At 71.6% G+C, this 112,856-nt stretch carries 113 protein-coding genes, 2 tRNA genes and 1 riboswitch (1 of these 116 running past the window's edge); of the genes, 75 read left to right on the top strand and 40 right to left on the bottom strand.

What is annotated here, in order from left to right; all coding sequences use genetic code 11:
• From infB to ABD401_RS22080, 22 genes are all read left to right on the top strand, one after another.
• Positions 1-41, top strand: part of the annotated coding region (gene infB / locus ABD401_RS22185; RefSeq protein WP_344608853.1) for a translation initiation factor IF-2 (this coding region is incomplete at its 5' end). Its footprint begins 2,443 nt before the window's first position; 41 of its 2,484 annotated nt are in view.
• Positions 42-64: 23 nt separating this feature from the next.
• Entirely contained in the window at positions 65-358 is a 294-nt protein-coding gene (locus tag ABD401_RS22180) for a DUF503 domain-containing protein (RefSeq protein WP_344608851.1), read from the top strand.
• 1 nt (position 359) lies between these two features.
• Positions 360-833, top strand: coding sequence for a 30S ribosome-binding factor RbfA (rbfA, locus tag ABD401_RS22175; RefSeq protein ID WP_344608849.1), 474 nt, complete (start codon positions 360-362; stop codon positions 831-833).
• Between the two features lie 138 nt (positions 834-971).
• Positions 972-1,817, top strand: a complete 846-nt coding sequence (gene truB / locus ABD401_RS22170) for a tRNA pseudouridine(55) synthase TruB (RefSeq protein ID WP_425566229.1) — start codon at positions 972-974, stop codon at positions 1,815-1,817.
• A gap of 72 nt (positions 1,818-1,889) precedes the next feature.
• Positions 1,890-2,819, top strand: a complete 930-nt coding sequence (locus ABD401_RS22165) for a bifunctional riboflavin kinase/FAD synthetase (protein WP_344608845.1) — start codon at positions 1,890-1,892, stop codon at positions 2,817-2,819.
• A gap of 155 nt (positions 2,820-2,974) precedes the next feature.
• Complete coding sequence (gene rpsO, locus ABD401_RS22160; protein ID WP_019876503.1) at positions 2,975-3,244, top strand: 30S ribosomal protein S15; 270 nt, start codon at positions 2,975-2,977, stop codon at positions 3,242-3,244.
• Between the two features lie 191 nt (positions 3,245-3,435).
• Positions 3,436-5,649: a polyribonucleotide nucleotidyltransferase gene (locus tag ABD401_RS22155; RefSeq protein ID WP_344608842.1), complete on the top strand. Its 2,214-nt coding sequence runs from the start codon at positions 3,436-3,438 to the stop codon at positions 5,647-5,649.
• Positions 5,646-7,019: a M16 family metallopeptidase gene (locus tag ABD401_RS22150; protein WP_344608840.1), complete on the top strand. Its 1,374-nt coding sequence runs from the start codon at positions 5,646-5,648 to the stop codon at positions 7,017-7,019. The genes ABD401_RS22155 and ABD401_RS22150 overlap by 4 nt, the downstream gene beginning before the upstream one ends.
• 113 nt (positions 7,020-7,132) lie before the next feature.
• Entirely contained in the window at positions 7,133-7,885 is a 753-nt protein-coding gene (gene dapB / locus ABD401_RS22145) for a 4-hydroxy-tetrahydrodipicolinate reductase (RefSeq protein ID WP_344608838.1), read from the top strand.
• Positions 7,886-8,133: 248 nt separating this feature from the next.
• Entirely contained in the window at positions 8,134-9,642 is a 1,509-nt protein-coding gene (locus ABD401_RS22140) for a choice-of-anchor P family protein (RefSeq protein ID WP_344608836.1), read from the top strand.
• Positions 9,643-9,775: 133 nt separating this feature from the next.
• Positions 9,776-10,549 (top strand): FAD-dependent thymidylate synthase, encoded by a 774-nt coding sequence (gene thyX, locus ABD401_RS22135; RefSeq protein WP_344608834.1) that lies wholly within the window; start codon positions 9,776-9,778, stop codon positions 10,547-10,549.
• A gap of 223 nt (positions 10,550-10,772) precedes the next feature.
• A complete protein-coding gene (dapA, locus tag ABD401_RS22130) occupies positions 10,773-11,696 on the top strand; it encodes a 4-hydroxy-tetrahydrodipicolinate synthase (RefSeq protein ID WP_344608832.1) in 924 nt (307 codons plus the stop codon).
• Positions 11,697-11,699: 3 nt separating this feature from the next.
• Positions 11,700-13,385 (top strand): ribonuclease J, encoded by a 1,686-nt coding sequence (locus tag ABD401_RS22125; protein ID WP_344608830.1) that lies wholly within the window; start codon positions 11,700-11,702, stop codon positions 13,383-13,385.
• 162 nt (positions 13,386-13,547) lie between these two features.
• On the top strand, positions 13,548-16,145 hold the full coding sequence (locus ABD401_RS22120; protein WP_344608828.1) for an FtsK/SpoIIIE family DNA translocase: 2,598 nt from the start codon (positions 13,548-13,550) through the stop codon (positions 16,143-16,145).
• 23 nt (positions 16,146-16,168) lie between these two features.
• Positions 16,169-16,342 carry a hypothetical protein gene (locus ABD401_RS22115; protein ID WP_344608826.1) on the top strand — a complete coding sequence of 58 codons (174 nt, stop codon included), beginning with the start codon at positions 16,169-16,171 and terminating at the stop codon, positions 16,340-16,342.
• Positions 16,343-16,555: 213 nt separating this feature from the next.
• A complete protein-coding gene (locus ABD401_RS22110) occupies positions 16,556-18,061 on the top strand; it encodes an OFA family MFS transporter (RefSeq protein ID WP_344608824.1) in 1,506 nt (501 codons plus the stop codon).
• Positions 18,058-18,222, top strand: a complete 165-nt coding sequence (locus tag ABD401_RS22105) for an MFS transporter small subunit (protein WP_344608867.1) — start codon at positions 18,058-18,060, stop codon at positions 18,220-18,222. Before ABD401_RS22110 ends, ABD401_RS22105 begins: the two co-directional genes overlap by 4 nt.
• A 130-nt stretch (positions 18,223-18,352) precedes the next feature.
• Positions 18,353-19,828 carry a 30S ribosomal protein S12 methylthiotransferase RimO gene (gene rimO / locus ABD401_RS22100; protein ID WP_344608865.1) on the top strand — a complete coding sequence of 492 codons (1,476 nt, stop codon included), beginning with the start codon at positions 18,353-18,355 and terminating at the stop codon, positions 19,826-19,828.
• A 2-nt stretch (positions 19,829-19,830) separates the two neighbouring features.
• Positions 19,831-20,490: a CDP-diacylglycerol--glycerol-3-phosphate 3-phosphatidyltransferase gene (pgsA, locus tag ABD401_RS22095; protein WP_344608822.1), complete on the top strand. Its 660-nt coding sequence runs from the start codon at positions 19,831-19,833 to the stop codon at positions 20,488-20,490.
• Positions 20,487-21,719, top strand: a complete 1,233-nt coding sequence (locus ABD401_RS22090; protein WP_344608820.1) for a CinA family nicotinamide mononucleotide deamidase-related protein — start codon at positions 20,487-20,489, stop codon at positions 21,717-21,719. Before pgsA ends, ABD401_RS22090 begins: the two co-directional genes overlap by 4 nt.
• Positions 21,720-21,834: 115 nt before the next feature.
• Positions 21,835-22,170, top strand: coding sequence for a helix-turn-helix domain-containing protein (locus tag ABD401_RS22085; RefSeq protein WP_425566228.1), 336 nt, complete (start codon positions 21,835-21,837; stop codon positions 22,168-22,170).
• 97 nt (positions 22,171-22,267) lie between these two features.
• Entirely contained in the window at positions 22,268-22,744 is a 477-nt protein-coding gene (locus tag ABD401_RS22080) for a Dps family protein (protein ID WP_344608819.1), read from the top strand.
• A 15-nt stretch (positions 22,745-22,759) separates the two neighbouring features.
• Here the strand turns inward: ABD401_RS22080 and ABD401_RS22075 are convergent, their stop codons facing one another.
• The 4 genes from ABD401_RS22075 to ABD401_RS22060 all read right to left on the bottom strand — a co-directional run bounded on the left by ABD401_RS22075 (position 22,760) and on the right by ABD401_RS22060 (position 25,604).
• Positions 22,760-23,338: a hemerythrin domain-containing protein gene (locus ABD401_RS22075; RefSeq protein ID WP_344608817.1), complete on the bottom strand. Its 579-nt coding sequence runs from the start codon at positions 23,336-23,338 to the stop codon at positions 22,760-22,762.
• Positions 23,339-23,481: 143 nt separating this feature from the next.
• Entirely contained in the window at positions 23,482-24,291 is an 810-nt protein-coding gene (locus tag ABD401_RS22070) for a family 1 encapsulin nanocompartment shell protein (RefSeq protein WP_344608815.1), read from the bottom strand.
• Entirely contained in the window at positions 24,288-24,896 is a 609-nt protein-coding gene (locus tag ABD401_RS22065) for a hemerythrin domain-containing protein (RefSeq protein ID WP_344608813.1), read from the bottom strand. Before ABD401_RS22065 ends, ABD401_RS22070 begins: the two co-directional genes overlap by 4 nt.
• 30 nt (positions 24,897-24,926) lie before the next feature.
• On the bottom strand, positions 24,927-25,604 hold the full coding sequence (locus ABD401_RS22060) for a VOC family protein (RefSeq protein ID WP_344608811.1): 678 nt from the start codon (positions 25,602-25,604) through the stop codon (positions 24,927-24,929).
• Positions 25,605-25,688: 84 nt separating this feature from the next.
• Between ABD401_RS22060 and ABD401_RS22055 the strand changes: the two genes are divergently transcribed.
• Positions 25,689-26,528 carry a class II aldolase/adducin family protein gene (locus ABD401_RS22055; RefSeq protein ID WP_344608809.1) on the top strand — a complete coding sequence of 280 codons (840 nt, stop codon included), beginning with the start codon at positions 25,689-25,691 and terminating at the stop codon, positions 26,526-26,528.
• Between the two features lie 36 nt (positions 26,529-26,564).
• On the opposite strand, the gene ABD401_RS22050 is transcribed toward ABD401_RS22055, so the two are convergent.
• From ABD401_RS22050 to ABD401_RS22040, 3 genes are read right to left on the bottom strand one after another with little or no spacing between them, the layout of a single operon-like run.
• Positions 26,565-29,657 (bottom strand): GAF domain-containing protein, encoded by a 3,093-nt coding sequence (locus ABD401_RS22050; protein ID WP_344608807.1) that lies wholly within the window; start codon positions 29,655-29,657, stop codon positions 26,565-26,567.
• A gap of 3 nt (positions 29,658-29,660) precedes the next feature.
• The gene (locus ABD401_RS22045) at positions 29,661-30,515 is read right to left on the bottom strand and encodes a DNA-formamidopyrimidine glycosylase family protein (protein ID WP_344608805.1); all 855 of its coding nucleotides are present in this window, start codon (positions 30,513-30,515) and stop codon (positions 29,661-29,663) included.
• Between the two features lie 6 nt (positions 30,516-30,521).
• Complete coding sequence (locus ABD401_RS22040; RefSeq protein ID WP_344608863.1) at positions 30,522-35,108, bottom strand: ATP-dependent helicase; 4,587 nt, start codon at positions 35,106-35,108, stop codon at positions 30,522-30,524.
• A 124-nt stretch (positions 35,109-35,232) separates the two neighbouring features.
• On the opposite strand from ABD401_RS22040, the gene ABD401_RS22035 reads away from it, so the two are divergent.
• A complete protein-coding gene (locus tag ABD401_RS22035) occupies positions 35,233-36,021 on the top strand; it encodes a class I SAM-dependent methyltransferase (protein ID WP_344608803.1) in 789 nt (262 codons plus the stop codon).
• Positions 36,022-36,144: 123 nt separating this feature from the next.
• On the opposite strand, the gene ABD401_RS22030 is transcribed toward ABD401_RS22035, so the two are convergent.
• On the bottom strand, positions 36,145-36,666 hold the full coding sequence (locus ABD401_RS22030; protein ID WP_344608801.1) for a DinB family protein: 522 nt from the start codon (positions 36,664-36,666) through the stop codon (positions 36,145-36,147).
• A 90-nt stretch (positions 36,667-36,756) separates the two neighbouring features.
• Here ABD401_RS22030 and ABD401_RS22025 point away from each other — a divergent pair, with 90 nt between their 5' ends.
• From ABD401_RS22025 to ABD401_RS21990, 8 genes are all read left to right on the top strand, one after another.
• Complete coding sequence (locus tag ABD401_RS22025; protein WP_344608799.1) at positions 36,757-37,746, top strand: ABC transporter ATP-binding protein; 990 nt, start codon at positions 36,757-36,759, stop codon at positions 37,744-37,746.
• The gene (locus ABD401_RS22020) at positions 37,746-38,531 is read left to right on the top strand and encodes an ABC transporter permease (protein WP_344608797.1); all 786 of its coding nucleotides are present in this window, start codon (positions 37,746-37,748) and stop codon (positions 38,529-38,531) included. Before ABD401_RS22025 ends, ABD401_RS22020 begins: the two co-directional genes overlap by 1 nt.
• Positions 38,528-39,340, top strand: coding sequence for an ABC transporter permease (locus ABD401_RS22015; RefSeq protein ID WP_344608795.1), 813 nt, complete (start codon positions 38,528-38,530; stop codon positions 39,338-39,340). Before ABD401_RS22020 ends, ABD401_RS22015 begins: the two co-directional genes overlap by 4 nt.
• The gene (locus ABD401_RS22010; protein WP_344608793.1) at positions 39,337-39,906 is read left to right on the top strand and encodes a TIGR03086 family metal-binding protein; all 570 of its coding nucleotides are present in this window, start codon (positions 39,337-39,339) and stop codon (positions 39,904-39,906) included. Before ABD401_RS22015 ends, ABD401_RS22010 begins: the two co-directional genes overlap by 4 nt.
• Before the next feature lie 80 nt (positions 39,907-39,986).
• Positions 39,987-40,313 carry a hypothetical protein gene (locus tag ABD401_RS22005; RefSeq protein ID WP_344608791.1) on the top strand — a complete coding sequence of 109 codons (327 nt, stop codon included), beginning with the start codon at positions 39,987-39,989 and terminating at the stop codon, positions 40,311-40,313.
• 82 nt (positions 40,314-40,395) lie between these two features.
• Positions 40,396-40,590: a DUF3046 domain-containing protein gene (locus tag ABD401_RS22000; RefSeq protein WP_344608789.1), complete on the top strand. Its 195-nt coding sequence runs from the start codon at positions 40,396-40,398 to the stop codon at positions 40,588-40,590.
• Positions 40,591-40,808: 218 nt separating this feature from the next.
• Positions 40,809-41,849, top strand: coding sequence for a recombinase RecA (gene recA, locus ABD401_RS21995; protein WP_344608787.1), 1,041 nt, complete (start codon positions 40,809-40,811; stop codon positions 41,847-41,849).
• A 20-nt stretch (positions 41,850-41,869) separates the two neighbouring features.
• Positions 41,870-42,493, top strand: coding sequence for a regulatory protein RecX (locus ABD401_RS21990; protein WP_344608785.1), 624 nt, complete (start codon positions 41,870-41,872; stop codon positions 42,491-42,493).
• 90 nt (positions 42,494-42,583) lie between these two features.
• On the opposite strand, the gene ABD401_RS21985 is transcribed toward ABD401_RS21990, so the two are convergent.
• From ABD401_RS21985 to ABD401_RS21965, 5 genes are all read right to left on the bottom strand, one after another.
• Complete coding sequence (locus ABD401_RS21985; protein WP_344608783.1) at positions 42,584-43,489, bottom strand: amino acid ABC transporter permease; 906 nt, start codon at positions 43,487-43,489, stop codon at positions 42,584-42,586.
• Complete coding sequence (locus ABD401_RS21980) at positions 43,486-44,133, bottom strand: amino acid ABC transporter permease (protein WP_344608781.1); 648 nt, start codon at positions 44,131-44,133, stop codon at positions 43,486-43,488. Before ABD401_RS21980 ends, ABD401_RS21985 begins: the two co-directional genes overlap by 4 nt.
• Before the next feature lie 32 nt (positions 44,134-44,165).
• Positions 44,166-45,044, bottom strand: a complete 879-nt coding sequence (locus tag ABD401_RS21975; RefSeq protein ID WP_344608779.1) for a glutamate ABC transporter substrate-binding protein — start codon at positions 45,042-45,044, stop codon at positions 44,166-44,168.
• 30 nt (positions 45,045-45,074) lie between these two features.
• Positions 45,075-45,824, bottom strand: coding sequence for an amino acid ABC transporter ATP-binding protein (locus tag ABD401_RS21970; protein WP_344608777.1), 750 nt, complete (start codon positions 45,822-45,824; stop codon positions 45,075-45,077).
• A gap of 168 nt (positions 45,825-45,992) precedes the next feature.
• Positions 45,993-46,523: a hypothetical protein gene (locus ABD401_RS21965; RefSeq protein WP_344608775.1), complete on the bottom strand. Its 531-nt coding sequence runs from the start codon at positions 46,521-46,523 to the stop codon at positions 45,993-45,995.
• A gap of 228 nt (positions 46,524-46,751) precedes the next feature.
• Here ABD401_RS21965 and miaB point away from each other — a divergent pair, with 228 nt between their 5' ends.
• Positions 46,752-48,200, top strand: coding sequence for a tRNA (N6-isopentenyl adenosine(37)-C2)-methylthiotransferase MiaB (miaB, locus tag ABD401_RS21960; RefSeq protein ID WP_344608773.1), 1,449 nt, complete (start codon positions 46,752-46,754; stop codon positions 48,198-48,200).
• Between the two features lie 149 nt (positions 48,201-48,349).
• Here the strand turns inward: miaB and ABD401_RS21955 are convergent, their stop codons facing one another.
• Complete coding sequence (locus tag ABD401_RS21955) at positions 48,350-48,850, bottom strand: mycothiol transferase (protein ID WP_344608771.1); 501 nt, start codon at positions 48,848-48,850, stop codon at positions 48,350-48,352.
• A 64-nt stretch (positions 48,851-48,914) separates the two neighbouring features.
• Here ABD401_RS21955 and dnaG point away from each other — a divergent pair, with 64 nt between their 5' ends.
• Complete coding sequence (dnaG, locus tag ABD401_RS21950; protein ID WP_344608769.1) at positions 48,915-50,813, top strand: DNA primase; 1,899 nt, start codon at positions 48,915-48,917, stop codon at positions 50,811-50,813.
• Positions 50,814-51,009: 196 nt separating this feature from the next.
• On the top strand, positions 51,010-52,167 hold the full coding sequence (locus tag ABD401_RS21945; protein WP_425566225.1) for an RNA polymerase sigma factor: 1,158 nt from the start codon (positions 51,010-51,012) through the stop codon (positions 52,165-52,167).
• Positions 52,168-52,230: 63 nt separating this feature from the next.
• Here ABD401_RS21945 and ABD401_RS21940 read toward each other — a convergent pair whose 3' ends face one another.
• Positions 52,231-52,566 carry a YtxH domain-containing protein gene (locus tag ABD401_RS21940; protein WP_344608767.1) on the bottom strand — a complete coding sequence of 112 codons (336 nt, stop codon included), beginning with the start codon at positions 52,564-52,566 and terminating at the stop codon, positions 52,231-52,233.
• Positions 52,567-52,765: 199 nt separating this feature from the next.
• On the opposite strand from ABD401_RS21940, the gene ABD401_RS21935 reads away from it, so the two are divergent.
• Positions 52,766-52,838: transfer RNA gene (locus ABD401_RS21935), tRNA-Asn, on the top strand.
• A gap of 47 nt (positions 52,839-52,885) precedes the next feature.
• Here the strand turns inward: ABD401_RS21935 and ABD401_RS21930 are convergent.
• The gene (locus tag ABD401_RS21930; protein WP_425566224.1) at positions 52,886-54,370 is read right to left on the bottom strand and encodes a carotenoid oxygenase family protein; all 1,485 of its coding nucleotides are present in this window, start codon (positions 54,368-54,370) and stop codon (positions 52,886-52,888) included.
• Positions 54,371-54,420: 50 nt separating this feature from the next.
• Here ABD401_RS21930 and ABD401_RS21925 point away from each other — a divergent pair, with 50 nt between their 5' ends.
• Complete coding sequence (locus ABD401_RS21925; protein ID WP_344608763.1) at positions 54,421-55,071, top strand: TetR/AcrR family transcriptional regulator; 651 nt, start codon at positions 54,421-54,423, stop codon at positions 55,069-55,071.
• A 41-nt stretch (positions 55,072-55,112) separates the two neighbouring features.
• Here the strand turns inward: ABD401_RS21925 and ABD401_RS21920 are convergent, their stop codons facing one another.
• Positions 55,113-55,829 carry a hypothetical protein gene (locus ABD401_RS21920; RefSeq protein ID WP_344608761.1) on the bottom strand — a complete coding sequence of 239 codons (717 nt, stop codon included), beginning with the start codon at positions 55,827-55,829 and terminating at the stop codon, positions 55,113-55,115.
• A gap of 171 nt (positions 55,830-56,000) precedes the next feature.
• On the opposite strand from ABD401_RS21920, the gene ABD401_RS21915 reads away from it, so the two are divergent.
• The 5 genes from ABD401_RS21915 to ABD401_RS21895 all read left to right on the top strand — a co-directional run bounded on the left by ABD401_RS21915 (position 56,001) and on the right by ABD401_RS21895 (position 60,627).
• Positions 56,001-57,068, top strand: a complete 1,068-nt coding sequence (locus ABD401_RS21915) for a helix-turn-helix domain-containing protein (protein ID WP_344608759.1) — start codon at positions 56,001-56,003, stop codon at positions 57,066-57,068.
• A 67-nt stretch (positions 57,069-57,135) separates the two neighbouring features.
• Complete coding sequence (locus tag ABD401_RS21910; protein WP_344608758.1) at positions 57,136-57,693, top strand: copper resistance CopC family protein; 558 nt, start codon at positions 57,136-57,138, stop codon at positions 57,691-57,693.
• Entirely contained in the window at positions 57,690-59,705 is a 2,016-nt protein-coding gene (locus tag ABD401_RS21905; protein WP_344608756.1) for a bifunctional copper resistance protein CopD/cytochrome c oxidase assembly protein, read from the top strand. Before ABD401_RS21910 ends, ABD401_RS21905 begins: the two co-directional genes overlap by 4 nt.
• Positions 59,706-59,759: 54 nt before the next feature.
• Complete coding sequence (locus ABD401_RS21900) at positions 59,760-60,368, top strand: superoxide dismutase (protein ID WP_344608754.1); 609 nt, start codon at positions 59,760-59,762, stop codon at positions 60,366-60,368.
• Position 60,369: 1 nt separating this feature from the next.
• Positions 60,370-60,627, top strand: coding sequence for a hypothetical protein (locus ABD401_RS21895; RefSeq protein WP_344608752.1), 258 nt, complete (start codon positions 60,370-60,372; stop codon positions 60,625-60,627).
• On the opposite strand, the gene ABD401_RS21890 is transcribed toward ABD401_RS21895, so the two are convergent.
• From ABD401_RS21890 to ABD401_RS21865, 6 genes are all read right to left on the bottom strand, one after another.
• Positions 60,587-62,128, bottom strand: a complete 1,542-nt coding sequence (locus ABD401_RS21890) for an ABC transporter ATP-binding protein (RefSeq protein WP_344608750.1) — start codon at positions 62,126-62,128, stop codon at positions 60,587-60,589. The genes ABD401_RS21895 and ABD401_RS21890 overlap by 41 nt on opposite strands.
• Positions 62,125-62,940: an ABC transporter permease gene (locus ABD401_RS21885; RefSeq protein WP_344608748.1), complete on the bottom strand. Its 816-nt coding sequence runs from the start codon at positions 62,938-62,940 to the stop codon at positions 62,125-62,127. Before ABD401_RS21885 ends, ABD401_RS21890 begins: the two co-directional genes overlap by 4 nt.
• Positions 62,937-63,875, bottom strand: a complete 939-nt coding sequence (locus ABD401_RS21880) for an ABC transporter permease (RefSeq protein WP_344608746.1) — start codon at positions 63,873-63,875, stop codon at positions 62,937-62,939. Before ABD401_RS21880 ends, ABD401_RS21885 begins: the two co-directional genes overlap by 4 nt.
• Before the next feature lie 13 nt (positions 63,876-63,888).
• Positions 63,889-65,496 carry an ABC transporter substrate-binding protein gene (locus ABD401_RS21875; RefSeq protein WP_344608744.1) on the bottom strand — a complete coding sequence of 536 codons (1,608 nt, stop codon included), beginning with the start codon at positions 65,494-65,496 and terminating at the stop codon, positions 63,889-63,891.
• 35 nt (positions 65,497-65,531) lie between these two features.
• A riboswitch (cobalamin riboswitch) is annotated at positions 65,532-65,721 on the bottom strand.
• Between the two features lie 17 nt (positions 65,722-65,738).
• Positions 65,739-66,635 carry a hypothetical protein gene (locus ABD401_RS21870; RefSeq protein ID WP_344608742.1) on the bottom strand — a complete coding sequence of 299 codons (897 nt, stop codon included), beginning with the start codon at positions 66,633-66,635 and terminating at the stop codon, positions 65,739-65,741.
• Positions 66,635-67,234: an RNA polymerase sigma factor gene (locus tag ABD401_RS21865; protein WP_344608740.1), complete on the bottom strand. Its 600-nt coding sequence runs from the start codon at positions 67,232-67,234 to the stop codon at positions 66,635-66,637. The genes ABD401_RS21870 and ABD401_RS21865 overlap by 1 nt, the downstream gene beginning before the upstream one ends.
• A gap of 241 nt (positions 67,235-67,475) precedes the next feature.
• Between ABD401_RS21865 and ABD401_RS21860 the strand changes: the two genes are divergently transcribed.
• The gene (locus tag ABD401_RS21860) at positions 67,476-67,988 is read left to right on the top strand and encodes a hypothetical protein (protein WP_344608738.1); all 513 of its coding nucleotides are present in this window, start codon (positions 67,476-67,478) and stop codon (positions 67,986-67,988) included.
• Positions 67,989-68,062: 74 nt separating this feature from the next.
• On the opposite strand, the gene ABD401_RS21855 is transcribed toward ABD401_RS21860, so the two are convergent.
• From ABD401_RS21855 to ABD401_RS21845, 3 genes are read right to left on the bottom strand one after another with little or no spacing between them, the layout of a single operon-like run.
• A complete protein-coding gene (locus tag ABD401_RS21855) occupies positions 68,063-69,628 on the bottom strand; it encodes an FMN-binding glutamate synthase family protein (protein WP_344608736.1) in 1,566 nt (521 codons plus the stop codon).
• Positions 69,629-69,656: 28 nt separating this feature from the next.
• Positions 69,657-69,860 carry a hypothetical protein gene (locus ABD401_RS21850; RefSeq protein ID WP_344608734.1) on the bottom strand — a complete coding sequence of 68 codons (204 nt, stop codon included), beginning with the start codon at positions 69,858-69,860 and terminating at the stop codon, positions 69,657-69,659.
• Positions 69,857-70,258, bottom strand: a complete 402-nt coding sequence (locus ABD401_RS21845) for an STAS domain-containing protein (RefSeq protein WP_344608732.1) — start codon at positions 70,256-70,258, stop codon at positions 69,857-69,859. The genes ABD401_RS21850 and ABD401_RS21845 overlap by 4 nt, the downstream gene beginning before the upstream one ends.
• A gap of 123 nt (positions 70,259-70,381) precedes the next feature.
• On the opposite strand from ABD401_RS21845, the gene ABD401_RS21840 reads away from it, so the two are divergent.
• From ABD401_RS21840 to ABD401_RS21820, 5 genes are all read left to right on the top strand, one after another.
• The gene (locus ABD401_RS21840; protein ID WP_344608730.1) at positions 70,382-71,089 is read left to right on the top strand and encodes a response regulator; all 708 of its coding nucleotides are present in this window, start codon (positions 70,382-70,384) and stop codon (positions 71,087-71,089) included.
• Between the two features lie 11 nt (positions 71,090-71,100).
• Positions 71,101-72,465, top strand: a complete 1,365-nt coding sequence (locus ABD401_RS21835; RefSeq protein ID WP_344608728.1) for a sensor histidine kinase — start codon at positions 71,101-71,103, stop codon at positions 72,463-72,465.
• Positions 72,462-73,034 carry a GerMN domain-containing protein gene (locus tag ABD401_RS21830; protein WP_344608726.1) on the top strand — a complete coding sequence of 191 codons (573 nt, stop codon included), beginning with the start codon at positions 72,462-72,464 and terminating at the stop codon, positions 73,032-73,034. The genes ABD401_RS21835 and ABD401_RS21830 overlap by 4 nt, the downstream gene beginning before the upstream one ends.
• Before the next feature lie 98 nt (positions 73,035-73,132).
• On the top strand, positions 73,133-74,029 hold the full coding sequence (locus ABD401_RS21825; RefSeq protein WP_344608724.1) for a hypothetical protein: 897 nt from the start codon (positions 73,133-73,135) through the stop codon (positions 74,027-74,029).
• Between the two features lie 74 nt (positions 74,030-74,103).
• A tRNA-Ile gene (locus tag ABD401_RS21820) sits at positions 74,104-74,180 on the top strand.
• Between the two features lie 193 nt (positions 74,181-74,373).
• On the opposite strand, the gene ABD401_RS21815 is transcribed toward ABD401_RS21820, so the two are convergent.
• Positions 74,374-74,961, bottom strand: coding sequence for a TetR/AcrR family transcriptional regulator (locus ABD401_RS21815; protein ID WP_344608859.1), 588 nt, complete (start codon positions 74,959-74,961; stop codon positions 74,374-74,376).
• A 145-nt stretch (positions 74,962-75,106) separates the two neighbouring features.
• On the opposite strand from ABD401_RS21815, the gene ABD401_RS21810 reads away from it, so the two are divergent.
• The 13 genes from ABD401_RS21810 to ABD401_RS21750 all read left to right on the top strand — a co-directional run bounded on the left by ABD401_RS21810 (position 75,107) and on the right by ABD401_RS21750 (position 89,659).
• The gene (locus ABD401_RS21810) at positions 75,107-76,651 is read left to right on the top strand and encodes an NAD(P)/FAD-dependent oxidoreductase (protein WP_344608722.1); all 1,545 of its coding nucleotides are present in this window, start codon (positions 75,107-75,109) and stop codon (positions 76,649-76,651) included.
• Entirely contained in the window at positions 76,648-78,663 is a 2,016-nt protein-coding gene (locus tag ABD401_RS21805; RefSeq protein ID WP_344608720.1) for a 2Fe-2S iron-sulfur cluster-binding protein, read from the top strand. Before ABD401_RS21810 ends, ABD401_RS21805 begins: the two co-directional genes overlap by 4 nt.
• 17 nt (positions 78,664-78,680) lie before the next feature.
• Positions 78,681-79,394 carry an acetoacetate decarboxylase family protein gene (locus tag ABD401_RS21800; RefSeq protein WP_344608718.1) on the top strand — a complete coding sequence of 238 codons (714 nt, stop codon included), beginning with the start codon at positions 78,681-78,683 and terminating at the stop codon, positions 79,392-79,394.
• 60 nt (positions 79,395-79,454) lie between these two features.
• Entirely contained in the window at positions 79,455-80,984 is a 1,530-nt protein-coding gene (locus tag ABD401_RS21795; RefSeq protein WP_344608716.1) for an ABC transporter substrate-binding protein, read from the top strand.
• Positions 80,981-82,393, top strand: coding sequence for a hypothetical protein (locus ABD401_RS21790; protein ID WP_344608714.1), 1,413 nt, complete (start codon positions 80,981-80,983; stop codon positions 82,391-82,393). The genes ABD401_RS21795 and ABD401_RS21790 overlap by 4 nt, the downstream gene beginning before the upstream one ends.
• Positions 82,381-82,737 carry a hypothetical protein gene (locus ABD401_RS21785; protein ID WP_344608712.1) on the top strand — a complete coding sequence of 119 codons (357 nt, stop codon included), beginning with the start codon at positions 82,381-82,383 and terminating at the stop codon, positions 82,735-82,737. Before ABD401_RS21790 ends, ABD401_RS21785 begins: the two co-directional genes overlap by 13 nt.
• A complete protein-coding gene (locus ABD401_RS21780; protein WP_344608710.1) occupies positions 82,734-83,207 on the top strand; it encodes a hypothetical protein in 474 nt (157 codons plus the stop codon). Before ABD401_RS21785 ends, ABD401_RS21780 begins: the two co-directional genes overlap by 4 nt.
• On the top strand, positions 83,204-85,165 hold the full coding sequence (locus ABD401_RS21775; protein ID WP_344608708.1) for a branched-chain amino acid ABC transporter permease: 1,962 nt from the start codon (positions 83,204-83,206) through the stop codon (positions 85,163-85,165). Before ABD401_RS21780 ends, ABD401_RS21775 begins: the two co-directional genes overlap by 4 nt.
• Positions 85,162-85,968 (top strand): ABC transporter ATP-binding protein, encoded by an 807-nt coding sequence (locus tag ABD401_RS21770; protein WP_344608706.1) that lies wholly within the window; start codon positions 85,162-85,164, stop codon positions 85,966-85,968. The genes ABD401_RS21775 and ABD401_RS21770 overlap by 4 nt, the downstream gene beginning before the upstream one ends.
• Entirely contained in the window at positions 85,965-86,669 is a 705-nt protein-coding gene (locus tag ABD401_RS21765) for an ABC transporter ATP-binding protein (protein ID WP_344608704.1), read from the top strand. Before ABD401_RS21770 ends, ABD401_RS21765 begins: the two co-directional genes overlap by 4 nt.
• Positions 86,670-86,818: 149 nt before the next feature.
• Complete coding sequence (locus ABD401_RS21760) at positions 86,819-87,274, top strand: hypothetical protein (RefSeq protein ID WP_344608702.1); 456 nt, start codon at positions 86,819-86,821, stop codon at positions 87,272-87,274.
• Between the two features lie 5 nt (positions 87,275-87,279).
• On the top strand, positions 87,280-89,193 hold the full coding sequence (locus tag ABD401_RS21755; protein WP_344608700.1) for a linalool dehydratase/isomerase domain-containing protein: 1,914 nt from the start codon (positions 87,280-87,282) through the stop codon (positions 89,191-89,193).
• A 235-nt stretch (positions 89,194-89,428) separates the two neighbouring features.
• Complete coding sequence (locus ABD401_RS21750) at positions 89,429-89,659, top strand: hypothetical protein (RefSeq protein ID WP_344608698.1); 231 nt, start codon at positions 89,429-89,431, stop codon at positions 89,657-89,659.
• On the opposite strand, the gene ABD401_RS21745 is transcribed toward ABD401_RS21750, so the two are convergent.
• Positions 89,583-89,873, bottom strand: coding sequence for a CopG family ribbon-helix-helix protein (locus ABD401_RS21745; RefSeq protein ID WP_344608857.1), 291 nt, complete (start codon positions 89,871-89,873; stop codon positions 89,583-89,585). The two genes, ABD401_RS21750 and ABD401_RS21745, sit on opposite strands and share 77 nt — an antisense overlap.
• Before the next feature lie 308 nt (positions 89,874-90,181).
• Between ABD401_RS21745 and ABD401_RS21740 the strand changes: the two genes are divergently transcribed.
• The 4 genes from ABD401_RS21740 to ABD401_RS21725 all read left to right on the top strand — a co-directional run bounded on the left by ABD401_RS21740 (position 90,182) and on the right by ABD401_RS21725 (position 91,905).
• Positions 90,182-90,577: a type II toxin-antitoxin system RelE/ParE family toxin gene (locus ABD401_RS21740; RefSeq protein WP_344608696.1), complete on the top strand. Its 396-nt coding sequence runs from the start codon at positions 90,182-90,184 to the stop codon at positions 90,575-90,577.
• Positions 90,578-90,593: 16 nt separating this feature from the next.
• Entirely contained in the window at positions 90,594-90,947 is a 354-nt protein-coding gene (locus ABD401_RS21735; protein WP_344608694.1) for a helix-turn-helix domain-containing protein, read from the top strand.
• A 117-nt stretch (positions 90,948-91,064) separates the two neighbouring features.
• A complete protein-coding gene (locus tag ABD401_RS21730) occupies positions 91,065-91,514 on the top strand; it encodes a type II toxin-antitoxin system PemK/MazF family toxin (RefSeq protein WP_344608692.1) in 450 nt (149 codons plus the stop codon).
• Positions 91,515-91,560: 46 nt separating this feature from the next.
• On the top strand, positions 91,561-91,905 hold the full coding sequence (locus tag ABD401_RS21725; protein WP_344608691.1) for a metallopeptidase family protein: 345 nt from the start codon (positions 91,561-91,563) through the stop codon (positions 91,903-91,905).
• Between the two features lie 7 nt (positions 91,906-91,912).
• Here the strand turns inward: ABD401_RS21725 and ABD401_RS21720 are convergent, their stop codons facing one another.
• The gene (locus ABD401_RS21720) at positions 91,913-92,734 is read right to left on the bottom strand and encodes an SCO6745 family protein (RefSeq protein ID WP_344608689.1); all 822 of its coding nucleotides are present in this window, start codon (positions 92,732-92,734) and stop codon (positions 91,913-91,915) included.
• An 88-nt stretch (positions 92,735-92,822) separates the two neighbouring features.
• On the opposite strand from ABD401_RS21720, the gene ABD401_RS21715 reads away from it, so the two are divergent.
• From ABD401_RS21715 to ABD401_RS21705, 3 genes are read left to right on the top strand one after another with little or no spacing between them, the layout of a single operon-like run.
• Positions 92,823-94,787, top strand: a complete 1,965-nt coding sequence (locus ABD401_RS21715; RefSeq protein WP_344608687.1) for a S9 family peptidase — start codon at positions 92,823-92,825, stop codon at positions 94,785-94,787.
• A gap of 52 nt (positions 94,788-94,839) precedes the next feature.
• On the top strand, positions 94,840-95,490 hold the full coding sequence (locus tag ABD401_RS21710) for a helix-turn-helix domain-containing protein (protein WP_344608685.1): 651 nt from the start codon (positions 94,840-94,842) through the stop codon (positions 95,488-95,490).
• Entirely contained in the window at positions 95,487-96,209 is a 723-nt protein-coding gene (locus tag ABD401_RS21705; RefSeq protein ID WP_344608683.1) for a hypothetical protein, read from the top strand. The genes ABD401_RS21710 and ABD401_RS21705 overlap by 4 nt, the downstream gene beginning before the upstream one ends.
• 3 nt (positions 96,210-96,212) lie before the next feature.
• On the opposite strand, the gene ABD401_RS21700 is transcribed toward ABD401_RS21705, so the two are convergent.
• The 4 genes from ABD401_RS21700 to ABD401_RS21685 all read right to left on the bottom strand — a co-directional run bounded on the left by ABD401_RS21700 (position 96,213) and on the right by ABD401_RS21685 (position 101,741).
• Entirely contained in the window at positions 96,213-96,893 is a 681-nt protein-coding gene (locus tag ABD401_RS21700; RefSeq protein WP_344608681.1) for an ABC transporter ATP-binding protein, read from the bottom strand.
• Complete coding sequence (locus tag ABD401_RS21695) at positions 96,890-99,583, bottom strand: ABC transporter permease subunit (RefSeq protein WP_344608679.1); 2,694 nt, start codon at positions 99,581-99,583, stop codon at positions 96,890-96,892. Before ABD401_RS21695 ends, ABD401_RS21700 begins: the two co-directional genes overlap by 4 nt.
• Positions 99,584-99,603: 20 nt before the next feature.
• Complete coding sequence (locus ABD401_RS21690) at positions 99,604-100,893, bottom strand: ABC transporter substrate-binding protein (protein WP_344608677.1); 1,290 nt, start codon at positions 100,891-100,893, stop codon at positions 99,604-99,606.
• Positions 100,894-101,015: 122 nt separating this feature from the next.
• Entirely contained in the window at positions 101,016-101,741 is a 726-nt protein-coding gene (locus tag ABD401_RS21685) for a nitroreductase family protein (protein ID WP_344608675.1), read from the bottom strand.
• 158 nt (positions 101,742-101,899) lie between these two features.
• On the opposite strand from ABD401_RS21685, the gene ABD401_RS21680 reads away from it, so the two are divergent.
• Entirely contained in the window at positions 101,900-103,300 is a 1,401-nt protein-coding gene (locus ABD401_RS21680; RefSeq protein WP_344608673.1) for an HNH endonuclease signature motif containing protein, read from the top strand.
• 9 nt (positions 103,301-103,309) lie between these two features.
• Here ABD401_RS21680 and ABD401_RS21675 read toward each other — a convergent pair whose 3' ends face one another.
• Positions 103,310-103,807 carry a winged helix-turn-helix transcriptional regulator gene (locus ABD401_RS21675; RefSeq protein ID WP_344608671.1) on the bottom strand — a complete coding sequence of 166 codons (498 nt, stop codon included), beginning with the start codon at positions 103,805-103,807 and terminating at the stop codon, positions 103,310-103,312.
• A 164-nt stretch (positions 103,808-103,971) separates the two neighbouring features.
• Here ABD401_RS21675 and ABD401_RS21670 point away from each other — a divergent pair, with 164 nt between their 5' ends.
• Complete coding sequence (locus ABD401_RS21670; RefSeq protein ID WP_344608669.1) at positions 103,972-105,234, top strand: ABC transporter substrate-binding protein; 1,263 nt, start codon at positions 103,972-103,974, stop codon at positions 105,232-105,234.
• A 4-nt stretch (positions 105,235-105,238) separates the two neighbouring features.
• On the opposite strand, the gene ABD401_RS21665 is transcribed toward ABD401_RS21670, so the two are convergent.
• Together ABD401_RS21665 and ABD401_RS21660 are read right to left on the bottom strand one after the other, a co-directional pair.
• Positions 105,239-105,979: an SDR family NAD(P)-dependent oxidoreductase gene (locus tag ABD401_RS21665; RefSeq protein WP_344608667.1), complete on the bottom strand. Its 741-nt coding sequence runs from the start codon at positions 105,977-105,979 to the stop codon at positions 105,239-105,241.
• Between the two features lie 10 nt (positions 105,980-105,989).
• Entirely contained in the window at positions 105,990-107,228 is a 1,239-nt protein-coding gene (locus ABD401_RS21660; protein ID WP_344608665.1) for an acyl-CoA dehydrogenase family protein, read from the bottom strand.
• A 120-nt stretch (positions 107,229-107,348) separates the two neighbouring features.
• On the opposite strand from ABD401_RS21660, the gene ABD401_RS21655 reads away from it, so the two are divergent.
• Positions 107,349-108,347 (top strand): AraC family transcriptional regulator, encoded by a 999-nt coding sequence (locus ABD401_RS21655; protein ID WP_344608664.1) that lies wholly within the window; start codon positions 107,349-107,351, stop codon positions 108,345-108,347.
• A 67-nt stretch (positions 108,348-108,414) separates the two neighbouring features.
• Here the strand turns inward: ABD401_RS21655 and ABD401_RS21650 are convergent, their stop codons facing one another.
• Positions 108,415-108,609 (bottom strand): hypothetical protein, encoded by a 195-nt coding sequence (locus ABD401_RS21650; protein WP_344608663.1) that lies wholly within the window; start codon positions 108,607-108,609, stop codon positions 108,415-108,417.
• A 139-nt stretch (positions 108,610-108,748) separates the two neighbouring features.
• Here ABD401_RS21650 and ABD401_RS21645 point away from each other — a divergent pair, with 139 nt between their 5' ends.
• Positions 108,749-109,411, top strand: a complete 663-nt coding sequence (locus ABD401_RS21645; RefSeq protein WP_344608855.1) for an alpha/beta hydrolase — start codon at positions 108,749-108,751, stop codon at positions 109,409-109,411.
• Positions 109,412-109,422: 11 nt separating this feature from the next.
• Here the strand turns inward: ABD401_RS21645 and ABD401_RS21640 are convergent, their stop codons facing one another.
• Complete coding sequence (locus ABD401_RS21640) at positions 109,423-110,010, bottom strand: DUF305 domain-containing protein (RefSeq protein ID WP_344608662.1); 588 nt, start codon at positions 110,008-110,010, stop codon at positions 109,423-109,425.
• Positions 110,011-110,167: 157 nt separating this feature from the next.
• Between ABD401_RS21640 and ABD401_RS21635 the strand changes: the two genes are divergently transcribed.
• Together ABD401_RS21635 and ABD401_RS21630 are read left to right on the top strand one after the other, a co-directional pair.
• Complete coding sequence (locus ABD401_RS21635; RefSeq protein ID WP_344608661.1) at positions 110,168-110,575, top strand: YciI family protein; 408 nt, start codon at positions 110,168-110,170, stop codon at positions 110,573-110,575.
• A 2-nt stretch (positions 110,576-110,577) separates the two neighbouring features.
• A complete protein-coding gene (locus ABD401_RS21630) occupies positions 110,578-111,714 on the top strand; it encodes an RNA polymerase sigma factor (protein WP_344608659.1) in 1,137 nt (378 codons plus the stop codon).
• Here the strand turns inward: ABD401_RS21630 and ABD401_RS21625 are convergent.
• Positions 111,701-112,192, bottom strand: a complete 492-nt coding sequence (locus ABD401_RS21625) for a CinA family protein (protein WP_344608658.1) — start codon at positions 112,190-112,192, stop codon at positions 111,701-111,703. The genes ABD401_RS21630 and ABD401_RS21625 overlap by 14 nt on opposite strands.
• Positions 112,193-112,218: 26 nt before the next feature.
• On the bottom strand, positions 112,219-112,407 hold the full coding sequence (locus ABD401_RS21620; protein WP_344608656.1) for a hypothetical protein: 189 nt from the start codon (positions 112,405-112,407) through the stop codon (positions 112,219-112,221).
• A 60-nt stretch (positions 112,408-112,467) separates the two neighbouring features.
• Between ABD401_RS21620 and ABD401_RS21615 the strand changes: the two genes are divergently transcribed.
• The gene (locus ABD401_RS21615) at positions 112,468-112,776 is read left to right on the top strand and encodes a hypothetical protein (protein WP_344608654.1); all 309 of its coding nucleotides are present in this window, start codon (positions 112,468-112,470) and stop codon (positions 112,774-112,776) included.
• Positions 112,777-112,856: the final 80 nt, after the last annotated feature.

Below are 112,856 nucleotides of genomic sequence, written 5' to 3'. Positions count from 1 at the left end.
TGATCGAGACCTTCGAGATGCGGGAGAAGCCGCGCGTCTGAGGCACCACCACCAGTAGGACCGGATGTTCGTCGGCAGCCTCAGCGTCGATCTGCTGCTCGGCGACGTGCATTCCCTCAAGGGGAAGCGCGCCGTCGTGCGGCCGATCGTGGCCGAGATCGCGCGCAAGTTCGCGGTCTCGGCCGCTGAGGTCGGCCACCACGATCTGCACCGTCGGGCGCTGATCGGGGTGGCCGTCGTCGCGGCCGACGCCGCGCACTGCCGCGAGGTGCTCGACTCGTGCGAGCGCCTCGTGGCGAATCACCCTGAGATCGAGATTCTGAGTACACGTCAGAAGCTCTACGGAGAGGACGACTGAGATGCCGAGCCCCGGTGCGCAGGCCCGCGCGCGCAAGCTGGCGGACCGCATCAAGGTCATCGTTGCCGAGACCTTGGAGCTCAAGGTCAAGGACCCGCGCCTCGGGTTCGTCACGATCACCGACACCCGCGTGACCGGTGACTTCCGCGAGGCGACGGTCTTCTACACGGTTTATGGGACCGACGAGGAGCGCGCGGGCACGGCCGCCGCGCTGGAGAGCGCCAAGGGCGTCCTGCGTTCCGAGGTCGGCCGCCAGACGGGCGTCAAGCACACCCCGTCGCTCACCTTCGTCGCCGACGCCCTGCCCGAGACCTCGAAGTCGATCGAGGACCTGCTGGCCAAGGCCGCGGCCGCGGACGCCGAACTCCACCGCCGCGCCGAGGGCGCGCAGTACGCCGGCGACGCCGACCCGTACCGGAAGCCGCCGGAGCCGGACGCCGAGGACACCGAGGACACCGAGGACGCCGAGGGATGACGTCCCTGGGCGGCCCCTGTCAGCCCGTACCCGGGCTGACACGTACCCGGGCGGGACGTCATCCCGCGGGGGTCGGGCGTGGGTAGCGGCGGCAAGCCGGGGCTCGGCGGGCTGGTGATCGTCGACAAGCCCGCGGGGATGACCTCCCACGACGTGGTCGGGCGGATCCGCAAGCTCGCGGGCACCCGCAAGGTCGGCCACGCCGGGACGCTGGACCCGATGGCGACCGGGGTGCTGGTCGTCGGGACGGAGCGCGCGACGCGGCTGCTCGGGCACCTCGCCGGCGGGGACAAGACGTACGCGGCCACGATCCGGCTCGGCGTCGCCACCGACACCGACGACGCGATGGGGTCGCCCACGTCGACCGCCGACGCGTCCGGGGTCCCGGACGAGGCGATCGCGCAGGGTGTGGCCGCCCTGACCGGTGACATCGAGCAGGTTCCGTCGGCGATCAGCGCGATCAAGGTCGACGGCAAGCGGGCCTACAGCCGCGTGCGCGCCGGCGAGGAGGTCGAGCTCGCGGCCCGCGCGGTGCGGGTCGACCGGTTCGAGGTGCTCGCCACCCGGCGCGAGGGCGAGTACGTCGACCTCGACGTCGAGGTGGACTGCTCCACCGGCACCTACATCCGGGCGCTGGCCCGGGACCTCGGCGCCGGCCTCGGCGTCGGGGGACACCTGACGGCGCTGCGGCGCACCCGCGTCGGCCCGTTCGGGGTCGACGAGGCCCGCTCGCTCGAGGAGTTGGCCGAGGAGCTCACGCTCGTCCCGCTGAACCGCGCCGCCCGCGCGGTCTTCCCCTCGCGGGACGTCGACGCGGACGCGGCGCGCATCCTCGTCCACGGCGGCTGGCTGCCTGCGGAGCTGGCCGGCGTGCCGGGGGAGACGGGCCCGACCGCGGTCTTCGGGCCCGACGACTGGTTCTGCGGACTGGTCGAGGTCCGCAGCGGCCGGGCACGCCCCGTCGCGGTGTTCGGCGACACCTGACCGGGCCTGCGTACGATGAGCCGCGGCCAGGGCGTGGCCACGGACGGCGTCGCGAGAGACGAGGGAGATCGGGTGCAGATCTGGCACGGTCTCGGCGACCTGCCTCGTCCGTCCGGTCCGTGCGTGGTTGCGATCGGCAAGTTCGACGGCGTCCACCGCGGGCATCAGCGGGTCCTCGCCCGCGCCCGCAAGCACGCCGACGAGCGGAACCTGCCGATGTACGTCGTCACCTTCGACCCGCACCCGGCCGTCGTCCTGCGGCCCGAGGTGGCCCCGAAGATGCTCGGCACCCTCTCCGACCGCCTCGAACGCCTCGCCGCCCACGGGGCCGACGCCGTGCTCGTGGTGCCCTTCACCGCCCAGTTGGCCGCGATCACGGCCGAGCAGGCCGTCCGGGCCGTCCTCTCGGACGGGCTGAACGCGCAGGTCGTGGTCGTGGGCGCCGACTTCCGGTTCGGCTCCGGCGCCGCGGGTGACGTGTCGTTCATGCGCTCGATGGGGGAGAAGCACGGCTTCGTCGTCGACGCCGTCGACCTGCAGTCCGACGACACCGACCGGTTCTCCTCCACCCGGGTCCGCGAGCTGCTGGCGGTCGGGGACGTCGCCGGTGCCGCCCGCATCCTCGGCCGGCCGTACACGGTCACCGGCCCGGTGATCCGCGGCGAGCAGCGGGGCCGCGACCTGGGCTTTCCCACCGCGAACCTGGAGGTCCCGGACGAGCTGGCCAGTCCCCTCGACGGCGTCTACGCCGGCTGGCTGGTCGACGGCACCGAGCGGCTCCCGGCCGCGATCTCGGTCGGGGACAACCCGACGTTCGCCAACGCGTCCCACCGGGTCGAGGCCTACGTCCTGGACCGCACCGACCTGGACCTCTACGGCAAGAAGGTCTCCGTCGAGTTCGTCGCCTGGCTGCGCGACATGCTTCCGTTCGAGGGCATCGAACCGCTCAAGGAGGCCATGAAGGCCGACGTCGAGGAGACCCGGCGCATCCTCGGCGTCTGAGGTGCCTCGCCCGGTCGGCGGGGGACGATTTCGGGCACCGACACCTGCGCTGATAGCCTGACGGACGCCGTGAAACGGCCGCGGACAGACAGAGCCCGGGTGGACCTGCCCCGGCGCGCCGCGCAGCGACCCCCGACAGGAGCCCTGAGCAGTTCATGCCGCTCGACAGTGCACAGAAGAAGGCGATCCTCTCCGAGTACGCCCTGAGCCCGAACGACACGGGTTCCCCGGAGGCCCAGGTCGCGATGCTCACCAAGCGCATCAGCGACCTGACCGAGCACCTGAAGGTGCACAAGCACGACCACCACAGCCGGCGCGGCCTGCTCCTGCTCGTGGGCCGGCGTCGCCGGCTCCTGCAGTACCTGGCCAAGACCGACATCAACCGCTACCGCTCGCTCATCGAGCGGCTTGGCCTGCGTCGATAGCGCAGGCCCGGGAACAACCCAACCGTAGGAGCGGTCGGTAAGCGGACATCTCCGCCGCCGGTCCTCGGTAGTGGCCCCCGGAGCCGCGCTGAGCCTTCCAGGTTCGACGAACTCTCCGTAGGCCTCGATCGAAGACCGGTCGAGAACGTCGCGCGAACCCGGCCTCTCCTCGACCCAGAGGAGGGGAGCCCATGGAGGGCCCCGAGATCACTTTCGCCGAAGCCACCATCGACAACGGCCGCTTCGGCAAGCGCACCGTCCGGTTCGAGACCGGCCGTCTCGCCAAGCAGGCGGCCGGCTCGGCCGCCGTCTACCTCGACAGCGGCACCATGATCCTGTCCGCGACCACGGTCGCGAAGAGCCCGCGGGAGAACCTCGACTTCTTCCCGCTCACGGTGGACGTCGAGGAGCGCATGTACGCCGCGGGCCGGATTCCCGGCTCGTTCTTCCGCCGTGAGGGCCGCCCGTCCGAGGACGCGATCCTCACCTGCCGCCTGATCGACCGTCCGCTGCGCCCGAGCTTCGCCAAGGGCCTGCGCAACGAGATCCAGATCGTCGAGACCGTCCTGGCCCTGGACCCGGACGACCTCTACGACGTGGTCGCCATCAACGCGGCCTCGATGTCGACGCAGATCTCCGGCATCCCGTTCTCGGGCCCGATCGGTGGCGTCCGCGTCGCGCTGATCGAGGACCAGTGGGTCGCGTTCCCGCGGCACTCCGAGCTCGAGCGCGCCGTGTTCGACATGGTCGTCGCCGGTCGCGTCCTGGAGGACGGCGACGTCGCGATCATGATGGTCGAGGCCGAGGCTACGACCGAGACGATCGACCTGATCGCCGTCGGCGCGACCGCGCCGACCGAGGAGGTCGTCGCCGAGGGCATCGAGGCGTCGAAGGCTTTCATCAAGGTTCTGTGCGCCGCGCAGAGCGACGTGGCGACCCGTGCGGCCAAGGAGGTCGCCGAGTTCCCGATCTTCCTCGACTACGGCGACGACGTGCTGGAGGCCGTGACGGCCGCCGCCCGCGAGGAGCTCGCCGCCGCGCTGAGCATCGCCGCCAAGCAGGAGCGCGAGGCCGAGCTCGACCGCGTCAAGGCGGTCACGCTCGAGAAGCTCGTCGGCCAGTTCGAGGGTCGCGAGAAGGAGATCTCCGCGGCGTTCCGCTCGGTGACCAAGAAGGTCGTCCGCGAGCGGATCACCAAGGAGAAGATCCGCATCGACGGGCGTGGGCTGAAGGACATCCGTCAGCTCACCGCCGAGGTCGAGGTCATCCCGCGGGTGCACGGGTCGGCGCTCTTCGAGCGCGGCGAGACCCAGATCCTGGGCGTGACGACGCTGAACATGCTGCGCATGGAGCAGATGATCGACACGCTCAACCCCGAGAAGACCAAGCGCTACATGCACAACTACAACTTCCCGCCCTACTCGACCGGTGAGACCGGTCGCGTCGGGTCGCCGAAGCGCCGCGAGATCGGCCACGGCGCGCTGGCGGAGCGGGCCCTGCTGCCCGTGCTGCCGAAGCGTGAGGAGTTCCCCTACGCGATCCGTCAGGTGTCCGAGGCCCTGGGCTCGAACGGCTCGACCTCGATGGGTTCGGTCTGCGCGTCGACGCTGTCGCTGCTCAACGCCGGCTGCCCGCTCAAGGCGCCGGTCGCGGGTATCGCCATGGGTCTGGTCTTCGAGGGCGGCGAGTACACCACGCTCACCGACATCCTCGGCGCCGAGGACGCGTACGGCGACATGGACTTCAAGGTCGCCGGCACCAAGGACTTCGTGACGGCTCTTCAGCTCGACACGAAGCTCGACGGCATCCCGGCCTCGGTCCTCGCCGGTGCGCTGACCCAGGCCCGCGAGGCCCGGCTGCACATCCTCGACGTGATGAACGAGGCGATCGACCGCCCCGACGAGATGAGCGACTTCGCGCCGCGCATCATCACGATCAAGATCCCGGTCGACAAGATCGGCGAGGTGATCGGGCCGAAGGGCAAGATCATCAACCAGATCCAGGCCGACACCGGCGCGGACATCAGCATCGAGGACGACGGCACCATCTACGTCGGCGCCACCAACGGCCCGGCGGCGGAGGCGGCGCGCAACCAGATCAACGCCATCGCCAACCCGACGATGCCCGAGGTCGGCGAGCGCTACCTCGGCACGGTCGTGAAGACGACGACGTTCGGCGCCTTCGTCTCGCTCGTCCCCGGCCGCGACGGGCTGCTGCACATCTCGCAGCTCCGCAAGCTGTCCGGTGGCAAGCGCGTCGAGAACGTCGACGACGTGCTCGCCGTCGGCACCAAGCTGCTCGTCGAGATCGCGGAGATCGACCAGCGGGGCAAGCTCTCGCTGGTGCCGGTCATCGAGGGCGAGGAAGGGGAGTCGTCCGACGACTCCGCCGGCGACGCCGAGTGACATCTCGTTCCACACGGCAGGAGTGGTTTCCGGCTGCGGAGCAGCGCCCCGGGTCGACCCGGACGCTGCTCCCGGCCGGGAGCTCGGGCGGCTCGGTGACGGGGGCGGTGCGACGCACCGTGCTCCCCGGGGGCCTGCGGATCCTGACCGAGGAGATGCCGGGCGCGCGGTCCGCGTCGTTCGGCATCTGGGTGGGCGTCGGTTCGCGGGACGAGTCCCGCAGCCTGGCCGGCGCCACCCACTTCCTGGAGCACCTGCTGTTCAAGGGCACACCCCGGCGCGACGCGCTCGCGATCTCGGCGGCGCTCGACGCCGTCGGCGGCGAGCTGAACGCGTTCACCGCCAAGGAGTACACCTGCTACTACGCGCGGGTGCTCGACCGCGACCTGCCGCTGGCGATCGACGTCGTCGCGGACATGGTCACCTCCTCGCTGATCGCGAAGGCCGACGTCGACGGCGAACGCGACGTGATCCTCGAGGAGATCGCGATGCACGCCGACGACCCGACCGACGCCGTCCACGACGAGTTCGCGGTCGCGCTGCTCGGTGACGCGCCCCTCGGGCGGCCGATCCTCGGCACGGTCGCGTCCATCACCGGGATGAGCCGCACCGCCGTCGCCGGTCACTACCGGCGTCGGTACACCGCGCCGAACCTCGTCGTCACCGCCGCCGGCAACGTCTCGCACGCCGAGGTCGTGAAGCTGACCAAGGCCGCGTTCAAGGCGGCCGGCGCCCTCGGGGACCCGGACGACGTTCCTGCGCCCGCGCGCATCGGCGGCAAGCCGCTCAAGGTCGCCGGCGGGGTCCGCCTGCTGCCGCGGCCCACGGAGCAGGCCAACGTCCTGCTCGGCGGGCCGGGCCTCGCCCGCACCGACGACCGCCGCTACGCCCTCGACGTCCTGAACACCGCGCTGGGCGGCGGCATGAGCTCACGCCTGTTCCAGGAGGTCCGCGAGAAGCGGGGCATGGCGTACTCGGTGTACAGCTACGCCGCGCACTACGCCGACGTCGGCATGTTCGGCGTCTACGCCGGCTGCCTGCCGAAGAAGGTCGGGCAGGTGCTCGACGTCTGCCGGGCCGAGCTCGCCGACGTCGCCGCCCACGGCATCACCGCCGAGGAGCTCGACCGCGCTCGCGGCCAGCTCAAGGGCAACTTCGTCCTCGGCATGGAGGACACCGGCTCCCGCATGGGTCGCCTCGGCAAGAGCGAACTGGTCTACGGCGAGCTGCTCTCGGTCGACGAGGTTCTCGACCGGGTCGACGCCGTCACCCTCGACGACGTCGCCGCCCTCGCCGTCGATCTCCTCGGCGGCCCCGAGACCCTCGCCGTCATCGGCCCCTTCGACGACGCCTCCGCCTTCGCCGCCTGACCCCTGTTCTGCGGGATGACGTCCCGCAGGGGTGGGGTGTCGGCCCGTGGACGGGCTGACAGGGGTGGACCCAGGGACGTCATCCCGCAGGGGGACTGCGCTTGGATGAGCGCATGACGATCAAGGTTGGGGTGCTCGGCTCGGCCGGGAAGATGGGTGCGCAGACCTGCGAGGCGGTCGAGGGCGCCGGAGATCTGGACCTGGTGGCCCGGATCGACCAGGACGACCCGATCGCGGGGCTGGTCGACGCGGGCGCGCAGGTGGCCGTCGACTTCACCCACCCGGGTGTCGTCATGGACAACCTGGAGTTCTGCATCCGGAACGGCATCCACGCCGTCGTCGGCACGACCGGGTTCACCGACGAGCGGCTCGCGACGCTCCGGAGCTGGCTCGACGCGCAGCCCGGCGTCGGGGTCCTGATCGCCCCGAACTTCGGCATCGGCGCGATCCTCATGATGCGCTTCGCCGCGCAGGCCGCCCGGTTCTTCGAGTCGTGCGAGATCGTCGAGCTGCACCACCCCGGCAAGGCCGACGCGCCCAGCGGCACGGCCGGCCGCACCGCTGAGTTGATCGCCGCGGCGCGCCGGGAGGCGGGGCTCGGCGCGATGCCGGACGCCACGCGCACCGGGCTCGAGGGGGCCCGCGGCGCGGACGTGGACGGGGTCCGGGTCCACGCCGTGCGCCTGCGGGGCCTGGTGGCCCACCAGGAGGTGATCTTCGGCGACGAGGGGGAGACCTTCACGATCCGCCACGACTCGCTGCACCGCTCGTCGTTCATGCCCGGCGTCCTGCTCGGGGTGCGGAGGATCGTCGACGCCGGTGGCGGCCTGACGGTGGGGCTCGAGCGCTTCCTCGATCTCGACTGACGTTCGGAGTCGCTGAAAGTCTTCTGGGTGATTGACACGGGGGCATTCCGCACATTGCCCGCTTGCTCCGCGTGGCGAACCCGTGTTGAGTGTCACTTTCGCCTTGACTCGGCCCCGGGTTGCCACTACGCACAGCAGTGAATTCTGAGCATTCCGTCCGGAACCCGCTCCAGATGGGACTCCTTCGCAGGAATGTGGCGTATCGTCACCGGATTCGCCCGCCCTGCCGACGTCACGACGAGGTACGCATGACTCTCCGCGCTCCCCGCCGCATTGCGGCTCTCCTCGCCGCTCCGGCCTTCGTCGCCGCTGGGGTGGCGGCCGCCGCTCCGGGCGCCGACGCCGCCTCCACCACCGAGCCCACGTACCAGGGGTCCGCGCTCGCCGTGAGCGCGAAGGTCGGCATCGCCGGCTCGACGATCCTCGACGAGGTCCTGCCCGGGCTCATCACCTACCCGCCGGGGGCGACGAAGTCGCTCCTCGAGCTCCCCGCCGAGCTGTCGCAGCTCGTCTCCCTGAAGGTTCTCAACGCCTCCTCCGAGGTGCAGGACGGGAAGCTGGTCTCCAACGCCAGCACCGCCAACCTCGGCGTGCTCGGGGACGTCATCGGCGCCAAGGTCATCACCGCCGACTGCCTCTCCGACGCCGGCCAGAACAGCGGCGACAGCCAGGTGGCCGGTCTGACCATCGCCGGCACCAAGGTGCCGGTCGACCCGGGCCCCAACGTCCGCATCGAGCTGCCCGACGCGCTCGCCGCGTTCGTCAAGGGCTCGATCGTCATCGACGAGCAGGTCAAGACGGCCGACGGTGGCCTGCAGGTCACCGCGCTGCACATCAACCTCGTCGTGGCGCCGACCGCCCTCGACGACGCGCTGAACTCGGTCATCGCCTCCGTGCGTGAGGCCGCGCAGCAGGTCAAGGTCGTGCTGGAGGAGGTCACCGGCAAGACGCTCGACCAGCTGATCGGCAAGGTCGACAAGAGCGCCGGCGACAAGAAGACCGCCAGGACGCCGAAGAAGGGCGCCCAGGACGCGGACCGCGCCGAGGTGCGCGCCTCCGCCGCGGCTCCGGCCGCCCCGCAGGCCGCCACCGAGACCGAGGCCGCCACCGAGGCCGCGGCCCCGGCCGCCGAGGCCGAGCAGGCCGCTCCGGTCCAGAAGACGGACGGCGCGGCGGTCGAGGAGACCACGGTCGCCGAGGAGTCCACCGCGGCCGAGGACACGACGGCCACCGAGGACGCTGCGGCGACCGAGGACGCCACCGCCGCCGAGGACACCGACGCCGCGGCCGCCGCCGAGCGCGCCGAGCGGTCGGAGAAGGGCGCCAAGGCCGCGCAGCCGGCCGCGGAGACCTCGACCGACCCGGCCGTCGCCCCGGCGCCCGCCGAGGCGGCCCCGGTGGCTGCGCCGGCCGCCCCGGCCGACGTCAAGCCGGCCGACTCCAAGTCGGAGGCCAAGAACGAGAAGGCGGGCAAGAAGGCCGGCTCCGACCTGGCCGCGATCGACACGGTCCGCAAGGCGGTCCCGTCCGCGGCGGACATCGCCGGCGCGGTCGGCGTGGACATCGTCATCAGCCAGGTCACCTGCGACGGTGAGCCCGGCAAGGAGGTCGCGAAGGTCAACCAGCTGCCGGGCACCGGTGGCAACGGTGACGCCACGCGCGACGTCGCGATCGCGGGCCTCGGCCTGCTGGCCGCCGGCGGTGCGGCGGTCTACGTGACCCGTCGCCGCGGCCGCGGTCGCCACGCGGCGATCTGACGCCCGCGTCGGCGCTGCCCAGCACGAGACAGCACGAGACAGCGACGGCGCCGCTCCCGAACCGGGAGCGGCGCCGTCGGCCTGTCAGGGGGGTGCGGCATTCTGGGGCAGGCCGCAACGAGAAGGGATTCCCATGACGCTCGACACCGCGCAGGAGCCGGACGTGACCGCAGGATCGGGTGCCGCCGGTGACGACGGGGTGGTGTTCCGCAGCGACGTGACCGTCGAGCTCGTCAAGGCCTCGGCCAGCGACGCGGACGTGCTGTTCGCGGCGCGGGTGTCGACCAAGGGGGAGCAGTCGCTCGAGGACGTCGAGGCCGACGCCTCCCGGTCGGTCGGGCTGATCCGCTACCTGATGCGGGACCGGCACGGCAGTCCGTTCGAGCACAACTCGATGACCTTCTACGTCCAGGCGCCGATCTTCGTCTTCCGCGAGTTCATGCGGCACCGCATCGCGTCCTACAACGAGGAGAGCGGCCGCTACCGCGAGCTGCGACCGGTGTTCTACGTCCCCGGCCCCGAGCGCAAGCTCCGCCAGGTCGGCAAGCCCGGTGCGTACACGTTCGAGGACGGGACGCCGGAGCAGCACGACCTCGTCACGCGCGCGACGCAGGAGGCCTGCCGGACGGCCTACGCGGCCTACCAGGAGATGCTCGCCGCCGGCGTCGCCCGCGAGGTCGCGCGGATCGTCCTGCCGGTCACCACGTACTCGTCGATGTACGTGACGATGAACGCCCGCGCGCTGATGAACTTCCTGTCGCTGCGCACCAAGCGGGAGGACTCGACGTTCCCCTCGTTCCCCCAGCGGGAGATCGAGATGGTCGCCGAGGTCATGGAGGCCCGCTGGGCCGAGCTGATGCCGCTGACGCACCAGGCCTTCGACGCCAACGGTCGCGTCGCCCCCTGAGTCGCATGACGCTCGTCACGCCCCGGCGGACGTCTCGTACCACGCCCGTAACGCCGGGGTGGTACGCCGCGATGTCCGGTCAGATCGCGTTGCCGTCCGAAACCCCCGAGCGGGCGGCGACGCGATCAGCCAATCCGGCAATTGGCTTGTGCCGTGGGCACGAGCGGCCAGAACTGCGTAACCCGCGCCTCGTCGCGCAGGTGGGAACGGTACGTTGACGACCATGGCTGCCTCGTCCGCTTCCGCTCCGCCCGGCGTCACGCCCGAGACCCCCTTCGGCCGGGTGCTGACCGCGATGGTCACCCCGTTCACGCGCGACGGCGCACTCGACCTCGACGGCGCGGCGCGCCTGGCCACCGAGCTGGTCGACCAGGGCGGCCACGACGGCCTCGTCATCAACGGGACGACCGGCGAGGCGCCGACGACCTCCGACGCCGAGAAGGAGCAGATCCTGCGGGCCGTCGTCGAGGCCGTGGGTGACCGCGCGAGCGTCGTGGCCGGCGTCGGCACCAACGACACCCGCCACACCGTCGAACTGGCGCGGTCGGCCGAGAAGGCCGGTGCGCACGGCCTGCTCGTCGTCACGCCGTACTACAACAAGCCGCCGCAGAGCGGCCTGGCCGCGCACTTCCGCTCCGTCGCGGACAGCACCGGGCTGCCGGTGATCCTGTACGACATCCCGGGTCGCTCCGGGGTGCCGATCGCCACGGACACGCTGCTGCGCCTGGCCGAGCACGATCGGATCGTCGCGGTGAAGGACGCCAAGGACGACCTCGGCGCCGCCAGCACCGTCCTCGCGAACACGAACCTCGCGTACTACTCCGGCACCGACATGCTCAACCTGCCGCTGCTGTCCGTCGGCGCGGTCGGGTTCGTCAGCGTCGTCGGGCACATCGTGGGGCCGCGCCTGCGGGAGCTCGTCGACGTCTACGTGGCCGGTGACGTCGCGCGGGCGAAGGAGATCCATCAGGGCCTGCTGCCGATCTACGAGGGCATCTTCCGGTCCCAGGGCGTCATCCTCGTCAAGGCCGCCCTTGGTCTGCAGGGTCGTCCCGGTGGCCCGGTCCGTTCGCCCCTCGTCGACGCCACGACCGCCGAGATCGAGCGCCTGCGCGCCGACCTCGCGGCCGGCGGCCTCGCGCTGTAGCCGATGAGTCATCCGCACCCGGAGCTGCCCTCCCCGGCGCCGCTGAGCCCGGGCACGCTGCGCATCGTCCCGCTCGGCGGTCTCGGCGAGATCGGCCGGAACATGACGGTCTTCGAGTACGGCGGGCGACTGCTGATCGTCGACTGCGGCGTGCTCTTCCCGGAGGCGCACCAGCCCGGCGTCGACCTGATCCTGCCGGACTTCAGCTACATCGCCGACCGGCTCGACGACATCGACGCGATCGTCCTGACGCACGCGCACGAGGACCACATCGGAGCGGTCCCGTACCTGCTCAAGCGCAAGGACGACATCCCGCTGGTCGGCTCCAAGCTGACGCTCGCGCTCATCGAGGCGAAGCTGCAGGAGCACCGCATCCGGCCGTACACGCTGCAGGTGGACGGCGGCACGACCGAGCGCCTCGGCCCGTTCGAGTGCGAGTTCTTCGCGGTCACGCACTCGATCCCGGACGCGCTCGCGCTGGCGATCCGTACGCCGGCCGGCGTCGTGCTGCACACCGGCGACTTCAAGATGGACCAGCTGCCGCTCGACGGCCGGCTCACCGACCTGCCCGGCTTCGCCCGGCTCGGCACCGGGGGCGTCGACCTGATCATGGTCGACTCCACCAACGCCGAGGTCCCCGGCTTCATCCCGGCCGAGCGGGAGATCGGCCCGGTCATCAGCCGGGTGTTCGCGGGGGCGAAGGGCCGCATCATCGTCGCCTGCTTCGCGAGCCACGTGCACCGCGTCCAGCAGATCATCGACGCCGCGGTGGCGCACCAGCGCAAGGTCGCGCTGGTCGGCCGCTCGATGGTGCGCAACATGGGGGTGGCCCAGAACCTCGGCTACCTCACCGTCCCGCCGGGTGTCATGGTGGATCCGAAGGCCATCGACGACCTCCCCGAGGACGAGGTGGTCCTGGTCTCGACGGGGTCGCAGGGCGAGCCGATGTCGGCCCTGTCGCGCATGGCCAACCGGGACCACGCCATCCGCATCACCGACCAGGACACGGTGATCCTCGCGTCGTCGCTGATCCCGGGCAACGAGAACGACGTCGGCCGCGTCATCAACGGCCTGACCCGCCTCGGCGCCAACGTCGTGCACAAGTCGAACGCGCTCGTGCACGTCTCCGGCCACGCGTCGGCCGGCGAGCTGATCTACCTCTACAACATGGTGAAGCCGCGCAACGTCATGCCCGTGCACGGGGAGCCCCGGCACCTGCGGGCCAACGCAGACCTCGCGAAGCTCACCGGCATCCCGACCGAGCGGATCGTCATGGCCGAGGACGGCGTCGTCGTCGACCTCGCCGACGGCGTGGCCCAGGTCGTCGGAGCGGTGCCGTGCGGGTACGTCTACGTCGACGGGCTCTCGGTCGGTGACGTCACCGAGGCCTCCCTCAAGGACCGGCGCATCCTCGGCGACGAGGGCTTCGTGTCGGTGTTCGTCGTCATCGACGCGAACACCGGCAAGATCACCGGTGGCCCGGAGGTCACGGCCCGCGGGTCCGGCATCGACGACGACGCGCTCGTCGCGGTCGTCCCGCGGATCGTCGAGGTCCTGCAGAACGCCGCCGCCGACGGCACCACCGACCCGCACCAGCTCCAGCAGATGGTCCGCCGCGTCGTCGGCAAGTGGGTCAACGAGACCTACCGCCGCCGGCCGATGATCCTCCCGGTCGTCGTCTCCGTCTGACCCGTCTGACCCGTCTGACCCGTCTGACCCGTCTGACCCGCCGGTCCTGTCAAGAAAGGGTGACACCCCTTACTGCGCAGTAAGGGGTGTCACCCTTTCTTGACAGGGCGGGCGCCGCGTGGCGCACGGGACTGGTGGGACTCCAGAGATACCCTGCGAAACATGGCATCTCGTTCCTCCCGTGGCGCGACCGCTACCCGCAAGGAGTCGGTCCCGGCGGCCCGCAGCAAGGGCAGTGGCCGGGCCGCGAAGGCGGTCAAGGCGCCCAAGGACGCGATGCAGAAGACCGCGATCCGCCGCGCGACGGTCAACCAGTTCAAGGTCAACCCGGTCATCGGGCTGGTCCTGGGGTTCTGGGCGGTCGTCGAGGGCCTGTACCTCGCGATCGCGCGGGGGATCGGCACGGTCGTCCGCGGCATCGGGCACACCGCGCGTGAGCTCGACCCCGCGCACCGGCGCGACGGCCTGGGGCTCGCCCTCGTCGGTCTCGCCGTCATCGTCGCGGCGGGGGAGTGGTGGAGCCTGCAGGGCCACCTCGGCCGGGGCATCCGCGCCGTCGTCGCCGGCAGCCTCGGGGCGCCCGGGCTCGCGCTGCCCGTCGCCCTCGCGGTCCTCGGCCTGTACGTGCTGCGCAACAGCGCGGAGACGACCGAGCGCGGCCGGATCGGCATCGGCGCCACCGCACTGACCGTCGGCATCTGCGGCCTGGTCCACGTCGCCCAGGACGTCCCGCGGCCCGAGGACGAGGCCGCCATGCGCGACGCCGGCGGCATGGTCGGCTACCTGGTCTCCAGCCCGCTGGTCGAGGCGCTGACGCCGGCCGTCGCGACCGTCCTGCTCAGCCTGCTCTCGATCTTCGGTCTGCTGGTCGTCACCGCGACCCCGCTGAACAAGCTGCCCCAGCGCCTGCGCGCCCTCGCGACGCCGATCATCGGTCCGCCCGAGGGGCGCGAGGAGGACGAGGTCGCCGCCGCGACGAAGAAGCGCCGCCGCGGGGACGTCGAGATCGACGCCGCCGGTGCGCCGTACGGCGAGGAGCTCGGGGACGCGCCGAAGAAGCGGCGCCGGCGGACCACGGCCGTCGACCCGATCACCGGCGACGAGCCGTTCGAGACCCCGGTCGTGACGCCCGGCAAGCGGCTGCCGAAGCCGGCCGCCGCGTCCGACGACCAGCCCACCGGCCCGATCGAGGGGATCGGCGGTGTGGTGGTCAGCCCCAGCGAGCCCGAGCTGCTGCCGCCGCCGGCGGGTGCCGTCCCGCTGCGGGGCGAGCAGCTCACCCTCGCCGGGAACATCACCTACCACCTGCCCGGGTCCGACTCCCTGTCCGCGGGGTCGACGCACGCCGCGCGCACCAAGGCCAACGACGCCGTGGTGGAGGCGCTGACCGGCGTCCTCGAGCAGTTCGACATCGACGCCGCCGTCACCGGCTTCACCCGTGGTCCGACGGTCACGCGCTACGAGGTCGAGGTCGGCCCGGGCGTGAAGGTCGAGCGGGTCACCGCGCTGAGCAAGAACATCGCCTACGCCGTCGCCAGCGCCGACGTCCGGATCCTGAGCCCGATCCCCGGCAAGTCCGCGATCGGTATCGAGATCCCGAACACCGACCGCGAATGGGTCACCCTCGGCGACGTCCTGCGGTCCGACACCGCGCGCAACGACCACCACCCGATGGTCGTGGCGCTCGGCAAGGACGTCGAGGGCGGCTTCGTCTGCGCGAACCTCGCGAAGATGCCGCACATCCTGGTCGCCGGTGCGACCGGTGCCGGTAAGTCGAGCTGCATCAACTCGCTCATCGTCTCGATCCTCATGCGCGCGACGCCGGAGGAGGTGCGGATGATCCTCATCGACCCCAAGCGCGTCGAGCTCACGGGCTACGAGGGCATCCCGCACCTGATCACCCCGGTCATCACGAGCCCGAAGAAGGCCGCCGAGGCGCTGCAGTGGGTCGCGCGCGAGATGGACATGCGCTACGACGACCTCGAGGCCTCCGGCTTCAAGCACGTCGACGACTTCAACGCGGCGGTCCGCGCGGGGACGCTCCAGCCGCCGCTCGGCAGCGAGCGCGTCTACACGCCCTACCCGTACCTGCTGGTGATCGTCGACGAGCTCGCCGACCTGATGATGGTTGCCCCGCGCGACGTCGAGGCCTCGATCCAGCGCATCACGCAGCTCGCCCGCGCCGCGGGTATCCACCTGGTCATCGCGACGCAGCGCCCGTCGGTCGACGTCGTCACCGGTCTGATCAAGGCCAACGTGCCGTCGCGCCTGGCGTTCGCGACCTCCTCGCTCGCGGACAGCCGCGTCATCCTCGACCAGCCCGGCGCCGAGAAGCTCGTCGGCCAGGGTGACGGGCTGTTCCTGCCGATGGGCGCGTCCAAGCCGATCCGCATCCAGGGCGCGTTCGTCCCGGAGAAGGAGATCCAGGCGGTCGTCAAGCACTGCAAGGAGCAGATGACCGCGGAGTACCGCGAGGACGTCACCGCGCCGGCGGGCCAGAGCAAGGAGATCGACGCCGACATCGGCGACGACCTCGACCTGCTCTGCCAGGCCGCCGAGCTCGTCATCACCACGCAGTTCGGCTCGACGTCGATGCTCCAGCGCAAGCTGCGCGTCGGCTTCGCCAAGGCCGGCCGCCTGATGGACCTGATGGAGAGCCGCGGCATCGTCGGGCCGTCCGAGGGCTCCAAGGCCCGCGACGTGCTCGTCGTGCCCGACGACGTCGACGAGGTCCTCGCCGGGCTGCGGGGCGGCGAGTGATGGCGCTGCTCCGGACGGGGTCAGTGCCCCGCACCGCCCCCCGCTCCGATCCGCGGGCGGACGCCTACGCCGCGGCCAACCGGCCGGGCCGGGTGAACGTGACCCTCTGGATGGGGGTCGGGCTGCTGCTGCCCCTGCTCTACGGCGTCGCGCTGGTCGTGGCCGTGGTGGTCGACGCCTGGCGCGCCGGCGGGTGACCGACCGGCCGGTCACCCGTACGGCCCTACGCGCGAGTAGCGCAGGTCACTTTTCGACCGTTCGGCGCGGTATTTGTGCCGTTCGCCCGCACGTCCCGCCCTTTCGGCGCACTTGTCCACCGCCTGTCGTTTTCTCGGAAGTTTGCTCGTAATTCGCGCGGGACCCGCGAGTAGCGTCCGGCCCAGCCTGGCCCAGGCACGGCAGGAGGCGGTATGGCTCTCGGATTTCTCGACCGCGAACGCACGATCGCACCCCCGGGGTGGAGTCGCTGGCTGATTCCCCCCGCGGCGCTCTCGGTGCACCTGGCGATCGGGCAGGCCTACGCCTGGTCGGTGTTCAAGAAGCCGCTCGAAGCCACGATGCTGACCGACAGCGACCACCCCGGGACGCTCTCGGCCCTGCCGTTCCAGCTCGGCATCGTCATGCTCGGTGTCTCCGCCGCCCTGTTCGGCACCAAGGTCGAGGCCCGCGGGCCGCGCTGGGCGATGGCCGTGTCGTCGCTGTGCTTCTGCTCCGGGCTCGCGATCGCCTCGCTGGCGGTGGTGCTCGACCAGTACTGGCTGGTGGTGGTCGGCTACGGCTTCGTCGGCGGCATCGGTCTCGGCATCGGCTACATCTCGCCGGTCTCCACGCTGATCAAGTGGTTCCCCGACCGGCCGGGTCTGGCCACCGGCTGCGCGATCATGGGCTTCGGCGGCGGCGCGCTGTTCGCCTCGCCGTTCAGCACCGAGCTGTTGAAGAAGTTCGACGCGCTGATCACCCCGCCGGCGCAGGGTGCCGCTCCGCTGTCCGAGGCCGTGCTCGACAGCGCCCAGGACGGCATCGCCAAGACGTTCATCGTGATGGCGGTCTTCTACGCGGTGTTCATGACGATGAGCTACACGCTCGTCCGTGTCCCGGCGCCGGGCTGGCACCCGGGCAAGGAGCCGCCGCGGCAGGACCGCATCCTGCAGTCGAAGGCGAACGTGTCCGCGAAGAACGCCATCAAGACCCCGCAGTTCTGGTTCCTGTGGGTCGTCCTGTGCTTCAACGTCACCGCGGGCATCGGCATCCTCGAACGCGCGGCGCCGATCTTCCGGGACTTCTTCCCGGACTCCGGTGACGGTGACGCCGGGGCGCTCGCCGCGGCCGCCGCCGGGTTCGTCGCGATCCTGTCGCTGTCGAACGCGCTCGGCCGGATCCTGTGGTCCTCGACCTCGGACTACCTCGGCCGCAAGAACATGTACCGGATGTACCTGGGTGTCGGGGCGCTGCTCTACACCTACGTGCTGATCACGACGGACGCGAACAAGCCGCTGTTCCTGATCGCGTGCATCTTCATCCTGTCCTTCTACGGCGCCGGTTTCGCGACGATCCCCGCGTACCTGAAGGACCTGTTCGGCACCTACCAGGTCGGCGCCATCCACGGCCGCCTGCTCACCGCCTGGTCGGTGGCCGGCGTCCTCGGTCCGTTCATCATCAACAACATCGCGGACGAGCGGATCGCCGACGGCAAGACCGGCCCGGACATCTACACCCCGTCGTTCATGATCGTCATCGTCCTGCTGGTGATCGCGTTCATCTGCAACGAGATGATCCGGCCGGTCGACGCGAAGTGGCACGAGCCCGCCACGGCCGACGCCGCCGAGCCGGCCCCGGCCTCCGACGCCGAGGCCGTGGCGGACATCGAGGACGCCGAGGTCGTCGAGGCCACCGAGAAGAGCGGGAGCGCATCGTGAACGCCGCGACGAACGCCACGGAAACGGCCGAGGCCCACGCCTCCACCGGTATCGACCCGAAGCTCAAGCCGGTGATGGTGTTCGCCTGGCTGTGGGTCGCCGCGCCGTTCACCTACGGCCTGTGGAAGCTGTTCGAGAAGATCGACAAGCTCTTCACGTAGGGCATCCCACGGCTCGCCTGGGCGGGTCACGGTGCTGCGCCACCTAGACTTGCAGCCCGTGACCCCCCGCTCGCGCCGCCCGCGACCGGCCGACGCGGGCCCCCGCCCGAGCGCCGCCCGGCGTCGCCGCGTGTCCCCGGCGGAGGCCCCGCCTCCGCCCGCCGCCCCGACCGTCGCTCTCGTCACGCTGGGCTGCCAGCGCAACGAGGTCGACTCCGAGGAGCTCGCCGGGCGGCTCGCCGCCGACGGGTGGACGCTCACCGCGGAGGCCGAGGACGCCGACGTGGTGATGGTGAACACGTGCGGGTTCGTCGAGGCGGCCAAGAAGGACTCGATCGACACCCTGCTCGCCGCCGCCGACCTCAAGGACGGCGGGAAGGCCCGGGCCGTCGTCGCCGTGGGGTGCCTGGCCGAGCGCTACGGGACCGAACTGGCCGACGCCCTGCCCGAGGCGACCGTCCTCGGCTTCGACGACTACACCGCGATCTCCGAGCGACTGCAGGCCGCGATGCGTGGGGACGCGCACGCTCCGCACGTCCCGCGGGACCGCCGCGCCCTGCTGCCGATCTCCCCGGTGGAGCGGCAGGCGACCGCCCCGACGACCGCTGTCGAGGAGCTCTCGGCCTGGACCGGCCCCGCGTCCGGGCCCCGGCCGCTGCGCGCCCGGCTCGAAGGCGGCCCGGTCGCCCCGCTCAAGCTCGCGTCCGGCTGCGACCGGCGCTGCTCGTTCTGCGCGATCCCGTCGTTCCGCGGCGCGTTCGTGTCCCGCCGGCCCGCGGAGCTGCTCGCCGAGGCCGCGTGGCTCGCCGAGTCCGGGGTCCGCGAGCTCGTCCTGGTCTCGGAGAACTCCACGTCCTACGGCAAGGACCTCGGCGAGCTGCGCCTGCTGGAGCTGCTGCTGCCGAAGCTCGCGGAGGTCGACGGCCTCGAGCGGGTCCGCGTGAACTACCTGCAGCCGGCGGAGATGCGCCCCTCGCTGATCGAGGCGCTCACGGCGACGCCGAAGGTCGTGCCGTACTTCGACCTGTCGTTCCAGCACTCGTCGGCGGACGTGCTGCGGCGGATGCGGCGCTTCGGCGACACGGACCGCTTCCTCGGCCTGATCGAGCAGATCCGCGTCCGGGCGCCCCGCGCGGGCATCCGCACCAACGTCATCGTCGGCTTCCCCGGTGAGACCGAGGCCGACCTGATCGAACTCGAGCGCTTCCTCATCGGCGCGCGCCTGGACACCGTCGGGGTGTTCGGGTACTCCGACGAGGACGGCACCGAGGCCGCCAACCTCGACGGCAAGGTCGACCCCGACGAGGTGCGCGCGCGCGTCGAGCACATCACCCGGCTCGTCGAGGAGCTCACGAACGCCCGCGCCGAGGACCGCATCGGCGAGCAGGTCGCCGTGCTGGTCGAGGAGAACGACGCGTTCCGCTACCCGGGCGCCGACGAGCACGGCGAGGCCTCGGCCGAGGGGCGTGCCGCGCACCAGGCCCCGGAGGTCGACGGGAGCACGATCCTGATCGGAGGAGAGCCCGAGGTCGGGCAGATCGTGACGGCCACCGTCGTCGGCACCGACGGCGTCGATCTGATCGCCACGCTGCCCGGGGTCTCCTGACCATGTTCGAACCCACGCCGGCCGAGGTCGAGCCCGGGCGCCCGGATCATCTGGCGGACCCGGTCGCGCCCGCCGGCACGTGGAACATCGCGAACATCCTCACGCTCCTGCGGCTCCTGCTCGTCCCGGTCTTCCTCGTCGTGCTCCTGCACGAGGACGGGGAGTCCGACGGATGGCGCTGGGCGGCCTGGGGCGTGTTCGCCGTCGCGTCCTTCACCGACTCCCTCGACGGCAAGCTCGCGCGGCGCTACGGCCTGGTCACCGACTTCGGCAAGATCGCCGACCCCATCGCCGACAAGGCCCTGACCGGTTCGGCGCTGATCGTGCTCTCGTCGATGGACGAGCTGCCCTGGGCGGTCACGATCGTCATCCTCGTCCGCGAGATCGGCGTGACCCTGCTGCGCTTCTGGGTGATCCGGCACGGCGTGATCCCGGCCAGCCGCGGCGGCAAGCTCAAGTCGCTCGTGCTCGGGGTCGCGATCGGGCTGTACGTGCTGCCGTTCACCGGTCTGCTGCAGGACCTCGCCACGGCGCTGATGACGGCCGCCGTGGTCATCGCGCTCGCGACCGGCGCGGACTACGTGTTCCGCGCCCTGCGCCTGCGGCGTGAGTCGCTCGCCGCGGCCCGGGCCGCTCGATCCGGGTCGGACGAGCGCCGGTGACCCGCGTCGAGCTCATCACGGTCGGCGACGAGCTGTTGTCCGGGCTCGTGCTCAACAGCAACGTCGCGCGGGTCGCGGAGTCCCTCGCCTCGGTCGGGCTGGGGCTGTCGGTGGTCTGTGACGTCTCCGACGACCTCGACGAGATCGTCGCCGCGGTCCGCGCGTCCGCCGCCCGCGCGGACGTCGTGCTGTGCTCCGGCGGGTTGGGCCCGACCTCCGACGACCTGACACGGGACGCGCTGGCCCGGGCGGCCGGCGTCGGTCTCGACGTCGACGACGGGGTCGTGCAGACGCTCCGGGACCGGTACGCGGAGTGGAACATCCCCATGCCGGACCTCGCGCTGCGCCAGGCCGAGGTGCCGCAGGGCGCGACGCTGATCCCGAATCCGCGGGGGAGCGCGCCCGGGCTGCAGATGCGGATCGACGGCGCTCTCGTCCTCGCGCTGCCCGGCGTTCCGGGGGAGCTGCAGGCGATGCTCGACGCCACCGTCGCGCCGCTGCTGGCCGGCCTGGCACCCGGCCCGGCGCCGGTCACGGCGACGCTGCGCGTGGCGCTCGCCGGGGAGTCCGGGGTGGCCGCAGCGTTGACCGGGGTTCAAGGGGCGGGGGAGGCCGCCGGGGTCCGCTTCGCCTACCTCGCCGACGGCGGCGACGTGCGGGTCCGTCTCACCGGTCCCGCGGAGGCCGTGGCCGCCACCGAACAGGCCGTCGCCGACGCCCTGGGGCACGGGGTCTACTCCCGCGACGGGGCGCCCCTGGAGGCCGTGACCCAGCGGCTGTTGCTGGAGGCGGGGGCGACGGTCGCGGTCGCCGAGTCCCTCACCGGCGGGATGCTCGGCGCGGCCCTGACCGAATTGCCGGGCTCCTCGGCGGTGTTCCTCGGCGGCGTGCTGGTCTATGCGACCGCGGCGAAGGCCGACCTCGGCGTCGACGCCGCACTGCTCGCCGAGCGCGGTCCGGTCGACGGGGACGTCGCGGTCCAGTTGGCGGAGCGGGTGCGGGAGAAGTTCGGCGCGGACTACGGCCTCGCGACCACCGGGGTGGCCGGGCCGGACCCGGTCGGCGACTACCCACCGGGGGCGGTCTTCCTCGGCCTCGCGGGGCCGAACGGGGCGTTCTCCCGCCGCCGCGACCTGCCGCCCCGCCGGGACTTCGTCCGGCGACTCACCGTGCTCGCCGCGCTCGACCTGCTGCGGCAGGAGCTGCTCGGACTCCCACGCGACGGCTGAGCCGTTCACGCTCCGTGACCGGGGACCGGACGCGGAGCGTGGGGCGAATTCGGCCCTGGGAGGAACACGTGCCAGACACGTCGCCTCGACCGCCCCCGGCGGGTACCGTGAACGCGTGATCCTCCTTCGTCGCCTACTCGGGGACGTTCTGCGGCAGCGCCGGCAGGACCAGGGCCGGACCCTGCGTGAGGTCTCCACGGAAGCCCGGGTGTCCCTGGGCTACCTCTCCGAGGTCGAGCGGGGCCAGAAGGAGGCCTCGTCCGAGCTGCTCGCCGCGATCTGCGACGCCCTCGGAGTGCGGATGTCCGACCTCATGCGCGAGGTCAGCGACTCGCTCGCGGCCGCCGAGCTGGCCACCACGGCGAACGTCCGCTCGCTGGAGTCCGTGTCGCTGGAATCCGTCTCCGCGCCCGTCGCCGGCGGTCGTCCCGAGGTCGTCGCCGCGGCGTGATCAAAGCCACGGCCGGGACGCCCCGGACGTGGACTTCGGGCTGTCCGGAAAGCGTTGTCATCGGTACAACGCGAAACCGGAAGGAGTACGTCCGACCATGTCGTACGCCATTGCCAGTTCCCTGCCGGACCAGGCCCGCAAGACCGTGGGTGAGGCCCTGCAGGAGACCCTCGTCGACCTGATCGACCTCTCGCTGCTCGCGAAGCAGGCGCACTGGAACCTGATCGGTCCGCGCTTCCGTCCGCTGCACCTCCAACTCGACGAGGTCGTCACGACCGCACGCAACTACACCGACCTCGTCGCCGAGCGGCTCGCCGCCGTCGGCATCTCGCCCGACGGACGGTCCGCCACCGTCGCGCGGGAGACCGGCCTGCCCCAGCTGGCCGGGGGCTGGCTCAAGGACGACGCGCTCGTGCCGCGGGTCGTGGAGCTCCACACCGCGCTGATCGACCGCGTCCGCACGCGGCTGCCCGAGGTCGGCGAGGCCGACCCGGTCAGCGAGGACCTGCTGATCCAGTTGCTCGCCGAGCTCGAGAAGTCCGCCTGGATGTGGCAGGCCGAGAACGCCTCCTGACCGACGCGCGGCCCGTCAGCTGCGGCGGAGGGGTTCGGCGCTGCCGCGCTGTCGGTGCCGGGCCAGGAACTCGCGCGGGTCGGTGTTCCCCGTCGGCGGGCGGTCCCGCAGCCGCGCCATGGCCGAGAGGAAGGCGAGACCGATCTCGAGGCGCTGCTCGCGCGTCGTGTGACGGCGCAGGTCGGGCAGCGCCTCGTCCTCCTCCTCGGTCATGTGGTGTGAGTTCTCGGCCCGGGCCCGGTCCACGGCCTTCCACCAGTCCGGGCTGCCGGCCGGGTGCTGCGCGGCTTCGCGCACGGCGTCACGGATGTCGTTGTGGTCGCCGACGGCGTCGAGCGTCTCGTGCTCGGCGTTGTTCCCGAATCGCAGCAGGGCCGGGAAGACGACCTCCTCCTCGGCGGCGGCGTGCCGCTCCAGGTGCGCGGCCAGGGGGAGCCAGACCTCGGACAGGCGACGGGCGTGCTGGGACGGCTCGACGTCCGGCCCCAGCACCTTGTCGAGCGCCGCGAAGCCGCGGCGGAACGCGTCGTGCTCGGTGAGGATCAGATCGGTGATGTCGACCAGGTCGTCAGCAGGCTGGCGGGCACTGTTCACGGCGGCGAGGTAACCACGTGTTCCTGTGGGCGGCGACCGGGCCACGCGAACAGCCGAGGGAAATTCACCCGATCGGGGCACGCCGTCTGCGCACGGTGAATGCGTTGTGCGGAGGGTGATCAGGCCTGCTCAGGGCCGGGTCGTCAGCGCAGGGCGACGGCCGCGTCGGGCTCGATGACGCGGAAGGAGAAGCTCTCCTCCAGGTAGAGCTCGACGGTGTCCGCGTCGTGGGAGCGGTAGCCGACGGCGAGGTCCTGGCCCACGTCGAGGACGAAGTCCCCGCCGCGTCGGGAGAGGACCACGGCGCCCTCCACCCCGGGCGCCCAGATGACGTCCCCGCCGAGGATCTGGCGCAGGTGGTCCAGCAGCGGGTGCCCGCCGTGCTCGGTGGTCTCGACGATCCGGGTGTAGCCGGCCGGGGCGATCGCGAGGGCGTACGGGCCCTCGATGCCGGCGCACCGCAGACGGTCCACCGCGACGGCCACGGCGTGCGGGTACCGCATCGCGTCCTCGCCCAGTGGGAGCGGGTCGTGCGTGCTCGCCTCGGTGATGCCGACGATGCCGGCGGTCTCCCAGCCGTGCAGGACGGCGGTGTTCTCGCACTCCGCGGCGCGGGCGGCCGCACGCGCCAGGTCGTCGAGGTCGATGTCGACGGCGCCGCGGGCGGCGTCGAAGACCTCGGCGCGCTGAACGGTGAACGGCACCCGGAACTCGGTCACCGGCAGCACCACACGCTGCTCGACCTCCTCGCCCCGGGCGGCGTCGCCCGCGGGGGCGAGCCGGCGCACGCGACCGAGGTTGGTCGCCGAGTGACCCCAGCCCTTCGGGCCCTGCCAGTCGACGAGGCGGCGGGCCGCGAGCTTCGGGGTGAGACGTTCCTTGGCCTCGTCGTCGATCAGTTTCCAGGCGGTGTCCGGGATCGGCGCGAGGTTCCGGAGGAGATGGTCGGTCATCGAAGGCTGCCAATCCGCAGGGAGACGTCGGGCGGGCCGGGCAGGTGCTCGGCCACGTAGCGCTGGGGGTCCTGGTCGGAGGTGTCGAGGTCGTCGACCGTGTGCGAGGCCTTGAAGTCGGCGAAGCGGCGGCCGAGGTCGGCGCGCTGGGCGCGGGTCGAGTTCCGCCGGAAGTCGGCGAGGGCCTCGTCCTCCTCCTCGCCCATGTGATGCGTGTTCGCCGCCCGCGCCCGGTTGACCGCGTCCCACCACTCGGTGCTGCCGACGCGGTACTGCGCGGCCTCGCGGATCGGGTCGCGGATGTCGTTGTGGTCGCCGATCGCGTCGACGGTCTCGGGCACGCCCTCGTCGCCCTTGCGCAGCAGGGCGGGGTAGAAGATCTGCTCCTCGGCGACGGCGTGGACGTCGAGCAGGTCCGCGAGAGGCTGCCACACCTCGGCCAGGCGCTGCTCCCGTCCGGCGGGGTCGACGTCGGGACCCTGCACATCGTCCAGCGCCGCGAAGGCACGCCGGAACGTGTTGTGGTCGTCGAGGATCAGCGACGTGATGTCGAGGCTGTCGGCATCACCGCTGGGGTGTCCGGTGTCGGGTGGGGAGTCACTCACGCATGCTCGACTTACCCGGGTCGATGCGGGTCAACCCTGCGCGAACACGCAGAACTCGTTCCCGTCGGGGTCGGCCAGGACGTCCCAGCGGCGGCCGTCGCCCTGGGGCAGGACCAGCGTGGCGCCGGCGGCGAGGAGCGCCGCGGTGTCGCCGACGACGTCCCAGTGGACCCGGTTCTTGACCGTCTTCGGCTCGGGGACGTCGACGAAGCAGAACCCCGCGCAGGGCAGGCCGGGGACGTCGCCGAGCCACCACCAGTCCTGCCCGTCCTCGGTCTTCGGCTCGACGCCGAAGACGTTCGCCCACCAGCGCGCGATGGCCTCGGTCGCCGGGCCGGGCGTGGTGTCGACGCAGATCTCGTAGAGCTTGCCGGCCGGCGGGTCGTCGCGGACGAACGCGCAGAACTCCTGCCCCTCCGGGTCGAGCAGCACCGTCCAGCGGAAGTCCGTGTCGTTCACGACCGTCGCGCCGAGGGTGACGAGTTCGGCGACGTCGCCGGTGTGGACGTCCAGGTGCACGCGGTTCTTGGCCGTCCGGCCCTCCGGGACCTGGTTGATCCAGACCGTGTGCGCCGGGGTGGGACCGCGCAGGACCGCGTCGGTCTCCTCCAGCTCCAGCTCGAGCCCGAGCGCAGCTGCGTAGAACGCACCGAGGCGGTGGGCGTCCACGGCGTCGATGCAGAAGTCCTTCCAGGTCGCGAGCGCCATGCCCGGACCGTACCCGGCAGCGCAGACCGTGACGCCGCCGCGGAATCGGGGGAGGATGGGGACCTCTGCTGCGAGGAGGCACCCGTGACGGCCACCGAGACCACGACCGAGCAGGTTCCGACCAACGCCGCGACGACCGACGTCCACGGCAACCCGCTCTCCGTCGCGCGGCCGCCGAGCTTCGCGACGCCGGCGGAGGAGCGCGCGCACCGCAAGGCGAAGCTCGCGGCGGCGTTCCGGATGTTCTCCCGCGCGGGGCTCGACGAGGGTGTTGCCGGGCACATCACCGTCCGCGACCCCGAGGCCCCGGACACGTTCTGGGTGAACCCGTTCGGGATGCACTTCTCGCAGATCCGCAGCTCGGACCTGGTGCGGGTCAACGAGGACGGTCGGGTGGTCGAGGGCGACCGGATGGTCAACGGCGCCGCGGTCGCGATCCACTGCGCCGTGCACGCCGCGCGGCCGGACGTCCTCGCCGCGGCGCACGCCCACGGCCCGGCGGGCAAGACGCTGTCGTCGCTGGAGATGTCGATCGAGATGCTCACGCAGGACGCCTGCGCGTTCTACGACGACATCGGGGTCTACGACGACTTCACCGGCGTGGTGCTCGACTCCGAGGAGGGGCTACGCATCGCCGCGGCCCTCGGGACGCGCAAGGCCGTCATCCTCCGCAACCACGGGATGCTGACCGTCGGCACCAGCGTCGACAGCGCGGCGTGGTGGTTCCTCACGCTCGAGCGAACTGCGCAGTGCCAGCTCAACGCCTACGCCGCCGCCGCGGGCCTCGGGCGGCCACCGCGCCAGATCTCGCCGGAGGCGGCCAAACAGACCTACGGCGTCGTGGGGTACGAGTTCGCCGGGTGGTTCCAGTTCCAGCCGATCTGGGAACGCATCTCCCGCGAGCAGCCGGACATCTTCGACTGAGCAACGGGCCTGACGGACCGTCAGGACGTTCGGACGTCAGGCGTCCGGCGTCGCCGGCCCCAGGACGAGCACGGCCAGGTCGTCGCCGAGCTCGGTGGGGGCGAAGCCGGTGACGGCGTCGACCACGCCGGAGGCGACAGCGTCGGCGTTCCCGGTGACCGTGCGCAGGGCGGCGGCGAGGCCGTCCTCGCCGAAGAAGTCGTTGCCGCGGCGGCGTTCGGTGGCGCCGTCGGTGAAGCAGATCAGCTTCTCGCCGGGTCCGAGCAGGACGCGGGTGTCGGTGAACGAGACGTCCTCGGTGGCGCCGACGATCGAGCCGGGTTCGCCGACGGGGCGCAGTTCGCCGTTCGCGTCGCGGAGCAACGGCTCCGGGTGGCCGCCGAGGGTCAGGGTGACCGACACCGTCCCGTCCGACCGGGGGTGCACGACCGCGACGACCGCGGTGCAGAAGCGGGGGTCGTCGCCGTCGGCGTCACCGTGGCGGAGCAGCACCTCGTTCAGGTGCGCGAGGATCGCGGCCGGGCTGCGGAGGTTGACCGCCGCCGCGCGCGTGACGTGGCGGATCAGCAACGCCGTGTTGGCCGCCTCGACGCCGCGGCCGCACACGTCACCGAGCAGGACGAGGTGCCGGTTGCCGTACAGCGGGAAGACGTCGTAGAAGTCGCCGCCGACGTCGAGGCCCGCGCTGCCGGCGGAGTAGCAGGCGCCGAGATCGAGGCCGGCGATGCGCGGCAGCTGCGGCGGCAGCAGGCTCGACTGCAGGGTGCGCAGGGCCGTGGTGCGCTGGTGGAACAGGCGCGCGTTGTCGATCGCGGCGCCGGCCCGGGCGGCGAGCTCCTCGGCGAGCAGCAGCCCCTCGTCGTCGAACTCACGGCCGGCCCGCACCGCGAAGCCGAGCGCGCCGATCGTGCGGCCCCGCGCCACCAGCGGCACGATCGCGCCGGCCGAGAGCGCGAGCGCGCGGAACCGGTCGGGGTGATCGCCGCGGAAGCGCTCCCAGAGGTCGTCGTGGACGGGGCGGAAGACCACGCGCTCGCCGGTACGCAGCACGGCCCCGGTGCCGGTCTCGTCCTCCAGTGCCGGCGGCCGGGTCAGCAGCGCCTCCCGCAGCGGCTCGAGGTGGTCGGCGTCGGAGGTCGCCAGCCCGACGAGCGAGATGCGGCTGCCCTCGAGCAGGTGCAGCGTGAACACGTCGGCGAGCCGGGGGACCGCGAGCTCGGCGACACGCTTCAGCGTCGCCTGGTAGTCGAGCGAGGTGCCGAGCTCGGCCGAGGCCTCGGCGAGGAACGACAGACGCGCGCGGGATCGCTCCGCCGCGGCGCGGGCGCGTTCGCGCTCCTCGTAGAGGTCGGCGCGGGCGATCGCCGCGGCGCACTGGGTCGCGAGCGAGCAGAACAGGGCGCGGTCGTCGGCGGAGAACTCGCGGGTGTCGGTGAACCCGATGACCAGGGCACCGAGCGGGATGCCGTCGATGGCGAGGGGGAGTACCGCGAGCGAACCGGCGCCCACCAGCGGGGCGTCGTCGAACGCCGGGTAGCGCGCCTGCTGGTCGAGCTTGCCGCCGAGGTAGACCGGTTGGGCGGTGCGGACCGCCTGGGCGGCGGGCAGGTCGTCGTCGAGAGAGAAGCGCTCCCAGTAGTCCAGGACCTCGGTGCCGTAGCCGACGGCGCGGGCGATCCGCAGGTGGTCGCCGTCGATCATGCACAGCGACCCGGTCGAGGCACCGAGCTCCTCGAGCGCGAGACCGAGGACGACGTCCGCGACGTCGTCGACGCCCACCGCGCGGGACAGCTCGGCGGTGATCCGCTGCAGGGTCGCGAGCCGGGCGCCGGCGGCGCGTTCGGCGGACAGGAGGCGGCGCTGCTCGGTGACGTCGCCGCAGACACCGAGGAGGCGCTCGGGCCGGCCGTCGGCGTCGCGGAGCAACTGGCCGCTCGCGTTCACCCAGCGGTGGGTGCCGTCGGGGCGGACGACGCGGAAGGTTGCCGCGTAGTGGTCGTCGCTCTCGCCGGCGAGCACGGCCTGGACGGCGGCGAGGACCACCGGCTGGTCCTCGGGGTGCACGTCCGCGTGGAACGCCTCGAACGTCCCGGCGAAGCTTCCCGGGGGCAGGCCGTGGATGGTCTCCAGCGAGGGCGACCACTCGAGGCGGCCGGTGGAGATCTCCCAGTCCCAGGTGCCGAGGTCGCCGGCGGCGAGGGCGAGCTGCAGGTGTTCCTGTTGGCGCGCGAGATCGCCTTCGGCGGCGCGCTTCTCCAGCGCCAGCGCGACGTGCGAGGCCAGGACCTCCGCGACCGCGAGCTCGGCCGAGTCGAACTCGTGCGGGTCGCGGTAGTAGAGCATGAACTTGCCGACGACCCGGTGGCGGTGGACCAACGGGACGAAGGCGAGCGCCCGGATGCCCTCGGCGTCGAAGGTCGGGCGGTAGGGGTCCCAGGCGGGGTCGGCGGCGACGTCGGGGACGAGGATCGGCCGGGCGTCCACGTCGTCGGGCCCCCACGGGCTGTGGCCCTCGACGGCTTGCCGGTACTCCGCGGACAGTCCGCGCCACGCCTTGAAGCGGCACACCCCGTCGGCGTCGAAGAGCAGCAGGGAGGCGCGGTCGACGCCGAGCAGTTCGACGATGGTGGCGACGGCCTGGTCGTAGAACGCCGGCGGGCCGTCCGACTGCTGGAGCGCGAGCGCCAGGCGGTGGACCGCGCGCAACGGGCCGAGGGACTCCTCGGCGGACCCGCTGCTCGGCACGCGCGGCGGTGCGGACCAGGGGAGGTCGACCTCGACCCGCGTGCCGCACCCGTTCGAACGGATCCGCACGTCCTGGGCGAGCGCGTTGACGATGAACATGCCGCGCCCGCCCTCCGCGAGGGGGTCGACGGGCAGGGTCGACACCGGGACGAAGCCGGCACCGGAGTCGGCGACCGTCAGCGTCGGGTGCCGCGGCTGCCAGTCGAGCTCGATGACTGCCGGCCCCGGGGCGTGCGCGACGACGTTGCCGACGAGCTCCGACAGGATCAGCTGGGCGGCGTCGAGGTCGTCGTCCGCCCCGTCCGCGCGCCGCAAAAGGTCACATAACGCCCGTTGGGCGGCTCGGACCTGGTGAGGGTCCGCTGTGTCGACCACCCACCGCATGCCTCAGGATCTCAAGGACGGCCCGTGTTCGCCAGTGACGCTCCGGGAAGGATCAGCCACTTTCTGTGGCTGGCAGCCGGGGCACCAGTACACCTTCCGCTCCTGACCGCGCGGGCCGAACGCCTCCTCGCGGATCCGCGTCCCGCACCGGCGGCAGGGCTGGCGGGCCCGCTCGAACACCCAGGCGGTGCGGCCGCGGCGCAGGTCGCCGGTGGTCGACTGGTCCGGCCGGTCCTTGTTGGCCTCGAGCAGGCGCCGCGCCCGTTCGACGACGGCGCGCAGGTCGGGCACCGCGGCGACCGGGGTGCGGGGATGGATGCCCGAGAGGAACAAGGTCTCGGCGCGGTACAGCGTGCCGATCCCGGCGAGGTTGCGTTGGTCGAGCAGGGCCTCGCCGATGGTGCGCTCGGGCGCACTACCCAAACGGCGTAACGCCTCGTCGAGGTCCCAGTCGGGCCCGAGCAGGTCCGGGCCGAGGTGGCCGACGACCGTGTGCTCCTGCGCGGTCGGGACCAGCTCGACGATCGGCAGCCGGTAGCCGACCGCTTCCCAGTCCGCCGTCGTCAGCACCACCCGGACCTGAAAGTCGGGACCACCCCTGCGCGTCGCGCCGGGACGGTAGAGGTGCCACGTCCCGTCCATCTTGAAGTGGGTGTGCAGGGTCAGCGGCTCGCCGTCGGCGAGCGCGAAGCGGAGCAGCTGGTGCTTGCCGCGGGACACCACCTCGACGACTCTCGCCCCGGACAGGTCGGCGTTGGCGAGCTGCGGTACGCGGAAGTCGCTCGCGGTGACCTCCGAGCCGGCGAGCGCCCGGTGGAGGCGTTTGCAGGCGAGGTGGACGGTGTCGCCCTCGGGCACGCGCGCCTACCCGCGCAACCGCAGACCGCGCGGGGTCGCGGAGAACCCGGCGGCGGAGAGGGCGGAGCCCAGCGGGGAGGTCAGGACTGACGCCCCGTCGGCCCGCTCCACGGTGAGCTTGCCCAGCGCGCCCTCGCGCACCGCGAGGGCGAGCGCGTCGACCGCCGGTTGCAGCTTCTCGGCCGCGCCGTCGTAGGAACCGTCGGCCTCGGGGTGGACCCAGGACAGCAGCGACTTCCCGCCGCGCTCGACGTAGAGGACGAGCTCGCCGTCGACGAGGACGACGAGTGCCCCCGCCTTGCGGCCGGGCTTGTGGCCGGAGGCCACCTCGTCCGGACGTTCGGGCCACGGCAGCGCGGCGCCGTAGGGGTTGGCGGGGTCCGTCGCCGCAAGGACGAGCGCCTGCCCGCGGCGCTTGGCGTCCTCCCGCGGGGTGGCGCGGAGGCGGTCGACGGCACCGGTCATCGCGAACTGCGCGGCGCCGAGACCCTCGACGAAGTAGCCGCGGCGGCAGCGGCCGGCCTCCTCGAACGCGGCGAGCACCCGGTAGGTCGCGGCGAACCCGCCGGGCGTCCGCTCGGCGACGACGGCGCCGCGGGTGAGGACACCGTGCCGGTCGAGCAGTGCGTCGGCGGCGGCCTGCGCGCGGCGGGTGGGGTCGGACTCGCGCTCGGGCAGCAGCGACCAGCGGCCGGCGACGGTCGGGGGCCCGGTGCGTGTGGGCATCGCCGGTTTGCCGAGCGCCGCCCGGCCGGGCCGCCCGTAACGGGCTCGCGGCGTCGGGGCCTTGCGGGCCTTGTGCGAGCCGCGGCCGCCGATCAGGGTCCGCAGCGGGGCGAGCGTGTCGTTGGTGAGCCGACCGGACCAGACCAGGTCCCAGATCGCGGCGACCAGAGCGGTGTCGTCGGTGGAGCCGACGCGGTCGGACAGCTGACGGAAGAACAGGGCGTACCCGTCGCCGAGGGCGTCGAGCACGGCGCGGTGCAGTTCCCCGCCCTCGGTCTCCGGGTCGAGCTCGGGCAGCAGCAGGTCAGCGGTGTCGGCGAGGTGCAGGGAGACCCAGCCGTCGTCGCCGGGCAGCGAGCCGTGGCCCGCCCACAGGACCTCGCCGGCGGCGGTCAGTTCGTCGAGCATCGCGGGGGAGTAACCGACCACCCGCGCGGGCAGGATCAGCCGCTCCAGCGCGGAGGCGGGCACCGCGGCGCCCTGGAGCTGTTCGACGACCCGCAGGACACCGTCGACGCCGCGCAGGGCGTCGGCGCCGACGTGCTGCCAGGCGGGGAGGAACCGCGCCAGCGCGGTGTGCTCGACGGGTTCGATCTCCTGCCGCAGCCGGGCGATCGAGAGCCGGCGCAGGCGGCGCAGCACCTCGGCGTCGCACCACTCGGTGCCGGACCCGCCGGGGCGGAACTCGCCCTCGACGACGCGGCCCGTCGCGGCGAGCCGGCCGAGGGCGCCGCGGGCCACCGCGCTGCCGAGCCCGAACCGGGCGGCGACGTCCGCCACCGCGAACGGGCCGTGGGTGCGGGCGAAGCGGGCGACGAGGTCACCGAGGGGGTCGCGGACGGGTTCGGTGAACGCCTCGGGCACGCCGACGGGCAGCGGGGCACCGAGGGCGTCGCGCAGCCGGCCGGCGTCCTCGATCGCCGCCCACTGCTCGGCGCCGGCGATGCGGACGCGGATGGCGCGGCGGGCCTCCTCCAGGGCGGCGAGCCAGCGCGGGACCTCGGCCTCGTTCCCGTCGACGACGCGGGCGATCACCTCGGCGGTCGTCAGCGGGCCGAGCAGGCGCAGCAGGTCGGCCACTCCTTCGAGGTCCTTCGCCTTGCGTTCGGCGGTGAGGCGCTGGAGCTCGATCTCGACGGTCTCGACCGCGCCGACGTCGAGCAGTTCGCGCAGGTCGGCCTGGCCGAGGAGCTCGGCGAGCAGGGCGGAGTCGAGGGCGAGAGCGGCTGCGCGGCGTTCGGCGAGCGGGGAGTCGCCCTCGTAGAGGAAGGCGGCGACGTAGCCGAAGAGCAGCGAGCGTGCGAACGGGGACGGCGACGAGGTCTCCACCTCGACGACGCGGACCTTTCGGTTCTCGATGTCGGTCATCAGCTCGACGAGGCCGGGGACGTCGAAGACGTCCTGCAGGCACTCGCGCATCGTCTCGAGCAGGATCGGGAATGACGCGTACTCAGATGCGACCGACAGCAGTTGGGCCGACCGCTGCCGTTGCTGCCACAGCGGCGACCGCTTGCCCGGGTCGCGGCGTGGGAGCAGCAGGGCGCGGGCCGCGCACTCGCGGAAGCGGGAGGCGAACAGCGCGGAGCCGCCGACCTCGGCGGTGACGAGCGCGTCGACCTCGGCCGGGTCGAGCACCACCGATGGGCTCTGACCGTGGGGGAGGTCGAGCTCGTCGAGTTCGATGTCGGGCAGGCGCAGGACGATGCCGTCGTCGGCGTGCATCGCCTGGACGTCGACGCCGAAGCGCTCGCGCAGGCGGCCGGCGAGAGCCAGCGCCCACGGGGCGTGGACCTGCGCGCCGAAGGGGGAGTGCACGCACAGCCGCCAGTCGCCGAGCTCGTCGCGGAAGCGCTCGACGACGATCGTGCGGTCGTCGGGGACGTGCGTCGTGGCCTCGCGTTGCTCGGCGAGGTAGACGAGGAGGTTGTCGGTCGCCCACTCGTCGAGCCCGCACCGGGCCAGGCGCTCCCGGGCGGCGGCGTCGTCGAGGCGGGCGAGCTCCCGCAGGAAGCCGCCGAGGGCGCGACCGAGTTCGAGGGGGCGCCCGATCGAGTCGCCCTTCCAGAACGGGAGCCGACCGGGCTGGCCGGGCGCGGGGGAGACGAGCACGCGGTCGTGGGTGATGTCCTCGATCCGCCAGCTGGACGAGCCGAGTGTGAAGACGTCGCCGACGCGGGACTCGTAGACCATCTCCTCGTCGAGCTCACCGACACGGGAGGCCTTCTCCCCGACCAGGAAGACCCCGAACAGGCCGCGATCGGGGATCGTGCCGCCGCTGGTGACCGCGAGCCGCTGCGCACCGGGCCGGCCGGTGAGGGTGTTGTTCACCCGGTCCCAGACCAGCCGCGGGCGCAGCTCGGCGAACTCGTCGGACGGGTAGCGGCCCGAGAGCATGTCGAGGACCGCGTCGAACGACGACTGCGGGAGCGAGGCGAACGGGGCGGCGCGGCGCACGAGAGCGAGGAGCTCGTCCGCGGACCACTCGTCGAGGGCGACCATCGAGACGATGTGCTGCGCGAGGACGTCGAGGGGGTTGCGCGGGATGCGGATGGCCTCGATCTGAGCCGCCATCATGCGCTCGGCGACGACGGCGGTCTGGACGAGGTCGCCCCGGTGCTTGGGGAACACGACGCCGCGGGAGACCGCACTGACCTGGTGGCCGGCGCGGCCGATGCGCTGCAGGCCGCTGGCGACCGAGGGTGGCGACTCGACCTGGACGACGAGGTCGACCGCGCCCATGTCGATGCCGAGCTCAAGACTCGAGGTGGCGACGACGGCCTTGAGGCGCCCGGTCTTCAGCTCGTCCTCGATGATCGCCCGCTGCTCCTTGGAGACCGAGCCGTGGTGGGCCCGGGCGAGGACCTCCGGGGCGCCGCGGGAGACGCCACTGTGTCCGAGCAGCTGGGCGGGTTGCTTGATCGTCCCTTCGGGCGGGAGCTCCTCGCCGGTCTCGCGTTCGAGGGCAGCCTCGTTCAGACGCTGCGTCAGACGTTCGGCGAGTCGGCGGGAGTTGGAGAACACGATCGTCGTGCGGTGGGCCTCGATGAGGTCGGTGATGCGTTCCTCGACGTGCGGCCAGATCGAGGTCCGTGGCTCGGCGCCGGCGGCGGAGCCCTCGAACTCCGCGGTGGGGACGCCGAGTTCGCGCATGTCCTCGACCGGGACGACGACCGAGATGTCGAACTGCTTGTCGGCCGGCGGCTTGACGACGACGGTCTCGGCGGCGCCGCCGAGGAACCGCGCGACCTCCTCGACCGGGCGCACGGTGGCGGACAGGCCGATGCGCTGGGCGGGCTTCTCCAGCAGGGCGTCGAGGCGTTCGAGGGAGAGCGCGAGATGGGCGCCGCGCTTGGTGGCGGCGACCGCGTGGACCTCGTCGACGATCACGGTCTCGACGCCCGCAAGGGACTCCCGGGCGCGCGAGGTGAGGATGAGGAAGAGCGACTCCGGCGTGGTGATGAGGATGTCCGGCGGGCGGGTGGCGAACTTGCGGCGCTCGTCGGCGGGGGTGTCGCCGGTGCGCATGCCGACCTCGACCGTCGGCTCCGGGAGACCGAGCCGGTGCGCGGCCTGGCGGATGCCGGCCAGCGGGGCGCGCAGGTTGCGCTCGACGTCGACGGCGAGCGCCTTGAGCGGCGAGACGTAGAGGACGCGGCAGCGCCGCTCGCGTTCGGCGGGCGGCGGGGTGGACGTCAGCCGGTCCAGGGCGGACAGGAACGCCGCGAGCGTCTTGCCCGACCCGGTCGGGGCGACGACCAGGGCGTGCCGACCGGACGCGATCGCCTCCCACGCGCCGATCTGGGCGGTCGTGGGCGCCTCGAAGGCACCGGAGAACCACGCCGTGGTCGCCGGCGCGAATCCGGCCATCGGGTCGGAGGTGGGGGGCACCGGTCCATCCTGCCCCGCGGCACCGACAGTAGGCCTGGCCCCGATGCACCCCGGTCCGGTGGGTCTTACAATGTAAGACATAAATCTCAGAGAGTGAGACGCCATGACGTACACCCACGGCCACCACGAGTCGGTGCTGCGCTCCCACCGGTGGCGGACCGCGGAGAACTCCGCCGCGTACCTGCTGCCGTACCTGGCCTCGGACCAGCGCCTGCTCGACGTCGGCTGCGGGCCGGGGACGCTCACGCTGGACCTCGCCGAGCGGGTGGGAGCGGTCACCGCGCTCGAGCCGACCGCCGAGGCGCTCGACCTGTGCCGGGCGGAGGCGGCGGCGCGGGGAACGACCGGGGTGGAGTTCGCGGTGGGGGACGTCCACGCTCTGCCGTTCGCGGACGACAGCTTCGACGTCGTGCACGCGCACCAGGTCCTGCAGCACGTCGCCGACCCGGTGCAGGCGCTGCGGGAGATGCGGCGGGTGACGCGGCCGGGCGGGATCGTCGCCGTGCGCGACAGCGACTACCCGGCGTTCGCGTGGTACCCGAAGCCGCCCGCGCTCGACGACTGGATGGCGCTCTACCTGCGGTGCGCGGGCGACAACGGCGGCGAGCCCGAGGCCGGGCGGCGCCTGCTGTCGTGGGCGCAGCAGGCCGGGTTCGCCGACATCACCCCGACCGCGAGCGTCTGGTGCTTCGCGACCCCGGACGACCGCGCCTGGTGGGGCGGGATGTGGGCGGACCGGATCCTCTCCTCGGCGATGGCGACCCAGGCCCTGACCTCCGGCTACGCCACCGCGGCCGACCTGCAGGCGATGTCCGCCGGCTGGTCCGAGTGGGCCGCCGCCGGCGACGGCTGGCTCTCCATCACCCACGGGGAGATCGTCGCCCGCGCCTGACCCGCCCCCGCCCGGCCTGCACAAGAGATGTCATCTGCACAAGAGATGTCATCTGCACAAGAGATGTCATCTCCAGTGCATGCATTGGAGATGACATCTCTTGTGCAGGGAGGCGGCGGCGGGTCAGCGGAAGCCGAGGCGGATGTGGAGATCGCGGAGGAGGGCGATCTCGGCGCCGTGGTGGATCGCTTCCCGGCTGATGTGGAGGACCAGGGCGGCGCGCGGGAAGGCCTCGTAGCCGGGTTCGCCGCAGGGAGCGGCGAGCTGCTCGTCGGTCCAGGTGCGCACGCCGGCCATCCAGGCGGCGTAGGCCTCGTCGAGTTGGGCGAGTGCGGTCGCGGCGGTGCCGGCGTACTCGAAGGTCTCGTAGTCCATCGCGGGTCCGCCGAAGTGGCGGGCGACGCGCATGCCGAAGACGCCGACGATCAGGTGGCCCAGGCGCCAGGCGATCGTCGTCACCGGCTCGGGGTCCGGGGTGGGGTTCGCGAAGTCGATCGCGGTGCCGGTGCCGCGGGGCCGGACGTTCCAGCAGTTGGGGACGGGCTCCCAGCAGTACTCGTCGTCCGTCAGCCCGTCGAGCCGGGGCCGGAGCTGCCCGGTCCAGTGCCGCTCGAGCTGGTCGCACAGCTGCTCGTTCCAGTCCATGTGGGCGTCCTACCCCCGCCCGGTGGGCGGTCATGCCGGGCGGGCGGAATTGGACGGCCCCGCGTCGGCGGACGCGGGTAACGTGCCCCGGTGGACGAGACCAGGGACGAACGGGCGGCGGTCGCCGTCGACGCGCCGCCGGGCGCGTTGGTGTTCGCCCGCGACCTGGTCAAGGCGTTCGGCGAGGGGGAGCAACGCCGCGTCGCCGTGGCCGGGATCGACGTCGAGGTCCGCGCGGGTGAGGCCTTCGGCTTCCTCGGGCCCAACGGGGCCGGCAAGAGCTCGACGATGCGGATGATCGGCTGCACGTCGCCCGCGACCGCGGGAGTGCTCCGGGTGCTCGGGCGGGACCCGGCGGTCGATGGCTCGCAGATCCGGGCCGGGCTGGGCGTCGTCCCGCAGGAGGACAGCCTCGACGGAGAACTGACCGTCCGCGACAACCTCGTCATCTACGGCCGTTACTTCGGGCTGCCGTGGAAGGAGTGCCGCTCCCGGGCCGACGAGCTGCTGGAGTTCGTGCAACTCGCCGATCGGCGCGACTCGCGCGTCGACACCCTCTCCGGCGGCATGAAGCGGCGCCTGACGATCGCGCGGGCGCTGGTGAACCGGCCCCGGCTCCTGCTGCTCGACGAGCCGACGACGGGGCTCGACCCGCAGGCCCGGCACGTCGTGTGGGAGCGGCTGTTCCAGCTCAAGCGCTCAGGCGTCACATTGATTCTGACGACGCATTACATGGACGAGGCCGAGCAGCTCTGCGACCGGCTCGTCGTGATGGACGGCGGTCGGATCGCGGCCGAGGGTTCACCGCGGGACCTGATCGCGACGCACTCGACCCGCGAGGTCGTCGAGGCCCGCCCGGCCGACGGCGAGACCGCGCGCCCGGCCGAGGTCCTGGCGCCGCTCGCGCAGCGGATCGAGGTCCTCCCGGACCGTGTCCTGCTCTACACCGACGACGGGGACGCCACCGCCGCTGCCGTGACGCACCATCATCACGAGCTGAACCTGGCCTCGGTCCTGGTCCGACGCTCCTCGCTGGAGGACGTGTTCCTCCGCCTCACCGGCCGGACGCTGGTCGACTGATGCGCCCGCTGCTCGGCCCGGCCGTCCCGGCCATGGAGTACTGGCTCCTGCGCAACCGGCGGCACTGGCGCACCCAGCTCACCGCCATGACCGTGACACCGCTGCTGTACCTGACCGCGCTCGGGTTCGGCGTCGGGACGCTGGTCGACGACAACGTCGGGGCGGCCGGGGTGCAGGGCGTCGAGTACCTGGTGTTCCTGGCCCCCGGGATCCTCGCCCTCACCGCGATGCAGCAGGGGTTCGAGGAGAGTTCCTGGCCGGTCATCGGGGCGTTGCGGTGGTGGGGGACCTATCCGGCGCAGCAGGTGACGCGCCTGCGGGTGCACGACCTGCTGACGGGCCACCTGTTGTTCATCGCGCTGAAACTGACCGCGACGGTGACGATCTTCACCGCGGTGGCGGCGCTGTTCGGGGCGTTCTCCTCGCCGTGGGTCCTCGCGGCGATGCCGGCGGCGGTGCTCTGCGGGCTGGCGCACGCCGCCCCGATCGCGGCGTTCGCCATCACCCGACGGGTCGAGATGAGTCTCGCCGCGTTCTACCGCTTCGTGGTCCTGCCGATGTCGTTGTTCTCGGGCGCGTTCTTCCCGGTCGCGCAGCTCCCGGTGGGGGTGGAGCAGCTGGCCTACGTGACGCCGCTGTGGCACGGCGTCGATCTCTGCCGCGACCTGGCCCTGGAGCAGGGGACGTTCGCGAGCGGTCTCGGGCACGTCGCATACCTGCTCGCGTGGACGGTCGGCGGCTTCGTCCTCGCCGTCCGGATGTACGCGCGGAGGCTGGCACCGTGACGGCGGTCGGGCGGGTGCTGCCGCCGCTCCCACGCGTCGGCCGGCCGGCGTTGGGGGCGGGTCGGCACGTCGTCGAGCGGAACGCGCTGTTCTTCCGCGGGCACATGCTCGTGATCCTCGGCGGATTCCTCGAGGCGCTGTTCTACCTGCTCTCGATCGGCGTCGGGATCGCCGATCTCGTCGGTGACGTCGAGGGCCCGGGCGGCCGACCGCTGGAGTACACGGAGTTCGTGGCGCCGGCCATGCTCGCGGCCTCCGCGATGAACGGCGCGGTCATGGAGAGCTTCAACATCATGGCCAAGCTGCATCTGTCGAAGGCGTACGAGGCGGTGCTGGCCACGCCGATCACGATCCGCGACATCGCCGTCGGCGAGATCGCGTGGACGTTGATGCGCGGCGGGGCGTACTCGGCGGCGTTCCTGGCGGTGATGGCCGCGCTGGGGTTGTGCTCGTCGTGGTGGGCGGTCCTCGCCCTGCCGGCCGCGCTGCTCGTCGGGTTCACGTTCGCGGCGCTGGGCCTGGCCGCGGTGGCGCTGATCCGCGGCTGGCAGGACTTCGAGTGGGTCATGACCGGCGTCCTGCCGATGTTCCTGTTCTCGGCGACCTTCGCGCCGCTGTCGACCTACCCGGACCCGGTCGCCTGGCTCGCCCGGGTACTGCCGCTGTACCACGGGGTCGCGTTGCTGCGGGGGCTCACGACGGGGGCGGTCGACGCCGCGTTGCTGCTGCACGTGCTGTACCTGACCGGGCTCGGCGCGGGAGCCTGTTGGCTCGCGATCCGGCGTCTGGAGGCGAAGCTGATCACATGAACGTGCTCGAGGCTCTGAGCGCCGCGGACCGCGGCTTCGACCGGCGGCTGCGGGAGGTCGGGGAGGCCGACTGGCACCGCCCCACGCCCTGCACCGACTGGGACACCTACCGCCTGGTGAACCACGTGGTCATCGGCGGCGGCCGGTACGGCCGCCTCGTGCGGGGCGGCACGCGGGACGACTTTCTCGCCGAACGGCAGATCGACGCCCTCGTGATCGGCGCGCTCCCGGCGTGGGAGGAGAACCGGGCGCTGTGCGCCGCGGCGTTCGCCGAGCCCGGGGCGCTGGAGCGGGTCGTCCCGTTCTCGACCGGGGACATCCCGGGGCGCATCCTGCTCCAGATCCGGGTCGTCGAGGTCGTCGTCCACACCTGGGACCTGGCCCGCTCCCTCGGTCTCGACGAGGCCTGCGATCCGGAACTGGCGGCGTTCGCGCTGCGTGTCTGGCCGGAGAACGCCCTGCCGCTCGGGGCCGGGGGAGTCCCGTTCTTCGAGCCGCCGGCACCCGGCGACGCGCCGGGGTCGGACCTGGAGACGCTGCTCCGGCTGGCCGGCCGGACGCCCTGACGGGGTCGCGCGGCACGGGCACCCCGGGGTGCTGGGTACCATGGGCTGCCACATCCCGATCTTTTCCGCAGGAGAGCCACGTGTCCGGCAAGCAGTCAAAGACCTCACGCGCGTCAGTCCGCGCCGGTGCGGGCTCCGCCTCCGGCGCCGTCTCCGTCCTCGGCGAGGTCAAGTACGTGATCCCGCTGAACGGCGGCAAGAACGCCTACGTTCGCAACATCACCACCGGGCGGACCCCGAACCTGCGGACGAACTCCGACGCGTTCGTCGAGGAGATCCGCAGCCTCGCGGCGGCCGGCCACGGCGCCAAGATCAAGGCCGAGCTCGAGTCGCTCGCGGCCGAGTTCCCCGACCACGGCTGGGACGCGGCTCTGCAGCGTCTCGTCGACGCCGAGGCGCTCGGCTAGAACCTGCTTCCCGAACCGCCCCACGCCGCTCGGTGTGGGGCGGTTCGTCGTTCCGGTGCGGGCCGCAGGCACACTGACCCGCATGCGCCTGTCGGACTTCTGGGATCGGATGCGGACCGAGCTCGGGGCCGGGTACGCGGAGTCCTACGCCCGGGACACGGTGATCGCCGGCCTCGGCGGCCGTACCGTCCAGCAGGCTCTCGACGCCGGCGAGGACACCAAGACCGTCTGGCGGGCCGTCTGCGCCGCGCTGGAACTGCCGCCGTCGCGGCGCTGACCCTCCCCGTCGCCGTGGGGGTGTCACCCCGGGTGTGACGGGTGGGACGAAACTTTGTTCGAACGATCGGCGTGGCGCGTTTCGTCGAACGGGTGTTCGAGCTAGCGTTTTCCCCACGCCGCGGCATCCACAGATCCGAGCACGGCGGGGCCGGTTGTCGGACCCGCATGGAAATGTCGCCGCCGACGAGATCCGACGACCCGAGGTGGGGGCAACACATGGCTCAGGCACCAGACCGCGACAAGGCACTCGACAACGCCCTGTCGCAGATCGAGCGGCAGTTCGGCAAGGGCTCGGTGATGCGGCTCGGTGACGACACGCGCGCACCGGTCGACGTCATCCCGACCGGCTCGGTCGCCCTCGACGTGGCCCTCGGCATCGGTGGTCTGCCCCGCGGGCGTGTCATCGAGGTCTACGGCCCCGAGTCCTCCGGCAAGACGACCGTGGCCCTCCACGCGGTCGCCAACGCCCAGCGGGCCGGCGGGGTCGCGGCCTTCATCGACGCCGAGCACGCGCTCGACCCGGAGTACGCCCGCAAGCTCGGTGTCGACACCGACGCGCTGCTGGTCTCCCAGCCGGACACCGGCGAGCAGGCGCTGGAGATCGCGGACATGCTGATCCGCTCGGGCGCGCTCGACATCATCGTCATCGACTCGGTCGCGGCCCTCGTGCCCCGCGCCGAGATCGAGGGCGAGATGGGCGACAGCCACGTCGGTCTCCAGGCCCGCCTGATGAGCCAGGCGCTCCGCAAGATCACCGGTGCGCTGAACTCCTCGAAGACGACCGCGATCTTCATCAACCAGCTCCGCGAGAAGATCGGCGTGATGTTCGGGTCGCCGGAGACCACGACCGGTGGTCGGGCCCTGAAGTTCTACGCGTCGGTGCGGCTGGACGTCCGCCGGATCGAGACGCTCAAGGACGGCTCGGAGCCGGTTGGTAACCGGACCCGCGTCAAGGTCGTGAAGAACAAGATGGCCGCGCCGTTCAAGCAGGCCGAGTTCGACATCCTCTACGGCCAGGGCATCAGCCGCGAGGGCGGCCTGATCGACATGGGCGTGGAGCACGGCTTCGTCCGCAAGTCCGGTGCCTGGTACACGTACGAGGGCGACCAGCTCGGCCAGGGCAAGGAGAACGCTCGCAACTTCTTGAAGGACAACCCCGACCTCGCGAACGAGATCGAGAAGAAGATCAAGGAGAAGCTCGGCATCGGCCCGCAGCTCGACAAGCCCGTCGACGAGGACACCCCGACCGACTTCTGAGCGGTCCGGGGAGAACAACGATGGCGGCGCGTCAACGGCGATCCCGCAGCCGGTGGGAGTTCGACCCCGACGCGCCGCCGTCGTTCGTCGGAGCATCCGAGGGGCAGCCGCGGGCGCGGCGCGAGAAACGCGAGAAGCCGCCCGCGGAGCCCGTCGAGCCCTCGGCCCTGGCGCGGGAGATCTGCCTGGGGCAGCTCTCGCACGGGCCGCGCACGGCCGCGCAGCTCGCGGCCGCGATGGCCCGCAAGGGCATCGAGGAGGACGTCGCGAACGAGGTCCTCGAGCGGTTCACCGACGTCGGCCTGATCGACGACCAGGCCTTCGCCGAGGCGTGGGTGGAGAGCCGCCACGCCGGCCGCGGCCTCGCCCGCCGCGCCCTTGCCCACGAGCTGCGGACCCGCGGGGTCGACGCGGCCGTCGTGGCCGTCGCGGTCGCGGAGCTCGACCCCGAGCGTGAGCTCGAGACCGCGCGCACCCTCGCGACCAAGCGCCTCGCCGCGACCCGCGGCCTCGACACCCAGGTCCGGTTCCGCCGCGTCGCCTCCCTGCTCGCGCGCAAGGGGTACTCCGAGGCCGTCGCCTACCGCGTCATCCGCGAGGCGCTCGAGGCCGAGGGCGAGGACGCCCCGCCCCTGGGCGACTGATCGCCTGTCCCGCCGGGCATCTCCCCGAAAGCGCACTATGGCACCCGCGAAAGCAAAAAGCGGGTGTCGTACTGCGCTTTCGGGCGAGTGTCAGGTGGCGTCGGTGACGGCGGCGGCCTGGGAGACGGCGGCGCGGCTGTAGCGCCGGGCCTGGCGGCGTTCGAGCCAGCGGGCGAAGCCGTCGACCGCCATGTTCAGGGCGACGTAGATGATCGTGATGACGATGACCGTCGGGATGATGTTGTAGCGGGTGTCGTAGATGTTCCGGCCGACGCGGACCAGCTCGGGGTAGGCGATGATGAAGCCGAGCGAGGTGTCCTTCAGCGCGACGACGGCCTGGCTGACGATCGAGGGCAGCATGATGCGGGTCGCCTGGGGGAGCAGGACCTGGCTCATGATCTGACGCTCGGTCAGCCCGACGGCCGCGGCGGCCTCGCGCTGGCCCTTGGGCACGGCGAGGATGCCCGCGCGGAACACCTCGGCGAGGACCGCCCCGTTGTACAGCATCAGCGCGATCACCAGCGGGGCCAGCGTCCCGAGCTGGTCGGTGCCGAGAATGGCCGCGACGCGTTCGGGGAGGGCGTCGGAGAGGTCGTCGCCGATCGGCTCGAAGTCGCCGGAGAAGGCGATGAACAGGAACAGGATCAGGATGACGACCGGCGTCGCGCGGAAGAACTCGACGAACGCCACGCAGGGCCAGCGCAGCCAGCGCCGCGTCGACAGGCGTCCGGCCGCGAGCAGGATCCCGAGGATCAGTGCGAGGACGATCGCGAACAGCGCGGCCCGGATCGTCGCACCGAGCCCGCGGGCGATGGCCTTCTGAATGCCGCGGTCGGTGAAGGGTTCCCAGAGCGTGGAGTCGAACTGGTCGCGCTGGTCGAGACGCCAGATCACCCAGCCGACGAGCGCGGCGAAGACGACGATCGCGAGGGCACTGAAGATCCGTGCCCGGCGGCGGGCCCGCGGACCGGGGACGTCGAAGAGGACCAGGCTCATCGCAGCACCGCCACCCGGCGCTCCAACCACGCGGCGAACGCAGTGAGCACGAAGACGATGAGCATGTAGCCGCCGGCGATGCCGAAGAAGATCCAGTACAGGGAGTCGGCGTGGTCGCGGAGCAGGCCCGACATCACGTAGGAGGCCTCGGTGACCCCGAATGCCTCCGCGACCGCGGTGTTGCGGACCAGCGCGATCAGGATGTTGGTGATCGGGGGGATCGCGCTGCGCGTGGCCTGCGGTAGCACGATCAGCGTGAGGTTCTGCCGGAAGGTCATCCCGAGGGCGCGGGCGGCCTCGGCCTGTCCGGCGCTGACCGCGTTGATCCCGGAGCGAACCGCCTCGCAGATGAAGGCCGAGGTGTACGCGGTCAGGGCGAGGACCGCGAAGGTGAAGAACGAGAACTGGATGCCGACCGTCGGGAACCCGAAGACGAAGATGATGAAGATCAGCACCAGCGGGGTGTTGCGGGCGACGTGGACGAAGACCGCCGCGGCGCCGCGCAGCACCGGGATCGGGCTGACCCGCATGGAGGCGAGCACGGTCCCGAGGACCAGCGAGGCAACGCCGGAGAGCACGAAGAGCTGGATCGTCTTCCAGAAGCCCTCGAGGATCTCTCCGGCGTTGTCCGCCAGGACGTTCACGTCAGGTCAGACCGTTCACAGGTGACGGGCGGTCAGCACTTGTCGTCGAGCTGGGGGACCGGCGGCGCGGAGACCCCGGACTTGCCGAGCGTGTCGGCGAAGGCCTGGGCCCAGCTGCCGTCGTCGAACGCGGCCTGCAGCGTGTCGATGAGGAACTCGCACATCTGCGTGTCGCCGAAGGCGAACCCGATGCCGTAGCGCTCCTGGCTGAACGGGTCACCCACGACCTTGACCTTGTCGGGCTGCTTCGCGGCGTAGCCGAGCAGGATGGCACCGTCCGTGGTGACCGCGTCGACGGACTTGTTGACCAGCTGCTGCACGCACTCGGTGTAGGTCGCGAACGGCGCCGGCGCCGCGCCGTACTTCTCCTCGACGGTCTTGATGGACGTCGAGCCGCTGACCGAGCAGACCTTCTTGCCCGTCAGGTCGTCGGGGCCGTTGATCGAGCTGTCGTCGGAGCGGACCAGCAGTTGCTGACCGGTCTCGTAGTACGGCCCGGCCTGGCTGACGACCTTCCGACGCTCCTCGGTGATCGAGTACGAGGCGATGACGAGGTCGACCGTGCGGGCCTTGATGAACGGCTCGCGGTTGGCCGAGACCGTCTCCTTGAACTCGATGTCGCCGGAGTCGATCCCGAGCGCCTTGGCGATGATCTTGGCGATCTCGATGTCGAAGCCGGAGAGCTTGCCCGTCGCGGGGTCCTTCTCGCCGACGCCCGGCTGGTCGAACTTCACGCCGACCACGAGTTTGTCGGCGCCCTGCAGGCGGCCGAGCGTGCCGGAGACCGCGGAGGCCGACGCGCTGGCGCCACCGCTCGGCGTGTTGTCCTGCGAGGCGTTGTCGTCGTCGTCATCGCCTCCGCAGGCCGTCAACGACAACGCCAGCACGAGGGCGGCGGCGGAGGTGGTCAAGCGGCGCAATCTCATGGGCGGTTCGCCTCTCTAATGGGAAAGGATCTTTCCGAGGAAGTCGCGGGCACGGTCGCTGCGCGGGTTCGCGAAGAACTCCGCCGGCACTGCTTGCTCGACGATCTGGCCGTGGTCCATGAAGACCACGCGGTTCGCCGACGCCTTGGCGAAGCCCATCTCGTGCGTGACGACGATCATTGTCATGCCGCTGGCGGCGAGCTCGCGCATGACGTCGAGGACCTCGGAGATCATCTCCGGGTCCAGGGCGGAGGTCGGCTCGTCGAAGAGCATGACCTTGGGGTCCATCGCCAGCGCGCGGGCGATCGCCACGCGCTGCTGCTGCCCGCCGGAGAGCTGGGCCGGCATCTTGTTCGCCTGGTCCGCGACGCCGACCCGCTCGAGCAGGGCACGGGCCTTGGACTCCGCCTCCGCCTTCGGCATCCTGTGGACCTGGATCGGGCCGAGCGTCACGTTGTCCAGCACGGACTTGTGCGCGAAGAGGTTGAACGACTGGAACACCATCCCGACGTCGGCGCGGAGCCGAGCGAGCTCCTTGCCCTCCGCGGGGAGCGAGACCCCGTCGACGCGGATCGTCCCCGAGTCGATCGGCTCCAGCCGGTTGATCGCGCGGCACAGCGTCGACTTCCCCGAGCCCGACGGCCCGATGACGACGACCACCTCGCCCCGCGCGACGGTGAGATCGATGTCCCGGAGCACGTGCAGCGTCCCGAAGTGCTTGTTGACCTGCAGCATCTCCACCAGCGGTGGAGCCGTGTCGATCATTCTCGAGAACCTAGCGAACTCCCGTCCGTCGCGCCCGCCGCCGCCCCGGCCCCACCCGGTCCGCTTCACCAGCTGAACCCGCGCTTCACGGCGCGGACCGCCGGGTGAAGCAGGGGCTCAGCTGGTGAAGAGCGCGGGACGGCTGGTGAAGCTGCGCCGCAGGGCGGGTCAGCGGCGACGGGCCGGGCGGGGCGCGGGCCAGTCGAGAGCGAAGGTGCCACCGGTGGGGAGGCAGGCCCAGCGGCGCTGGAGGTCGCGGAGGTCGGCGAGAGCGGTCTCGGCGGCGGCCGCGAGCATGTCGCGGGGCGGCGGGGGCAGGGAGCTGATCGCCCAGGTCGAGGTCAGGTCGCGGACCAGGTTCGGCTGCTCGCCCGCGAGGGCATTCAGGACGGTGCCGACGACCCGCTCGGCGAGTCCCAGTTCGGCACTGTGCTCCTTGACCAGCGCGGCGGAGCGGGCCCGGTGGTCGTACTTGGTCCGGCCGGCGACGATCTCGACCGTCGCGAAGACCGCGCCGTCGGACACGCAGCCCCAGAACCCGTGGGCCAGCCGGAACGCCCGCTCGATCAGCAGGTGCGACGCGTCGTGGGGGACCAACCCCGTCCGGTCGTAGGAGTCGACCCGCACCCGCACCCCGTCGGCGCGGGTGAACTCGGCGACGGTCCCGTTGTCCGGCCGTCGCGTGAACTGCACCTCCACCCCGCCAGTGTTCCCGCCCTGGTCGCGTCCTGTCGCCGGAGTTTCCGCCGGTCCCCGGCGTCTTCACCGGCTGAGCACTCACGTCACTGGCCGGGCCGCCTGGTGAAGCGGGGGCTGAGCTGGTGAAGCACGCGGGGTGGCTGGTGAAGCGGCGGGGGCGGGGCGGGCGGGGGCGCGAGAGGCGGCGGGGACGGGGGAGGGTCGGGCGCGCCGTACCCTGGAGGGGCTGTGAGCAGGACTTACGAGGTGCGCACCTACGGGTGCCAGATGAACGTCCACGACTCCGAGCGCCTCGCGGGGCTGCTGGAGGACGCGGGCTACTCGCGCGTGCCCGCGGGCGAGGCCCCGGACGTCGTCGTGTTCAACACCTGCGCGGTCCGGGAGAACGCGGACAACCGGCTGTACGGGAACCTCGGCCACGTCGCCTCGGTGAAGGCGGCGAAGCCGGGGATGCAGATCGCCGTCGGCGGCTGCCTGGCCCAGAAGGACCGGGCGGAGATCGTCCGCAAGGCGCCGTACGTCGACGTCGTCTTCGGGACGCACAACGTGGGGTCGCTCCCCGTGCTGCTCGAACGGGCGCGGGTCGAGCAGGAGGCGCAGGTCGAGATTCTCGAGGCGCTCGACGTCTTCCCCTCGACGCTGCCCGCGCGGCGGGAGTCGGCCTACGCGGCGTGGGTCGCGATCGCCGTCGGGTGCAACAACACCTGTACGTTCTGCATCGTTCCGGCGCTGCGCGGCAAGGAGAAGGACCGCCGGCCGGGCGACATCCTCCGTGAGATCGAGACGCTCGTCGCCGACGGGGTCCTGGAGATCACCCTGCTCGGGCAGAACGTGAACTCCTACGGCGTCGAGTTCGGCGACAAGTTGGCGTTCGGCAAGCTGCTGCGTGCGTGCGGGGACGTCGAGGGGCTGGAGCGCGTCCGCTTCACCTCGCCGCACCCGGCGAGCTTCACCGACGACGTCATCGCCGCGATGGCCGAGACCCACAACGTGATGCCGCAGCTGCACATGCCGCTGCAGTCGGGGTCGGACGAGGTGCTGCGCCGGATGCGCCGGTCCTACCGGGCAGAGCGCTACCTCGGAATCATCGAGCGCGTCCGCGCCGCGATGCCGGACGCCGCGATCACCACCGACATCATCGTCGGATTCCCGGGGGAGACCGAGGCGGACTTCGCCGCCACGCTCGACGTCGTCCGCGAGGCGCGGTTCGCCTCCGCCTTCACGTTCCAGTACTCGAAGCGCCCCGGCACCCCGGCCGCGGACTACCCGGACCAGGTCCCGCCGCAGGTCGTCACCGAGCGGTACGGCCGGCTGGTCGCGCTGCTGGAGGAGATCTCCTGGGACGAGGCGAAGAAGCAGGTCGGCCGGGAGGTCGAGGTTCTCGTCGCCACCGGTGAGGGGAAGAAGGACGCGGTCACCCGGCGCCTGTCCGGCCGGGCCCGGGACAACCGGCTCGTCCACTTCGTGCCGAACCCCGACGCCCCCGAGCCCCGGCCCGGCGACATCGTCACGACGACGATCACCTACGCGGCGCCGCACCACCTCGTCGCCGACGGCCCGGCCTCGGTGCCGCGCCGCACCCGCGGCGGCGACGCCTGGGAGGCCGCCCAGGCCCGCCCCGCCGAGACCACGAGGGCGGTCTCGCTCGGCATGCCCTCGCTCGGCGCCCCCGCCTGACCCCTCCCCGGTGGAGATGTCATCTCCAACGCCATAGGCGGTTTGCAGTGGAGATGTCATCTCCAACGAAACAGGCGGTTGCAGTGGAGATGTCATCTCCACCGGAAGTGGGCGTCCTCGGTGGAGATGTCATCTCCACTCGGGGGAGCTCAGCCCATCGACTTCTGGCCGTCGAGGGCCTCGCGGATGATGTCGGCGTGGCCGGCGTGCTGGGCGGTCTCGGCGACGACGTGGTGGATCGCGCGGCGGCAGGTCCAGCGGGTGCCCTCGGGCCACCAGGGGGTGACGGGGAGGGCGTGGTCGGCGTCGAGATCGACGGAGCGGACCAGGTCGTCAGTGCGGGCGGCCTGGGCGGCGTGGGCGGCGAGGATCTCCTCCAGCGTCTGGTCCTCCCGCATCACGAAGCTGGCCCGGTGGGCGGCGTGGGCGGCCTCGGGGTCGGTGCCGAAGGCTTCGGTACCCCGCCCGAGGAACCCGGCCCAGCGCGACTCCATGCGCGTGACGTGCTGGATCAGCCCGCCGACGGTCAGTTCCGAGACCGTCGACCGGGTCCGGGCCTGGTCGTCGCGGAGGCCGAAGGCGGTGTGGCGGAGCAGGTGCCGGTGGTGGCGGAGGGTGTCCAGCAGGTCGCTGCGTTCGCGGTCGCTCATGGCGAAAACCTAGGCGTCCACACCCACGGGTCTCCGGTCGGGGAAAGCGCCTAGACTCCGCCGCGTGGCCGGGCGCATCAAGGACGAGGACATCGCGCTGGTCCGAGAACGCTCTCGCATCGAGGACGTGATCGGCGCGCAGGTCGGCCTCCGCAACGCCGGGGGCGGGTCGCTGAAGGGGCTGTGCCCGTTCCACGACGAGAAGTCGCCGTCGTTCAACGTCAACCCGGCCAAGGGCTTCTTCCACTGCTTCGGATGTGGCGAGGGTGGCGACGTCATCGACTTCGTCATGAAGACCGACCACCTCACCTTCGCCGAGGCCGTCGAGCGCCTGGCGTCGCGCGCCGGCATCACGCTGCGGTACGAGGAGGGCGGGTCGGCCCCGCGCCAGCCGGCCGGACGGCGCACCCGGCTCGTCGAGGCGAACACCGCGGCCGCCGAGTTCTACGCCAACCTCCTCGTCGACAGTCCGGAGGCGGTCGCCGCGCGGCGCTTCCTCGACGAGCGCGGGTTCACCCTCGAGCACGCGCAGATGTTCGGTGTCGGGTACGCGCCGCGGGGTTGGGACGAGCTGTCCAAGCACCTGCGCGGCCGGCAGTTCACCGGCGAGGAACTCATCGGGGCGGGCCTCGCCCGCGAGGGGCAGCGCGGCCTGATCGACCGGTTCATGGGACGGCTGCTCTGGCCGATCCGCGACATCACCGGCGACGTCGTCGGCTTCGGGGCGCGCCGGCTCTACGACGACGACCGCATCGAGGCCAAGTACGTCAACACCCCCGAGACGTCGCTGTACAAGAAGAGCCACCTCCTCTACGGCCTCGACCTGGCGAAGAAGGAGATCAAACGCCGCGGGCAGGCCGTGATCGTCGAGGGCTACACGGATGTGATGGCCTGTCACATCGCGGGCGTCCCCACGGCGATCGCCACCTGCGGCACCGCGTTCGGCAGCGATCACGTCCAGATCCTGCGCCGCCTGCTGATGGACGCCTCGGAGTTCCGCGGAGAGGTCATCTTCACCTTCGACGGCGACGCCGCCGGTCAGAAGGCGGCCCAGAAGGCCTACGACGACCAGGACCAACGGTTCATGACGCAGACGTTCGTCGCGGTCGAGCCCGATGGCCTGGACCCGTGCGACCTGCGCCTGCAGAAGGGCGACGACGCGGTGCGTGAGCTCGTCGCCTCGCGGGTGCCGCTGGTGGAGTTCGCGATCCGCGCCGAGCTCAAGCGCTACAACCTCGACACCGCCGAGGGCCGGGTCTCCGCGATGCAGGCCGCGGCGCCGAAGGTCATCAACATCCGCGACCGCGCGCGCCGCCACGAGTACGGCCGCCTGCTGGCCGGGTGGCTCGGCATGGAGGTCGACGCGGTCATGTCGACGCTGTCGGAGATCGCGCGCCGCGGGGCCCGCAGCGGCCCGAACGGCGCACCCGCCGCGGCGCCCGAGGCTCCCGAGGCGCCGCCGAAGGAGAAGATGCCGCGGCCCGACCCGCGGGACCCGTCGATCATGGTCGAGCGCGAGTTGCTCAAGGTCGCGCTGCAGTACCCGCAGCTGGCCGGCCCGACCTACGACGGACTGGAGCCGGACTGCTTCACCGCCCCCGCGTACCGGGCGATCCACGAGGCGATAGTCGGCGCGGGCGGGACGGCCTCGGCCGCGGCGGGGGACACCTGGGTCGGCAAGATCCGGGCCGCGGTGCCCCACGAGATGCTGCGGGGCCTGATCGCCGAACTCGCGGTCGAGTCTTTGCGAGCCGCAGGGGAGCCGAACCGTCGCTACGCCTGGGAGCAGCTCTCCGCGATCCAGGTCGCGGCCGTCTCCCGCCGCATCGACGTGCTCAAGGGCAAGCTCCAGCGCATGAACCCGGTCGAGGAGACCGAGGCCTACAACCGGCAGTTCGGCGAGGTCATCGCCCTCGAGCAGTACCGGCACGCGCTTCGTGAGCGCGTCATTGACGGATTGTGAGCTCCCTTGGCCCGTCCGGGTAGACATACCGGGCGTAATCGGGTCGCTCCGGTACGCAAGAACTTCCACGTTTCACCAAGTGCCGGTGCGCCCCACGGCCACCCCTCCACACTGAGATCCGATGCCAGGGTGATCACCCTGGTCCAGCTCGGTGAAGGCCCCGGGGGGTGTCGTGGCTCGCACTACGTCGACCGACGTGACCGGTGTATCGCCCGCGTCGGGACGTGCTCGTCGCACCCGTGCGCTGACGATCGCCCCGGAGGCCGGCAGCGACGTGCGGGTGCCCGCGCCCGCGTCTCCCGTGTCCACGTCCGACGCCGTGGTGGCGCCGGAGGTTGACACGGCCGAGGCGGTCGAGGCCGCGGAGCCGGCCGAGGCCGAGCTCGTCACCGCGGTCATCGAGGAGGACGAGGAGGAGACGCCCGTCGTCGCCGAGGCCTCGGTCCCGGTCACCGACCTGGTGCGGCACTACCTCAAGGAGATCGGACGGGTCCCGCTGCTCACGGCCGAGGAGGAGGTGCAGCTCTCCCGCCGGATCGAGGCCGGCGTGTTCGCCACCGCCCGCCTCGACGCGGAGCCGGCGCCCGACCCGCAGCTGCGCCGGGAGCTCGACATCATCGCCCGCGACGGCATGGTCGCGAAGCAGAAGCTCATCGAGGCCAACCTGCGTCTGGTCGTCTCGATCGCGAAGCGCTACTCCGGCCGTGGCCTGCCGTTCCTGGACCTCGTCCAGGAGGGCAACCTCGGTCTGATCCGGGCGGTCGAGAAGTTCGACTACACCAAGGGCTACAAGTTCTCGACCTACGCGACGTGGTGGATCCGCCAGGCGGTCACCCGCGCGCTCGCCGACCAGGCCCGCACGATCCGCGTGCCGGTGCACGTCGTCGAGATCATCAACAAGATCATCCGGCTGCAGCGCACCATGCACCAGGAGCACGGCATCGAGCCCACGATCGAAGAGCTCGCCGTCGTCCTGGACATGACGCCCGAGCGCGTCATGGAGGCCCTGCGCTACGCCCAGGACCCGGTCTCCCTGCACACGCCGGTCGGCGAGGCGGAGGAGTCGGAGTTCGGTGACCTGATCGAGGACGTCGACGCCGCCTGTCCGGCCGACGCCGCGTCGGTCTCGATGCTCCGCTCGGACCTCGACGCCCTGCTCGAGACGCTCGGCGAGCGCGAGAAGCGCGTCGTGACGATGCGCTACGGCCTCGACGACGGCAACCCGCACACGCTCGAGGAGGTCGGCCAGATCTTCGGCGTCACCCGGGAGCGGGTCCGTCAGATCGAGGCCAACACCCTCGCCAAGCTCCGCCACCGCCCCGCAGCCGCGGAGCTGCGCGAGTACCTCGCTTAAACCACGAACGTCCGAAGATGTGGCTGCTATTGCGGCCACATCTTCGGACGTTGTGTTGGGTGCCTAGGGCATCGTGCGCCCGTTGCTCATCGGCCTGGGCATACCGGTGTCACTCGCCGTCGACTCGCTCATGCCTGAGTCGCGGGAGCCCGGCATCCAGTTCGGGGCCTTGTCGGCCACGGCGCCAGCCATGGTGTGCGCCTTCTCCGTGGCGGTGTCGGCCACCTTGTGGGCGATCTCGCCGCCCCGCGCGGTGGCCATCTCCGTCGCCTGCTGGACCTTCGGATTCGCCCGGAGTTGCTCCGTGGCCCGGCAGATCTGCTCGTACCGCTCGCGCCCGGCGCGGGCCCCGAGCACGTATCCGACGGCTGCCCCGGTCAGGAACATCGCCTTACCCATCGTCCTGTGCCTCCTCCGCGTTGGTCCGTTCGCTGAGAAGGCCCTACCCGTGGCCGGACGGGGAAACCTGGCTGGTCCCGGTGTGGGGCACACCACCCGGCGCGTCAACGATCAATACCGGCCACGGACGCCCCGGGCGGTGCGCTAATCTTTCCGAGGTCCCGGGGGCGACCCTCCCGGCCGATCAGCTCCACCGCGATCCCGCATAGCTCAATTGGCAGAGCAGCCGGCTGTTAACCGGCAGGTTTTTGGTTCGAGTCCAAATGCGGGAGCTCGTCACGAAAGGCGTCCTTCGGGGCGCCTTTTCTGCGTCCGCCCCTCAGCCGACGGTGGGGGCCCAGTTGCCGTGGAACCCGGCGGGGACGCGGGCCGGCAGGTGGACGGCGGCGACGGTCTCCAGGGTCTGGGAGTCCAGGAGCAGCAGGTCGCTGGCGTCGCGGCCCGGGTCGTAGGCGAAGCCCATCAGCGTGCCGCGGTCCTCGGGGCTGTCGTCGGCGTCCGGGACGAAGAGGAACTCGCTGAGGTTCGTGCCGGGGGAGAAGGTGCGCCTGGTGGCGTCCCCGGTGACCAGGTCGTGGCGGATCAGGGCGTCGGCACGGGTGCTCCGGAACCCGACGGCGTAGCCGTACCGGTGCCGGCGGCCGACCACGCGTTCGTCCACCCGGGGGAACTCCTGGCTCAGGTCGCTGCGGCGCTCGGCGAGGACCTTGCCCGCGGTCAGGTCCACGGTCCAGCGGTCGAGGGTCGAGGGGCCCTCGTCCGGGCCGAGGGGCTTCGCGTCGAACATCCGCGGGTGCCGGACGACGTCGAGGACGAGCTTGTCCCCGTCGTCGTAGGCGTTCAGCGGGTGGAAGACGTAGCAGGGCTCGATCTCGAACCAGCGGACGTCCTTCGCCGTCCCGGTCCGCGGCATCACGCCGACGCGCGCCGGATAGTTCGGGTCCCAGCGGTACGGGAACTTCGGGGCCTTGGCACCGAGCACCTTGCGGGTGAAGAACGCGGCGACGGGGTCGGGGGTGCGGCGCTTGCCGACGAACAGCGACGCGTTCCAGCGGGCGACGTCGCCGATCGGACGGGGCCACAGCTCGCGGATCGGGTCGAGGTCGAACACGCACGGCAGGTCGTAGAGGACGACGTGGTTCTCGGTCAGGGAGAAGTCGTGCATCATCGGGCTGCCCGTGACGGCGATGTTCTCCACGCGCTTCACCCGGGCGTCGGTGCCGAGCACCGTGTACTGCACCTGGTTGCCCCAGCCCCAGTAGTACGAGACGGCGTGCAGCTCGCCGGTGGCCGGGTCGCGCTTCGGGTGGGCGGTGTACCCGCCGGGCAGGGTGCCGTCGAAGTCGCAGGCGCCGACGGTCTCGAGGTCGTCGGTGAGTTCGTAGGGCCGGCCGCCCGCCTCGACGATCGCGAACGTCCGCCCGCCCTGCACGACGACGTTGGTGTTGGCGGGGAAGTCCCAGCCGACGTGCGGCTTGGCGCCGGGGCGCGGCTGCTCGCCGAGGGCCGCCGCGACGTCGGCCGAGCGCACGAAGCGGTTGCGGTACCACTCGGCCTTCCCGTCGCGGATCCGGACGCCGTGCACCATGCCGGTCCCGAGGAACCAGTGGTGCTGCGTCGGGTCGACGGGGGTGACGGGGTTCGGCCCGTTGCGCAGGTACCGCCCGTCGAGATGGGCGGGCAGCGTGCCGGTGACCGGGAGGTCGACGGCGGTCGTCTCCGTCGCGACCGGGCCGAAGTTGTCGGTGAGGTAAGGGTTCTCGGCTGTTGCGGTCACGGTCGCCTCCGGGGCTCGCCGTCGCATAACAGTGCTATGTGGGCAATTCATAGCATTGTTATGCGAAGATGCCAAGCATGAGCCCGAAGGCCGCCGACCCGTCGGTGCGGACCGCGCTGCTGGAGGCGGCGGCGCGGCAGATCGCGACCGGGGGCTCGGGCAGTCTGACGCTGCGGCGACTCGTCGACGAGGTGGGGACGTCGACGATGGCCGTCTACACGCACTTCGGCGGGATGCAGAACCTGCGGCAGGAGGTTCGCCGGGAGGGCTTCGCCCGGCTGCGGGAGCACCTGGAGTCGGTGACCCCGACCCGCAATCCCCTCGCCGACCTCGTCCGCGCGGGGTGGGAGTACTACGACAACGCGGTCGAGAACCCGCACCTGTACCGGGTCATGTTCCTCGACCACCACGAGCCGGCCGACGACACGATCGGCCTGGACACCTTCGACCGCCTCGTCCAGCTCGTGGCCCGGTGCGTCGAGGGCGGCCAACTCGCCGCGGGTGACCCGTTCGACCTGGCGGTGCAGCTCTGGGCGGCCCTGCACGGGGTGGTCTCGCTCCAGCTCTCGGGGCTGCTGGCGCCGGACCTGGCTCTCGAGATGGTCGCCTCGAGCTGGCGCACCCTGTTCCTCGGCTTCGGCGCCGAGCCGCGGACGGTGACCCGGGCCCTGCAGGCCCACCCCCGCCGGACGCCGCGAGCCGCCCGAGACCTGGGCTCGGGCGGCTGACGGTTCCCGTTCAACAAGGGGTGTCACCCCTTGTTGAACGGTCAGGCGAGCTTGGCGATCGCGGTCAGGATCGTCTGCTTGAACGCGGCGACCGGGGCGTCGTCGAGGTTGCCCATCTGGCCCCAGGACACGACGGTCACGAGGTTGCCGTCGCGGCCGATGCCGTACAGGTGGGCGCCGTCCTCGGACTCCGGCACCGAGGTCCAGACCCCGTAGACGTGGGTGTTCGCGCTGGGGGCGCCGTAGTCCTTCGAGTCGGACTTGCCGTCGGGGAAGCCGCCCAGCCAGTCCTCGGCGCACAGCGCGGCGCCGTGGGCGAGGACGTCCAGAAAGGCGATCGCGTCGTCCTCGGAGTCCAGGCGGACCACGACCTGGGTTGCGTTCGTGTCGAACTCGGTGCCGAACTGGCGGTGCCAGACCTTCTTCTGCGTCTTGAGGGCGTCCTCGACGCAGAACGGGCCGAACTCCGGCATGCCGGCGGTGACCTTGCCGGCGAACCAGGCCGAGGTCGGGTGCTTCGGCAGGTCGGTGCCGGTGAGAAAGCCGGGGACGCTCGCGGTCGGGGTGGTCTCGGCGGTCGGGGTGGTCTCGGCGGTCGGGGTGGTCTCGGCGGTCGGGGTCGGGTCGACGGTCGCGGTGGCCGAGGCGGCCGGGAGGTCGGCGGCCTGGTCGACGGCGTCGTCCCCGCACCCGACGAGCAGGGTCAGAGCGGCGGCGCTGATCACGAGCGGCAGGACGCGGCGGCGGAGCTGGTTCACGGGATTCCCCCCAGAGGTGGTGTCGAATGGTGCGGTGAGATCAGCGTCGGCAGGCCGCGGACGTCCCGCAACGGATCCTGTCCGGGACGGGACGCTGGGACACTTCCAGGCCGCTGACCTGCAGGGATGTGCCCGGGGTGGGACGCCGGAGCGGGACGAGGAAGGGCAGCTGTGACCGAGGCGGCGCAGGACCTTGCGGGCCGGCTGCGGGAGCTCAAGGACCGATCGGGGCTGAGTTTCGGCGCGCTCGCGCAGCGAGTCCACGTCGGGACCTCGACCCTGCACCGGTACTGCTCCGGCGAGGCCGTCCCCGCCGAGTTCGCGGTGATCGACCGCTTCGGCCGGGTCTGCGGGGCCTCCCGCGAGGAGATGCTCGCCCTCCATCGCGCCTGGCTGATCGCCGACGCCGCCCGGACCCGGGGGGCCGAGCCGGCGCCCGAACCGGAGGCGCCGGTCGAACCCCCGGCCGCGCCGCCGGCGGCGCCGGAGCCCCCGGCGGGTCGGTCGCCCCGCCGGCTGATCGCGGTGGCGCTGGCGGCGGCGGTCCTCGTCGCCGGCGCGGGGGTGGCTCTCGCGGTGGCGCTCGGGGGGGACGACGATCCCGGATCGGTCGAGAGCTCCCCGGTCTCGTCGTCGGCGGAGGGCGTCTTGTCGGCGACCGTCCGCAGCGACGTCTGGGAGGCGGGGTGCGACCACAGCTACCTGATCGATCGGCCGCCCGCCCAGGTGCCGGAGCCGCCGGTCGAGGCGGATGCCGCCGCCTGGGCGCAGCCGTTGGGGGCGGTCGACGCCGGCCGGACGATCGTCGAGGTGACCTTGGCCGGGCCGGGGGACGTGCCGGTCGTCCTGCAGGGGCTCACGGTGCGGGTGGACGAGCGGCGGGATCCGCTGCGGTGGAACGTCTACGCGATGTCGCTCGGCTGCGGCGGGGCGCTGACGCCGGCGTCCTTCGCCGTCGACCTCGACCAGCCCCGCCCGGTGGCGCGCCCCCGCTCCGGCGGGAACGGGGAGGAGCGCCTGCCCGCTGTGACGTTCCCGCTGCGCGTGTCGCGGACGGACCCGGTCGTGCTGCGGGTCGTCGCGACGACCACCGGGTGCGACTGCGACTGGCACCTGGAGCTGCCGTGGGCGTCGGGCGGACGGTCCGGGATCCTGCGCATCGACTCCGACGGCCGGCCGTTCCGGACCAGCGGGACGACCTCCAAGCCTTACGGATTCCTCGACACCTGGGCACGCTGAGTTCCGTGCGATCGCACGGCTCCACCCCGGACGTCGGCCCCGGCCCGGCCCGAGCGACAATAGAGGCATGATTGTGAACGGGTTCACAAGAGTCGGGGCCGCCGTGCGGGCCCGGCTGCTCGTGACCCTGTTGCTCCTGACGTTGGGTCAGTTCACCCTCGCGACCGGGGCCGCGGCGCACACCGGCCTCGTCGGCTGCTCGCCCGGGTACGACGCGACCCTCGCCGCCGCGCCGAAGGACGTCCGGCTGACGTTCTCTGAGCCGGTGAGGTCGGAGTTCGTCGAGATGACGGTGCGGGTGGACGGGACGGCCGTGCCCGGGACCCGGCCGGTCGTGGCGGGTCCCGTCGTGCGGGTCGACACCTCGGCCGTCCCCGCCGACACGACGCCGCGGGAGTGGGAGGTCGCGTACCGCGTCGTCGCGTCCGACGGGCACCCGATCAACGGCACGCTCCGCTTCGCGACCGACCCGGCCGCGCCGGCCGCGACGGGCGAGGTCTCCGCGGCGTGCGCGGGATCCGGCGGCAACTCGGGCGTTGCGAAGGCGGCCGCGGTGACCGGCGGCATCCTGCTCGTGCTCGGCGTCGCGGTCGCCGTGATCCGGCGACGGGTGCTCGCGGCATGACGTCTTCGGCCACCACGACTCGTCCGGCACCGTCGCGTCGGCGCGCTGCCTACGGCGCGGCCCTGGTGCTCTGTGCGCCCGCGGTCGCGGTGATCGCGCTCGGCAGTACCGGCGGCATCGAGACGCCGGCCGGCGATCTCTCAGACCCCGGCGCGACCGTGCGGTGGGGATTGCCGATCGCACTCGCGTTCCGCGACGTCGCCGCCGCGCTGACGATCGGCGCACTGGCGCTCGCCGCCGTCGTGCTGCCCCCGCGGCCGGGTGGTGACCCCGACCGGCTCGAAGGGGCGCGCGCTCGCGCAGTGTTGCTCGGCGGTCTCGCCGCCGCGGCCTGGGCGGTGGTCGGCCTCGTCGTCCTCGTGCTCACCTACGCCGACCTGTCCGGCCTCTCGCCCTGGGACCCCGGGGCGGGTGGCGCGACGATCGAGTTCGTCCAGTCCTTCGACCTCGGCCGCGCCCACGCCGGCGGCATCGTCATCGCCGCGCTGGTCGCGATCGGCGCCTTGGCGGCGCAGCGAACGTGGGCCGCGGGAGTGCTGGCGGTGCTCGCGATCGCGGCCACCGTCCCGACCGCTCTGCTCGGCCACTCGGCCGGCGCCGAACTGCACGGCCCGGCCGTGGATCTGCAGTTCCTCCACCTCCTCGGCGGGGGAATCTGGGTCGGTGGCCTCGCCGCGCTCGTCGTGGTGCGGCGCGCGCTCGGGACCAACCTCGCGGCGATCCTCGCGCGCTACTCGGTGCTGGCGACCTGGTGCTACGCGCTGATCGTGCTCTCCGGCCTCGGGGCGCTGCTCGTGCGCCTCGACGGGGACATCGGCGCGACCTACGCCTCGCTGATCGTCCTGAAGGTCGGTCTCGTCGTCATCATCGGGCTGCTGGGGCGCACGCTGCGCGGCGTCCTGATCTCTCGGGCGGAGTCGGGGCAGCTGCCGGGCGTCTTCGTCCGCCTCGCGCTCACGGAACTGACGCTGATGGCGACGACGTTCGGCGTCGCGGTCGCGCTGTCGCGCACCTCGCCGACGCAGCCCTCGGCGACCGAGGGCGTGGCGCCGACGGTCGCGGAGGCGGTCCTCGGCTTCGCGCTGCCGGGTCCGCCCGAGGGGTCGGCGTGGCTGACGACGTGGCGGCTCGACGTGCTCTGGGCGGTGCTCGCCGTCGTCGCGAGCGGGTGGTACGTCCGCGCGATCGTCCGGCTCCGGCGCCGCGGTGACGCGTGGCCGATCTGGCGCGCGGTCGTCTGGGTCGCCGGCTGGGGGCTGTTGGTCTACGCGACGAGCGGGCCGCCCGGCGTCTACGGCCGGTTCCTGTTCAGCCTCCACATGCTGCAGCACATGACGATCGGCATGGTCGTCCCGCTGCTGCTCGTCCACGCGGCGCCGGTGACGTTGGCGCTGCGGACGCTCACCCCACGGTCGGACGGCAGCCGCGGGCCACGCGAGTGGGTGCTCGCGCTCACCCACAACCGGGTACTCGGGGTGCTCGCGTCACCGCTGGTGGCGGCCGTGAACTTCGCCGGCAGCCTCGTCGTCTTCTACTACTCGCCGCTGTTCGAGCTGGCGATGCGCACGCACCTCGGCCACATGCTGATGACGGTGCACTTCCTGATCGTCGGCTACGTGTTCTGCTGGCTGATCTGCGGCACCGACCCCGGCCCGGCGCGTCCGCCGCACATCTTCCGGCTCCTCCTGCTGCTGGTGACGTTCGCGTTCCACGCCTTCTTCGGCCTCGCGATGATGAGCGGGTCTGAGGTGCTCGCCGCCTCGTGGTTCAGCCAGTTCCCGCGGGAGTGGGGCGCCGGGTTGCTCGACGACCAGCAGAACGGCGGCGGGATCGCCTGGGCGCTCGGCGACATCCCGATCGCGTTCCTGATGTTGTCGATGGCGCGGTCCTGGCTGCGCGACGACCAGAACGCCGCCCGCCGCTACGACCGGCAGGCCGCGCGCGACGGCGGGGCCGAGCTCGAGGCCTACAACGAGATGCTCGAACGCCTCAACCGGGGCGGCCGGGGCTGACCGAAGTCCTGCACTAGGGTCCTTGTTGCAAGCTATTCGCAATAAGGAGGGCTCATGGCTGCGTACACCCTTCCCGACCTCGCTTACGACTACGGCGCCCTGGAGCCGGCGATCACGGGCGAGATCCTGGAGCTGCACCATTCCAAGCACCACGCGACCTACGTCAAGGGCGCGAACGACACGATCGATGCGATTGCCGAGCTGCGCGAGAAGGAGATCATTCCGCCGGCCGCCCTGGTCGGACTGGAGAAGACACTCGCCTTCAATCTGTCCGGCCACATCCTGCACGAGATCTTCTGGACCAATCTGACGCCCGGCGGTGGGGGCGAGCCCGACGGTGAGCTGGCGGCGGCGATCGACGACGAGTTCGGTTCGTTCGCCGCGTTTGCGAAGCAGCTGCAGACCGCCACCGTCAGCGTCCAGGGATCCGGGTGGGGCGTACTCGGTTGGGAGCCCGTGGGCCAGCGCCTCGTCGTGCAGCAGGTTTACGACCACCACGGCAACGTCGGCATCGGTTCCACGCCGCTGCTCGTGTTCGACGCGTGGGAGCACGCGTACTACCTGCAGTACAAGAACGTTCGCCCCGACTACGTCACCAAGCTCTGGGACATCGTCAACTGGGCCAACGTCGCCGAGCGATTCTCCGCTGCGCGGAAGGGCTGACGTGCCGTCACCGACCCTCGCTGAGGACGTTCAACTCGCCGCCGGGGTGATCGCCGCGCGTTCGCGCGGCGATCTCGGCGGCGCCGAGCAGCTGCTCGGGGCGTTCGACTCCGACGCAGCGCGGGCGCGGGCCTTCTGGATGCTGGCGGAGCTGGCGCTCGGGCTGGTCCGCACGCAGACCGGTCAGACCATGGACGAACTGGTGCGCGAACTCGCCCTCATCGTGGAGGTGTCCGAGGATCGCGGGGGGAGCCGGTAGCGCCGGAGAGCGTGGGATCGACCGGCGCCGGCGCCCCGCAGAGTTTCCCCTCCCGCATCCGCAGAACCCGGTCGGCGTAGGAGCGCAGCCGCGGTTCGTCATGGCTGACGACGAGCACGCCCACGCCACGGTCGGCCGCAGAACGCAGGTACGCGGCGACCGTCGCGGCGGCCTCGACGTCCAGGCTCGCGGTCGGTTCGTCGGCGACCACGAGGGCGGGCTCCGCGATCAGCGCGCGGACGACGGCGACCCGCTGGCACTGGCCGACCGACAGCGAACCCGGGAGGCGGTCGACGTCCAGCCCGTCGAGCCCCACGGCGGCGAGCTCCGCCCGGGCTCGGTCCCGTCGCTGGGTGCGGGAGAGCCGGGCGCCGCGCAGCACGAGCGGTTCCGTGACGCTGCGCCAGATCGACCAGCGCGCATCGAGACTGCTGACCGGGTTCTGGAAGACCGGCATGACGTAGCCGGGCCGGGGCGTCTGCGGTGCGCGCGATCGGCCCCAGACGGGGGTGTCCCCGAGGAGCACCGTTCCCGCGTCGGGTCGCTCCATCCCGGCGACGATGCGCAGCAGGGTCGACTTGCCGGACCCGGAAGCTCCGACGATGCCCACCACCTCGCCCGCCCGGACCCGCAGACAGACGCCGTCGACGGCGGTCGTCGTCGCGGGCCCGACGCGGTAGCTCCGTCGCGCCTGGTGGACGCGCGCCACCGCCGGGGCGTCGGGCCGTGCGGGCAGTGGTGACAGCGGCCGTGGGCGCGCGGCGCGGACGAGCGCCCGCGTGACGTTGTGGACCGGCGAGCACAGCAGCGTGTGGGAGAGGTTCTCCTCCACGATCTGACCGTCACTCAGGACGACGATGTGGTCGGTGTGCCGTGCCACCAGGGCGAGGTCGTGGCTCACCAGGAGCAGAGCCGACGAGGTTCGCACCAGCAATTCGAGCGCGTCGTCGGCGAGGTCGGCGTCGAGCGCGCTGGTCGGTTCGTCGGCGAGGGTGAGCAGTGGCCCGTGCGCCGTGGCGGCGACCGTGGTGGCCCGCTGGAGCATCCCGCCCGACCACTGGTACGGGCGCTGACCGGCGCGGACCTGGGGCGCGGGGATCCCGACCCGCGCCAGCGCGTCGACGATCGCCCCGGGCGGTGGACGCCGCCCGTGAGCGGTCCACGCCTCGCCGACGTGGTGGCGCACCGAGCGCAGCGGGTCGCACGCGGCGAACGGGTCCTGGGCGACGTAGCCGATCACCGGTCCGAGCAGGGCGCGTCGTTCCCGTGTGGAGAGAGCGAGGACGTCCCGGCCACCGACCAGGATGCGGCCGGTGACCTCCGCGGCCGGGGGCAGCAGACCGAGGACGGCCCGAAGCAACGTCGTCTTGCCGCAGCCGGAGGCGCCCACAACGCCGATTCGGGCCCCGGCCGGGACGGTGAGTTCGACGCCGTCCAGCGCGAGATGGCCGTTGGAATGACGGACCGTCAGTGTCTCGACCTGCAGCGCCGGGGACGTCATGTCCGGTTCCCGGGGTCGACGGCGTCGCGGAGGGCGTCCGCGATCAGGGTCGCGGCGAGGACGGTCAGCACGAGGCCCACGCCAGGCCCGAGGACCTGCCACTGGGCGGCGGCCAGGGTCTCGCGGCTCTCCGCGAGCATGTTGCCCCACTCCGCGGTCGGGGGCTGGGCGCCGAGCCCGAGGAAGGACAGGGCCGCGAGTTCCATGACGGTGTGCCCGATCCGCAGGGTGGCCGCGACGGCGACCAGCGCTGCGGTGCCGGGCAGGACGTGACCGAGCGCGATCCGCGTCGGCGTCGCCCCCGCCATCCGGGCGGCGAGGACGTCCGGGCGTGCGCGGGCACCCCCGGCGTAGGCCCGGGCGAGCTTCGCCAGGCCGGCCCAACCGGTGACCGACATGGCCAGCACCAAGTTGAGGAAGCCCGGCCCGAGAACGCCGACGATCGCGAGGGTCAGGACGGTACCGGGGAGGCCGAGCAGCACGTCGGTGACGCGGGTGAGCACCGCGTCCACGGCGCGCCCCCCGGTGGCGGCCAGGATCCCGACGACCAGACCGATCGCGGTGGCGATGACCGTGACCAGCAACGCGGCCCCGAGGGAGGTCTGCGCCCCGGCGACGGTGCGGGCGAGCAGGTCACGTCCCGCCCGGTCGGTGCCGAGCCAGTGCTCCCAGCTGGGGCCGGCGAGTTGGTTGCGGTAGTCCGGGGCGTCGGGGTCGCTCGTGAGGAACGGGCCGAGCAGGGCGAGCAACGCCAGCAGTCCGGCGAGCACGAGGCCGACCCGGGCACCGCGGTGCCCGAACAGCGCGCTCACGTCGCCTCCTGCCGCAGCCGGGGATCGAGCCAGGCGTTGACCAGGTCGACGAGCAGGCTGGTGAGGACGAACAACCCGATCGCCAGCAGGGCGAACCCGGTGACCACCGGCATGTCCCGCGCCTCGACGGCCTGCACCGTGTAGCGCCCGATGCCGGGCCAGGTGAAGACGCTCTCCACCACCGGGGCGCCGGCCAGCAGGAAGGCGCTCTCCATCCCGATCAAGGTGAGGTAGGCCGGCAGGGCGTTGGGGAGCTGGTGCACGAACAGCCGGCGCGCCGGGCCGGCGCCGCGCGCCTGCGCCACCCGCAGGTACGGCGCCGACCCGGCTTCGAGCAGACCCGCCCGCAGGATGCGTGACCACGCCGCGATCGACCCGAGGGCGAGCGTCAGCGCCGGCAGTCCCACCGTGCCCCAGGTCCCGTCGGCGATCACGCGACCGAAGCCGAGCTCGACGACCAGCACGTCGAGCAGCAGGATGCCGAACACGAAGCTCGGGACCACCAGGCACACCAGGGTCACCGAACGGGACGCGAGATCCGGGAGTCGGCCTGGCCAGGCCGCGGCCAGCAGGCCGAGGGCGATACTCCCGAGGACGGCGAGAGCGAGCGCACTGACGGTGAGAATCGCCGTCGCCTCCATGCGGCCGGCGAACTCGTCGGTCACCGGCCGACCCGTCTGCCAGGACGTGCCGAGGTCGCCGGTCAGCAGGCCGTGCAGGAAGTCCCGGAGCCGGACGAAGAACGGGTCGTCGAGCCCGAGTTCCGCGCGCATCGCTGCGACTGCCTCGGGCGCCACGTCCTGCTGTCCCCGGGCGGTCAGGATCCGCAGCGCCGGATCGCCCGGGGTCACCTGGAGCAGGACGAAGACGACGAGCGCCCCGCCGAGCAGGGTGACGCCGGCCTGCCCGAGCCGGTGCAGCACGGTGCGGACCACGGCGGCCCCCCGGCTACGGCGCGGTCCGGGCCGTCACCCAGAGGTTCGCGACGGGCAGCGGGTAGTTCCGCCACTTCGCGTTCGTGACGACCATGCCCTTGCGGCGGACGGTCGCCGCCCAGAGGCCCTCGTCGGCGATGATCTGCTGCGCCCGGCGGAGCAGCTCGGTTCGTTTCGTGGCGTCGAACTCGCGGCCGAGTTCGGAGATCACCGCGTCGAGCGCGGGACTGTCGACCTTCGAATAGTTCTCGGGGGAGTCGCTGTGCAGCGACTGGCGGAGTCCGTCCACCGGGCTGAGGGTGAACGAGAGGATCGAGTCGCCGACGATGGCGACGTCCCAGTCCGAGCCCTTCCGGGCTTCGGTGATGTCCGGGACCTGCGAGACCTTGACCTCGAACCCGAGGTCCTTGAGCTGCGCCTGCAGGGCGACTCCGATCGTGTTGCTGTCGGGTTGCTGAGGGTACGTCAGAATCTCGAGTGTCAGTTTCTGGCCGTCCTTGGTGCGGGGGCCGGAGCCCGCGGCGGTCCAGCCGGCCTCGTCGAGCAGACGCTTCGCCTTGTCCAGGTCGGTGGCCTGCAGGTCGAGGACGTAGTCCGCGTCGGCGGTCATGCTGCTCGTCGCGACCTCGGCGAGGCCGTTCAGGACGTCCTCGGCGAGCGCGCGGTAGTCGATCGCCGCCAGGAGGGCCTGCCGTACGGTCGGGTCGTCGTACGGGGCGCGTGCGTTGTTGATCTGCAGCGCGAAGGTCGTGCCGTTCGGCGGCCCGGCGACGAAGAAGGCATCGCTGCGGCCCTGCAGATTCCGCTGCATCGTCGTCGGCATGTAGAGCGCGATGTCGGCCTCCCCGGCCTGCACCGCCTGCACCCGCGCCGTCGCCTCGGGGACGAACTTGATCGTGAGGTGCGACAGGCCCGGCGTCCCGTCCCAGTACCCGGGCATCGGCTCGAGCTCGGCGCGTTCCGAGGTCAGCGACTTCATGGCGTACGGACCGGTGTAGAGGCCGGCGTCCAACAGGTCTTCGACCGGTTTGCCGGCCTCCTGGTGCTGCGCGTAGGCGTCCACGTCGAACACCGGCACGTTCGCCTCGTCGGCGAGGATGTTCGCCATCCCGGGCACCGGTTGGGTCGTCGTCAGCGTCACCTCGAGCGGCCCGGTGACCTCGGCGTCGTCCAGGTTCACCGCGGCGGCGAAGCCGGCGTTCTCCTCGTCGCAGAACTCGATCAGCTCGGCGAGCGACTCGGCGTCGAGGGTCTTTCCGTTCTCGAACTTCACGCCCTCACGCAGCGTCAGCTTCCACGTCGTCTCGTCGACGTTGGTCAGGCTCTGCAGCACCCAGGGCGACGGGACACCGTTCGGCTCCGGACGCATCAACAGTTCGACGTAGCCGAACTCCGGACCCCAGAACGCGTTCTCCAGTGGGTCGAGGTTGTCGATCCGGAAACTGGTCGCGATGGTCAGCGGTCCCGGGCCGGCGGCCGCGGTGGGGCCGGTGTCGCGGGCGACAAGCCCGTCATCGGCCTCGGCCGCGCAGGCGGCAAGGCTGAACGCGAGGGCGGCGGCGACCACGAGGGCGCGGGCGCGGGGAAACGGGCGCTGCCGAAATCGGCGGACGGCAACCATGCCGGGATCTCCATCCTGGGGTGTCCTCGCCCCTCGGATTCGGATCCGCGACGGGTCAGTCTCCTGACTCCCGGATCGACGCTCACCCCGGCCTTCCCGTCCCAGGTGGGACCGTGGCCGTGCGTGGGGTTCGCTCCCCGGTCACAGTGGCGGGACCGTGCCGGATTCGCACCGGCTTCCTGGTTCCCGTCGCGGAAGTGACGGTGCTCAGCCAACCAGATGAGAGGCCGTTCCGGGAATGATCACGGGCCGGACGTGACGGAGCCCACGCCGGCGGGGCGGTGGCCGCGTTCCCCGGCGATCGGCTTCTTCTTCGGCGCGCGGTCCTTGCCCGCGGCGTTGCCCGACTTCTTCTCCGCCACCTGACCAGGCCCGCGGTCGGCGGGCTGACCGCCCGCCTTCTCCGCGGGAGCCTTCCCGTTGTCGGTCCTGCGCTCGCGAGCCTCGGTGCCCTTTTCTGACGGACCCTGACGATCCTTCGCGGCGTCGGACTTCGCCCGGCCGGGCGGGGTCTTCCCGTTCGGGCTCGTGGTCTCCGCGTCGAGGGCGGTGCAGAAAGCGGTGACGTCCCCGGCCGGGGAGGTCTCGACGAGGCGGGAGAACGCGGGATTGCCGGCGGCGCGCTCGTTGGTCCACGCGCCGGCGGTGAACGCCTGGCACAGACCGGAGTAGGACGCCTCGGCGGTGCGGCCGGCGTCGGCGTCGGCGCGGTCCGCCGCGGCAGCGGTCTTCGCGGCGTCGCGGACGGCCTCGGCGTCCGCGCGGGGCGGGTCCGGCTGCTTGACGGTCGTCTTCCTGTCGGTCAGCGGGGTCGGGAGCACGCCGGTGGACGCGGCGATCGCGGCGCCGCCCACCGAGGTGACGGCTAGGGCGACGGCGGCGGTCTTGAGGGTGAAGAGGCCGGTGAGCGCCGCGAGGACCTTGGCGCGCCGCGCGGTCGCGCCGGCGGCGGCCGGGCCCGGCTGCGCGGCCAGGAAGGCAGCGACCGCGACGTCCTCCCCGGGCAGTTTTCCGGCGGTGGCCGGGCCGGCGGCCGTGGCGAGCAGAGCCAGCAGCGCGTCCGCCTCGGCGACGGTCGCGTCCGGCGCGAGGGCGAGGATCTCCTCGCGCTCGCCGCTCGTGCGGTCCTGGCTCGTCATCACATGTCCTTCAGCGCACTCGACTGCGCGGATGTCACACCGTCAGGGTCACTGTCCGGCTTCGTGAGCCGTTTGGCCAGGTTCTTCAGCCCGCGGTGCGCCGCGGTGCGGACCGCGCCGGCCTTCTTGCCGAGGACCTCGGCAGCGGCCTCCGCGTCGAGCCCGACGATGACGCGGAGCATCACGGCCTCGGCCTGGTCGCGGGGGAGCGTCGCGATCAGCGCGAGCGCGGCGTCGCCGTCGACGAGCGCGATGGCGGCGTCGGCGGTGTCGTCGGGGGAGGACATCTGCTCGAGGATCTCGACCGGTTCGTCCGCCGCGACCGGGCGCGCCTTCTTCCGGCGGACCAGGTCCATCGCCCGGTTGCGGGCGATGGTGGCGCACCAGCCGCGAAAGCCGTCGGCGGTGCCGCTGAACGTCGCCAGGTCGCGGGCGATCTGGAGCCAGGCCTCGGACGCGACGTCCTCCGCCTCGTCGCCGACGAGCACGCGCAGGTATCGCAGCAGGCCCGGGTGGACCGTGCGGTAGACCTCGCGGAAGCCCTCCTCGTCACCGCGCTGGGCGCGGGCGAGAACGACGGCGAGATCGTCGTTCGTCACGTCCCGAAGGTCCCAACGCTCGGCGGCCAGGTCCACGCTCCGACGTCCGACGGACGCCGACGGTTCCGTTCCTGTCGCTCACATTACGGACTCGGCGGGGCATTGCCGACCCCGGCGGTCACTGTCGCGAACTGATCCCGCGCAGGGTGTGACACAACCGCGGACCGGTGCGCTGTATCGGGTGACGTCGCAATCCCCACCGCCCGGGGAGCGCACCCACCCTTCCCGTCAGGAGCTCCCGATGTACCGCACCCGTCTGGCTGCCGCCGCTGTTCTCACCCTGGGCCTGCTCGCCCCCGTCGCCGGCGCCTCCTCGGTCGCCGCCGCCCCGAAGGTCAAGGCCTGCGGCGAGGCCGCGCAGGTCAAGGACCACAAGGTCAACCGCGCCAACGCCAAGGCGAAGGACGCGAAGGCCAAGGGCAAGAAGCAGGGCCACAGCAAGCCCACCTTCGTCCACAACGGCAAGGTGACCGCCGTCGACGCCGAGGCGGCGACGCTGACGTTCGTCGTCCGCGGCGGCCAGGTGAAGGCGCTGCGCGGCTGCACGCTGACCGTCGTCGTCACCCCGACCACGAAGATCAACCTGAACAAGAGCGCGACGACGCTCGTCGAGCTCGAGGCCGGCGACCAGGTCAACGTCAAGGGCACCACGAGCCGCGACGCGACCGGTGACGTCACCTACACCGCGACCCGCGTCTCTGCGGCCGCGAAGCCGGCCAAGCCCGCCAAGCCCGCGAAGTCGAACAAGAGCTGACACACCCTCAGATCAACGGAGCGGTCGCGCATTCCTCCAGGTGCGTGGCCGCTCCGTTCTGATCTCTGCAGACGTCAGCTCGCGTGCTTCGACGCGGGCGCGGCGTCGCCGACCGGCGCGGTGACGGTCATGATCCGTTCCAGCTCGTCGCGGTCGGCCGCGCTCAGCCGGCCCCAGTGGGGTTCGTAGCAGGCGACCTCGCGCAGCGTGCCGGTCGATTGGCCGCGATCGAGCAGTTCGATCATGTCCGCGTCGATCAGCGCGGGGTGGTGCACCCCGCAGGCCTCGGCAAGCTTGAGTACGTCACGTCGCAGCGTCTTCACGTAGTTCGCGAGGCGGACCGACTTGAGCGTCGGATCGAGTCCGCGCGTCAGCCACCGGTTCTGGGTGGCGACCCCGGTGGGGCAGCGGTCGGTGTGGCACTTCTGTGCCTGGATGCACCCGACGGCCAGCATCGCCTCGCGTCCGACGTTGACGAGGTCGGCGCCGAGCGCGAAGGCCGTGACCGCGGCGTCGGGCAGGCCGAGCTTGCCGGCGCCGACGAAGACGATCCGGTCCGTCAGGTCGCGACGGGCGAAGGCGGAGTACGCGCGGGTGAACCCGAGTCGGAACGGCAACGAGACGTGGTCGGAGAACGCGAGCGGCGCGGCGCCGGTGCCGCCTTCCCCGCCGTCGATCGTGATGAAGTCGACCCCGCGGGTGCCGGGGACCATGAGCTCGGCGAGTTCGTTCCAGAAGTGGTCCTGGCCGACCGCGGACTTGATGCCGACGGGCAGTCCGGTCTCGGTGGCGACCATCTCGACCCAGTCGAGCAGGGAGTCCGCGTCGGAGAACTCCGCGTGCCGTGACGGGCTCACGCAGTCCTGCCCGACCGGGATCCCGCGCACCCGGGCGATCTCCTCGCTCACCTTGGCGGCCGGGAGCAGGCCGCCGAGGCCCGGCTTCGCGCCCTGGCTGAGCTTGATCTCGATCGCGCGCACCGGGGCCGAGGCGACGACGTCCTTGAGCCGGGCCAGGTCGAACCGGCCGCGCTCGTCGCGACACCCGAAGTAGCCGGTGCCGATCTGGAAGATCAGTTCGCCCCCGTGGCGGTGGTGGTCGGACAGGCCGCCCTCGCCGGTGTTCTGCAGGCAGTCGGCCAACGCGGCCCCACGGTTGAGCGCCTCGACCGCGGGACCGGACAGCGAGCCGAAGCTCATCGCGGAGATGTTGAAGACCGAGTCGGGACGGAAGGCGCCGGCGCGGCCGCGGGCGGCGCCGAGCACCTTGCCGCAGGGGACCCACGCCTCGTGGGCCGCGGTCGGCTCGGAGGGCGGGGTGAGGCGGCCGAGCGTCGCGTGCTTGAGCACCGGGTAGCCCTCGGTGTACTCGATGTCGTTGTCGGTCCCGAAGCCGAAGTAGTTGTTCTCCAGCTTGGCCGAGGCGTAGACCCAGCGACGTTGGTCCCGCGTGAACGGGCGCTCCTCGGAGTTGCCCGCGACGATGTACTGCCGCAGCTCGGGTCCGAGCGCCTCCAGCAGGTAGCGGGCGTGGCCGAGCACCGGGTAGTTCCGCAGGAGGGCGTGCCGACGCTGCGTCAGGTCGCGCGCGGCCAGGGCGGCGACGGGCAGGGCGGCTCCGAGCAACTTCTTTCCAGGCACGTCGAAGACGTACCCACTCCGCGGCCGTCTACCGCTCGGCGGCGTCCTCCCGTCGCGGTGTGTGCGCGTCGAGATCCCGACGCGCCATGGCCGCGAGCACGGGCAGGGACACGGCGCCGTTCGCGCTCAGCCGCAGGACGACCTCGTTCACGGTCTCGGCGGGCAGGCGATCGGCGTATTCGCGTTGCAGTTCGTCCCGGACCTCCAGGACGGATGTCGGCGAACGCGTCATGCGGGCGCCGTCCCACGGCTCGATCGCCGTCGGGCGGAGGGGTAGGTCAGACGTGGGGACACGGCGTCGACGTCGAACACGCGCCAGAGGCCGGTGCGGTGCAGCTGGTCGAGCGCGCGACGGCTGGGGAAGCGGATCGCGACGGCGCCGCCCCGCGCGCGGCAGGCGCGGTGCGCGGTCAGCAGGGCGCCGATGACGGGGGAGGGGAGCTCGTCCAGGCAGGAGGCGTCGACCACGATGGTGCGGACGCCGGCGAGGACCAGCTCGTGCAGCTCGAACCGCAGGTCGGGCATGCCGTCGGGCTCGACGTCGGGGTGCAGCAGAACGACGGCGACGTCGTCGTCACCGGTCCAGTCGGTCGCGGCGTCTGCGTGGATCACGTCCCCTCGGCGGCTCACCTCTTCAGCGTGCCGGGGTCCTGTTGCGACCTTCCGACTGCGAACTTTGTGATCGTGTGACGATCGGGTTGTCGGGGCGTGCTGAAGGAGGCCGCTCTGGGTGCCTCTGCCACGATGGGCCCCATGCCGACGCGATTGCTCATCGTGGAGGACGACGACCGTATCCGTGCCGCGATGCGCCTCGGTCTCGAGGACGAGGGTTACGAGATCATCGAGGCGGATCGCGCCGAGACGGCGTTGAGCCAGATGCACGCCCGCACGCCGGACGTGATGATCGTCGACCTCATGCTGGGCGCGGTCGACGGGTTCACCTGCATCCGCGAGGTGCGCAAGTTCAGCGACGTCCCGATCATCGTCGTCAGTGCGCGCGCGGACACTCACGACATCGTGGCGGGCCTGGAGGCCGGCGCGGACGACTACGTCACGAAGCCGTTCCAGATCAAGGAGATCAGCGCGCGACTGCGCGCGCTGCGGCGGCGCGCGACCAGCGCGGTGATGCAGCCGGAGGAGGCGAACCCGACGGACGTCGTCCTCGACTCGGGCCGGGACCTCGTGCTCTCGACCGCGGCGGGGATGGTGCGGCTCGGCGGGCAGCAGGTCTCGCTGACGCTGACCGAGTTCCAGCTGCTCAGCGAGCTGGCGGCGAACCCGGGCATCGTGCTCAGCCGCACGACGCTGCTCGAACGCGTGTGGGATCAGGGCTTCTTCGGCGACGAGCGGCTCGTGGACGCGCACGTGCGTCGGCTGCGGACCAAGGTCGAACGGGATCCGGCCAACCCCGAGCTCGTCGTGACGGTCCGCGGGATGGGTTACCGACTCGACCGGCGATGAGGAAGCTCCTGGTGCGGCGGCCCCGCGGACTCCGTGGCCGGATCGCCCTCACGTTCGGCGCTGGCGCGCTCCTCATCGCCGGGACGCTGGCGGGCTCCACGTTCTTCTTCTCGCGCGCTTACCTGTACGACCAGCGGGAGCGCACGGTCGTCCGGCAGGCCGCGCTCGACGCGGTGTTCGTCGCCGACCAGCTCGACAGCGCGGACGCGAACATCCCCGCGATCCTGTCCGCCGCGGGCGCTCCGGAGTCGGGCACGGTCGTGGTGGAGCGCGACGGGGAGTGGTACTCCTCCTCGCTCGGCGTGGGGCGCGAGGTCATCCCGCCCGCCCTGGCGGAGCGGGTGAACTCCGGCCGCGCGGCGCGGACCACCGTCACCCGGGACGGGGTCCCGACCGTCGTGGTCGGCATCCCGCTGACCCGGCCGGGGGCCACCTTCTACCGCGTCGTCCCGCTGCGGGAGCTGCACGAGACGATCCGCACGCTGCAGGCCGTGCTGGCGACCGGTGCCGCCGTCGCCGGCGTCAGTGGGATCGCGCTCGGGATCTGGGCCAGCCGGCGCGTGGTGCAGCCGCTGAACCTGGTGGCGGCGACCGCGGCGGAGGTGGCGGGCGGCCTGCTGGACACGCGGTTGCCGCCGACCGACGACCCGGATCTCGCGACCATCGTCGGCTCGTTCAACGCGATGGTGGACACCCTGCGGCGCCGCATCGAGCGGGACAGCCGGTTCGCGGCGGACGTCGCGCACGAGCTGCGGTCGCCGCTCACGACGTTGGTCGCCGCCGTCGATGTGATGCAGCGTCGGCGCGACGAACTGCCTGACCGTTCGCGGGAGGCGCTGGACCTCGTGCACGCCGAGCTCGACCGCTTCCTGCAGCTGGTCGACAGTCTGCTCACGCTCGCGCGCGCCGAGGCCGGGCTCGAGCGCGACCGGTTGGAAGCGGTCTCGATGACGGAGCTGGCGGCGCAGGTGGCCGACCGCGCCGGGGCAGGCGCCCACATCGTGTCGGCCGTCGATCCTGGTCTGGTCCTCGGCGACAAGGCGTTGCTCGAGCGTGCGTTGTTCAACCTCGTCAACAACGCCGAGCGCCACGGCGGCGGGGTGAGCGCGGTGCGGGTCGAGCGGCGGGACGACCAGGTGGCCGTGCTGGTCGACGACGAGGGGCCGGGCGTCCCGGTCACTGAGCGCGAGCGCATCTTCGAGCGGTTCGCGACCAACCGTGCGGCGCGCGGATCGTCGTCCGGTACCGGTCTCGGGCTGGCGCTGGTCGCGCAGACCGTCACCGCGCACGAGGGGATGGTCTGGTGCACCGCCAACCCGTCCGGCGGCGCGCGCTTCGTCGTGCGGATGCCCGCGCTTCCAGAGGACGAGCTGTGAGGGGGTGGGCGGCCGCGGTTGCGTCGGTCCTGATGCTGACGGGGTGTGGTCTGGGGCCGTCGGGCGGCGTCAAGGACATCGACCCGCTCAGCCTGCCGCCGCGTCTGCTGGCGGACGCCCCGCCAACCGCCGTGCCCTCGAGGGACCCGGACAGCTCGGGTGCCGCCGTGTACTTCCTGCGGGACACCACGCTGCGGCCGGCGGTGCGGACCCTGACGGCGCGGACAGGGGTGCCGGCGCTCCAGGAGCTGCTCAACAGTCTCGCGGCCGGTCCCGATGGGACCGACCGACAGCGCGGGGTGAGCACCGCGCTGCCTCCGACCACCCGGCTGACGGTGACCGGGCTGGAGGGGGACCTCGCGACGGTGGACCTGAGCTTCGGTCAGGTGCCGCCCGACCAGACCACGGCGATCGCCCAGATCGTGCTGACGGCGACCTCGCTGCCCGAGGTGAACCGCCTCCTGCTGACGATCGAGGGCGCGCCGCTGCAGGCACCGCTGGCCAACGGGGCGCAGACCGACCGTCCGCTGACCCGCTCCGACTACGTGCGGATGCTGCGTCCGAGCTGACGAACATTGCGGTTGTGTGCGCGTCGGACTGCGGCTTGGTTGCGCTCCCGCGCCGGGTCTTCTGAGGAGTCGCCGACCAGGCTTACGTTGGGTCCGCGATGTTCCACCGGTTGCGCTTGACGTGTGCGACGGCCACCTGCGCCGTGCTGGTCGCGGCGGTCCCGGCCGGCGCCGCTCCGGCGCGGGAAACCGCGCGCATTCCGATGATCAGCGTGACGATCGCGGAGGACCGCACCGAGATCTCCGGCGGTCTCACCCAGGTCGCCGGGCCGCTCCGGTTGCGCGTGCTGGCCGAGGACGAGGACCACCTGCTCTCGCTGTTCCGGCTCAAGCCCGGTTACACCGTCAAGCAGTTGCGCCGCGACACCCGCGCGCTGACGCGGCTGTACTACGACGGCGGCCAGGACAACGCGGCGGCCGTCAAGCGAATGCAGCGCAACGTCATCACCTACGGCGGCGCGAACCCGAGTCTCGGGGCCATCGCGACGGCAACGGTGAATTTGACGCCGGGGCAGTACTACCTCTCGGACAACGTCGGTCCGCCCGGGGGTCGGCTCTACAAGCTCAAGATCGTGCCGGGCCGGAACACCGCGGCGATGCCGACGGGTACGCCGGTGATCACGATGAACGACAAGAACCGGTACCAGGGTGCGAGCAAGCTCAAGGCGACCGGCACCGTGCTGATCCGCAACCGGGTCTCGAAGGGCCACCGGTGGCTGCAGGTGGCCTTTCTGCAGGTGAAGCAGGGCACCACTCCGGAGCAGGTCTCCTCCCTCTTCCGCGGCACCGGTGACGGCGCGTTCGTGCTCTCCGGCTACGTCGGCGGCGACACCCTGTCGCCGGGCCGGGAGCAGTTCCTGACCTACTCCGTCGAGCCGGGCACCTACGCGCTGATCTGCTTCTTCCCGAACCCCGACAACCCCGGGTCGACCTACGTCGCGGACGGCATGGTCCGCATCGTCACCCTCGACAACAACAGCACCGCGCTGGACTGATCGACGACTGAGCACCCGCCTTCGCACAGCAACCGGCCGGCTGAGCACTACCCTCGGACCGGCGCAAAGCACACGGGGCGGTAGCTCAGCTGGTTAGAGCAGGGGACTCATAATCCCTGGGTCATGGGTTCGAGTCCCATCCGCCCCACCAGGTCAGAGGGGTGCGGCCTCGGGCCAGCGGAGGCGCAAGCGGGCCGGAGTGGATCGAGCATCTCCCGACCGGGCCCTTCGGGTGCGGGCACACGCGGGCCTGGATCTGCTGTCCGCGTGCGGGCTTCGTCGGCCGTGCGATTGGCGCGACTCCGGGCGTACCGCGAGCTATGTCGGCTGCGTGTCGAGAGTCGTCATTTCTTGCGTCCGCGCCGCGGCGGCTCGTGGGACGAGTAGACCGCCGGAAGCACGAAGTTGTGTGAGCGCCGCATGAGGAAGTCGAAGTCGCGGTGGGTCATGCGCACCATCGCGATCAACTCCTCGCCGAGCCACTGCAGGATCTCGTCCGTCTCCAAGTCGGTTCGGAGCTCGCCGGCGGCCTGGCCGTCTTTCACCACCTGGCCGAGGACGCGCTCGGTCCACTCCTGCACGGTCTCCGGGGTCGGTGACATCCCGAGCTCGACCAGGAGTTTGATCCGCTCACTCTCGACGGCGGTCAGCATGACGTGGTCGAACGTCACGCGGAGCTTCTCGCGGCTGCCGTGGGCCTGCTCCATCAGTCGGAAGCAGTCCGCTGCCAGGTCCTCGGCGGCGAGCAGGACCAGATGCAGCACGAGTTCGTGCCGGCTCGAGAAATGTCGGTACGCGGTCGCTCGCGACACCGAGGCGGCCGTCGCCACAGCCTCCATCGTGAGGTCGGCGCCGCCCCCCGAGTCCACGAGGAGTGCGGCGGCTCGTACCAGTCGGTCTCGAGACGTCTCGCGTGGACCCAGCGAGGGCATGATTCGCTCAGCCGCGGTGCCCATGAGCCTTCCCTGCCGCTCGAATCGCGCGGATGTCATCGGTTGACAGTAGCCGTCGTTTGTCGCAAAGTGAGACGCACAAGCTGATCCGTCTCACTCCTGACGAATCCCGGGGACGCATTCCATGACAGTAAGCCAGTTCGTCCCACGACCGGCTGATCCGGGCCGCTCCACCGCGGATGAGGACGTCGACGTCGTGATCGTCGGGGCTCGATGTGCGGGTGCGGCGGCGGCGGTCCCGCTGGCCCGGGCGGGCCGGAACGTCCTCGTCCTTGACCGGGTCAAGTTCCCGGCTGACACGCTGTCGAGCCACACGATGCTTCCGGTCGGCGTCTCGGAGCTGCTGCACATGGGCGCGCTACCGGGCATTCTCGCGCTCTCCCCGACGCGGTGCCGACGGCTCCGTGTCACCGTCGACGCCGAGACGCCGCGGGAGATGCGGATCGAGGAGACGTTCACGCCGATCGAGGGCATCGACTATGCGCTGTCCGTCCCCCGCGACCTGCACGACAAGGTGCTCGTGGACACGATGCGGGCCGCGGGCGCGCGGATCCGCGAGCGGGCCACGGTCGTCGGCCTGACGTGGCAAGCCGGGCGGGTCTCCGGCGTCCGGTACGTCGACGAGGACGGGCGCGAGCGTGTGGTCCGGTGTCGGCTGGTCATGGGGGCCGACGGGCGGCACAGCACAGTGGCCCGCCTTGTCGGCGCCGCCGAGCCCTATCGGAGTTCCGCGAACGGTCGGGCCGGTGTTGTGCGGTACCTCGACGACCAGCCGCCGGACCCGGACGAGGCCGACGTCGTTTGTCAGTGGCGGGACGGCGCGCACCTCGCATTCGGGTTCCCAGGCACGCCGATCGGGCGCTACACGCTCTTCTTCATGGGCAGCCCGGCCGAGGCCGCGATGGCGCGACGGGATCCGGACGCCTACTGGGCGATGAAGATGGAGCACCACCCGGGCGTGGCCCGTCGGCTCCGCCATGCGACCAACATGTCCGCGTTCCGTGGGACCGACCAGCTCGTCGCCTACTTCCGTCCGTGCAGTGGGCCGGGGTGGGTGCTCATTGGTGACTCCGGCCACTTCAAGGATCCGTCTCTCGGCCAGGGGATGCGTGACGCCATGTGGGCCGGGCGGCATGCCGCCACGGCCGCGATGCGGCACCTGGACGACCTCGACGAGCTCGACCTCGCGATGCGCCGGTTCGAGCACGATCGAGATCAGGAGTGCCTGCCCGCGTACTACTTCGGCAACGGTGAGGCGCTGCTGCGCCCGACGCCACGTCCGTTCAAGGCGTTCATCGAGAGTGCCCGCGACGATGTGGACCGGCCGTTCACGAGCGTCGGCCAGCGAATCAAGACCCCGCAGCAGTTGCTGCGGTCGCGGCTGGTGGTCGGGGGAGTGGCCCGAACGCTCCTGGTCGCCGACGACCGTCGCGGCTTCCTGCGCGAGATGGCCGGGGAGGGCCGGGTGCAGGCAGCGATCGTTCGTGCACTGATTCACTCCCGTACGCGCTTCCGCTCCACCATTCCCGCCGACGGGGCCGAGAACGACCTCGCCTCGGCTCCCGCGTCGGTCCCGCCCGCTGTCGTGGCCACGTCCGATGACGATGTGCCGCCGGCCGGCGACCGGCCGACTGTCGTGGCGCGCGAGGCCGAAGCGGTGGCGTCGTGACGCGGCTGCGGGTGGCCGCGGTCCAACCTGCCGTGATGGTCGGCGACGTCCTGGGCAACCTGGAACGTCTGGAACGGCTGATCCGCGACGCCCACCGGGAGCATCACCCCAGTCTCATCGTGCTCCCGGAAGCGATGACCTCATCGAACCTCTACCACCCGGCGTTGCGCAACGTCCCCCGCCCGGTGGACGGGCCGGCGTTTCAGATGCTCACCCGGTTGGCCCGCGAGCTTGAGTGCGCGATCTCCGGCGGTTCTCTGTCGGTGCGGGGTCGTGACGTCTACGGCACCTACGTCCTCGCCGAACCCGACGGCCGCGCGCACCTCCACGACAAGGACCAGCCCACCGCGACGGAGGCATTCGACTATCGGGGCGGTGACGACGACGGCGTCACCCAGTTCCACATGCTCGGGGACCTGCCGGTCGGGCTCGTCAGCGGCTGGGAGTGGGCCCGCACCCGGACCGCGCGGCGGTTCCAGGAGGGCCGGGTCCGCCTCGCGGTGGGTGGCATGTGCTGGCCGTACATGCCGACGAACTGGAGGGGCCCGCTGGCCCCGTGGATGCGGGCCGAGCAGGCGCGTGGCCACGAGCAGTGCCGCAACCTCCCCGGCTTGTTCGCTCAGATCGTCGGTGTCCCCACCGTGTACGCCTCGCTCGTCGGCGACTGCACGATGTACGTCCCGGGAGTCCCGGGCGTGCGCTGGCGAACCGTCATGTTCGGCGAGACGCAGATCTGCTCCGCCGACGGCACGGTGCTTGCCCGGCTCTCTCTCGCCGACGGCGAGAGCCACATCGGGGCCGATGTTGAGCTCGGCGAGCCGCGCCCGACTCGACCGCTCCCGTCGGACTACTGGGTCTACGACCTGCACCCGCTGATGCGGAGCGTCTTCCACGTCTTCAACAAGATCGGGTTCGCGCATTACACCGCGCGCAAGCTGCGCCGGCGCAACTTCCACTCCTGGCCCGCCGCCGACCTGCCGGACGAGCTCGGGCCGATGCCGACCGGCCAGGCGCACCACGCCACCAGCGGCCGGAGGTCGCCGGTCGCCCCCCTGAACCGGAACGAGCACCCGGACCGCGCCTTCTGGACGATGGTCGACGCCCGGGAGGAGGTCGCCGACGGAGTGGTATCTCTGACGCTCCGTCACCCACTCGGGAAGGAGTTGCCGGCCTGGCGTCCGGGCGCCCACGTCGACCTGCTGCTGCCGGGCGGGCTGGTGCGTCAGTACTCGCTGTGCGGTGACCCCGACGACCGGTCCTCGTACACCGTGGCCGTGCTGCGCGCGACGGACAGTCGTGGGGGATCCGAGTACGTGCACGAGGCGCTGCGGCCCGGCGTGGCGGTCCGCCTGCGCGGGCCACGGAACAATTTCGAGCTGGTCCCGGCGAAATCGTACCTCTTCGTCGCCGGCGGCATCGGCATAACCCCGATCGTCCCGATGCTCGCCCGGCTGGAGGCGCAGTGCGCGGATTGGTCGCTGATTTACGGCGGACGGCACCGCCGCTCGATGGCGTTCGCAGACGAACTGCGCGCCCGCTACGGCAACCGGGTCGAGCTGGTCCCGGAGGACGAGCGGGGTGTGCTCGACGTAGCGGCGATCGCGGGCAGTGTGTCCGAGAGCGATGCGGTGTACTGCTGCGGCCCGGAGATGCTGCTGCAGGCCATGGAGACCGCGCTGGGTGCCACCGCGCTGGAGCAGCTGCACGTCGAGCGCTTCACGGCTAGGCCTTCGACCGCGCCGCGAACCGCGTTCTCGGTGTCGCTCGCCCGCTCCGGTCTCGAGCTGGAAGTGCCCGCGCACCGTTCCCTGCTCGACGTCGTGGAGGACGCCGGTGTCGTCGTCGACTCGTCCTGTCGTGACGGCATCTGCGGCACATGCCGGGTCGGAGTCATCTCCGGGGAGCCGGACCACCGCGACTCCGTCCTCAGTCTGCAGGAGCGTGCGGCCGGGGATTGCCTCCTGATCTGTGTCTCGCGCGGTATTTCGAAATCGCTCGTCCTGGACCTGTAGCGCGAAGGGATTCGCTGATGGCAAAGCAAGAAGCGCCGGGAGTCTGGCAGCTGGCCGAGGGTCGGCTGACCATGCCGGTGCGTATCCGCCGGGCGTCCCTGCTGGGCGCCGCGTACCTGTGCTCCGCCGAGCGGGCCGCCGAGCTGCTGGTCGGGACGCGCCTGCGTCCGGTGTCCTTCCGCGGCCGCGCGGTGTCGACGGTGCTCGCCGTCGTCTATTCCGACGGTGACCTCGGCGTCTACGACGAGGTCGGCGTCGGCCTGCTGGTCCGGGGACCCGATCGCACTCTCGGGATGCACCAGGTCCACCTTCCGGTCAACGCCACGTTCACCATGGAGGCCGGCCGCGACATCTGGGGCCTGCCGAAATGGATGGCCGACATCGACATCGCGGTCGAGCGCCCGCTCGCGAAGGTCCGCGTGGCCGACGGCGGCGAGCACGCCCTGACGGTGAGCGTTCCGGTCCCGCGTTTCCCGGCTCCGGTCCCGTTCGCCGTCCCTATCCGGACCTGGGGGATCAACCCCAACGACGTCAACGGCGAACTGTTTCGCGCACCGATTCGAATCCGCCTGCGGGGGCTCCGGGTCGGAAGCGGTCGCGCCAATGTCCTGACGGGGACTCACTCCATGGGTCGCGCGGCGGCGGAACTGGGTGTCGGCTCGCGGCCGTTGATGGTCATGTATTCCCCGCACGTCTCGATCGTGCTCGGAGAGAGCAAGTCGTACGCCTGAGCCGAAGGCTCGTCGAGGTCAACCCAATCCGCTTTCGCAACTCCCCACGTTGAGGTGTCGATGAAAAGCTGGATCGCGCCGTCCTGTCGCCGGACCGGGCGTGCTGCCACAGCTCTGGCTCTCGTACTCGGTCTGGCCGCCTGTGGTGGTTCGCGGCTGAGCAGCGACGAGATCAGGGCCGCGAACCTGAGCTATCCCAGCAACGACGGCTCGCTCGGTACCGTCGCTCCCGCCGACCCGCTCGCCCCGGTGGCTGGAGGCGAGTCCGCGCAGGCTCCCGCACCGGCGGCGGCACCGGGAGCTCCCTCGTCCTCGGTCACCGGTTCCGTGAAGGCCGGTGGCGCGAACGGCGCGGCGGCCCCGGCACGTCCGTCGTCCGGACCGCCGACCGGGTCGTCGACCTCGAAGGTCCCGACAACGGGGACGGGCACCTCCACCAGGGCGGCGGTGCCGATCGTCGGCAGTAGCGGGTGCGCCAGGCAGCTCGAGCCGATCCGCATCGGCCAGAACGGCAGCTTCAGTGGCCTGGTCGGCAACTCCATCGGCGGCCTGCGGACAGGAGCGGCGTTGTGGGCGAAGGCAGTGAACGCCGCCGGGGGGATCGCGTGCCACCCGATCCAGCTCTTCCAGACTGACGACCAGTCGAACCCCACGAAGGCCGCGACCAACGTCAAGGACCTGATCCAGAACAAGAAGGTCGTGGCGCTCATCGGTCTCGGCAGTCCGATCGTCATCGCGTCTGTGCGGGCGGAGCTGGACAAGGCCGGGATCCCCGCGATCGGCGGCACTCAGGTCGAGCTGGACTGGGAGCAGGACCCGCTGCTGTACAACGTCGGCGGTTGGGGCTTCCCGAGCATGGCCGTGGTCGTCAAGCAGGCGGCCATCAACTCGGGCGGCAAGAAGTTCGGGCTGATGCACTGCGTTGAGGCGACGCTCTGCACGACGTTCAAGGACAAGTTCTCCGGCGCGAAGGGCTACGCCGCCCGGCTCGGCCTGGACTTCGCGTTCTCCCAGTCTTTCTCGCTCACCCAGAGCTCGTTCACCTCGGCGTGCCAGAACGCGAAGGCTGCGGGCGTCGACGTACTCTTCCCGGTCAGTGACGCATCCGCGTTCCAGCGCCTGGTTCGTGACTGTGCGGCCATCAACTACAAACCGGCGTACGTCTCCGGCAGCATCGCCCTGAGCGCGCCGGTTGCGGTCGATCCCAACGTCCGGTCCCACGGCGTCCTCGTCGGCGCCCCGGTCGCCCCCTTCGTCTCGAGCGGCGGGGCCGGGCTCGCGGCGTTCAACGCGGCGGCCAAGCAGTACCTCGGTCAGCAGCCGCTCGACCAGAACATCCTGATGGGCTGGGCGTCGGGTCAACTGCTGGCGAAGGCACTCGCGCAGGTCGGCGCGGAGGCCCGCGGGGGAGCGGTCACGACTGCCGTGATCCTCAAGGGCCTGAGCAAGGTGAAGGGCGAGACCCTTGACGGCCTGACGCCCCCGATGACCCTGGCGAGCAATTCCGCCCCGCTCGAGTGCGGCTACGTGCTCGCGATCGGCACCACGGGCTACGAGGCCCCGATCGGGAGGAAGGTCGTATGCCTGTGAGCTGTCGCCAGAACCGTCGCCGGGCGCAGCGCGCCGGTGCCGTCGTCGCCCTGGGCGCGCTGGCCGTGCCGGTCGTCGTCCTGAGCACTGACGTCGCCCGCGCCGACTCCATGCCCTCGTTCGACTCGGTCGCGAGCGCGTACGGCGTCCAGGTCACCGCGACGAACCAGGGCATTCCCCTCGGGCTCACGCTCGAGGGGTCCGGCCCGACCACGTCTGTCCGTCTCACCGACGTCGGGGTCTCGAGCGGCTTCGCTTCGTTCCCGTTCCCCGGAACGACCGTGGCCGGCCTGCCCGGCATCGCCGGTGCCCTGGTCGGGTTCCCGACGCCGGAGTACCCGCTGATCGCGGCCTCGGACCTGGGCAGTGAGCCGCAAGAGGTGAACTTCCCCGGTGTCTCGCTGAAGAGCACCAGCGGGGCCCACCAGGTCGACGCCTCTGCCGTCGTCGGGCAGCCCGCGGCCGGGGCCACATCGGTGTCGAACGTCGAACAGCGATCTGACGGCAGCGTGGTCTCCCGGGCGCGCTCTACCATCGACGCGCTCAACATCGGCGGCACCCTCACGTTGCGCGGGGTGGAGTCGCTGGCGACCGTCGAGGCCGACGGCACGACGGGCGAATTGCAACGACGCGCCTCGCTGTCGATCGCGCGGCTCTCCATCCCCGGCACGAACATCACGCTGCCGAAGACCACCCCCGAGTCGATTCCCCTGCCCAACCCCGTGCCGGGCCTGCCGCAGGCTCCGCCGGTCGCCCTGCCCCCGATCCCGGTGCCGTTCGGTGGGCAGACCGTGCCGGCGACCGACATCGGGTTCCGGGACGGCAACTTCTCGATCACGTTGCCGACCCCGGACGGCAAGGAGGAGGCATACACCCTGCCGGCGCAGGTCGTGATTGATGCGCTGAAACAGGCCGGACTGGCCGTCACGTTCCAGGCGGCGGAGGAGACCGCCACCGGGATCACCGCGCCCGTGCTGACGTTCGCCTACACGACCGCCGACATCCCGGCCAACCCCTCCGGGTTCACCGGGCCGGTCCCGATTACCTACCTGCTCGGCCGCTCCATCGCGAACGTCACACTCTCCCCCGTCTGGGCGTCGGACTCCGGCCTGACGGCCGGTGGGTCGGCGGCCCCGGGGACAGCCGGCGGGCACGACGCGCCACTCCTGCCGGGCACGGCCCCCGGCCCGGACCTCGCGGGGGTCCCGGGTGCGGTGCCGGTGGCCGGTCTCGGCAGTGGTGTCTCGCCGGCCACGGTCCCCGTGGTGGGCGATGTGTTGACACTGGCCGGCCTCACCCGCGGGGACGCCGGGCTCGCCTACGTGGCCCTCGTCGTCGTCGCGCTGGTCGGGGGCGGGGCCGCCCTGTCCCTTCGTCTGCTCCGAGTGAGGTCGCTGTGGTCATCCTGAAGTTTCTGCGCGTGCAGTGGGATCGGGCGGCGGCCGTCGCCGCGGCGCTCCTCGGTCTGGGGTTCCTCGTCGCCGGCTGGATCGGTGTCAGCGGGACCCCGTATCTGCCGGAGCAGATGCCCTATCTGGCCTCCGACGGTCTGCTCGGTCTTTACTTCGTCGCGCTCGCCGTGGCGATGTGGCTTTCCGCCGACCTCCGCGACGAATGGCGCCAGTTGCGCGCCCTCAACGCGAAGGTCGCCGACATCGAGGCGCGGCTGGCCGACCGGTCGGCTGAGAACGGGCACGTCGCTGCGGCGGTCAACCCGGCCTACGCCTCCTCCGCCCCGGATGGTCGACCGTGACGTCGAGCGTCACGCCGGGCCGCCCCGTCGTCGCGTCCCCGTGGTCCGACCGTGCGAACGCGGTCGTCGCGATCTGTTGGGTGCTCGGCCTCGGCGGGATCGCCGTGAGCTGGATGCAGGTGAGCAACGAGGCGCGGTTTGCCGACCAGCAGCCCTGGGTGGTGTTCGGCCTCGGGTGCGTCGTCGGCGCGGCGCTCGCCGGCGGGCTCTGGCTGGGGTTGGGCCTCAAGGCCGTCCGCGTCCTCGAGCGCACCACCGCCGACCGGCTCGTGCGCGTGCTTGAGGAGGTCGGGGACCGCCGTGCGGCGGCGTCTGGTGTGCGCCGGGTCGTCGGGGCCGAGCCGCACGTCGCGGTCGTCGGGCTGAATCGCGCCCACCGTCCCGACTGCCAGCTCGTCGTGGGCAAGGACGCGGTCGCGCTCGACCCGGCGCAGGTGCGTGAGGCCGCCACCTGCGGGGTGTGCGCGTGAACGACTACATCCCTTACGTCATCGTCGGGATCACGACCGGCTCGCTCTACGGGCTGGCCGCCATGGGACTGGTCCTGACGTACAAGACCTCCGGTCTGTTCAACATCGCCTACGGCGCGCAGTGCGCGCTATCGGCGTTCCTGTTCTACTCGCTCCGCGAGCAGGCCGGCGTTCCGTGGCCGATCGCGGCGCTGCTCGTCGTCGTGGGCTTCGGGACGGTCTTCGGCCTCGGGCTCGGCGGGATCGCCGCCCTCCTGGCGAACGTGACCACGACCTACAAGATCGTCGGGTCCGTCGGGCTGCTGGTCGCGATCATCTCCTTCACGAACTTCGCCTACGGCACGCAGGCCCGGCCGTTCGAACCGTTCCTCCCCACCGGGTCCGTGTTCACGATCAAGGGCAACGCGGTGACGATGGACAACATCGTCGACCTCGCCGTCGGTGTGGTTGCCGCGGTCGGCTTGACCCTCTTCTTCCGTGCCACCCGTACTGGTGTCGCGATGCGCGGTGTGGTTGACGATCCGTCGCTTCTGGCGATGGCCGGGACGTCGCCGGTGCAGGTGCGGCGGATCTCCTGGTTGATCGGGTCGGTGTTCGCCGCCGTCTCCGGTCTGTTGTTCGCGTCCGTCCAGCAGCAGCTCGACATTTACATCCTGTCGCTGCTGGTCGTGCAGGCGTTCGGGGCCGCGGCGATCGGTCGGTTCACGTCCGTCCCGCTCGCGTACTGCGGTGGTCTGCTCGTCGGTCTGATTCAGAACATCGTGAGCAAGGAGGCCGGCTCGCACGAATCGCTGTCCGGCCTCGACACCAACACGCCGTTCCTCGTCCTTTTCCTCGTGCTGTTGATCAGCCGGCCCGGGCGGCTGGTCGAGGTGGGTCGCCAGCTGCGTGCCCGGGGCGTTCCGGTGAGTCGGATGCCGGCCCGGGCCCGCCGGATCGGTTACGGCGTGCTGCTGTTCGCGGCACTGCTCGTCCCGCACGTCGTTGGCACAAAGATCACCGCCTGGCAGATCGCCGCGACGCAGGTGATCCTCTTCGCCTCGCTGAACTTGCTCGTGCGGACGTCTGGCCAGATCTCGCTGTGCCAGGTCGGCTTCGTGGCGATCGGCGCGGCCGGGTTCGCCCACGCGCAGGGCTCAGGCCTGCCCTGGTTGTTCGCGGTGTTGGTGGGCGTTCTGTGGTGCGTGCCGGCGGCGCTGGTGGTCTCGGTCCCGGCGATCCGCCTGTCCGGCCTGTACCTCGGGCTGGCGACGCTCGGCTTCGGGGTACTGCTCGCGCAGTACGCCTACAGCAAGTCGTGGTTCTTCGGAAGCGGGGTCGCCACGGCTCGGCCGGATGCGTTCGGTCTGGACGGCGAAACGCGGTTCTACTACCTGCTGATGGCCTTCGCCGTGGGTGCGGTGGCGCTCGTGCTCCTCATCGAGCGCACCCGGCTCGGACGGATCCTTCGCGGGATGTCGGACTCCCCGGTCGCGTTGTCGACCCTGGGGACCAGCGTGCGCAACGCGCGCGTGATCGTGTTCGTGATCAGCGGAGCTCTCGCGGGTCTGTCCGGCGCGCTCTACGCATCGCTGTTCGTTTCGACGACGCAGGAGGCGTACCCGTACATCAACTCGCTGATCTCGCTGGCCGTCCTGGCCATCGCCGGGCGGCGGACCGTGACCGTCGCGGTCGTCGGCCCGATCCTGCTGACCGTCCTGCCGCTCTACGTCGGTAACGACAAGGCCAACTCGCTGCTGCAGGTCGCCTTCGGCCTCGCCGCCGTGCTGGTCGCGGTCAACTCGAACGGTCAGCTCCGCAAGCTGCTCGAACGGTGGACCGAGGTCTCCGCGGACCGGACGGTCGGGCCCGCCGGGACCCGGACCCGCGAGGCGTTGGCGGGGGTGGACGGAGTCCTGCCGCCGCAGTCTCGCGGTGACCGCCCAGTTCGCGACGCCGTCGGGGTAGGTGGGTCATGAGTGCGGTGCACGCCCGGGTCGAGGGGCTGGAGGCACGCAACCTCGTCATGCGGTTCGGTGGACTCGTCGCGGTGGACGGGATGAGTCTCCAGGCACCCCGGGGCCGGTTGACCGGACTCATCGGGCCCAACGGCGCCGGGAAGACCACGACGTTCAATATGTGCTCCGGGCTCGCCCGGCCGACTTCCGGGACGGTGCTGTTCGACGGCTCCGACGTGACGCACGAACCGCCGCACGCCCGCGCGTTACGGGGGCTGGGGCGGACGTTCCAGCGCATGGAGTTGTTCGACAGCCTGACCGTCCGCGAGAACCTCGACCTCGGTCGCGAGGCCGGACTGGCGGGCGGCTCGCCGTGGCGGCTGGTGGTCTCGCGACCACGGGACGCCGCCGACATCCGGCGCCGCACCGAGCGAGCCGCGGAGGTGTGCGGGATCGTCGACCTGCTCGATCGGGTGCCGGCGGATCTCTCGACCGGTCAGCGTCGCCTGGTCGAACTCGCGCGCGTCGTCGCGGGCGAGTTCTCCGTGCTGCTGCTCGACGAACCCAGCAGTGGCTTGGATGGCCGGGAGACCACCGAGTTCGGAGCGATCCTGCGCCGCCTGATTGTCGAACGCAGCCTGGGCATCCTCCTGGTGGAGCACGACATGGCGCTCGTGATGAGCGTCTGCGACTACCTGTACGTCCTCGACTTCGGGCGGCCGATCTTCGAGGGTACGCCTGCCGAGGTCGCCGCGAGCGACGTCGTGCGGGCGGCGTACCTCGGAGCCGACGGAGCGGCCGATGCGCTGGAGGTGTTGGCATGAGCTTCCGGTTGCGTGGAGTGCGTGCCGGGTACGCCGGGGTTCCGGTGCTCGACGGGATCGACCTCACGGTGCCCGACCGCAGCGTGGTCGCACTGCTCGGCGTGAACGGTGCCGGGAAGACGACCCTCTTGCGTGCGGCCAGCGGTCTGATCCCGCTGACCGAGGGCACGCTCGAGCACGACGGTGATGACGTGACCGGGTTGCGCGTGGAGGATCTCGCCCGGCGCGGAATCTGCCACGTCCCGGAGGGGCGGGGCGTCTTCCCGAACCTCACGGTCGCCCACAACCTCCTCCTGTTCGCGAAGCCGGGGCGGCACGACGAAGCGCTGAAACGCGCCGTGGACGCCTTCCCGCGGCTGGGGGAGCGGCTCACGCAGCTCGCCGGGACGATGAGCGGCGGTGAGCAGCAGATGCTCGCCCTGGCCCGTGCCTACGTGCAGTCGCCCAAGGTGGTCCTGCTCGACGAGGTGTCGATGGGTCTCGCGCCGAAGATCGTCGACGAGATCTTCGCCTTCCTCGAGCGGCTCGCCGCTGAGGGCGCGTCACTCCTGCTTGTCGAGCAATACGTCGAGCGCGCCCTGGCGGTCGCGGACGTCGTCTACCTGATTGACCACGGTCGTGTGGCCTTCTGCGGCGAACCCCAAGAGCTGGCCAACCGCGACGTCTTCGCCGAGTATGTCGGCGCGGGATTCGTGAGCTGATGGCCTGCTGCCTGGCCGTCGCGATCCTCATCGCCTCCGTCCGTACGGCGTGGAACGCCGTACTGCCGGGGCGGACGTCGAAAATCACCGGCTTCGCGCCCCCGGCCCGGCGGGTGGGACCGGGCTCCGCTCCGGTTACCGACACGGCCGTGGCCACGACCGAACGCGTGGTGGCGCGGCCGGCGCCGCTGGTGTCGGTCGCGGTGTCGACCGCTACGGTCTGGTTCGCAGTCGTCGCCGTCACCGCTTGGCTCGCCGGCACGCCGGACGGCCATCACCACGGCGCCGGCGGCACCCCGCTGCTCGTTCGGGCTCCGCTGCTGGCGGTGGTCGCGGTCGGGCTGGCCCTCGCCACCCGCGCGGGCGTCACTCGTCGGCCGGAGGACGGACACAGCGCCGTCCTCGTCCTCGTCGGCGTCACCTGGACAACGCTCGCCCTCGTGGACCTGCACCTGCTGCACGCGCTCGCCGTCGGCCACGGGACGGTCGGTGTGCTGTTCCCCGCCCTCGGTCTGCCGTTGGTGATCGCCGGTCTGCTGGACCGGCGCCGCCGCGTCGTCCGTCCGGTGCTCGCACCGAGGGTGTCCGCCCTCTCCCGGAGATGAGCTCGATGACTGCTGTCACCCGCGAGAGCAGCGACCGGCTGCTCGTCGTCCTGATCCCGCGCCCGTCCTCGGTTTGGCCACCGGTCGCCGGGCGACGGCTGCAGCGCGCCCTGCTGCTGTACCTGACGGTGTGGCTGCTCGCGGTGCTGCCTGGTCTCGTCGGCGCCGGTACCGGGTGGCAGGCAGCCGGACTCGGCCTGGCCCTGCCAGGCGGAGGGTTCCTGTTCAGCGGCCAGGTCCTCGCCGCCGTCGCGACGCTGCTCGCGCTGGTCGTGGCGACGTTCCTGTGGTGGTCGATCGGGATCGTGCTCCTGCCGCCGCTGGTGTGGATTGGCAGTGCTGTGCTGGCGGGCATTCTCGCCGACACCGGGCACACCGCCGGTCGTGTGCTCGCGCTGGCGCTGATGCCGGCGGCGTTCGCGGCTTTCGCCCTGCTGCACCGGTTCCGCCACGCGGCCCAGGTCCGTCGCGGCGCTGCGCTCAACGCCGAGCTCGCGCGGACTCGCTTCGTCGTCACGGGGACGCCGCCGATCGAGGGGCGAGTCCCGGTCGCCGAGCACAGCGAGACGGACCTCGCACAGCTACGGCACCTGCTTGACCTCGGGCTGCAGCCGCTGGACCGCTTCCAAGGTTTCGATGACCTGGACGAGTTCCGTGAGGCCGCGACCCGTTACCAGACCACGGCCGTCGGTTATGCGCTGGCGATGTCGCAGTTCACGCGCACTCCGGCTTTCACCGGTTACCTGCAGGAGGCCCAGCGCAACCTCGTCCTGAAGATGCTCCGCCCCGAGGTGTGGTCGTACTGGCGGCTGGAGAACGCATGGGGGAACCTGCGCCTCGACGCCGACCCCGTCGACACCCCGGACAACATCATGCTGACCGGCTACTGGGGCACCCAGATCGGCATGTACGAGGCGATGAACGACACGACGTTTTCCGCGCCCGGCTCGCTGAGCTTCCAGGGCCGGGACCGGCGTTACGCGTACAGCTTCGGCGACCTTGCCCGGATGGTCGACCGCAACTTCGGCCTCAGCGACTTCACGTTGTTCCCGTGCGAACCGAACTGGATCTACACCGGTTGCAACACCTTCGGGATCAATACGATCCTGGCGCACGACACCGTGCACGGGACGCGCTACTTCGCCGATCGCGAGGAGCAGATCCGGACGGCCGTCGAGACCGAGTTCTGCCGACCGGACGGCAAGGTCATCGGCATCCGCAACAAGCTCCTCGGGCTGTCCTGGAACATCTTCGCCGGCCCGATGGCTCAGACGACCGCGGTGTACTGGCTTCACGCCCCGTACCCCGACCTGGCTCAGCGCTCGTGGTGGCTGCTACGCCGGCACGATCTCCCGCTCGGCGCGGACGGCCGCGCTCGCCTCGCGCCGCTGGTCTCCAGCCGGGTCGACCCCGGCAACTACCGCCTTGGCTCGGACGCGTTCGCCTGGAGCGCGCTCGCGATGGCGGCGCGGGAACTGGGAGACGAGGAGTATGCGGTGGCCGCGGAGGCGGCGCTCGCCGAGCGCGAGGCCGTCACGGCTAACGGTGCCCGCCGGTACGAGGGCGCCTCGGTCTGGGCGAACAGCTACGCGGCCCTGGCGCGGTTCGGCCGCCGCAGCGCGCTGCGGGACATGCTCGCGTTCGGCCCGCCGTCGATCTGGCGGACCGGACCGGCGCTGGCGGAGGTCGCCTACCCCGACGTCCTCGTGGCCCGCGCGGTCACCGACGGCCGAGCGCTCGACCTCGTCCTCCGGCCGGGCTCGGGTCCGGTGCGGACCGTGGTCGCCGTCGAACGACTCGTTCCTCATCGCCGGTACACCGTCACCGGGGCCGGCGTCGACTCCGTCACCGCGGACGGGGCAGGTCGCGCCCTGCTCGAGGTCGATGTGCCGGAGCGCCGCGAGATCCGCCTGTACTGAGGCGTCGCTCCACCCGCTTCTGACGATTCAGCGAGGTCGTACGAGTCCCTCTCCCGAGCAGATACGCGAGCAGGTCGCGGGCCGGACGATAGCCGGGCTATTCGTCGAGGCGATCTGCTGTCCCGGCACCCGCTCATCGCGCAGCCGGTCGTCATAGGGGATGCCCGGCCCTACGTCGCGGCGCTGATGGTTCTCGACCCGATGAAATGCTCCCGCCTGGCCTGGGACCCGCGGCGTGGCCGGCGACCTGGCCAGCCTGGCCGCGAATGCTCAGCTCCGCGCCGAGATCCAGGCGTACGTCGACGAGGTCAACGGCTCCCTGTCCAAGGTCGAGCAGGTCAAGCGGTTCGCCGTCCTGCCGGGCTTCTGGGCCGCCGGCTCCGACGAACTCACCCCGACCATGGAAGTCCGCGGCCGCGTGGTGGCCGCCAAGTACAGCGACGTGGTCGAGTCGCTGTACTCCTGATCAAGCGGTGCGGTATCGCCGGCCAATCGGGCGGACAATCACAGTCCCAGTCGTGACCGTCGTCGACCGTGCCGGCGGCCCGCCGTGACGACTGGGCCCGCAACTGGCGATCGACTGCGGCGCGCAGCGCGTCGCGGACGAATTCGCTCCGCCCGCGTGGGCCGGCGAGCCGGTCGACCTCGGCGACGAGGTCGTCGTCCAGCTCAATGTGCATACGCATGTGTGGAGGTTAGCCATGGTGGCCGGGACGTCTGGCGCTCTTGGCGGGGCGGGCGGAGGAGTCACCCTCGCCACCGCCACCTCACCCGGCACCCTGTCCTCAGGGCGCGACTCCCACCAAGGCCCGGGGCTCCGGGTCCAAATGGTTGCTCCGCCGCCGCGTGCCCGGAAGGCGGTTGCGGCACAAACGGTTCGAGTCCCACCCGCCCCCACCTGTGCGTTGGCCCGCCGGTTCTGTCGGTGCCTCGGCAGATCGTTGACACCGCCGGCTGATGGTGGACACTCCGGAGTGGGGGTCCGATAATGGTATCGTTATCACCCGGTTGGATCGTCGAGTTTCATCCGGCTTGCGGGGAGTGGGCTGAGCAGCTCGACCAGGCAGACGCGGAAGCACTGCTGGCGGCGGTCAGGGTGCTCCGCGACGTCGGTCCTGCACTCGGTCGACCACTGGTGGACACCGTGGTGGCAAGCCGGCACAAGAACACGAAGGAACTGCGTCCGGGTTCGACAGGTCGCACGGAGGTGCGGGTCCTCTTCGCCTTCGATCGGGTGCGGAGGGCGATTCTCCTGGTCGGCGGAGACAAGAGCGAGGACTGGAAGGGCTGGTATCTCCGCAACATTCCGGTCGCAGATGAGCGCTTCGAGGAACACCAGGCGGCCTTGGCCAACAAGGGGTCGGCGGACGAGAGCAGAAGTTGAGGAAGCGATGAGTGACATGGAGCGCTACGAGAAGAAGGTCCTCGCGACTCCCGGTGCCGCTGACCGGGTCAAGGAGATTGAGGACGAACTGCGCCTTGCTGCGGGGCTGACCGCATTGCGGGAACAGGCCGGGTTGTCACAGCGGGAGCTCGCGAAGCGGATCGGGGTGAGTCAGCCTCGCATCGCAGCCATTGAACGGGCCCGGAACGTCACACTCGATGTGCTCGAGCAGTACATCACCGCCGTTGGCGGCCGACTCGAGCTTACGGTGGTCAAGGGCGACGAGACGATCGCGCTGACGGGCCTAACTCCGGCGAGGACACGTCGCGTCAGGAGCGTTTCTCCGAAGAGGACGATCAAGAGCGCATAACTCGTCGTATCGAAGCGCGACCCGGGGGTCAAAGCGGACGGAGCGTCCTGCGCTCCATGGTGCGGCGGCACGGGGTGCCGGCTCGCCCCCGGGCACGGGACCAGGCACGCTTGCTCCGTGAACCTGGCCCGGATCTCCTCGCGACTGCTCGACCGGCTGGTGGAGCCGCGACCGCGCCGAGCGCGCCCGAAGCCGCCGGGTGGGCGGATGCTGGCCTATTCGCCGGACCTCGACGGGGCCCCGGACCCGGGTGAGGTGGTTTGGGCGTGGGTGCCGTTCGAGGACGACCCGAGCCGGGGCAAGGACCGGCCACTCCTGGTGGTCGGGCGGGACGGGCACCAGCTCTTCGGCCTCATGCTCTCCAGCAACGCGGACCGAGAGGGACAGCGGCACTGGATGCACCTCGGCGCCGGGGCGTGGGACGGTCAGCAGCGGCCGTCGTGGATCCGGCTCGACCGGGTGCTGGACGTCCAGGAGAAGGGTGTCCGGCGCGAGGGCGCGATCCTCGACCGGGCGCGGTTCGACAAGGTCGCGGCCGAGCTACGTCGGTCCTACGGCTGGAAGTAGCCGGCGCGGCGCGGAATGGACGCGAGCGCAGCTCGGTTCTCCCGTCATGTACGCGATGGGGCGGGACGAGTTCGAGTTCGAGGTCGGCCGGGTTCTGGAGAACCTGCCGCAGCGGCTGAGCAGCCGGATCGCCAACGTGTCGTTCGGGGTCGACGACGGGTTCGAGAATCTCAACCTCCTCGGTCTCTACGAAGGCGTCCCACTGACCAAGCGCACCAGTCAGTACGCCTTCGCCCTGCCGGACCGCATCACGATCTACCGCCTGCCGATCCTCATCCGCTGCTGGACGCGGGACGAGGTGGTCGCGCTGATCGAGAAGGTCGTCAAGCACGAGGTCGGCCACTACTTCGGCATCGACGACGCACGCCTTCACGAGCTCGGCTACGCCTGACGGTCCGTCACCAGGGCTGCGCGGCGACGAGCGGGGCGGCGAGGGGTTCGAGTGCGGTGACGAGCTCGTCGATCTCCGCTGGGGCGAGAGCGTCGTAGGGCGGGGCGGCCAGATCGTCCGTCAGATCCTCGATCCGTTGCTTGACCGCACGGCCGGACTCGGTGAGCAGGCCGTCGGCGCCGACGATGCCGCGTCGGCGCAGACCGTCGACGCCGGCGGCGAGGTGCGCGGCCGGCAGGTGGTGGGTGCGTCCGAACCTCTCCGGCGGCATGCCCTGGTCGAGCGCGACGAGGATGTGCGCCTCGAGGCCGTTGATGCCCTCGCTCATGAGCACAGCGATGTGCCCGTCCCCGCGGTACTCGCGCAGCAAGGTTGCGGCGTGGAAGAGGCGGGATGCCGCGTCCGCGGGCACCGGCAGCGCGCGCAGCGCCGCGTACATCGGCCGGCCCTCGTACGGCGCACTGACGGCGGCCTTGGTCAGCAGGTCGCCGGCGCGGACGAACGCGGGGGAGTCGACATGGTCGCCGAGGATCCGGCGCATGGTCGCGACGCAACCTTGTTGTCGAGCGGCGAAGGCCGCCTCCGGCGTCGTGGTGTCCCAGACCTTCGGGATGTGCCGCGCCACCTCGCCCGGGGCGAAGTTGTAGAACAGCGCGTCGACGACCTCCGCCGGGACCCGGCCGAGCGGCGCGGCGCGGCCGGCGAAGTAGGTGTCCCAGAAGTCGGTGAACCCGAGGGCGAACAGCGCCTCGTTCGGTTCGTCGAACGCGTAGGGGATGACCCCGATCGGCTCGACCAGTTCGAACATCCGCCGTGCCGTCGCGTTCATGGGGTGATCCTCCTCCTGCTCGGTCGTTCCCCGGTGCAGACCGGAGCGGAGCGGCGAAGTCATCGGCGTCGGCTCGTAGGGTGGGTTCATGATCGTCGCGCCGTACGGGTCCTGGTCCACGCCGATCACGTCGGAGCTGCTGCTCAGTGCGGCGGTCCAGCTCCGGGAGGTGCGGGTCGACGGCACCGACGTGGTGTGGGCGGAAGGTCGGCCCGCCGAGGGTGGTCGGACGCAGCTCGTCCGGCTCGACGCCGCGGGCAACCGGACCGACCTGCTGCCCGACGGGTTCAACGCCCGCACCGGCGTTCACGAGTACGGCGGTGGGGCGTGGTGGGTGCGCGACGGCGTCGCCTGGTTCGTGAACTGGGCCGACCAGCGGCTGTATCGACTCGAACCCGGCGGGGAGCCGCAAGCGTTGACTGGCGAGCCCGCGGTACCGCGCGGCGACCGGTGGGCGGACGGCGAGATCTCGCCCGACGGTGAGTGGATCGTCTGCGTGCGCGAGCAGCACGCGGCCGAGGGCGGCGCGGCGGCGGTGCGCAACGAGGTCGTCCGCCTGGCCGCGCATGCCCCGTCGAAGCCCGAGGTGCTTGCGGCCGGCGCCGATTTCGCGTCCTCGCCGCGGTTGTCGCCGGACGGCCGGACGCTGGCCTACGTCCGCTGGAACCACCCGTCGATGCCATGGGACGACACGGAGCTCGTGCGGCTGGATCTCGGGTCCGGTGCGGAAACCGTCGTGGCCGGCGGCTCTGGGGAGTCGGTCGGTGAACCGCGGTGGACCGAGGACGGGCAACTTCTCTTCCTCTCCGACCGCACCGACTGGTGGAACCTGTACCGCGCCGAGCCCGACGGCACGGTCACCCCGGTTGTCGAGATCGACGCGGAGATCGGGTGGCCGGCCTGGATGTTCGGTGCGGCGCGGTACGCCGTGCTCGCCGACGGCACGGTGGTGTTCGCGCGGGTCCGCGGTGGGTACGACGGGCTGGCACTGCGTCTGACGAATGGTCAGATCGTCGATCTCGACCTGCCGTTCTCGATCTACTCCGACCTGCGGGTCGAGGGTCCGTCCTCGGTCGTGGTGGTCGCCGGGAGTCCGACGAGTGAGCAGATCGTCGCGCGGATCGACCTGGCCGACGGCAAGCCGGCGCTGACGGAGCTGCGGGCGCCGCGCGACCTCGGCCTCGACCCGGCGCTGATCTCGCAACCCGAGCACGTCTCGTTCCCGAGCCGCGGTGTGGACGGCTCCGCGCGGACCGCGCACGCGCTGTACTACCCGCCGACCAACCCGGCGTTCGAGGCGCCCGCGGGCGAACGCCCGCCGCTGCTGGTCGTGATCCACGGCGGCCCGACCGCGGCGGCGATCCCGGTGCTCCAACTCGGTCTGCAGTTCTGGACCAGTCGGGGCTTCGCCGTCGTGGACGTCAACTACGGCGGCTCGACCGGCTACGGCCGCCCGTACCGGGAGCTGCTGAAGGACGCGTGGGGCGTGATCGACGTCGAGGACTGCCTCGCGGCGGCGCGCTGGCTCGCGGAGAGCGGTCGCGCCGACCCGGACCGGCTGTGCATCCGCGGCGGGTCGGCCGGGGGGTTCACCACGCTCGCCGCGCTGGTGCGTGAGGACACCCCGTTCGCCGCGGGCGCCGATCACTTCGGGGTCTCGGACCTCGCGGCGCTCGCGGCCGAGACCCACAAGTTCGAGAGCCGCTACCTCGACGGTCTCGTCGGCCCGTACCCCGAGGCGGCGGAGATCTACCGCGAGCGCTCGCCGATCACCCACGTCGAGAAGTTCCGCAAGCCGCTCATCGTCCTGCAGGGGAGCGAGGACGCCGTCGTCCCGCCCGCCCAGTCCGAGGTGATCGTCGACGCCCTCCGGGCCCGCGGGGTCCCGGTCGCGTACCTCCTGTTCGAGGGCGAGCAGCACGGCTTCCGCCGGGCCGAGAACATCCGGCGGGCGGTCGAGTCCGAGCTCTCCTTCTACGCCCAGGTCTTCGGCTTCGACCTCCCTACGGAGGAGGGCATCGACCCGGTCCTGATCGAGAACCTGGCGGGGTGACGTCGGCGCCGGGCCCATAGCACTAATGTGCCGATAGCGGTATGGTTGTGCTATGGAGGTGTCGGTCAGCGAGGCGGCGGCCCGGCTCGGGGTGAGCGAGCGACGGGTGCGGGAGCGGATCGCGGCCGGGGATCTGCCGGCGCGCCGGATCGGGCGGGCGTGGCTGGTGGATGCTGCCCACCTCGGCCGCGCGCCGCGGGTCGGCCGGCCGATGTCCCGCCGGGTCGCCTGGGCGTTCCTGGACCTCCTCGACGGCGGGGCCGGGGACGGGGTCAGTCAGCCCGAGCAGTCGCGGCTCCGGAAGAAGCGCGCGCTCCTCCTCGAAGCGCCGGATCCGGCTGCCCTGCTGCGCTCCTGGCTCCCCGCGCGGGCTGAGGTCCGCCGTTACTCCGTTGCGGCTGCTGACCTCCCGGCGCTTCGCGATGACGCTCGGATTGCGTTGTCGGGGGTGAGCGATATGCGTAGTGGCATGGCAGCAGCAGGGGTGGTCGAGGGGTACGTCGGCGCCGGCGAGGTCGACGACCTGGTCGAGGACTTCCTGCTCTCGGAGCGGGGGGAACCGAACGTGATTCTGCACGTCGTCGAGGAAGACCGCGCGGTCGCGGCGCCCGTCCCGCTGGCCGTGCTGCTGGCGGACCTGTCCGACCACAACGGCCCGCGAGAAAGAGCGGCGGTGGAGCGGCTGCTGCGGGACTTCCCGTGACGGTCGTGATGCCTCCGATGACGGAGGCCCAGGAACAGGCTTGGCTGACGCTGTTTCAGCTCTCCGAGCGTCTGGGCCGTACGTGGTCCCTCGTCGGGGGCCAGATGGTTCACCTCTACTGCGCCGAGCGCGGGTTTGCCCCGAACCGGCCCACCGAGGACGCCGACACCGTGCTCGACGTCCGTGGACAGCCGGGCATCGTCGGACGGTTCACCCGCGCCCTGATGGACCTCGGCTGGGCGTCCGCCGGTGAGTCGCCGGACGGGCATCAACACCGCTGGACCCGGGGCGCGGCACAGCTCGACGTCCTCATCCCCACCCACGTCGGTCCTCGGGCGGCCGGCCGCCGTGGCGCGACCGGCGGGACGACGGTCCAGGCACCGGGAGGGCAGCAGGCCATCGATCGGGCGGAGCTCGTGGTCGTCGACGTCCGGGGAGTGGTCGGCGAAGTTTCGCGACCGAACATGACCGGTGCCCTCGTCATCAAGGCGGCTGCCCAGCAGAACAAGTCCGATCGCCATCGCGACCGGCACCTCCACGACTTCGCGGTCCTCGCCGCGATGGTTCAGCGGAGCGACGCCCTCGCGGCGACTCTGCGGCCGCGCGACGTTGGCTACCTGCGCCGGACCCTCGCTGACCTCGATGCCCGCCCCGACGTGATCGCCTCGATCGCCGGCGCCGACCGAGGTGTGGACGTCCTCGCTCGGATCGTGGGTTGAAGCTCAGGACAGATAGCGCTGCTGGACCGCGACGAGCTGGGACCCGATCTCGTCGGCGGTGCCGGACATCTCGATCCGGCCGCGCTGCATGACGAGGACGCGGTCGGCGACGGCGAGGACCTTGCGGACGTGCTGCTCGACGAGGAGGACCGCCACACCGGCGTCGGCGGCGCTGCGGACGGCCCCGAGGAGACGGTCCACCACCATCGGGGCGAGGCCGAGGGAGAGTTCGTCGGCGAGCAGGACGCGGGGCCCGCGGGCGAGGGTGCGGGCCAGCGCCAGCATCTGCTGCTGGCCGCCGGAGAGGTCGCCGACGCGGCGGTTGAGGTGCTCCCGCAGCTCGGGAAACAGGTCCAGGGCGCGGTCCTTCGACACCTTCGCGACGGCGAGGTTCTGAGCGACCGTCAGGGTCATCAGGACCGACCGGGTCTCCGTCACCAGTCCCAGGCCGGAGCGCGCCCGGCGGTGCAGGGGAGCGGTCGTGGCGACGCCGTCCACGCGCACCTCGCCCCGGAGCGGGGCCTGCGCGCCGGCCAGCGTCATCAGCGTCGTCGTCTTGCCTGCGCCGTTGGGACCGAGCAGGGCGACCACCTCACCCGGCGAGACGGTCAGGTTCAGGTCGCGCACGACGACCGTCGACCCGTAGCCGGCGGCGAGGTCGTGCGCTTCGAGCACCGCGGTCACGCGTGGGCCTCCTCGCCGAGGTAGGACGCGACGACGTCGGGGTGCGCGCGGATCTCGTCCGGCGTCCCGGTGGCGATCACGCGGCCGAAATCGAGGGCCACGATGCGGTCGCACGTCGCCATCACGAGCGGAACGTCGTGCTCCACCAGGACGACGCCGATGCCGTTCGCCGCGGCGAGGGACCGGACCGCCTGCCCGAGTTCCTCGCGTTCGTGGGAGTCGAGCCCGGCCGCCGGTTCGTCGAGGAACAACAGCGTCGGTTCCGCGCACATCGCGCGGGCGATGCCGACCAGCCGCGCCTGACCCTGCGACAGCTCCGCCGGGCGCTGCTGCAGCACGGCCTCCAGTTCGAACAGCGAGACGATGCCGGCCATCGCGTCGCTCGGAACCTGTCGGCCCGGGCGGACCAGGTCGGTGAGGTACCGCCACGGCGCCTGTCGGTCCGCGGCGACGAGCAGATTCTCCTCGACCGTCAGCTCCTCGAAGAGCTCGACGGCCTGGAACGAGCGGCCGATGCCCTCGCGCGCACGTCGTTCCGGTGACCAGCGGTCGATGGGCTGACCGCCGAGGTTGATCGACCCCGCGGCCGGCTTCGTGAAACCCGTGACGACGTCCAGCAGCGTCGTCTTGCCCGCGCCGTTGGGGCCGATGAGTCCTACCACCTCGCCGGGTCGCACGGTGAAACTCACGCCGTCGAGCGCGACGACCCCGCCGAAACGGACCGTCAGGTTCTGCACGTCGAGGGCACGGAACTCGCGCTCGCGCCGCGCCACGTCGGCGGCCGACGTGGCCGAGCGGCCCCAGGAGAGGCCGGGCAGCCGGCGCCCGAGGTCCGCGATCTGTGCGCCCAGACCGTCGGGGGCGTGGCGGATCAGCACGATCACCTGCAGGCTCGCGAGGATGGTGATCCAGGTGACCGTGTCCGGGTCGCTGACCAGGTCGGTCAGCAGTCGTGAGCCGACGGCGCCGACCGCGAGCGTCGCGCCGATCGCCGCGCCGCCGATCGAGCCGAGCCCACCGATGACGGCGTACTGCACGACGTTGATCGAGCCGAAGATGTTGAACTGGTCGAACCGGACCGCCTGGTCCTTGAACCCCAGCACCACGCCGCCGAGGCCGGCGATCGCGGCCGAGAGGCCGAACGCGTAGAGCTTCGCCCCGTACACGCCGACTCCGAGCGATGCGGCCGCGCGCTCGTTGCTGCGCACGGCGAGCAGGCGGCGTCCGCTGCGGCCCCGACGCAGGTTCGCCACCACGAGACCGGTGACGATCAGCAGTACGAACCCGACGGAGGCGTAGCGGTTCGGGTGCGCGACGCCGTCGATGCTCCAGCCGAAGATGTCCGCGCCCTTGACCGTCGTGCCGGAGTAACCACCGGTCAGTTCCGTGTTGCCGAGCACGATCGCCTGGACGGCGATGGCGAGGCCGAGGGTCGCGACGGCGAGGTCGACACCTCGAGCGCGCAGGGCCGGGAGCGCGACGAGCAGGCCGAGCGGCACGGCGAGTGCGACGCCGGCCAGGAGGGCGAAGGGAAACAGCAGGCCCTGGGTGTCGTACAGCCGAGCCGCGACCCAGAGGCCGAACCCGGCGATGGCGAACTGAGCCAGCGACAGTTGTCCCGCGTACCCGGTGACCACGACGACGGAGAGGATGACGATCGCGATCGCCACCGTGATCGTGAGCGCGCCGGCCCAGGCCGCGTTCGCGGTCGAGGTGGCGAGCAGTCCGACCACCAGGGCGGCGGCGACGAGCTCGGGCCGGATGCGGCCGGTGCCGGGGAGGGGGAGCCGCGCGATGAGCTCGCCGCGCTGCAGCCGCCCGCGGCCGCGGATCGCGGTGACGAGCACGATCAGCAGGACCGGCACCGCGGTCGGGAGTCCGGCGAGCTCCTCCGGGTGGTCCTTCACGAATCCGAGCTGCGGGATCTCGGCCTGCACGACGCCGATGGCGAGTGCGGCCAGCACGGTGACGCCGAACGAGGCGAACCGTCCGATCAGCGCGGCCGCGAGCGCCGGGATCACCACCGCGGTGAGCGCGTTGATGTCGAGCCCGAGGACGGGCGCGAGCAGGATCGCCGCCGCCGCGGAGATGGCGCCGGCGATGGCGAAGTTCGCGAGCTCGATGCGAGTCGCGGACAGTCCCGAGATCGCCGCGACGCGGCGGTTCTCCGCGACCGCCGCGGTCGCGAGGCCGAACGGGGTCGCCGAGTAGAGCAGGCGCAGGATCACGGCGGCCACCAGCGCGATGCCGATCAGCACCAGCCGGTCCTGCGGGACGAAGACGTCCGGCAGGACCTCGCGGCGGGTGGTGACGAGAAGCGAGCGCGGTTGGCCCCGGCTCTCCTCGCCCCAGATCAGCTCGATGGCGCCGACGAGGATTGTCAAAATTCCGAGCGTCGCGATGAGCTTGGCGACCGGCGCGGCGCGGCTCAGCAGGGTCATCACGATGATCTGGGTGAGGACGCCGATCACCGCGCCCGCCGCGATGCCGATCGCCATCGCGAGCTCACGCTGGACGTCGTGCGTGTCCCGCAGGTCGTAGGCGACGAACGCCCCGAAGGCCCCGGTGGCGCCGGCGGCGAAGTTGAGCACGCCGGACGCCCGGTACACGAGGACGATGCCCAGCGCGGTCAGCGCGTAGAGCGATCCCGTCGCCATCCCGAGGATGGCGAAGCGCGCGTAGGTCTCCACCGTGGCCGCCTGACGTCAGGTCAGTTGGCCTTGAGGGTGACCGGGCCGGTGAACCGAGCCGGCTGTTCGACCGCGGCGACCGCCTTGCCGTTGACCACGCGCGAGGCCCAGAAGTGCGGGTTGAAGTAGCGCGGGAACTTCTCCGACAGCGGGGCGTCGGGCGCGGGCTTGCTCCAGTCGAACGGGGTCCAGGCGTCGTGCTCGATCGGACCGGCGCCCTCCAGCGCCTTGATCAGCGTCGCGGGGGCGGTGACGTCGCCCTCGGCCTTGGAGAGCAGGTCGGCGATCGTGTGCACGCTGACCCAGACCGACAGCGCCGCGTCGGTGTACTCGACCTCGGCGCCGGCGGCCGCGACCTCGTCGTGGAAGCGCTTCACACCGGGCAGCGACGCGTCGGTCGGGGTTTTCCCGGAGTTGATGACGTACATGCCCTCGACGCCCTTCGCGACCCGCGGGTCGTCGAGAACGTCGGGGGAGAAGGTGCTGCCGAACGTCGTGGTCGGCGTCTTGTCGAGGCTGTACCCCCCACCGTCGAGCGCGTTGACGAACGCCGGGATCCCCGCGCTGGTCACGAACGTGACGTTCACCGAGTCGGCGCCGGACTCGTAGGCGGAGGTGACGTACTGCGTGTAGTCGGTCGCGTCGACCGGGTAGAGCGTCGACCCCTTGAACTCGATGCCGACCTGGGGCAGCAGCTGCTTCACCAGGTCGAGCAGGCCGACGTAGGCCGGGACGTTCGGGCCGAGGTACTGCACGGACGTCGCGCCCGTGGCCTTGAGCAGCGCGCCGCCGGCGACGAACTGCAGCGCCGTGGCCGAGATCGGGAAGCTGTTCTTGCCGCTGCCCTCCTGCGGGCTGTTCGGGTTGTTGCCGACGAGCGGGATGCCGGCCGCCTCGAGGATCGGCTGGTAGATCGAGCCGTCCGGCGAGGCCGCGCCGATGACCGCGGTGACCCTTTCCGAGACCGCACGGCGGGCGCAGTCGCCGGTGCCGTTCGGGTCGAAGCGGGTGTCGCAGTTGAGGATCTCGATCGGGTGACCGTTGACCCCACCGGCGTCGTTGATCGCCTTCGCGGCGGCGCGCGCCGACGGCGGGATCTCCTTGAACGTGACCGCGCCGGTCTCGGACGTCAGCGTCATCAGCTTGATGGGGGACCCGGGGGCTGCGGTCGCGTTCGGGTCGGACGCCGGGGACGTCGCTTGTGGGTTGTCGGACGACGGGCTCGCCGTGTCCTCGTCGTCGGCGCACGCGCCGAGGCCGAGGACCGAGAGAGCGGCGCACAGGACGAGGACAGGGCCACGCAACGACATCGAGACTCCAAAGGCACGGCGGCGGGGGCTTAGCCGCGGAGTCTACGTACGTGTTGACTGCAATTCAACGGGCATGTTGACAACGAGTGGCTGAACGTGCGCAGTCGTCCCGAAATGTCGGGCTACCAGCGTTCCCAGTGGATGAGCTCGGTGGCGGGGCGGCGGGAGACCGGGCCGCACCGGCCGGCGGGGTAGCCGATCGGGACGAGGGCGTAGACCCGGACGGACCGGGGGACCCCGAGAATCGCGCGGAGCTCGGGCTCGAACAGCGGGTGCCAGGTCGTCAGGCACGCGCCGAGCCCGCGGGCCCGGGCCATCAACAGCAGGTTCTGAACGGCGGGGTAGATCGAGGCCGCCTCGCCGGTGCGGAGCATCTTCAGGACGTTCCGGGTTGCGATCAGCGCCCGCCGTGGGCCCACGGCTCGCATGCCGGCGCGCTGTTTGTCGAGCGTCCGCATCATGCGCTTGACCGGGCCACTCATGTTGTAACAGGCGACGATCAGTGCGGGCACCTCGTCGAAGTGGTCGGCCTGGTACTTCAGGGCGGCGAGGTGTCCCGTCCACTTGCGGTCGTCCATGTGCTCCGGCGGGGTTTGGGTGCTGACGTACCAGCTGACGACCTCCCGCCAGGCCGGCGCGAGGCGCGCGATCTGGGCCCGGTCCGTCACGACCACGAACGAGAACGTCTGCTCGTTGCCCCCGCTCGGGGCGTAGGTCGCGGCGGTGATGAGCTCCTCGAGCAGCTCCCGCGGAACGGGATCGGGCTTCAGTTTCCGCATCGCCCGCATCGTCGACATGACGTGGAGGAGTGGCGCCTCCGCCCCGAACGAAAGCTCAGTCTCAGTCACAACGAGCAGCCTAGGGAGGCCAGCCGCGTGTCGTCTGCCCTCGCGGACCGCGTGGGGCGCGGCGATCGTTGACGGGCCGTCAGAAAGTAGTGACTGGAGGGGTAAATGAGGTGTTGACAGTACTCGAACATTTGTTCGAACATGGGTAGAATCGTGGCATGTCCGCAGGGGTGGGGACGCATCCGGCACTGGCCACGATCGCCAGTGCTGTTGAGGACGTCCGCAAGGTCGCGGCGATGCTCACCGCGGACGAGGCCTGGACCTTCACCGACGCGGATCTGGAGCTGATGGTCCGGGCGCAGTCCGAGTTGGACTCCGCGGTCGCGGCGGTGGGGGTGCGGGCGGTGCGGGAGGCCGATGTCCGCGGGCTGTCGCTGGCGGACGGGAAGATCTCGACCGGAGTCTGGCTGGCGCGCAAGCTGGACCTGCATCCGGCCGAGGCGCGGCAGCGGGTTCAGGACGCCGACATCCTGTCCCGCAAGGGCACCGCGACGGTGGAGGCGTTGGCGTCGGGGGAGTTGAATCGGGATCAGGCACGGGCGGTGGCGCGGAGTCTGCGCAAGATCGAGCCGGTGGGTTCGGCTGCGGAGCTCGCCGATGCCGAGACGTTCCTGTTGGCCAAGTCCCGGGGTGCCGACCCGAGCGCGATCCTGCGGCTGGGCCGGCATATCGAGGAAGTCATCGACGAGGACGGCAAACCCCCGGCCCCGGACCCGGACGACCCCACCGGCGACGCCCCGGCCGAGTCCAAGCGGGCGGCGCGCGCCCAGCGCAAGCGGTCGCTGACGATCACCGACCTCGGCAACGGGTTGCACCGGATCCGGGGGGAGCTGACCGACGAGGTCGCCGCTCTGGTCAAGGCCGCGCTCGACCCCCTGGCCGCGCCCCGGCCGGCGGTCAACGGGCTCCGCGACGAGCGGTCCGCGCCCCAGCGCCGCCACGATGCCCTCGGGGACGTGTTCCGCCAGTTCCTGCGCTTCGGTGACCTGCCCGCCGCTCACGGGGTCCGGCCGCACCTGCACGTGACCGCGTCGGTGGAAACGATGGCCGGTGACACCGGGCACCCGTTCGCGAGGACCGCGACCGGTGAGGACCTGGACATCGCGACCCTGCAGCGCATCGCGTGCGATGCGGGGATCACCCCGATCGTCGCGACCACCCTCGGGGTGCCGTTGGCGATGGGCCGCGAGGTCCGCACCGCCACACCCGCCCAATGGGCCGCGCTCGTCGCGCGGGACATCGGCTGCATCGGTGACGGCTGTACGCGTCCCGCCGCGTGGTGTGAAGCCCACCATATTGAGTGGTGGGACCGCGACGAGGGCCCGACCGACGTGGACAAGATGGTCCTGGTGTGCTCCCACGAGCACTATCTGATCCACCATCAGGGCTGGGGCGTGCGGATGGCTGAGGACGGCCATCCGGAGATGATCCCCCCGACGTGGGTGGACCCGGAGCAACGCCCCCGGCGGAACGCGCACTGGCAACTGGTCCGCGACGGACTCAAGATCCCACCCGAGGAACCGGATCCACCATCACCCGAATCGCCTCGCCGCGAGTAGGGCGCGAGGTCAGCGAAAGCGGGGGTCGTTCCGGTCCCGGAGGGCCTGGGCGAGCCGCGGGGGATAGCCGGGGCCGAGGCGCATTTCGGTGTTGTCGGCGGTGACCGGCTGCCCGCAGTGGGAGCAGGTGGTGACGACCTCGGCGTCGTGGCCGCACGAGTGGTGGAGCACGATCGGGGGGCCGGCGGAGTCGGCGAGCCAACGGTCGCCCCACGCGGTCATGGCAGCGAGGACGCCGAAGAAGTCCCGACCCTTCTCGGTGAGCACGTAGTCGTAGCGGACCGGGTCGGACTGGTACGGCTGTTTCTCCATCAGGCCCTCGTCGACGAGGCGACGCAGTCGCTCGGACAGGGTGTTGCGCGCGATACCGAGGCCCGCGGCGAAGTCGTCGAAGCGACGGATCCCGTAGAAGGCGTCGCGGAGCACCAGGGGCGTCCACCAGTCGCCGAGCAGGTCCATGGTGCGGGCGACCGAGCACGGCCAGGTCGCGAAGGAGGTCCGTCGCATGACGACCACGTTACAAGGTTCACCAACAGAACTCAGCAGGTCAGTGAGGCATTTGACGGAGTGGGTCCATCTACGCAACTGTCTGTCCTGCGACGCACCTCCTCCCGGACTCGGCCCCCGCGATTTCGGCTCCTGATCACCTGCCGAAAGGAATCTGACACCCCATGAGCCGAGCTGTTGCCACCACTGCCGCCTGTCTCGCGGGGGCGTTGCTCCTCACCGCCTGCGGGGGCGGCGGCGACGAGGTCACGTCGGGCGGCGTCGGGTCCGACGGAGTTCGGACCGGTCCCGGCGTCACCGACGAGACGATCCGGCTCGGCGTCATGACGGACCTGACCGGACCCTTCAAGGACCTCAGCACCACGCTGCAGATCGGCCACCACATGTGGGCGAACGAGGTCAACGCAGCCGGCGGGATCTGCAACCGGCAGGTCGCGATCGAGACTCTCGACCACGGCTACCAGGCGGACACCGCCACCATCCAGTTCCCGGACATCGAGCCGAAGGTCGCCGGCTTCCTGGAGGTCCTCGGCGCCTCGGTGATCGCGGCCCTCTCGCCGGACATCAACGAGAAGGAGGTCACGACGCTGGCGGTGACCTGGAGCTCGGAGTTGCTCGGTCAGCCCTACGTCACCATCGTCGGCACGACATTCGACCTCGAGATGATCAACGGGCTCGACTGGCTGCTCGAGAAGAACAAGATCGCCAAGGGCGACACGATCGGCCACATCTATGTCGAGGGCGACTACGGCACGAACGGCCTGGCGGGCTCCCGGTACTTCGCCAAGCAGAACGGCCTCACCGTCGCCGCAGAGAAGATCACCGCGACCGACACCGACATGAAGAGCATCGTGACGAAGTTCAAGAGCCAGGGCGTGAAGGCGATCGCGCTCAGCGTCACCCCGCCGCAGACGGCGTCGGCCGCCGTGAACAACGCCGGGCTCGGGCTGGACGTCCCGATGATCGGCAACAGCGTCTCGTTCGCTCCGGTACTGCTCGACACCCCGGCCGCCAAGGCGCTGACCCGGCTCTACATCGCCGCCTCGGCGGTGCCCTACGACTCTCCGGTGCCCCGGGCCAAGGCGTTGGCGAAGCAGTTCGAGGCGGAGAACCCGAACGAGCGCCCGACGTTCGCCGTGCAGTACGGCTACGCCCAGGGTCTGATCTGGAATCAGATCCTGACCACCGCCTGTGCCGCGAAGGACCTGACCCGGGGCGGGATCATCGCCGCGCTGCGGTCGCACCGCAGCCTGTCGACCGACAAGCTCGTCTCGAAGCTCGACTTCTCAAAGCCCGGGGCACCGTCGTCCCGCGACGTCTACATCGCGCAGGTCGACCCCGGGACGCCCGGCGGCATGAAGCAGGTGCAGGCTCTCAAGCAGTACAAGGACGCCGCGACCTACCGCACGCCGACGGAGCGCCCGTGACCGGTCACCAGACCCCGGCGGTGGAACCGCCGTCGACGGTCATGATCGAGCCGGTGACGTAGTTGGAGCCGGCGAGGTAGAGGACGGCGTCGACGACGTCCTGGGGCACGCCGGTCTTCCCGGTGGGGGAGAAGGTGCGCAGGAAGGCCCACGTCTGCTCGTCGCGGGGGAACATCGGGGTGTCGATGACGCCGGGGGCGACGGCGTTGACCTGCACGCCCGTGGGCGCGAGCTCCAGGGCCAGGCTGCGCACCGCGTGGTTCAACCCGCCCTTGAGCATCGCCGGCAGCAGCGCCGGGAGCTTCGCCTGCGGCTGCATCGCGATGCAGGCCGTGATCGCGACGATGTGCCCCGACCCGTTTCCACTCATGTGCCGCGCCGCCGCCTGCGCCGGGTACAGGAAGCCCCGCAGGTTGACGTCGATCATCGACTCGATCTCGTCCTCGGTGAGGTCGACGGTCGGCTTGCCGAGGAACTGGCCTGCGTTCGCGACGAGGACGTCGACCCGCCCGTACGCGTCGAGCGCGCGCTCGAAGATGCGCTGGGTCGTCTCCGGCTTGCCGATGTCGCCCTCGACGAGGAGGAAGTTCTCCGGGTCGCCGATCGAGGTCGCGGCCTCCTGCAGCCGCGCCAGCGTGCGCGCGTTGCCGACGACGTTGTCGCCGCGCTTGAGGTACGCCTCGGCGACGGCGAGGCCGATGCCGCTCGAAGCGCCGGTCACGATCACAGTCTTGGGTGACGTCACGTCAGGTTCCTCACGTCTCGCTCGTGGCCAGGGGGTCGTAGTCGGGGGACATCAGGAGTGCGTGCAGCGCGCGACGGCGCACGCCGACGTTGCCGCCGGCGAAGATCGGCAGGGCCAGGGCGTCCTGCAGCAGGCTGCCGAGGGGGTCGACGTCGTCGTAACTGTCGACGCCGACGACACGCATCAGATCGGTGATCACACGCACCGCGGTCTCGGAGGCGAACACCTTCGCCGAGTGCGCGAGCTCGGCCGCGGCGGGCTCACGATGGTCGACCGACCAGCACGCCCGCAGGCTCAGCGCCCGCACCGCCTCGATCGCGATCTTCGCGTCGGCGAGGGCATACCCGACTGCCTGATGGGTGAGGATCGGCGCGGTGCCGCCGCGGTGCTCGGTTCGTGCGAACTCCCACGCGTGCACGAACGCCGACCGCATCAACCCGACGCCCATCAGCCCGACGAGCGCCGACGCCCCCGCGAAGCTCGCCCCGCTCAGCCGCAGGCCCGCCCCCTCCGCGCCCAGCAGGTTCTCCTCCGGGGCGGTCACGTCCCGCAGCGTGATCTCCGGCAGCAGGTGGGCACGGTACCCCGGCGAGGCAATGACGCGATCCAACTCGACGCCGGACGGCTTCTCGACGGCGATCATCGAGATCGCGCTCTCGGGCGGGGCGTTCTCGTCGGTGCGGCACACGACGCAGAGCAGGTCGGCCCCGTCGCGCTGCCACCCGGTCGCGGACGACACCCACTTCTTCCGGCCGTTGATCACCCACCGGCCGTCGGCGCGGACGGCCCGGGTGCGCACCCCCTCACCCGGCGGCGGTGACGCGGCGTTCGCGCTCCCGCCGGGCTCGTTGGAGCAGAACGCGGCGAGCGGTGCACCGGTCGTCTCGAGGAACGGCGCCAGCAACTGCTTGTGCTGCTCGGGCGTCCCGCCGACGATCACCGGCGTCACGCCGAGCACCGTCCCGAGCAGCGTCAGCGCGACGCTGCCGTTCTCCGCGAAGAGCTCCTCCACCACGACGGCGGTGTCGACCAGGCACTCGTTGTCCCCGCCCACCGCGGTGGGGAGACAGGCGCGCAGGAACCCCTCGGAGATGAGGCGCTCGTAGGCGGGGCGCGTCGCGAGGAAGCGCTCCTCGGGGGTGGCCAGGCGCTCCGCGGACCGCGCGTCGCGCAGCACGTCACGGGCCACCGAGCGGGCGCGGGCGCGGAGGTCGCGCTGCCGGGGCGTCAGGGCGAAATCCAGCGTCACGGCCGCAGTCTCGGCGGCACCGACCGGTCGGCGCTCGAACGTGACTGCGCGCCGATTGGGACGAGCGTGCAGGGCCGATCCGCGGTTACCCTGACGGCACCAGCCCCGCGGAGGTGGCCTGTGCGGTACCTGACGGTGGCGGATCACCCGCCGGCCGAGCAGTTCAGCTACTGGCGCGACGTCATCTGCCAGGTGTGCACCCCGCTGGCCGCCGAGCGCGAGCCCGAGCACCGTGGCGGCGAGCCCGCCCTGGAACGCATGACCGGCTGGGCGCGGTCGTCGACCGTCGGTTCCTCGCACTGCGCGGAGGTCTGCTCGCGGACCCAGGTCCTCGTCCACGGCCCCGGCGAGATCCGGCGGATGAGTTCTGACGATGTGTTCGTCTCGCTGCAACTGCGCGGGCACTGCATCGCCGGCCAGGGCGACCGCGTCTGCCACATCGGGCCCGGGTCGTTCGCCATGTTCGACACGACCGACACCTACCGGCTCGCGTACTCCGGCGACGACGCCGGCGAGTGGCAGGTCCTGTCCTTCCGGGTCCCGCGGTCACGGTTGGTGCCGCTGGTCACGGACCCCGGCGGGTTCACCGCCGTCGCACACGACGCGACGCAGGGCGGGATCGCGGCGCTCGTCGCGTCGACGATGACGTCGATCTGGCGCAACGTCGAGACGCTCGACGACGTCGCCGCGCAGTCCTCGGAGACCGCGCTGCTGACGTTGCTCGCCGCCGCGGCCGGCGACACCGTCGGCCGGGAGGTGTGCGCCGAGACGATGGGCGCGGCACTGCGCGCGTCGATCAACCGCCACCTCGCCGGCAACCTGCACACCGACCTGACCGCGGCGTCGGTCGCGGCGCGGTTCGGGATCTCCGTCCGCAAGCTGCACGGCCTCTACGCCACGAGCGACCAGACGTTCGCGCAGACCGTGATGACCCTGCGCGTCGAGGCGGCCGCGCGCGACCTGCTCGCCGGGGGCGCCGGGACGCTGACCGACACCGCGATGCGCTGGGGCTTCGCCGACCTCTCGCACATGAACCGCGTCTTCCGTGCGCGGTTCGGGTGCCTGCCGTCGGAGTTCCGGCAGCGGCCCGCGGCCGAACTCCCCGATCCCGGCCGGTAGGCGGCGGGTCCGGGAGAAACAGCAGGGCCGGCTCGAAAGTACGAGCCGGCCCGGTGTCGATCGGAAATCAGGCCTGGGTGACCCAGTCGTCCACGTGCGCGCACACCGTGGCGTTGCCGGCCGCGGCGCAGGGGGCGCAGGTGCTGAAGCCCGTGCCGTGCTTGTGGGGCTTGATGGTGCTCTTGTCGAACGGAGGCGTCCGGACGAGCTTCGACGGGTCCGAGTTCCGGGCGGACTTGACCGCCCGCATCTTGACTGACAAAAACTTCTCCTCAAATGGATGCGGGCGCCCTGAACGCAGGACGCCCAGCGCAATGATCGCAGGTCGACAGCCGCCTGGCCACCGCGGCGGCGAGTCCGACGGCGGCGCACGGGACAATCCCGGCATGACTTCTGCACCGATGCTGGACGCTGTCGAGTTCGAAACCGGGCCGAACCCCGCGTGGTCGGTGATCCTGCTGCACGGGCTCGGCGACAGCGGGGACGGCTGGGCGCCCGTCGCGCCGCACATCGTCCGCCCGGGCTGGCCGTCGGTGCGGCTCCTGTTCCCGCACGCGCCGGTGCAGCCGGTCACGATCAACGGCGGCATGAAGATGCGGTCCTGGTACGACATCGTCGACCTCGGTGACATCGACCGCCGTGCCGACGAAGCCGGCCTTGAGGAGTCCGGCCGCGCGGTCGAGGCCCTCATCGCCCGCGAGGCCGAGCGCGGTGTTCCCGCGTCGCGGCTGATCCTCGCCGGGTTCTCCCAGGGCGGTGCCGTGACGCTGACGCTCGGGCTGCGTCGGGCCGAGCCGCTCGCCGGCCTGGTCGCGATGTCGACCTACCTGCCGATGGCGACGAAGGTTCTCGACGAGGCGAACCGCGACGTGACGCTGCCGGTGTTCATGGCCCACGGGCTGCACGACCCGATGGTCCCGCACGCCGCCGGCCAGCAGGCCGCCGAGCACGTCCGCAGCCTCGGGCACGACGTCGAGTGGCACTCGTACCCGATGCAGCACGAGGCCTGCGCCGAGGAGCTCGACGCGCTCGGGGCCTGGCTGTCCGCGCGCTTCGGGGTCTGAGGGGTCTGAGCTCAGGCCGCCGGGGTCCGGACCCCGCGCTGGCGGAGCAGGTCCTTCATCAGCGTGATCTCGTGCTGCTGGACCTGCAGGATCGAGGTCGCGAGGTCGCGAAGGGCGAGGTCGTCGGTGCGGGCGAGGATGTCCCGCGCCATCGCGATGCCGGCCTCGTGGTGGGGGATCATCAGCTGCAGGAACCGGACGCCGACGTCCTTCGGCGGGATCGTGCCGAGCACGTCGATGTCCTCCTGCCGCATGACCGCCCCGGCGTGGTGGCCTCCGGTCCCCGCGCTCGCGGCGGGTCCGGTCGACGGGAGTCCCCAGACCGCCAGCAGTGCCCGCATCTGGCCGATCTCCTGCTGCTGACTGAGCGCGAGGTCGAACGCGATCTCCTGGATCTGCGGGTCGGGCGAGCGGTCCCGCGCGAAGGTGGCCATCTCGATCGCCTGGGCGTGGTGGGTCTGCATCTCGCGGGTGAACGAGGCCTCGGCGCTGGTCGTCGCCGGGTAGGCGGGCGCGGCCTCCCCGCGGTCGAGCTGCGCGAACGTCAGCGCGCCCGAGGCGAAGGCGGCGACGCCGATGAGAGCCGTCCGCGTCCACACCTCTCGACGGTCGCTCGCGCGTGTTTCCGGATGTGAACGGCCGCGTTACGAGGACCTACCGAAATTTCTTCCCCGTCGATGTCGAGAACGGTCCGGCGGCTCCGTCCCCGGGGTGAAGGCGACCAAGATGGGTCGGCAGACACCGAGGAGAACGACGATGGCGAAGTACCTCCTGCTCAAGCACTACCGCGGCGCGCCGGCGGCGGTGAACGACGTGCCGATGGCGAAGTGGACGCCCGAGGAGATCGACGCGCACATCCAGTACATGCGCGACTTCGCGGACCGCCTCACCGAGACCGGCGAGTTCGTCGCCGAGGCCGCGCTCGCGCCCGAGGGGACCTGGGTGCGCTTCGACGGCGAGGGGCGTCCGCCGGTCACCGACGGCCCGTTCGCGGAGACCAAGGACCTGATCGCCGGCTGGATGATCATCGACGTGGAGAGCTACGAGCGTGCCGTCGAGCTCGCCGGCGAGCTCTCCGCCGCTCCGGGGGCGAACGGGGAGCCGATCCACGAGTGGCTCGAGCTCCGCCCGTTCTACGGAGTCGCGCCGACGATCACGGACTGAGCGTGGACGACGTCGCGCTCCGGGCCCTCGTCCCGAGCGTCCTGGCCGTTCTCGTCCGCCGCGGGGCCGACTTCGCGGCGGCCGAGGACGCGGTCCAGGACGCTCTGGTCGAGGCCGTCCGCACCTGGCCGGCCGACGCACCGCGCGACGCCAAGGGCTGGCTGGTGACCGTCGCCTGGCGGCGGTTCCTCGACGCCACCCGCGCGGACGCCGCCCGACGGCGGCGCGAGGACGCCGTCGACGCCGAACCCGAGCCCGGCCCGATCCCGGCGACGGACGACACGCTCTGGCTCTACTTCCTCTGCGCGCACCCGTCGCTGACGCCCGCGTCGGCGGTGGCGCTGACGCTCCGGGCGGTCGGCGGCCTGACCACGCGTCAGATCGCCGACGCCTACCTTGTCCCCGAGGCGACAATGGCGCAGCGGATCAGCCGCGCCAAGCGCACGGTGTCCGACGTCCGGTTCGACCAGCCCGGCGACGTCGGCACGGTGCTGCGGGTGCTCTACCTCGTGTTCAACGAGGGCTACTCCGGCGACGTCGACCTCGCCGACGAGGCGATCCGCCTGACGCGACAGCTCGCGGCGGCCTTCGACCACCCTGAGGTCGCCGGGTTGCTCGCGCTGATGCTGCTCCACCGCGCCCGCCGCGACGCGCGGACCCGGCCCGACGGGAGCCTCGTCCCGCTCGCCGAGCAGGACCGCTCCCGCTGGGACACGGCCCTGATCGCCGAGGGCGTCGAGATCCTGCAGGCCGCGCTCGCTCGGGATCGGCTGGGGGAGTATCAGGCCCAGGCCGCCATCGCGGCCCTGCACGCCGACGCCCCGAAGGCGGCGGAGACCGACTGGGTCCAGATCGTCGAGTGGTACGACGAGCTGCTGCGGTTCACCGACAGCCCGGTGGTCCGGCTCAACCGCGCCGTCGCGCTGGGGGAGGCCGACGGCCCGCACGCGGGTCTCGCCGCGCTCGCCGAGCTCGACGACTCCCTACCGCGGCACACCGCCGCGGCGGCGTACCTGCACGAGAAGGCGGGAGAGCGTGCGCTCGCGGCCCGCCTCTACGCCGCGGCGGCGGCCCGGGCGACCAACGCCGCCGAGCGCGACCACCTGACCCGGCAGGCGGCGCGGCTCAATCGCGGGTGAGTGCCTCGACCAGCAACGTGAGGGCCGCGGCGGCGAAGGCCTCCATGTTCGCGGCGCGATCGTCGGAGCCGGTGCGCAGGTTGCGCGCCGTCACGCCGTTCGGCCCCGCGACCGCGGCCCAGGAGTGACCGGGCGGGTCGCCGTAGGGGTTACCGGTCGGCCCGGACGCGCCGGTCTCGCCGAGGCCCCAGGTCGTGCCCAGCGACGCGGCGACGGTGGTGGCCAGCCAGCCGGCGAACGGCTCGGTCGCGCCGCGCAGGCCGGCCGGCCGCGGCGCCCCGGCGAACTGCGCCTTGGCTCCTTCCAGGGTGTAAACCACAAGTCCACCGCGGTAGAACGCCGAGCAGCCGGGCACGGCCACCAGCGCGGCGGAGATGAGCCCGCCCGCGGCGGACTCGGCGACGGCGATCGACTCGCCGCGGGCGGCCAGTCGCTCGGCGGCGGCGTGGGCGGGTTCGGTCAGCGCGGTGGGGAGCACGGGCCGATGCTAGGCCTGACCCGTCGTCAGCGCCCCTTCTTGCGGGTCGACTGCGCGAAGCGTCCGGCGTGTCCGAGGGCCTTCGAGGTCTTCGTCGGCCCGGCGTGCTTCTTCTCGATCCGCTCGCTCAAGTGCCGCGCTCCGGCACCGATCACGGGCACGGCGATCGCCATGATCAGCCAACGGCGGAATCGACGCGTCAGGAACACCCACATGGCATCAAGCCTGCCCCGCCGGTGCGGGCGTAAGCGGGTGGGGTCGGGGATGATGGCCACATGGCCCAACGCTCCGCGGTGAGTTTCGACGACGCACGTCGCCTCGTCCGCGACCATCTGCTCGACCGCTGGACCTCCACCGACGGTCGCCTCGTCATCGCCCAACAGGGGTTCACGGACACCACCCGCTGGCGGGTCGTCGCGCACGCCGAACCGGTCGGCGACGAGGCCGACGACGCCCCGCCGCCCCCCAACCTCACCGCGACGGCGTTCCTCGTCGACAAGACGTCGGGCCAGATCACCGAGATCCCGGTCGTCGGCCACGAGCCCGAGCTGGACGCGATGCTCCCCTGGGGCGTCCCGGACTGACCTCGCCGTGTCAAGAAAGGGGGCTCTCCTGACTGATCCGTGGGTCATCGGCCAGGCAGAGCGGGGCGGTGGCCGCCGAG

The sequence above is a fragment of the Sporichthya brevicatena genome (genome assembly GCF_039525035.1).
GTDB lineage: Bacteria > Actinomycetota > Actinomycetes > Sporichthyales > Sporichthyaceae > Sporichthya > Sporichthya brevicatena.
Note: the sequence above shows the minus strand (reverse complement) of the source record. Positions and strands in the feature narration are given on the sequence as shown.

What these genes read in the sequence shown, in the direction of transcription:
- ABD401_RS22180 (WP_344608851.1), top strand. Translation starts at nt 65, where the DNA reads ATGTTCGTCGGCAGCCTCAGCGTCGATCTGCTGCTCGGCGACGTGCAT.
- rbfA (WP_344608849.1), top strand. Translation starts at nt 360, where the DNA reads ATGCCGAGCCCCGGTGCGCAGGCCCGCGCGCGCAAGCTGGCGGACCGC.
- truB (WP_425566229.1), top strand. Translation starts at nt 972, where the DNA reads ATGACCTCCCACGACGTGGTCGGGCGGATCCGCAAGCTCGCGGGCACC.
- rpsO (WP_019876503.1), top strand. Translation starts at nt 2,975, where the DNA reads ATGCCGCTCGACAGTGCACAGAAGAAGGCGATCCTCTCCGAGTACGCC.
- ABD401_RS22155 (WP_344608842.1), top strand. Translation starts at nt 3,436, where the DNA reads ATGGAGGGCCCCGAGATCACTTTCGCCGAAGCCACCATCGACAACGGC.
- dapB (WP_344608838.1), top strand. Translation starts at nt 7,133, where the DNA reads ATGACGATCAAGGTTGGGGTGCTCGGCTCGGCCGGGAAGATGGGTGCG.
- ABD401_RS22140 (WP_344608836.1), top strand. Translation starts at nt 8,134, where the DNA reads ATGACTCTCCGCGCTCCCCGCCGCATTGCGGCTCTCCTCGCCGCTCCG.
- thyX (WP_344608834.1), top strand. Translation starts at nt 9,776, where the DNA reads ATGACGCTCGACACCGCGCAGGAGCCGGACGTGACCGCAGGATCGGGT.
- dapA (WP_344608832.1), top strand. Translation starts at nt 10,773, where the DNA reads ATGGCTGCCTCGTCCGCTTCCGCTCCGCCCGGCGTCACGCCCGAGACC.
- ABD401_RS22125 (WP_344608830.1), top strand. Translation starts at nt 11,700, where the DNA reads ATGAGTCATCCGCACCCGGAGCTGCCCTCCCCGGCGCCGCTGAGCCCG.
- ABD401_RS22120 (WP_344608828.1), top strand. Translation starts at nt 13,548, where the DNA reads ATGGCATCTCGTTCCTCCCGTGGCGCGACCGCTACCCGCAAGGAGTCG.
- ABD401_RS22110 (WP_344608824.1), top strand. Translation starts at nt 16,556, where the DNA reads ATGGCTCTCGGATTTCTCGACCGCGAACGCACGATCGCACCCCCGGGG.
- pgsA (WP_344608822.1), top strand. Translation starts at nt 19,831, where the DNA reads ATGTTCGAACCCACGCCGGCCGAGGTCGAGCCCGGGCGCCCGGATCAT.
- ABD401_RS22080 (WP_344608819.1), top strand. Translation starts at nt 22,268, where the DNA reads ATGTCGTACGCCATTGCCAGTTCCCTGCCGGACCAGGCCCGCAAGACC.
- ABD401_RS22070 (WP_344608815.1), bottom strand. Translation starts at nt 24,291, where the DNA reads ATGACCGACCATCTCCTCCGGAACCTCGCGCCGATCCCGGACACCGCC.
- ABD401_RS22060 (WP_344608811.1), bottom strand. Translation starts at nt 25,604, where the DNA reads ATGGCGCTCGCGACCTGGAAGGACTTCTGCATCGACGCCGTGGACGCC.
- ABD401_RS22050 (WP_344608807.1), bottom strand. Translation starts at nt 29,657, where the DNA reads ATGCGGTGGGTGGTCGACACAGCGGACCCTCACCAGGTCCGAGCCGCC.
- ABD401_RS22040 (WP_344608863.1), bottom strand. Translation starts at nt 35,108, where the DNA reads ATGGCCGGATTCGCGCCGGCGACCACGGCGTGGTTCTCCGGTGCCTTC.
- ABD401_RS22035 (WP_344608803.1), top strand. Translation starts at nt 35,233, where the DNA reads ATGACGTACACCCACGGCCACCACGAGTCGGTGCTGCGCTCCCACCGG.
- ABD401_RS22030 (WP_344608801.1), bottom strand. Translation starts at nt 36,666, where the DNA reads ATGGACTGGAACGAGCAGCTGTGCGACCAGCTCGAGCGGCACTGGACC.
- ABD401_RS22020 (WP_344608797.1), top strand. Translation starts at nt 37,746, where the DNA reads ATGCGCCCGCTGCTCGGCCCGGCCGTCCCGGCCATGGAGTACTGGCTC.
- ABD401_RS22010 (WP_344608793.1), top strand. Translation starts at nt 39,337, where the DNA reads ATGAACGTGCTCGAGGCTCTGAGCGCCGCGGACCGCGGCTTCGACCGG.
- ABD401_RS22000 (WP_344608789.1), top strand. Translation starts at nt 40,396, where the DNA reads ATGCGCCTGTCGGACTTCTGGGATCGGATGCGGACCGAGCTCGGGGCC.
- recA (WP_344608787.1), top strand. Translation starts at nt 40,809, where the DNA reads ATGGCTCAGGCACCAGACCGCGACAAGGCACTCGACAACGCCCTGTCG.
- ABD401_RS21990 (WP_344608785.1), top strand. Translation starts at nt 41,870, where the DNA reads ATGGCGGCGCGTCAACGGCGATCCCGCAGCCGGTGGGAGTTCGACCCC.
- ABD401_RS21985 (WP_344608783.1), bottom strand. Translation starts at nt 43,489, where the DNA reads ATGAGCCTGGTCCTCTTCGACGTCCCCGGTCCGCGGGCCCGCCGCCGG.
- ABD401_RS21970 (WP_344608777.1), bottom strand. Translation starts at nt 45,824, where the DNA reads ATGATCGACACGGCTCCACCGCTGGTGGAGATGCTGCAGGTCAACAAG.
- ABD401_RS21955 (WP_344608771.1), bottom strand. Translation starts at nt 48,850, where the DNA reads ATGAGCGACCGCGAACGCAGCGACCTGCTGGACACCCTCCGCCACCAC.
- ABD401_RS21940 (WP_344608767.1), bottom strand. Translation starts at nt 52,566, where the DNA reads ATGGGTAAGGCGATGTTCCTGACCGGGGCAGCCGTCGGATACGTGCTC.
- ABD401_RS21930 (WP_425566224.1), bottom strand. Translation starts at nt 54,370, where the DNA reads ATGCGACGGCGAGCCCCGGAGGCGACCGTGACCGCAACAGCCGAGAAC.
- ABD401_RS21925 (WP_344608763.1), top strand. Translation starts at nt 54,421, where the DNA reads ATGAGCCCGAAGGCCGCCGACCCGTCGGTGCGGACCGCGCTGCTGGAG.
- ABD401_RS21910 (WP_344608758.1), top strand. Translation starts at nt 57,136, where the DNA reads ATGATTGTGAACGGGTTCACAAGAGTCGGGGCCGCCGTGCGGGCCCGG.
- ABD401_RS21905 (WP_344608756.1), top strand. Translation starts at nt 57,690, where the DNA reads ATGACGTCTTCGGCCACCACGACTCGTCCGGCACCGTCGCGTCGGCGC.
- ABD401_RS21900 (WP_344608754.1), top strand. Translation starts at nt 59,760, where the DNA reads ATGGCTGCGTACACCCTTCCCGACCTCGCTTACGACTACGGCGCCCTG.
- ABD401_RS21890 (WP_344608750.1), bottom strand. Translation starts at nt 62,128, where the DNA reads ATGACGTCCCCGGCGCTGCAGGTCGAGACACTGACGGTCCGTCATTCC.
- ABD401_RS21875 (WP_344608744.1), bottom strand. Translation starts at nt 65,496, where the DNA reads ATGGTTGCCGTCCGCCGATTTCGGCAGCGCCCGTTTCCCCGCGCCCGC.
- ABD401_RS21870 (WP_344608742.1), bottom strand. Translation starts at nt 66,635, where the DNA reads ATGACGAGCCAGGACCGCACGAGCGGCGAGCGCGAGGAGATCCTCGCC.
- ABD401_RS21860 (WP_344608738.1), top strand. Translation starts at nt 67,476, where the DNA reads ATGTACCGCACCCGTCTGGCTGCCGCCGCTGTTCTCACCCTGGGCCTG.
- ABD401_RS21850 (WP_344608734.1), bottom strand. Translation starts at nt 69,860, where the DNA reads ATGACGCGTTCGCCGACATCCGTCCTGGAGGTCCGGGACGAACTGCAA.
- ABD401_RS21840 (WP_344608730.1), top strand. Translation starts at nt 70,382, where the DNA reads ATGCCGACGCGATTGCTCATCGTGGAGGACGACGACCGTATCCGTGCC.
- ABD401_RS21825 (WP_344608724.1), top strand. Translation starts at nt 73,133, where the DNA reads ATGTTCCACCGGTTGCGCTTGACGTGTGCGACGGCCACCTGCGCCGTG.
- ABD401_RS21815 (WP_344608859.1), bottom strand. Translation starts at nt 74,961, where the DNA reads ATGCCCTCGCTGGGTCCACGCGAGACGTCTCGAGACCGACTGGTACGA.
- ABD401_RS21810 (WP_344608722.1), top strand. Translation starts at nt 75,107, where the DNA reads ATGACAGTAAGCCAGTTCGTCCCACGACCGGCTGATCCGGGCCGCTCC.
- ABD401_RS21800 (WP_344608718.1), top strand. Translation starts at nt 78,681, where the DNA reads ATGGCAAAGCAAGAAGCGCCGGGAGTCTGGCAGCTGGCCGAGGGTCGG.
- ABD401_RS21795 (WP_344608716.1), top strand. Translation starts at nt 79,455, where the DNA reads ATGAAAAGCTGGATCGCGCCGTCCTGTCGCCGGACCGGGCGTGCTGCC.
- ABD401_RS21770 (WP_344608706.1), top strand. Translation starts at nt 85,162, where the DNA reads ATGAGTGCGGTGCACGCCCGGGTCGAGGGGCTGGAGGCACGCAACCTC.
- ABD401_RS21765 (WP_344608704.1), top strand. Translation starts at nt 85,965, where the DNA reads ATGAGCTTCCGGTTGCGTGGAGTGCGTGCCGGGTACGCCGGGGTTCCG.
- ABD401_RS21755 (WP_344608700.1), top strand. Translation starts at nt 87,280, where the DNA reads ATGACTGCTGTCACCCGCGAGAGCAGCGACCGGCTGCTCGTCGTCCTG.
- ABD401_RS21745 (WP_344608857.1), bottom strand. Translation starts at nt 89,873, where the DNA reads ATGCACATTGAGCTGGACGACGACCTCGTCGCCGAGGTCGACCGGCTC.
- ABD401_RS21740 (WP_344608696.1), top strand. Translation starts at nt 90,182, where the DNA reads ATGGTATCGTTATCACCCGGTTGGATCGTCGAGTTTCATCCGGCTTGC.
- ABD401_RS21735 (WP_344608694.1), top strand. Translation starts at nt 90,594, where the DNA reads ATGGAGCGCTACGAGAAGAAGGTCCTCGCGACTCCCGGTGCCGCTGAC.
- ABD401_RS21725 (WP_344608691.1), top strand. Translation starts at nt 91,561, where the DNA reads ATGTACGCGATGGGGCGGGACGAGTTCGAGTTCGAGGTCGGCCGGGTT.
- ABD401_RS21720 (WP_344608689.1), bottom strand. Translation starts at nt 92,734, where the DNA reads ATGAACGCGACGGCACGGCGGATGTTCGAACTGGTCGAGCCGATCGGG.
- ABD401_RS21715 (WP_344608687.1), top strand. Translation starts at nt 92,823, where the DNA reads ATGATCGTCGCGCCGTACGGGTCCTGGTCCACGCCGATCACGTCGGAG.
- ABD401_RS21710 (WP_344608685.1), top strand. Translation starts at nt 94,840, where the DNA reads ATGGAGGTGTCGGTCAGCGAGGCGGCGGCCCGGCTCGGGGTGAGCGAG.
- ABD401_RS21690 (WP_344608677.1), bottom strand. Translation starts at nt 100,893, where the DNA reads ATGTCGTTGCGTGGCCCTGTCCTCGTCCTGTGCGCCGCTCTCTCGGTC.
- ABD401_RS21680 (WP_344608673.1), top strand. Translation starts at nt 101,900, where the DNA reads ATGTCCGCAGGGGTGGGGACGCATCCGGCACTGGCCACGATCGCCAGT.
- ABD401_RS21675 (WP_344608671.1), bottom strand. Translation starts at nt 103,807, where the DNA reads ATGCGACGGACCTCCTTCGCGACCTGGCCGTGCTCGGTCGCCCGCACC.
- ABD401_RS21670 (WP_344608669.1), top strand. Translation starts at nt 103,972, where the DNA reads ATGAGCCGAGCTGTTGCCACCACTGCCGCCTGTCTCGCGGGGGCGTTG.
- ABD401_RS21645 (WP_344608855.1), top strand. Translation starts at nt 108,749, where the DNA reads ATGCTGGACGCTGTCGAGTTCGAAACCGGGCCGAACCCCGCGTGGTCG.
- ABD401_RS21635 (WP_344608661.1), top strand. Translation starts at nt 110,168, where the DNA reads ATGGCGAAGTACCTCCTGCTCAAGCACTACCGCGGCGCGCCGGCGGCG.
- ABD401_RS21620 (WP_344608656.1), bottom strand. Translation starts at nt 112,407, where the DNA reads ATGTGGGTGTTCCTGACGCGTCGATTCCGCCGTTGGCTGATCATGGCG.
- ABD401_RS21615 (WP_344608654.1), top strand. Translation starts at nt 112,468, where the DNA reads ATGGCCCAACGCTCCGCGGTGAGTTTCGACGACGCACGTCGCCTCGTC.